Origin of the sequence: Paenibacillus sp. N3/727 (assembly GCF_022637315.1) — a bacterium.
Lineage (GTDB): Bacteria > Bacillota > Bacilli > Paenibacillales > Paenibacillaceae > Paenibacillus_AQ > Paenibacillus_AQ uliginis.
In genome coordinates, this window is record NZ_CP093336.1 from 5,797,672 (window position 1) to 5,913,014 (window position 115,343).

Annotated in this window: 103 protein-coding genes and 1 riboswitch (2 of these 104 only partly in view); of the genes, 11 read left to right on the top strand and 92 right to left on the bottom strand. The window is 47.4% G+C overall.

Annotated features, from left to right (window positions below; genetic code table 11):
- The 3 genes from MNQ98_RS27135 to MNQ98_RS27145 form a co-directional block, all read right to left on the bottom strand.
- A protein-coding gene (locus MNQ98_RS27135) for a hypothetical protein (protein WP_241930957.1) crosses the window boundary here: on the bottom strand, nt 1–644 show its 5' portion. It extends 82 nt beyond the left edge of the window; the window shows 644 of its 726 coding nt (coding positions 1–644); the start codon lies at nt 642–644; its stop codon lies beyond the left edge, outside the window.
- A 73-nt stretch (nt 645–717) separates the two neighbouring features.
- Nucleotides 718–1,443 carry a bactofilin family protein gene (locus MNQ98_RS27140; protein WP_241930958.1) on the bottom strand — a complete coding sequence of 242 codons (726 nt, stop codon included), beginning with the start codon at nt 1,441–1,443 and terminating at the stop codon, nt 718–720.
- 528 nt (nt 1,444–1,971) lie between these two features.
- Entirely contained in the window at nt 1,972–2,955 is a 984-nt protein-coding gene (locus tag MNQ98_RS27145; protein ID WP_241930959.1) for a phosphotransferase enzyme family protein, read from the bottom strand.
- A gap of 170 nt (nt 2,956–3,125) precedes the next feature.
- Between MNQ98_RS27145 and MNQ98_RS27150 the strand changes: the two genes are divergently transcribed.
- Complete coding sequence (locus tag MNQ98_RS27150; protein WP_241930960.1) at nt 3,126–3,902, top strand: alpha/beta hydrolase; 777 nt, start codon at nt 3,126–3,128, stop codon at nt 3,900–3,902.
- A gap of 140 nt (nt 3,903–4,042) precedes the next feature.
- Here the strand turns inward: MNQ98_RS27150 and argH are convergent, their stop codons facing one another.
- From argH to prfA, 78 genes are all read right to left on the bottom strand, one after another.
- Nucleotides 4,043–5,461 (bottom strand): argininosuccinate lyase, encoded by a 1,419-nt coding sequence (gene argH, locus MNQ98_RS27155; RefSeq protein WP_208917524.1) that lies wholly within the window; start codon nt 5,459–5,461, stop codon nt 4,043–4,045.
- Between the two features lie 129 nt (nt 5,462–5,590).
- Nucleotides 5,591–6,823, bottom strand: a complete 1,233-nt coding sequence (locus MNQ98_RS27160; protein WP_241930961.1) for an argininosuccinate synthase — start codon at nt 6,821–6,823, stop codon at nt 5,591–5,593.
- Between the two features lie 70 nt (nt 6,824–6,893).
- The gene (gene argF / locus MNQ98_RS27165) at nt 6,894–7,850 is read right to left on the bottom strand and encodes an ornithine carbamoyltransferase (RefSeq protein WP_241930962.1); all 957 of its coding nucleotides are present in this window, start codon (nt 7,848–7,850) and stop codon (nt 6,894–6,896) included.
- Nucleotides 7,851–7,908: 58 nt separating this feature from the next.
- Nucleotides 7,909–9,153, bottom strand: a complete 1,245-nt coding sequence (locus tag MNQ98_RS27170; protein ID WP_241930963.1) for an acetylornithine transaminase — start codon at nt 9,151–9,153, stop codon at nt 7,909–7,911.
- 68 nt (nt 9,154–9,221) lie between these two features.
- Complete coding sequence (gene argB, locus MNQ98_RS27175) at nt 9,222–10,058, bottom strand: acetylglutamate kinase (protein ID WP_241930964.1); 837 nt, start codon at nt 10,056–10,058, stop codon at nt 9,222–9,224.
- Between the two features lie 115 nt (nt 10,059–10,173).
- Nucleotides 10,174–11,400: a bifunctional glutamate N-acetyltransferase/amino-acid acetyltransferase ArgJ gene (gene argJ / locus MNQ98_RS27180; RefSeq protein WP_241930965.1), complete on the bottom strand. Its 1,227-nt coding sequence runs from the start codon at nt 11,398–11,400 to the stop codon at nt 10,174–10,176.
- 15 nt (nt 11,401–11,415) lie between these two features.
- Nucleotides 11,416–12,474 (bottom strand): N-acetyl-gamma-glutamyl-phosphate reductase, encoded by a 1,059-nt coding sequence (gene argC, locus MNQ98_RS27185; protein WP_481856685.1) that lies wholly within the window; start codon nt 12,472–12,474, stop codon nt 11,416–11,418.
- Between the two features lie 358 nt (nt 12,475–12,832).
- A complete protein-coding gene (locus MNQ98_RS27190; RefSeq protein ID WP_241930966.1) occupies nt 12,833–13,402 on the bottom strand; it encodes a GNAT family N-acetyltransferase in 570 nt (189 codons plus the stop codon).
- A 304-nt stretch (nt 13,403–13,706) separates the two neighbouring features.
- Entirely contained in the window at nt 13,707–14,597 is an 891-nt protein-coding gene (locus MNQ98_RS27195) for a YitT family protein (RefSeq protein WP_241930967.1), read from the bottom strand.
- A gap of 18 nt (nt 14,598–14,615) precedes the next feature.
- A protein-coding gene (gene prfB, locus MNQ98_RS27200; protein ID WP_208920043.1) for a peptide chain release factor 2 occupies nt 14,616–15,729 on the bottom strand; the annotation gives its coding sequence in 2 pieces (ribosomal slippage) (nt 14,616–15,656 and nt 15,658–15,729; 1,113 coding nt in all).
- Nucleotides 15,730–16,030: 301 nt separating this feature from the next.
- On the bottom strand, nt 16,031–18,538 hold the full coding sequence (gene secA, locus MNQ98_RS27205; protein WP_241930968.1) for a preprotein translocase subunit SecA: 2,508 nt from the start codon (nt 18,536–18,538) through the stop codon (nt 16,031–16,033).
- A gap of 321 nt (nt 18,539–18,859) precedes the next feature.
- A complete protein-coding gene (gene hpf / locus MNQ98_RS27210; RefSeq protein ID WP_208917515.1) occupies nt 18,860–19,423 on the bottom strand; it encodes a ribosome hibernation-promoting factor, HPF/YfiA family in 564 nt (187 codons plus the stop codon).
- Between the two features lie 290 nt (nt 19,424–19,713).
- Nucleotides 19,714–19,911, bottom strand: a complete 198-nt coding sequence (locus MNQ98_RS27215) for a cold shock domain-containing protein (protein ID WP_241930969.1) — start codon at nt 19,909–19,911, stop codon at nt 19,714–19,716.
- A gap of 270 nt (nt 19,912–20,181) precedes the next feature.
- Nucleotides 20,182–20,517, bottom strand: a complete 336-nt coding sequence (locus MNQ98_RS27220; protein ID WP_241930970.1) for a hypothetical protein — start codon at nt 20,515–20,517, stop codon at nt 20,182–20,184.
- A complete protein-coding gene (gene fliS / locus MNQ98_RS27225; RefSeq protein WP_241930971.1) occupies nt 20,510–20,905 on the bottom strand; it encodes a flagellar export chaperone FliS in 396 nt (131 codons plus the stop codon). Before fliS ends, MNQ98_RS27220 begins: the two co-directional genes overlap by 8 nt.
- A 22-nt stretch (nt 20,906–20,927) precedes the next feature.
- Nucleotides 20,928–22,415, bottom strand: a complete 1,488-nt coding sequence (fliD, locus tag MNQ98_RS27230; protein WP_241930972.1) for a flagellar filament capping protein FliD — start codon at nt 22,413–22,415, stop codon at nt 20,928–20,930.
- A gap of 12 nt (nt 22,416–22,427) precedes the next feature.
- Complete coding sequence (locus tag MNQ98_RS27235; RefSeq protein ID WP_241930973.1) at nt 22,428–22,805, bottom strand: flagellar protein FlaG; 378 nt, start codon at nt 22,803–22,805, stop codon at nt 22,428–22,430.
- A 194-nt stretch (nt 22,806–22,999) separates the two neighbouring features.
- Nucleotides 23,000–24,151, bottom strand: coding sequence for a flagellin N-terminal helical domain-containing protein (locus tag MNQ98_RS27240; RefSeq protein WP_241930974.1), 1,152 nt, complete (start codon nt 24,149–24,151; stop codon nt 23,000–23,002).
- A gap of 339 nt (nt 24,152–24,490) precedes the next feature.
- Complete coding sequence (locus MNQ98_RS27245) at nt 24,491–25,684, bottom strand: flagellin N-terminal helical domain-containing protein (RefSeq protein ID WP_241930975.1); 1,194 nt, start codon at nt 25,682–25,684, stop codon at nt 24,491–24,493.
- Nucleotides 25,685–26,028: 344 nt separating this feature from the next.
- Nucleotides 26,029–27,216, bottom strand: coding sequence for a flagellin N-terminal helical domain-containing protein (locus tag MNQ98_RS27250; RefSeq protein ID WP_241930976.1), 1,188 nt, complete (start codon nt 27,214–27,216; stop codon nt 26,029–26,031).
- A 226-nt stretch (nt 27,217–27,442) separates the two neighbouring features.
- Nucleotides 27,443–28,660, bottom strand: coding sequence for a flagellin N-terminal helical domain-containing protein (locus MNQ98_RS27255; RefSeq protein ID WP_241930977.1), 1,218 nt, complete (start codon nt 28,658–28,660; stop codon nt 27,443–27,445).
- Nucleotides 28,661–28,809: 149 nt separating this feature from the next.
- Nucleotides 28,810–29,043 carry a carbon storage regulator CsrA gene (csrA, locus tag MNQ98_RS27260; RefSeq protein ID WP_241930978.1) on the bottom strand — a complete coding sequence of 78 codons (234 nt, stop codon included), beginning with the start codon at nt 29,041–29,043 and terminating at the stop codon, nt 28,810–28,812.
- Between the two features lies 1 nt (nt 29,044).
- Complete coding sequence (fliW, locus tag MNQ98_RS27265; RefSeq protein WP_241930979.1) at nt 29,045–29,500, bottom strand: flagellar assembly protein FliW; 456 nt, start codon at nt 29,498–29,500, stop codon at nt 29,045–29,047.
- 187 nt (nt 29,501–29,687) lie between these two features.
- Nucleotides 29,688–30,251 (bottom strand): DUF6470 family protein, encoded by a 564-nt coding sequence (locus tag MNQ98_RS27270; protein ID WP_241930980.1) that lies wholly within the window; start codon nt 30,249–30,251, stop codon nt 29,688–29,690.
- A gap of 13 nt (nt 30,252–30,264) precedes the next feature.
- Nucleotides 30,265–31,194, bottom strand: coding sequence for a flagellar hook-associated protein FlgL (gene flgL, locus MNQ98_RS27275; RefSeq protein WP_241930981.1), 930 nt, complete (start codon nt 31,192–31,194; stop codon nt 30,265–30,267).
- A gap of 13 nt (nt 31,195–31,207) precedes the next feature.
- Nucleotides 31,208–32,797 (bottom strand): flagellar hook-associated protein FlgK, encoded by a 1,590-nt coding sequence (flgK, locus tag MNQ98_RS27280; RefSeq protein ID WP_241930982.1) that lies wholly within the window; start codon nt 32,795–32,797, stop codon nt 31,208–31,210.
- Between the two features lie 16 nt (nt 32,798–32,813).
- Nucleotides 32,814–33,317, bottom strand: a complete 504-nt coding sequence (locus MNQ98_RS27285) for a flagellar protein FlgN (RefSeq protein ID WP_241930983.1) — start codon at nt 33,315–33,317, stop codon at nt 32,814–32,816.
- 11 nt (nt 33,318–33,328) lie between these two features.
- Complete coding sequence (flgM, locus tag MNQ98_RS27290; RefSeq protein WP_241930984.1) at nt 33,329–33,613, bottom strand: flagellar biosynthesis anti-sigma factor FlgM; 285 nt, start codon at nt 33,611–33,613, stop codon at nt 33,329–33,331.
- Nucleotides 33,614–33,752: 139 nt separating this feature from the next.
- Nucleotides 33,753–34,166, bottom strand: a complete 414-nt coding sequence (locus MNQ98_RS27295) for a TIGR03826 family flagellar region protein (RefSeq protein WP_241930985.1) — start codon at nt 34,164–34,166, stop codon at nt 33,753–33,755.
- A 111-nt stretch (nt 34,167–34,277) separates the two neighbouring features.
- On the bottom strand, nt 34,278–35,156 hold the full coding sequence (locus tag MNQ98_RS27300) for a ComFC family protein (protein ID WP_241930986.1): 879 nt from the start codon (nt 35,154–35,156) through the stop codon (nt 34,278–34,280).
- Between the two features lie 25 nt (nt 35,157–35,181).
- Nucleotides 35,182–37,011 carry an ATP-dependent helicase ComFA gene (locus MNQ98_RS27305; protein ID WP_481856686.1) on the bottom strand — a complete coding sequence of 610 codons (1,830 nt, stop codon included), beginning with the start codon at nt 37,009–37,011 and terminating at the stop codon, nt 35,182–35,184.
- Between the two features lie 408 nt (nt 37,012–37,419).
- A complete protein-coding gene (locus MNQ98_RS27310; protein WP_241930988.1) occupies nt 37,420–37,848 on the bottom strand; it encodes a hypothetical protein in 429 nt (142 codons plus the stop codon).
- A 193-nt stretch (nt 37,849–38,041) separates the two neighbouring features.
- Complete coding sequence (locus tag MNQ98_RS27315; protein ID WP_208917482.1) at nt 38,042–38,764, bottom strand: response regulator; 723 nt, start codon at nt 38,762–38,764, stop codon at nt 38,042–38,044.
- A gap of 4 nt (nt 38,765–38,768) precedes the next feature.
- Nucleotides 38,769–39,923, bottom strand: coding sequence for a sensor histidine kinase (locus tag MNQ98_RS27320; protein ID WP_208917481.1), 1,155 nt, complete (start codon nt 39,921–39,923; stop codon nt 38,769–38,771).
- Nucleotides 39,924–39,968: 45 nt separating this feature from the next.
- A complete protein-coding gene (locus MNQ98_RS27325; protein ID WP_241930989.1) occupies nt 39,969–42,668 on the bottom strand; it encodes a stalk domain-containing protein in 2,700 nt (899 codons plus the stop codon).
- 323 nt (nt 42,669–42,991) lie between these two features.
- The gene (metK, locus tag MNQ98_RS27330; protein WP_241930990.1) at nt 42,992–44,194 is read right to left on the bottom strand and encodes a methionine adenosyltransferase; all 1,203 of its coding nucleotides are present in this window, start codon (nt 44,192–44,194) and stop codon (nt 42,992–42,994) included.
- Nucleotides 44,195–44,432: 238 nt separating this feature from the next.
- Nucleotides 44,433–44,723, bottom strand: a complete 291-nt coding sequence (locus tag MNQ98_RS27335) for an alpha/beta-type small acid-soluble spore protein (RefSeq protein WP_241930991.1) — start codon at nt 44,721–44,723, stop codon at nt 44,433–44,435.
- A 104-nt stretch (nt 44,724–44,827) separates the two neighbouring features.
- Nucleotides 44,828–45,340: a hypothetical protein gene (locus MNQ98_RS27340; RefSeq protein ID WP_241930992.1), complete on the bottom strand. Its 513-nt coding sequence runs from the start codon at nt 45,338–45,340 to the stop codon at nt 44,828–44,830.
- Nucleotides 45,341–45,561: 221 nt separating this feature from the next.
- Nucleotides 45,562–49,185 (bottom strand): S-layer homology domain-containing protein, encoded by a 3,624-nt coding sequence (locus MNQ98_RS27345; RefSeq protein WP_241930993.1) that lies wholly within the window; start codon nt 49,183–49,185, stop codon nt 45,562–45,564.
- A 379-nt stretch (nt 49,186–49,564) separates the two neighbouring features.
- Nucleotides 49,565–49,909: a hypothetical protein gene (locus tag MNQ98_RS27350; protein WP_208917475.1), complete on the bottom strand. Its 345-nt coding sequence runs from the start codon at nt 49,907–49,909 to the stop codon at nt 49,565–49,567.
- A 151-nt stretch (nt 49,910–50,060) separates the two neighbouring features.
- Nucleotides 50,061–53,936 carry an S-layer homology domain-containing protein gene (locus MNQ98_RS27355; RefSeq protein WP_241930994.1) on the bottom strand — a complete coding sequence of 1,292 codons (3,876 nt, stop codon included), beginning with the start codon at nt 53,934–53,936 and terminating at the stop codon, nt 50,061–50,063.
- Between the two features lie 196 nt (nt 53,937–54,132).
- Nucleotides 54,133–55,257 (bottom strand): glycosyltransferase family 4 protein, encoded by a 1,125-nt coding sequence (locus tag MNQ98_RS27360; RefSeq protein WP_241930995.1) that lies wholly within the window; start codon nt 55,255–55,257, stop codon nt 54,133–54,135.
- Nucleotides 55,258–55,371: 114 nt separating this feature from the next.
- Nucleotides 55,372–56,133, bottom strand: a complete 762-nt coding sequence (locus MNQ98_RS27365) for a WecB/TagA/CpsF family glycosyltransferase (protein ID WP_241930996.1) — start codon at nt 56,131–56,133, stop codon at nt 55,372–55,374.
- A 1-nt stretch (nt 56,134) separates the two neighbouring features.
- Nucleotides 56,135–57,391, bottom strand: coding sequence for a polysaccharide pyruvyl transferase CsaB (gene csaB, locus MNQ98_RS27370; RefSeq protein WP_241930997.1), 1,257 nt, complete (start codon nt 57,389–57,391; stop codon nt 56,135–56,137).
- Nucleotides 57,367–59,382 carry a DUF5693 family protein gene (locus MNQ98_RS27375; RefSeq protein WP_241930998.1) on the bottom strand — a complete coding sequence of 672 codons (2,016 nt, stop codon included), beginning with the start codon at nt 59,380–59,382 and terminating at the stop codon, nt 57,367–57,369. The genes csaB and MNQ98_RS27375 overlap by 25 nt, the downstream gene beginning before the upstream one ends.
- A 95-nt stretch (nt 59,383–59,477) precedes the next feature.
- Entirely contained in the window at nt 59,478–61,196 is a 1,719-nt protein-coding gene (locus MNQ98_RS27380) for a phospho-sugar mutase (RefSeq protein ID WP_241930999.1), read from the bottom strand.
- A 46-nt stretch (nt 61,197–61,242) separates the two neighbouring features.
- Complete coding sequence (gene fabZ / locus MNQ98_RS27385) at nt 61,243–61,674, bottom strand: 3-hydroxyacyl-ACP dehydratase FabZ (RefSeq protein ID WP_241931000.1); 432 nt, start codon at nt 61,672–61,674, stop codon at nt 61,243–61,245.
- Nucleotides 61,675–61,985: 311 nt separating this feature from the next.
- Nucleotides 61,986–62,186: a DNA-directed RNA polymerase subunit beta gene (locus tag MNQ98_RS27390; RefSeq protein WP_241931001.1), complete on the bottom strand. Its 201-nt coding sequence runs from the start codon at nt 62,184–62,186 to the stop codon at nt 61,986–61,988.
- Nucleotides 62,187–62,198: 12 nt separating this feature from the next.
- Nucleotides 62,199–63,017: a flagellar hook-basal body protein gene (locus tag MNQ98_RS27395; RefSeq protein ID WP_241931002.1), complete on the bottom strand. Its 819-nt coding sequence runs from the start codon at nt 63,015–63,017 to the stop codon at nt 62,199–62,201.
- A 49-nt stretch (nt 63,018–63,066) separates the two neighbouring features.
- Nucleotides 63,067–63,948 (bottom strand): flagellar hook-basal body protein, encoded by an 882-nt coding sequence (locus MNQ98_RS27400; RefSeq protein WP_241931003.1) that lies wholly within the window; start codon nt 63,946–63,948, stop codon nt 63,067–63,069.
- A 74-nt stretch (nt 63,949–64,022) separates the two neighbouring features.
- The gene (gene mreB, locus MNQ98_RS27405; protein ID WP_241934053.1) at nt 64,023–65,021 is read right to left on the bottom strand and encodes a rod shape-determining protein; all 999 of its coding nucleotides are present in this window, start codon (nt 65,019–65,021) and stop codon (nt 64,023–64,025) included.
- A gap of 198 nt (nt 65,022–65,219) precedes the next feature.
- Complete coding sequence (gene spoIIID, locus MNQ98_RS27410) at nt 65,220–65,507, bottom strand: sporulation transcriptional regulator SpoIIID (protein WP_208917466.1); 288 nt, start codon at nt 65,505–65,507, stop codon at nt 65,220–65,222.
- A 260-nt stretch (nt 65,508–65,767) separates the two neighbouring features.
- Nucleotides 65,768–66,505: a M23 family metallopeptidase gene (locus MNQ98_RS27415; RefSeq protein ID WP_241931004.1), complete on the bottom strand. Its 738-nt coding sequence runs from the start codon at nt 66,503–66,505 to the stop codon at nt 65,768–65,770.
- Between the two features lie 59 nt (nt 66,506–66,564).
- On the bottom strand, nt 66,565–68,427 hold the full coding sequence (gene spoIID, locus MNQ98_RS27420) for a stage II sporulation protein D (protein WP_241931005.1): 1,863 nt from the start codon (nt 68,425–68,427) through the stop codon (nt 66,565–66,567).
- Between the two features lie 1,020 nt (nt 68,428–69,447).
- Nucleotides 69,448–70,788 carry a UDP-N-acetylglucosamine 1-carboxyvinyltransferase gene (murA, locus tag MNQ98_RS27425; protein ID WP_241934054.1) on the bottom strand — a complete coding sequence of 447 codons (1,341 nt, stop codon included), beginning with the start codon at nt 70,786–70,788 and terminating at the stop codon, nt 69,448–69,450.
- 423 nt (nt 70,789–71,211) lie between these two features.
- A complete protein-coding gene (locus MNQ98_RS27430) occupies nt 71,212–71,469 on the bottom strand; it encodes a DUF1146 family protein (protein WP_241931006.1) in 258 nt (85 codons plus the stop codon).
- A gap of 273 nt (nt 71,470–71,742) precedes the next feature.
- Complete coding sequence (locus tag MNQ98_RS27435; RefSeq protein ID WP_241931007.1) at nt 71,743–72,156, bottom strand: F0F1 ATP synthase subunit epsilon; 414 nt, start codon at nt 72,154–72,156, stop codon at nt 71,743–71,745.
- Nucleotides 72,157–72,248: 92 nt separating this feature from the next.
- On the bottom strand, nt 72,249–73,649 hold the full coding sequence (gene atpD, locus MNQ98_RS27440; protein ID WP_208917462.1) for a F0F1 ATP synthase subunit beta: 1,401 nt from the start codon (nt 73,647–73,649) through the stop codon (nt 72,249–72,251).
- A 103-nt stretch (nt 73,650–73,752) separates the two neighbouring features.
- Nucleotides 73,753–74,610, bottom strand: coding sequence for an ATP synthase F1 subunit gamma (atpG, locus tag MNQ98_RS27445; protein ID WP_208917461.1), 858 nt, complete (start codon nt 74,608–74,610; stop codon nt 73,753–73,755).
- 228 nt (nt 74,611–74,838) lie between these two features.
- Nucleotides 74,839–76,353, bottom strand: coding sequence for a F0F1 ATP synthase subunit alpha (gene atpA / locus MNQ98_RS27450; RefSeq protein ID WP_241931008.1), 1,515 nt, complete (start codon nt 76,351–76,353; stop codon nt 74,839–74,841).
- 18 nt (nt 76,354–76,371) lie between these two features.
- Nucleotides 76,372–76,917, bottom strand: coding sequence for a F0F1 ATP synthase subunit delta (locus MNQ98_RS27455; protein WP_208917459.1), 546 nt, complete (start codon nt 76,915–76,917; stop codon nt 76,372–76,374).
- Nucleotides 76,914–77,402, bottom strand: coding sequence for a F0F1 ATP synthase subunit B (atpF, locus tag MNQ98_RS27460; RefSeq protein ID WP_241931009.1), 489 nt, complete (start codon nt 77,400–77,402; stop codon nt 76,914–76,916). The genes MNQ98_RS27455 and atpF overlap by 4 nt, the downstream gene beginning before the upstream one ends.
- A gap of 95 nt (nt 77,403–77,497) precedes the next feature.
- A complete protein-coding gene (gene atpE, locus MNQ98_RS27465) occupies nt 77,498–77,710 on the bottom strand; it encodes a F0F1 ATP synthase subunit C (protein ID WP_208917457.1) in 213 nt (70 codons plus the stop codon).
- A gap of 98 nt (nt 77,711–77,808) precedes the next feature.
- Nucleotides 77,809–78,576 carry a F0F1 ATP synthase subunit A gene (atpB, locus tag MNQ98_RS27470; protein WP_241931010.1) on the bottom strand — a complete coding sequence of 256 codons (768 nt, stop codon included), beginning with the start codon at nt 78,574–78,576 and terminating at the stop codon, nt 77,809–77,811.
- Nucleotides 78,577–78,610: 34 nt separating this feature from the next.
- Complete coding sequence (locus MNQ98_RS27475) at nt 78,611–78,991, bottom strand: ATP synthase subunit I (RefSeq protein ID WP_241931011.1); 381 nt, start codon at nt 78,989–78,991, stop codon at nt 78,611–78,613.
- Complete coding sequence (locus MNQ98_RS27480; RefSeq protein ID WP_208917454.1) at nt 78,984–79,217, bottom strand: AtpZ/AtpI family protein; 234 nt, start codon at nt 79,215–79,217, stop codon at nt 78,984–78,986. The genes MNQ98_RS27475 and MNQ98_RS27480 overlap by 8 nt, the downstream gene beginning before the upstream one ends.
- A gap of 176 nt (nt 79,218–79,393) precedes the next feature.
- Nucleotides 79,394–80,551 carry a non-hydrolyzing UDP-N-acetylglucosamine 2-epimerase gene (gene wecB, locus MNQ98_RS27485; protein WP_241931012.1) on the bottom strand — a complete coding sequence of 386 codons (1,158 nt, stop codon included), beginning with the start codon at nt 80,549–80,551 and terminating at the stop codon, nt 79,394–79,396.
- A 49-nt stretch (nt 80,552–80,600) separates the two neighbouring features.
- A complete protein-coding gene (gene upp / locus MNQ98_RS27490; RefSeq protein WP_208917452.1) occupies nt 80,601–81,230 on the bottom strand; it encodes a uracil phosphoribosyltransferase in 630 nt (209 codons plus the stop codon).
- 492 nt (nt 81,231–81,722) lie between these two features.
- Nucleotides 81,723–82,973, bottom strand: a complete 1,251-nt coding sequence (locus MNQ98_RS27495; protein ID WP_277883701.1) for a serine hydroxymethyltransferase — start codon at nt 82,971–82,973, stop codon at nt 81,723–81,725.
- Nucleotides 82,974–83,032: 59 nt separating this feature from the next.
- On the bottom strand, nt 83,033–83,620 hold the full coding sequence (locus tag MNQ98_RS27500) for a TIGR01440 family protein (protein WP_241931013.1): 588 nt from the start codon (nt 83,618–83,620) through the stop codon (nt 83,033–83,035).
- A gap of 151 nt (nt 83,621–83,771) precedes the next feature.
- Nucleotides 83,772–84,227: a ribose 5-phosphate isomerase B gene (rpiB, locus tag MNQ98_RS27505; RefSeq protein WP_208917450.1), complete on the bottom strand. Its 456-nt coding sequence runs from the start codon at nt 84,225–84,227 to the stop codon at nt 83,772–83,774.
- 142 nt (nt 84,228–84,369) lie between these two features.
- Nucleotides 84,370–84,451: riboswitch (ZMP/ZTP riboswitch) on the bottom strand.
- 120 nt (nt 84,452–84,571) lie between these two features.
- On the bottom strand, nt 84,572–85,150 hold the full coding sequence (locus tag MNQ98_RS27510; RefSeq protein WP_241931014.1) for a low molecular weight protein arginine phosphatase: 579 nt from the start codon (nt 85,148–85,150) through the stop codon (nt 84,572–84,574).
- 45 nt (nt 85,151–85,195) lie between these two features.
- Nucleotides 85,196–85,756 carry a manganese efflux pump MntP gene (locus MNQ98_RS27515; protein ID WP_241931015.1) on the bottom strand — a complete coding sequence of 187 codons (561 nt, stop codon included), beginning with the start codon at nt 85,754–85,756 and terminating at the stop codon, nt 85,196–85,198.
- 96 nt (nt 85,757–85,852) lie between these two features.
- Nucleotides 85,853–87,085, bottom strand: coding sequence for an L-threonylcarbamoyladenylate synthase (locus MNQ98_RS27520; protein ID WP_241931016.1), 1,233 nt, complete (start codon nt 87,083–87,085; stop codon nt 85,853–85,855).
- Nucleotides 87,086–87,337: 252 nt separating this feature from the next.
- Complete coding sequence (gene spoIIR, locus MNQ98_RS27525) at nt 87,338–88,033, bottom strand: stage II sporulation protein R (protein WP_241931017.1); 696 nt, start codon at nt 88,031–88,033, stop codon at nt 87,338–87,340.
- A gap of 260 nt (nt 88,034–88,293) precedes the next feature.
- A complete protein-coding gene (locus tag MNQ98_RS27530) occupies nt 88,294–89,478 on the bottom strand; it encodes an FtsW/RodA/SpoVE family cell cycle protein (protein ID WP_241931018.1) in 1,185 nt (394 codons plus the stop codon).
- Between the two features lie 99 nt (nt 89,479–89,577).
- The gene (prmC, locus tag MNQ98_RS27535; RefSeq protein ID WP_241931019.1) at nt 89,578–90,453 is read right to left on the bottom strand and encodes a peptide chain release factor N(5)-glutamine methyltransferase; all 876 of its coding nucleotides are present in this window, start codon (nt 90,451–90,453) and stop codon (nt 89,578–89,580) included.
- Nucleotides 90,454–90,457: 4 nt separating this feature from the next.
- Nucleotides 90,458–91,525, bottom strand: a complete 1,068-nt coding sequence (gene prfA / locus MNQ98_RS27540; protein ID WP_241931020.1) for a peptide chain release factor 1 — start codon at nt 91,523–91,525, stop codon at nt 90,458–90,460.
- A gap of 281 nt (nt 91,526–91,806) precedes the next feature.
- On the opposite strand from prfA, the gene MNQ98_RS27545 reads away from it, so the two are divergent.
- Both MNQ98_RS27545 and MNQ98_RS27550 read left to right on the top strand, forming a co-directional pair.
- On the top strand, nt 91,807–92,376 hold the full coding sequence (locus MNQ98_RS27545) for an RNA polymerase sigma factor (protein WP_241931021.1): 570 nt from the start codon (nt 91,807–91,809) through the stop codon (nt 92,374–92,376).
- Complete coding sequence (locus MNQ98_RS27550; RefSeq protein WP_241931022.1) at nt 92,348–93,490, top strand: DUF4179 domain-containing protein; 1,143 nt, start codon at nt 92,348–92,350, stop codon at nt 93,488–93,490. The genes MNQ98_RS27545 and MNQ98_RS27550 overlap by 29 nt, the downstream gene beginning before the upstream one ends.
- Before the next feature lie 65 nt (nt 93,491–93,555).
- Here MNQ98_RS27550 and ychF read toward each other — a convergent pair whose 3' ends face one another.
- The 7 genes from ychF to cls form a co-directional block, all read right to left on the bottom strand.
- Nucleotides 93,556–94,656, bottom strand: a complete 1,101-nt coding sequence (gene ychF / locus MNQ98_RS27555; protein WP_241931023.1) for a redox-regulated ATPase YchF — start codon at nt 94,654–94,656, stop codon at nt 93,556–93,558.
- 85 nt (nt 94,657–94,741) lie between these two features.
- Nucleotides 94,742–95,572, bottom strand: a complete 831-nt coding sequence (locus tag MNQ98_RS27560; protein WP_241931024.1) for an energy-coupling factor transporter transmembrane component T family protein — start codon at nt 95,570–95,572, stop codon at nt 94,742–94,744.
- The gene (locus MNQ98_RS27565) at nt 95,565–97,271 is read right to left on the bottom strand and encodes an ABC transporter ATP-binding protein (RefSeq protein WP_241931025.1); all 1,707 of its coding nucleotides are present in this window, start codon (nt 97,269–97,271) and stop codon (nt 95,565–95,567) included. Before MNQ98_RS27565 ends, MNQ98_RS27560 begins: the two co-directional genes overlap by 8 nt.
- A gap of 20 nt (nt 97,272–97,291) precedes the next feature.
- Nucleotides 97,292–97,852: an ECF-type riboflavin transporter substrate-binding protein gene (locus MNQ98_RS27570; RefSeq protein ID WP_241931026.1), complete on the bottom strand. Its 561-nt coding sequence runs from the start codon at nt 97,850–97,852 to the stop codon at nt 97,292–97,294.
- A gap of 269 nt (nt 97,853–98,121) precedes the next feature.
- Nucleotides 98,122–99,162 (bottom strand): type 2 isopentenyl-diphosphate Delta-isomerase, encoded by a 1,041-nt coding sequence (gene fni, locus MNQ98_RS27575; RefSeq protein ID WP_241934056.1) that lies wholly within the window; start codon nt 99,160–99,162, stop codon nt 98,122–98,124.
- 159 nt (nt 99,163–99,321) lie between these two features.
- Entirely contained in the window at nt 99,322–100,215 is an 894-nt protein-coding gene (locus MNQ98_RS27580; RefSeq protein WP_241931027.1) for a MerR family transcriptional regulator, read from the bottom strand.
- A 249-nt stretch (nt 100,216–100,464) separates the two neighbouring features.
- Nucleotides 100,465–101,967, bottom strand: coding sequence for a cardiolipin synthase (gene cls / locus MNQ98_RS27585; protein WP_241931028.1), 1,503 nt, complete (start codon nt 101,965–101,967; stop codon nt 100,465–100,467).
- Between the two features lie 254 nt (nt 101,968–102,221).
- Between cls and MNQ98_RS27590 the strand changes: the two genes are divergently transcribed.
- The 5 genes from MNQ98_RS27590 (at nt 102,222) to MNQ98_RS27610 (ending at nt 107,897) form a co-directional block, all read left to right on the top strand.
- Complete coding sequence (locus tag MNQ98_RS27590) at nt 102,222–102,803, top strand: TetR/AcrR family transcriptional regulator (RefSeq protein ID WP_241931029.1); 582 nt, start codon at nt 102,222–102,224, stop codon at nt 102,801–102,803.
- Nucleotides 102,804–102,836: 33 nt separating this feature from the next.
- Nucleotides 102,837–103,184, top strand: coding sequence for a DMT family transporter (locus MNQ98_RS27595; RefSeq protein WP_208917433.1), 348 nt, complete (start codon nt 102,837–102,839; stop codon nt 103,182–103,184).
- Nucleotides 103,184–103,498 carry a DMT family transporter gene (locus tag MNQ98_RS27600; RefSeq protein ID WP_241931030.1) on the top strand — a complete coding sequence of 105 codons (315 nt, stop codon included), beginning with the start codon at nt 103,184–103,186 and terminating at the stop codon, nt 103,496–103,498. The genes MNQ98_RS27595 and MNQ98_RS27600 overlap by 1 nt, the downstream gene beginning before the upstream one ends.
- Nucleotides 103,499–103,728: 230 nt before the next feature.
- Nucleotides 103,729–104,679: a TetR/AcrR family transcriptional regulator gene (locus MNQ98_RS27605; RefSeq protein WP_241931031.1), complete on the top strand. Its 951-nt coding sequence runs from the start codon at nt 103,729–103,731 to the stop codon at nt 104,677–104,679.
- Between the two features lie 32 nt (nt 104,680–104,711).
- Entirely contained in the window at nt 104,712–107,897 is a 3,186-nt protein-coding gene (locus tag MNQ98_RS27610; protein ID WP_241931032.1) for an efflux RND transporter permease subunit, read from the top strand.
- Nucleotides 107,898–108,098: 201 nt separating this feature from the next.
- On the opposite strand, the gene MNQ98_RS27615 is transcribed toward MNQ98_RS27610, so the two are convergent.
- Entirely contained in the window at nt 108,099–108,803 is a 705-nt protein-coding gene (locus tag MNQ98_RS27615) for a TorD/DmsD family molecular chaperone (RefSeq protein ID WP_241931033.1), read from the bottom strand.
- 398 nt (nt 108,804–109,201) lie between these two features.
- Here MNQ98_RS27615 and moaA point away from each other — a divergent pair, with 398 nt between their 5' ends.
- Nucleotides 109,202–110,206, top strand: coding sequence for a GTP 3',8-cyclase MoaA (gene moaA, locus MNQ98_RS27620; RefSeq protein ID WP_241934057.1), 1,005 nt, complete (start codon nt 109,202–109,204; stop codon nt 110,204–110,206).
- A gap of 141 nt (nt 110,207–110,347) precedes the next feature.
- On the opposite strand, the gene MNQ98_RS27625 is transcribed toward moaA, so the two are convergent.
- Both MNQ98_RS27625 and mobA read right to left on the bottom strand, forming a co-directional pair.
- Nucleotides 110,348–110,965: a LysE/ArgO family amino acid transporter gene (locus tag MNQ98_RS27625; protein WP_241931034.1), complete on the bottom strand. Its 618-nt coding sequence runs from the start codon at nt 110,963–110,965 to the stop codon at nt 110,348–110,350.
- 39 nt (nt 110,966–111,004) lie between these two features.
- Nucleotides 111,005–111,703 (bottom strand): molybdenum cofactor guanylyltransferase, encoded by a 699-nt coding sequence (gene mobA / locus MNQ98_RS27630; protein WP_241931035.1) that lies wholly within the window; start codon nt 111,701–111,703, stop codon nt 111,005–111,007.
- A 194-nt stretch (nt 111,704–111,897) separates the two neighbouring features.
- Between mobA and MNQ98_RS27635 the strand changes: the two genes are divergently transcribed.
- Nucleotides 111,898–113,133 carry an MFS transporter gene (locus MNQ98_RS27635; protein ID WP_481856688.1) on the top strand — a complete coding sequence of 412 codons (1,236 nt, stop codon included), beginning with the start codon at nt 111,898–111,900 and terminating at the stop codon, nt 113,131–113,133.
- 90 nt (nt 113,134–113,223) lie between these two features.
- Here the strand turns inward: MNQ98_RS27635 and MNQ98_RS27640 are convergent, their stop codons facing one another.
- The gene (locus tag MNQ98_RS27640) at nt 113,224–114,957 is read right to left on the bottom strand and encodes a glutamine--tRNA ligase/YqeY domain fusion protein (protein WP_241931036.1); all 1,734 of its coding nucleotides are present in this window, start codon (nt 114,955–114,957) and stop codon (nt 113,224–113,226) included.
- 247 nt (nt 114,958–115,204) lie between these two features.
- Between MNQ98_RS27640 and MNQ98_RS27645 the strand changes: the two genes are divergently transcribed.
- On the top strand, nt 115,205–115,343 hold the 5' portion of the coding sequence (locus MNQ98_RS27645; RefSeq protein WP_241931037.1) for a DUF2164 domain-containing protein. The gene runs 116 nt beyond the window's last position; the window shows 139 of its 255 coding nt (coding positions 1–139); it begins with the start codon at nt 115,205–115,207; the stop codon falls past the right edge of the window.

The following is a 115,343-nucleotide window of genomic DNA, read 5'->3' on the forward strand; positions in this document are numbered from 1 at the left end:
CCCCGGCCTATAGTCACCCTGCGACCGCGGACTGTGTCTGCTATCGTATTTTCCAGAAAGATATCGTCACCCTCAATATGTCCGGTCTTCAGGCTACTAAAGCGAAGTGATCCGATTACTCTGGCAAGACGAGAAATAGATACTGAAATAGATTCGCCCGTCATTCTGGACACTTGGGAAGAACCGCCGTGGAGCTTGATATTGATCTCTCTACCATACAGCGCTCCGCCAGCCTTAATCTTCCCTCTAACTGTCAAGTTCTCGACACCAATCTCATCCCGGGCCTCCAAGGTTCCATTTACCGTCAGCTTTACAGATGACAACGTGTTCCCAAGCGACAAATCTCCATTGACGTGAATGTGGCCGATATGGGCACTGCCGCCCACCTTCAATCCACCGTTAATCTTCATTTGCTCTGCTTCCAGATTATCATTTACGTTCAGCTGCCCATTAACCCGGGTTTCCCGGGAGCGCAAACTTCCTTCCACCTCAGCGCTTCCGTTGCACCGAAATATTAAACAATCTGCATCTCCATAAATCCGGCCGTCTCCATTAACACGCAGCTTACCCAGAATCCCTCCGTTAGAGGTCCCGCTGCCCATAATCGATACATCTTGTCTTGCCTCTGTTTCATATACTGTCACCCAGAGTTCCCCCTTTCAGCATCCTACTATATACGTGTTGTTACTAAGCGCTGAACAGCGCTTCGGTTGCAGATCAAATTAAGCGTACTTCTCCAACCTCAGCAGAGGGGTCTTGAATAAGCTCTTCTCTGTATTCAACCAATCGCACATTACAGCCCGGTCCGAGAATGATCCGGTTCCCACGGATAATATCCGCTTCCGTCTGCTCCACCTCGACCCTATTTCCTTCCAAGACTCGAACATATAAGCGAGCTGGCCTGAACGAAAAAGAAAGCTTTTCCCAGATACGATTTCCTTTTTTTCGTACCGTGATGTAATCTCCATAAATTTCCCGAGCTTCGCAGCGGTCATACAGTTTAACCTCGATCGTATCCGCTTGAATCACGCCGTCTATTTTAAATCCTCCCTTTACCTCGATGCTTTCCGTTTGAATATTTTCCGCTTTCAGACTTCCGCTCAGTTCTATTTTTTTTGCCGTCAATTTGCCGTAAATATGACATCTACCGCCCACGGTTATCTTTCGTGCACGTACATCAGATTTTATTTTGGCGGAACCGCCCACATTCACGTCCAGCGCATCCATGGGGCCATCCACACTTCCAGTACCATTAATACGGACCGTTTTTGCAGTAAGTGCACCTTTGACACTTACCGAACCGTTTCCAATAAAATCATCACAGTCCAGGTTCCCGCTGATCGTACCCATGCCATCCAGCTGTACCTTGGCGTATACTCCTCCCTCTATTTTTCCAGCTCCCGCAATATGCACGTTATCACGTTTTTGTACGAACTCTTCCATTGCAATATCCCCCATTCTTCACGCTATATAAGTTGAACAAAAGATTCTTAGCCTGAGCATCACTACGAATGCGGATTATTCTTCCGATCGCTGTTGCCCCCAGATTTCTTTGATGTATTTATACAACCGTTGAAATCCGGGGACAGCCTATGCTTCCGAAGCAAGCTTTCCTGCGGAAAGCTTTCGGGCGACCACTTACGTTTCTCCAGAATAATTCCGCCTTCTCCGTTGAAGTACTTCTATTTATTTCAATCTATATAGTTCCACTAGATTTTTTACCCGTCACAAAGCTAATACCAGTAATGTAACATGAGACGACTGATCAGCAAACATTCTTTTGACGGAAGTTTATCTCCGTCTAGAGACGGAGAAGCTGAGCCTAAAGTACCCAGCATACTGTATAACAAGGATCTCGCTGGCTTGCTTCAACTGCGTTCAACCGGACTATTCCCTATCCCCTTGAATATAAGTAGAACACCCATCGCCTTACATAGCAGCCGTTTGAGTGTTCTTCATTTTTGTACGAGACTATAGATTGTAGAAAATACGCTCTCCAGATAGATATGGAATACAATGATTGGCACATAATAGCGGCATTCGTTCGCGCATCCAAGGATGTACGGTTTCGTTCTCTATTTGAAATGCATAATAACCAATAATCGCCACTACCATAAATCCCTCTAATAGGAGTATTTCTTCTTCGGTTATTTCTTGATGACCGTAATATCCCTCAAGGAAATGGTTCCTGTGTTCAAATGGAATCATTAAGGCCCCCATAGATACGTCTAACAAATAATATCCGGATCCGAAAAAGCCAAAATCAATGAAACTCATATCCGCCTGACCGGTTACGATGATATTCCCCATGGACAGATCGCCGTGAATAAGCCCCCAGGTATGTGCTGACTTTCCTATATTTTCGAGGCGTAAGTTAATCAATGTTATCGTTTCCTCAATAATATGAACATCTGAAGGGGCGAACAATCCCAGTTCCAAACCGCGCTTTATTTTCGTGAGCATCTGATGGTTATAATCCATACCTTGACTAGGTCGTTTATCAGGGCTGACACCCTTATAATGACGGAAGAACGAATGAAGATTGGCAATTTGACCTCCCAGCTTTGTAACAACGTTCTGATCAGAGACATCTTCCTTTTGGAGATCTCTTCCCTCTAGCCACGTAAGCACTGAACAATTCAGGCTGCGTCCTTCATGTTCTATGACTGTAAGCAAATCTCCATGAATGTTTCGTACTGGGGATTGAACGATAAGATCTGTCTGGGCTGCCAAATTCTCAAGCATTTCCAATTCGGTTAATAACCCGTGATAGGTATGCTGCAGGCCTGTCATATTATCTTTAACGGGTTGATGAATGCGCAGTAAATATGAGTTTCCACTAGCTGTATCATCAATTTTGTATGTTCTATTCTCGTTATGTCTTAGAAACTTAATAACAGGCTCATGAATCCCATAGTACTTTATTAAAATAGCAATAAGAGCGTCATTCGTCATATATCAGACATCCTTTCATGGCTACATATAAAGTCTCACATAACATTTTATCATTTATTTATGCTATCATCTGAGATAAATAGGAAACTCGGCCTTATATTCTACGGCCACCATCATTGATTCAATTAGTTTTTAGACCGCTATAAGAAAACGAGAGGGGATATTTTCGCATGGCACTAATGCAATGTCATTTTTTCTCGGAAGCACTCGGGCTTAGTACATCAATGACCGTCATTCTCCCGCAAAACACATCTACACAAATCGGCATGGAAAACCGTGCAGGCTCGCATCGCCATCCCACACTCTATCTGCTTCACGGTTTATCCGATGACGATTCCATCTGGCTGCGCCGCACATCCATCGAACGTTATGTAGCATCTATGGGCATTGCGGTTGTCATGCCGCAAGTACATCGCAGTTTTTACACGGACATGGAGTACGGCGGTAAATACTGGACCTTTATCAGTGAGGAGCTTCCCGCTCTGGCCCGCTCCTTCTTCCCACTGTCCGAAAAGCGTGAAGATAATTTCGTAGCCGGGCTATCGATGGGCGGATACGGTGCCTTCAAACTTGGGCTGCGAAAGCCTGAGATGTTTGCAGCAGCAGCCAGCTTGTCCGGTGCATTGGATATAGCTGGAAGTTCTTTGAACGACGGCCTTAACCGAGAGATGCAAATGATCTTTGGAGACAGCCCGATTCAAGGAAGCGACAACGACCTCCTGTCACTTCTGCAGCAGTTGGACCAATCCGAAGGGCCGAAGCCAAAACTGTATCAGTGCTGTGGAACGGAAGATTTTCTGTATGATGACAACCAGACGTTCCTGAAAGCCTGCCAGGATACATCGCTGGATTTAACCTATACGGAAGGCCCCGGTGCACATGATTGGGGTTATTGGGACGACAAAATCCAAGACGTATTAAACTGGCTGCCGCTTCGCAAGGACTGAGCCACATCTCAACCGACTCCCGTTGAAGTTACATACACTTTCAATCTAATTGAACATTAAACAGGGGTGCCCTTTGTAGAACAATCTACTTGGGGTACCCCTTTAAAGTGCATATATTTTGCGGGTCAAACCGATATTTTCTACTTATTCGCTCCTGCAGAATGAGCCTGAATCCATTCAGCCGACACCGACAAAGCCTGCTCCGCACGGTCGATAGCTGCCTTTACCTGAGGCGTAGCCGTACCACCGTATACGTTACGGGCGTTAACGACCGTCTCTGGCTGCAACACCTGATAGATGCTGTCGTCAAATAGCGGTGAGAACTGCTGAAACTCTTCCAATGTCAGGTCGAGCAAGAACTTGTTGTTCTGGATACAGTACAACACGGTTTTGCCAATCACTTCATGCGCCTGACGGAACGGAAGCCCCTTCCCTACGAGGAAGTCGGCGATATCTGTCGCATTGGAGAAGTCGGTATTCACTGCTTCACGCATCCGACCCTTGTTCACTTTCATCGTTGCGATCATCGGTGCGAACAGCTGCAACGCACCTTCAAGTGTAGCTACGGTGTCGAACATGCCTTCTTTGTCTTCCTGCATATCCTTATTGTAGGCGAGCGGCAGAGACTTGAGGACTGTGAACAGACCCATCAGATTTCCGTATACACGTCCGGTTTTGCCGCGGACAAGCTCAGGCACGTCAGGGTTCTTCTTCTGCGGCATGATACTGCTGCCTGTGCAGAATGCATCGTCCAGCTCGATGAAATTGAACTCCGTGCTGCTCCACAGCACAAGTTCTTCACTCAGGCGGGAGAGGTGCATCATAATCATGGAAGCATCCGATAAGAACTCCAGGATGAAGTCGCGGTCACTCACGGCATCCAAGCTGTTCTCATATACACCGTCAAATCCTAGCTGTTCCGCTACAAAATGCCGGTCGATAGGGAAAGTTGTTCCTGCGAGTGCACCTGCACCCAGCGGCAGGATGTTAATCCGCTTATAGCTGTCGATCAGACGGCCAATGTCACGCTGGAACATGGACACGTAGGCCATCAGATGATGCGCGAACAGGATCGGCTGTGCACGCTGCAGATGCGTATAGCCTGGAATAATCGTGTCGAGATTGTCCTTGGCCTGTCCGATAAGCGCCGTCTGCAGTTCATGCAACATACCCGTCAGCTCAACAACACGGTTGCGTAAATACAGATGCATATCGGTTGCCACCTGGTCGTTCCGGCTACGTCCTGTATGCAGCTTGCCACCTACAGGCCCCACTTCTTCGATCAGATTTTTCTCGATGTTCATATGAATATCTTCGTCAGAAACTGAGAACTCAATCTCGCCCTTACGAATCCGTTCCAACACTTTGTTCAGACCAGACTTGATGCTCTCAACATCCTCCTGCGGTACAATGCCGCATTTGCCCAGCATGGATACATGCGCAAGGCTGCCCTGAATATCCTCCTCGGCTAATTGCTTATCGAAACCGATAGATGCTGTGTATTGTTCTACCAAAGCATTGGTCTGCTTCGTAAAACGTCCTCCCCACAACTTGCTCACTACGTTTGCCCCACTTTCGTTTAAGGCAGAGGGCCGTCTCCCGCCGCGGCTATGAAACTCATCCCATAAGAGATATGCTTCACATTACCATCTGACATGAAACGGCCTTCGCCTGTTTAAGTATAGTTATTATTGATTCTGGTCTACGCCGGTAGCTACTTTCAAACGCAATGCATTCAAGCGGATAAATCCGGTAGCATCGCCTTGATCATAAGCCTGTGTCGGGTCTGCTTCCATCGTAGCGATGTCAGGATTGTACAGGCTGACAGGGCTTTTCACACCAGCCGCAATCACGTTGCCTTTGTACAATTTCACGCGAACGGTCCCGGTTACGTTCTTCTGGCTTTCTGTTACAAGTGCTTGCAGAGCCAGACGCTCCGGTGCGAACCAGAAGCCGTTATACACAAGCGTGCTGTAACGGGTAATGAGACTGTCGCGCAAGTTCATCACTTCACGGTCCATCGTGATGGACTCCATTTTACGGTGAGCGGTGAACAGAATCGTTCCGCCTGGAGTCTCATAGACGCCACGGCTCTTCATACCAACAAAACGGTTCTCCACCATGTCCACACGGCCGATGCCATGCTTGCCGCCGAGTTCGTTCAGCTTCTCCATCGCCTGGAGCGGGCTGAGCGATTCGCCGTTCAGTGCTACACAGTTCCCTTTTTCAAATTCTAACTCCAGGTATTCAGCTTCATCTGGAGCATCTTCAGGAGACACGCTGAGCAGGTACATGTCCTTGCTCTCTGGTGCACTCGCATCAAACCATGGATCTTCAAGCACGCCGCTCTCATAGCTGATATGCAGCAAGTTGCGGTCCATAGAGTAGGATTTCGCTGCCGATGCGGTTACTGGAATGCCATGCTCCTCTGCATAAGCAATCATCTCGGCACGTCCTGGGAACTTGTTGCGGAATTCTTCGATACGCCAAGGCGCAATCACTTCAATGTCAGGAGCAAGCCCTGCCACACCGAGCTCAAAACGAACCTGGTCATTTCCTTTACCCGTAGCACCATGCGCGATCATCGTTGCACCTTCAGCGCGGGCGATGTCAACCATACGCTTCGCGATCAGCGGACGTGCAATGCTCGTGCCGAGCAGATACTGACCTTCATAAAGAGCGCCGGATTGGAACATCGGATAGATGAAATCCTCGGCGAACTCTGCACGCAGATCGTCAATATATACTTTCGAAGCGCCGGTAGCCAGCGCTTTTTCCTCCAAGCCGTCAAGCTCTTCCTTTTGTCCGATATCAGCCGTAAATGCGATAATTTCAGCATCGTAGGTTTCTTTGAGCCATTTCAGGATAACCGAGGTGTCCAGACCGCCGGAATATGCCAGTACGATTTTTTGTTTTGCCATGATTTAAACTCCCTCTCTATATCGCTAGTAAATCCTGTGCTGCTATTGCTGCTGTTTCTACTGCTGCCATTTAACCCATCAAAGCAACCATCAATGCTTTTTGAGCATGCAGACGGTTCTCCGCCTGGTCAAAAATAACCGAGTTCGCGCCGTCAATGACACCCTCACTTACCTCTTCGCCGCGGTGGGCAGGCAGGCAGTGCAAGAACAGATAATCCGGCTTCGCAACCTTGGCCAGCTCTTCATTGACCTGATAGCTCGCAAACGCAGCTTCCCGCTGCTTCTGCTCTTCTTCAAAGCCCATGCTTGCCCATACGTCCGTATAGATCACATCAGCATCTTTCGCGGCTTCCAGCGGATTTTGCGTTACCGTAATTTCTGCTCCGGTCTCACGGGCAATTTCCCGGCTCAGCTGAACGATCCGCTCATCTGGCTCATATCCATCTGGGCTAGCGACTGTTACATGCATGCCCATCTTGGCACCTCCGATCAGCAATGAATTCGCCATATTGTTACCGTCTCCGATAAATGCCATCTTAAGACCTTTCAGCGTACCCTTATGCTCAAGAATCGTCTGAAGATCCGCCAGAACCTGGCAAGGGTGCGCCATGTCACTGAGTCCGTTAATGACCGGAATCGATGCATAACGGGCAAGGTTGATGACATTGTCATGCCCGAAGGTACGGATCATGATGCCGTCCAGGTAACGAGACAACACCTGCGCCATATCGCTGATCGGCTCGCCGCGTCCAAGCTGGATATCATTTTTGCTCAAAAAGAGCGCATGTCCTCCCAGCTGGAACATTCCGGTTTCAAATGAGACTCTCGTCCGTGTGGATGATTTTTCAAAAATTAATCCGATCGTCTTGCCTTTAAGCGGCTCATATACCTCACCGTTCTTTTGCTTGCGCTTGATCTCGATTGCTGAGTCGAGCAGATACTGAATCTCTTCTGTCGTATAATCATCAAGCTCGATCATATCGCGTCCTTTAAAGGTCAACTCCTGCACTTGTCCACTCGGGGTCATATGCTGCATCCTCCTTACCATTGCTTGATTTATCCATTGTATCACGGTGAAACTACATTTACATTGGGTTCACTGCGGCTGCGGTATGTTCATGAATAAGCTGTGCCAGAATGCTCACTGCCTGATCGATCTCTGATTTCGTCACGAGCAGATTCGGCAGCAGACGGATCACATTCGGACCTGCTGTTACAAACAGAAGACCGCGGCGCTGACCTGCAAGAACGATGTCCCCGACAGGCTCCGCACATTCAATTCCGATCAAAAGCCCCATTCCGCGAATTCCTTTTACAAACGGATGTGCTCCGAGTTCCGCGTTCAAGCGCTCGGTTAGATACTGCCCCATTTCTGCAGCACGCTGCGGTGCCTGCTCCTCCAGTATGCTCTCGATTGTTGCAGTCACGACAGCCATCGAGAGCGGCGTTCCGCCAAAGGTCGAGCCGTGGCTGCCCGCTGTAAAGGCTTCACGCAGATAGCCCTTACCAAGCATCGCGCCAACCGGGAATCCCGATCCGAGTCCTTTTGCCACTGTAAAAATATCAGGTTCAATACCGTAATGCTCATGTGCGAACAACTTGCCTGTACGGCCCATGCCGGTCTGTACCTCATCAATAATGAGCAACAGTCCGTGCTTGCGGCAAAGTTGATCCACAGCCTTCATATATTCCGGCTCCACGAGATAGACGCCGCCTTCAGCCTGCACCATTTCAATCATAATGGCAGCTGTATCCTTGTTGATATTCGCTTCAAGTGCGGGGAGATCATGAAGTGGTACGCTTTTGAATCCGGCAGGAAGCGGAAGAAAGCCATCCTTCACCTTGTCTTGACCTGTAGCGGTCAATGTTGCCAGTGTCCGCCCGTGAAAGGATTGCGTAAACGTGATAATCTCGTAGCGGCCCGTGCCTTTTACCTTCTGATGATAACGGCGGGCAATCTTGATTGCAGCCTCGTTCGCTTCCGCTCCGCTGTTGCAGAAGAAGACGGCATCGGCGCACGTATTTGCAGTCAATAAAGCAGCTGCTTTTTCCTGAACGGGAATGTGGAATAGGTTGGATACATGCCACAGTTCGTCGAGCTGTGCCTTAAGCTTTTCCTTTACCTTCACCGGTGCATGCCCGAGATTCGTTACCGCTATGCCGCACATGAAGTCCAGATATTTATTGCCTTTGTCATCCCAGAGCCAGCTGCCTTCCCCTTTGACCAAGCTGATCGGGTATCTTGCATAGGTTGGAAACAAAGAGCTTTCCGCTGCTGCTCCGTTCGAGCTTGTTCCACCACTCAACTGTACCTCACCACTATTGCTCATTCCTGCCACACTCCTGTCCCTTAACGTATTCTGGCCGGATGGCTCCGGCCGGGGTATTTCGTTCCAGACTACATGCGTACGATGCGCGTCCCGATTACCTCTCCGGACAGCACTCGGCTCAGCACGCCTGGTTCGCTGCCATCAACGATCACGACTTCGCGGACTTTACCGTGGATACAGCTAATGGCTGCTCTCACTTTTGGAATCATGCCGCCGTAGATTTCACCGGTCCCGATCATATCCTCAATTTGCTGTACAGTTACAGTAGGAAGAACTTTTTTCTCGCTGCCTGAGCCTTTCATAATCCCCGGTACATCCGTCACCACGATCATGCGGTCCACGCCGAGATGAGAAGCAACTGCTCCTGCGGCCGTGTCGGCATTAATGTTGTATCGCTGTCCCGAAGCATCGACGCCGATTGGAGCAATGACGGGCATATATCCCATATCCAGCACACCTGTAATAATAGATGATTTCACTTCAGTTACATCGCCGACCCAGCCGACCTTCGCGCTACCCACTACCAGTTTGGCCTGAATCAATCCTCCATCCGAACCGGACAACCCCAGTGCCTGCCCTCCGGCACTCTGAATGCGGCGTACAATCTGTTTGTTAATGCTGCCCGCAAGCACCATCTCCACCACATCCAGCACTTCTTCGCTTGTTTTACGCAGACCGTTCACGAACTCCGTCTCGATCCCGAGCTTCTCCAGATTCTCGGAAATGGCAGGTCCGCCTCCATGCACGATGACAGGGGTCACACCCTTCTGCTGCAGCTTCTTCAGATCTTCAAAAAAAGCTTCAGGCAGCGCAGCAAGCGTACTCCCTCCACACTTCATCACAAAATTCTCTACGATTGCCGCTTTTTGCGGCTGCTCCGTATGATTGTCAGCGATCGTCTCCATACCGTTCCCCTCCTATGTCACTCTCCATAGTTGAACTAAAGATTCTAGCCTGAGCATCACTACGAATTCGGACTACTCTTTCCTTTCTTTAGTTCAATCTATATAGATGCAGCTCTTATGTCCGGTAAGCCGCATTAATTCGAACGTAATCATAAGTCAAATCACAGCCCCATGCAGTTGCACTCCCGCTTCCAATATGGAGATTCACATCAATATTGACCGTATCTCCTTGCAGGTATGCGAGTGCAGCATCCTCATCAAAAAGGATCGGGCTGGATTGCTCCAACACCTGAATCGGGCCGATGGCAATATCCACCGTTTCCGGGTTCACCGGTCGGCCTGCACGGCCAACAGCGGCGATAATCCGGCCCCAGTTAGCGTCAGCGCCGAATATAGCGGATTTTACGAGGCTGGAACCTACGATCGTCTTGGCGATCGCTTGCGCATCATCGTCACATTCTGCTCCTTGTACCCGAACCTCAATTAAATGTGCCGCTCCCTCGCCATCCCTTGCAATCGCGATGGCAAGCATCCGGCACACATATTCAAACCCGGCCGCAAAAGCGCCCCAATCCGGATGATCCGGCGTCAAAACATCGTTACCACCAAGCCCACTCGCCATGGCAATCAGCATATCGTTCGTGCTTGTATCCCCATCTACCGTAATCATGTTAAACGTCAGGTCGGTAGTGCCGCGCAGCAGTTGCTGCAGGGCTTCCTGTCCGATGACGACATCCGTTGTCACAAAACCGAGCATCGTCGCCATATTAGGGTGAATCATTCCCGAACCTTTGGCTGCCCCTGCGATCGTAATATCACGACCGTCTACCTTCACGGTGACGCAGGCTTCTTTTTTAACCAAGTCTGTTGTCAAAATAGCCTGGCTGAAGCCTTCCGCACCCGCGGCTTCACCACTGATCCGCGATGGAAGTCCGGTTATGCCCGACTGCACACGATCCATCTTCAACAATTCCCCGATGACACCGGTGGAAGCTACGGCCACATCCTCATCGGCGATATCAAACTGTGCCGCCGTCTGTGAACGCATCGTATACGCGTCCTCTTCCCCTTGCTTACCGGTACATGCATTGGCGTTGCCGCTATTTACGACTACTGCACGCAGAGTGCCGTTCTGCAGACTTTCACGTGTTACCTTTAGCGGAGCCGCCTGGATTACATTCATTGTATACACTGCTGCCGCAACCGCCGGTACATCACACACAATTACGCCGAGATCATGTCGATCCGTCTTCTTCAGTCCGCAGTGCAGACCTCCAGCTTTAAAGCCCTGCGGTGAAACAATCGTTCCACCGCTTACGATGGTATATAAACTCTCTCCCATATGCTTTCCCCATCTTTACGGATACACTGGCGTAAACGTAAGTCCGAGACTTTCCTCCCATCCCATCATCAAGTTCAGGTTCTGGATCGCCTGCCCTGCGGCGCCCTTCACCACATTATCAATTACGGATACAAAGGTGACTCTTCCCGTCCGGGAATCCACCGAAAAACCGATATCGCAATAATTCGAGCCACTGACTTCCTTCGTTGCCGGCCAAGTGCCTTGATCACGGACACGCACAAAACGGCGATCCTTGTAGTACTGACGGTACAGCTCTACAAAATCCTCCTCAGTATATGCGCCCAGAAGGGAGGCGTACATCGTACTCATAATTCCTCTTGTCATAGGGGCGAGGTGGGTCGTAAAGGTAACCGTCACCTTTTCACCGGCCACTTCGCTCAGCACCTGCTCGATCTCTGGAATGTGCTGATGCTTATTCACCTTATAGGCTTTGAAGTTCTCGTTAATTTCCGCATAATGTGCCATCAGGCTGATACCGCGTCCCGCTCCGGACACACCTGATTTGGCATCGATGATGATGCTTGCCGGATCAATCCAGCCTGCGCTGATCGCAGGGATCAGACCAAGCAGCGTCGCAGTCGGATAACAACCTGGGTTCGAGATGAAATCCACGTCCGCGACCTCTTCCCCGAACACTTCACATAAACCGTATACCGCTTGCGCGAGCACATCGTCATCTGGCGCTTCATGCTTATACCATTCCTCGTACACGCTGCCATCCTTGATCCGAAAATCACCGGAAAGATCAATGACCTTAAGTCCTGCTTCCAGCAGCTGCGGCACCAGCTTGGCACTAACGCCTGACGGCGTTGCCGTAAACACAACATCCGCCCGTTCCGCAATCTCCGCCGGTACGACACCGTCCAGGTTCCGTTCCACGATATTTGTCAAATGAGGAAACCCATCCGATATCGGCACGCCTGAACTGGAGGAGGAGATAACCGACGTAATCTCCACTCGAGGATGATGCTGAAGCAATCGAATCAGCTCCACCCCTCCATATCCGGTTGAACCGACAATCGCAGCTCTCATAATCTTCTGTTCTGTCATCATGCCATCCCTCTCTCCCACTCACGTCTGGTAGATTTTCACTATCCCGTCTCATAAATATGTATTATTATACGACCGTATTCATATTAATACAACAGGTATCTTTCATTTAAATAAAAATTCTTAGCCTTAGCATCACTACGAATGCGGATTATTCTTCCGATCGCTCTTGCCCCCATATTTCTTTTATGTATCTATACAAATGTTGAAATCCGGGGACATCTTATGCTTCCGAAGCGAGCTTTTCTGCGGAAAGCTTTCGGGCGACCACTTACGTTTCTCCAAAATAATTCCGCCTTCTCCGTTGAAGTTCATACATTTCTTTAGTTCAATTTATATAAATGAATTGATAAACTTGTCCTTATAGCTGCAACTCATATTCCTCTTTTAAAATTGCAAAGGTCTTTAGGTCCCAGTGCACCCCTTTAATCTTCGCGGCTTTACGTTGAGTACCCTCATATGCCATTCCGATCTTCTCCATCACTCTTCCAGAACCTATGTTTTCGGCAAAACACCGCGCCTGAACACGGACCAGATCCATCTCCACAAAACCAAAACGCAGCAGCTCACCCGCTGCCTCCGTCATTAAGCCCTTACCCCAATAGTTCTTATTCAGCACGTATCCGATCTCCGCCAGTTGATGCTGGGGTTTCCATAGAACAAAATCAACCGTCCCGATCATCCGGCCGCTTTCCTTATCTTCTATGGCCCAAGGAGCTAATGCCCCATTGTCATACTGTTGTTCAATAAAATGAATAAATCCTTTACTATCCTCAATCGTCCGATGTGTATCCCAAGTGACGTATCTGGACACATCCTCGTCTGATGCATAGGCAAACATATCCTCGGCATCCTGCATTGTTATTTTCCTTAGAAGTAACCGTTCAGTTTGAAGTTGTGGAAGGTTACCATATATTTCTTCCATTTCCATATCAACACCCCCAATAGATTAGTTATCATTATATCGGTTACTTCTAAAAATAAAAGGAAAATATCCCAAAAGGCTCAAAGACCTTAGAGATACCCTCTCTGTGTGTTAGGAGACGCTGTGGGCACAAAAAGCATCGACCCACTACTAACAAAACGGGTCAGCCAAGGATAAACTCTTGACTGACCCGTTTTTGATTATAACCTTCACTATATTGGACACCGGTCCTCTTATAAACAGGTGTCTCAAGTGCGTTTAGATTAAACGAACAATCTAACGCAGACAAGGATGCCAGTCGACATGCCAATCAAGCTTTGATCTTCTGGAAGCCTTCGCCAAGCACCTCATGCGCTTTACTGATAATAACAAAAGCATCCGGATCGACAGATTGCACCAGTGTCTTTAGCCTTGGGATTTCACTCTGGCCCACAACGACCATAAGCACGGTCCGACTTTCTCCGGTATATCCCCCCTCGGCGTTCAGCTTGGTGAGACCACGATCCAAATCATGCAGGATGGCCTTCGTAATCGGCTCTGTATGATCCGAGATAATGTAAGCGACCTTCGTATAGCTAAAGCCAAGCTCGATTGTATCAATAATTTTGCCTGTGACGTACAGAGCAATTAATGCGTACAGCGCCTGTTCCAGCGACAGCACCAACGCCGCCGAACTAATGACAAGCGCGTCAAGCATCACAACACAGAAGGAGAAGCTGAGTCCGCTGTATTTTTGCACAATCTGCGCCACGATCATAAGCCCACCGGTAGAACCGCGCCCCCGGTAGACAAGACCGATCCCAGTACCCACACCAATCCCTCCGAAAATGGAGGCCAGGAGAGGGTTCGAAGTAGGCTCGACCCAGTCCTTAGTTATGAAAACAAACAGTGGCAAAACCACACTGCCAAGCAACGACCTAATTCCGTATTCCCGTCCCAGCAGCCAAAAGCCAAGTGCAAAAAGAGGAATATTGAACATCCACTGCGTATACGCCGGCTGAATGCCGAAGAGCGCTTCTAGCAGAACAGATATTCCCGAGACACCGCCAGAAGCGATGCGGTTCGGGAGGAAAAATGAATTAAACGATAGTGCCATAATAAACGAACCTACAATGATAAACAGCGTGTCAGCCAATTGACGGACCGGGCCATTTACCGGAATGAGTGGTTCTCTTCGTTTGGTGCGTACAGATTGGGCCATGATGATTACATTCTCCTCTTACTCTACATCCTGCTTAATCTGACTGCGCAGGTATCCATCGATAAAGCCGTCCAGATCGCCGTCCATTACAGCCCCTACATTCCCGGTCTCCACCTGAGTCCGGTGATCCTTAACCATGCTGTACGGATGGAATACATAAGAACGGATTTGACTGCCCCAGGCAATTTCCGATTGCTCGCCACGGATTTCAGCCAGCTGCTGCTGCTGCTCCTCAATCTTGCGCTCATACAGCTTGGAACGGAGCATCGTCATGGCTTGTTCACGGTTTTTGATCTGGGAACGCTCATTCTGGCAGGTTACTACAACTCCGGTCGGCAAGTGCGTAATCCGTACCGCAGAGTCTGTTGTATTGATATGTTGACCACCCGCGCCGCTGGCACGGTAGGTGTCTATTTTCAGATCTTCGGTGCGGATTTCAATGTCCACATCGTCCGTAATTTCCGGCACAACATCACAGGATACGAAGGAGGTGTGACGTCGGCCAGAGGAATCAAAAGGCGAAATCCGAACAAGACGGTGTACACCTTTCTCAGCCTTCAGATAACCATAGGCATTGTAGCCCTTAATGAGGAGCGTAACACTCTTGATTCCCGCTTCATCACCCGGCAAATAGTCGAGTGTTTCCACTTTGAAACCACGTTTTTCGGCCCAGCGGGTATACATACGGAGCAACATTTGCCCCCAGTCCTGTGACTCGGTTCCGCCTGCACCGGGATGGAGCTCCAAGATGGCATTTAACTTATCATAAGGTTGGTTCAGCAGCTGTTGCAGTTCGAACTCTTCGACACGCCGCACGATTTCTTTAATGGACTCTCCAATTTCGCCGCTTAGGGTGTCGTCTCCCTCTTCATCAGCCAATTCAATCATAACAACTGCATCATCATAATCCTGCTGCAACTTCTCATACTGATCCACACTTGATTTCACGGCATTCATCTCAGCAATGAGACTCTGCGCCTTTTCGTTATCGTCCCAGAAATCGGGAGCGGCCATCTTCTCTTCGAAGTTCGCAATCATTTCCTGCTTAAGATCTAAGTCAAAGAGACCCCCTAAGATTGGTTAATTTCTTGCTAATTTCACGTAGGTCCTGCCTCACACTTGGATCGATCATGACACCTCGTCCTTTCTTTTCACTTATAAGTTCATTATACCCTTCATACCAGAAAAACGTTCTTGGGCCAATCGGGAGGGATGGATATGGGGTTCCACCCCATGTGAGTTCAATTCAGGCAGATGAAGACCATTTCTCATACACCGTATTTTCTTTTTTCTTCAGAACAACTCCCTTAAGAATGCACAGGGGAATACCTGATGCGCATCAAAGCCATCCCGGTATTCCCTTGTTTACTCTCAAGGGAGTCTATGATTGTACCGCTTGTCACAGCGGTACGCCTAACTATTTAATTGACATCTTATGCGTTCTGTCCATGGCAATGCTTGTACTTCTTACCGCTACCGCATGGACAAAGATCGTTGCGCCCGATTTGATCAGCGACCTGAACAGGACGTTTCTCGGCTGGCTCACCGTTCGTGGATACCTTGCTCTCTTCCACAACCGCCTGGCGCTCCTGGTTGGTCTCGATATGTGCCTTCATGATATATGTCGACACTTCTTCTTGGATGCTGGCGATCATCGCATTAAACATCTCGAATCCTTCGAACTGATACTCGCGGAGCGGATCTGTACCACCGTAAGCACGAAGATGGATACCTTGGCGAAGCTGATCCATCGCGTCGATATGGTCCATCCACTTGCTGTCTACGGCACGAAGCACGATAACTTTTTCGAATTCACGCACCAGCTCTTCGCCGATGGATTGCTCACGCTCTTTGTACTTCTCCATCACGCGCTCGAAGAGGTGTTCGGAAATTTCATTAGATTCCTTACCCCACAGCTCGTCCCGTGTTACAACACCTTCATCAAGAAGTTTACTGTTCACGTAATCCGCAACTTCCTGCAGTTCCCAGTTCTCCGGAATATCATCGCTACAGTGTGCATCAACGACACGGTCAATGACCGGTTTAATCATATCAATGACAATCTGCTTGATATCTTCGGATTCCAAGATTTCACGGCGCTGCTTATAAATAATTTCCCGCTGCTGGTTCATCACGTCATCATATTGAAGGACGACTTTACGAACATCAAAGTTATTGCCTTCAACACGCTTCTGAGCGGATTCTACAGCACGGGTAATCATCTTACTCTCAATTGGCTGGTCTTCCTCAAAACCGAGGCGTTCCATCATATTCAATACATTATCCGTACCAAAACGCTTCATCAGTTCGTCACCAAGAGACAGGTAGAACTGGGTCGAACCCGGGTCACCCTGACGACCGGCACGGCCGCGAAGCTGGTTATCAATACGACGGGATTCGTGGCGTTCCGTACCGATGATGTGCAGACCGCCTACTTCCTGTACGCCTTCCCCAAGCAGGATATCCGTACCACGTCCCGCCATGTTGGTGGCGATCGTGACAGAGCCCGGTTGACCAGCGTGGGAGATAATCTCCGCTTCTTCCGCATGGTACTTAGCATTTAACACTTTGTGTTGTACGCCTTTACGCTTCAGCATATCCGACAAACGTTCGGAGTTCTCGATGGATACCGTACCAACCAGTATTGGCTGATTCTTCTTATGGCGCTCCACGATCTCGACCACAGCCGCTCTAAACTTGCCTTCTTCGCTCTTGTACACGACATCCGGCATGTCAACCCGCTGGTTCGGCTTGTTCGTAGGGACCTGCAGCACTTCCAGGCCATAGATCTTCTTGAACTCTTCTTCCTCCGTCTTCGCTGTACCTGTCATACCAGCCAGCTTACGATACATACGGAAGTAGTTCTGGAACGTAATTGTAGCAAGCGTCATACTCTCGTTCTGAACCTCGATGCCTTCTTTGGCTTCGATCGCTTGGTGCAAACCGTCGCTGTAGCGGCGTCCTGCCATCAGGCGGCCCGTAAATTCGTCAACGATTACAACTTCATCTTCCGTTACAACATAGTCCACATCAAGGCGCATAATGACATTTGCTTTCAGCGCTTGAACCACATGGTGGTTCAACGTGACATGGTTGTGGTCATACAGGTTGTCGATCCCGAAGGCGCGTTCCGCTTTAGCCACACCTTTTTCCGTAAGAGAAACGGCTTTAACTTTAATATCCACCGTATAATCCTCTTCCGCATCAAGACGCTTTACAAAACGGTCAGCCGCATAGTACAGCTCAGTCGATTTCTGGGCTTGTCCCGAAATGATGAGCGGGGTACGGGCTTCGTCGACCAAAATGGAATCCACTTCGTCAATAATGCAAAAATGAAGCGGACGCTGTACCATCTGCTCTTTATAAAGCACCATATTATCACGCAAATAGTCGAATCCGAACTCATTGTTCGTTCCGTACGTAATATCGCAAGCATAAGCATCTTGTTTATTTGCATGGTCCATGCCGCTCAGGTTAACCCCAACCGTCATACCCAAGAAATTATATATTTGCGCCATTTCTTCACTATCACGTGTCGCCAAATAGTCATTGACGGTAACCACGTGCACACCTTTGCCAAGAAGCGCATTTAAATAAACCGGCAAGGTTCCTACAAGCGTCTTCCCTTCCCCGGTCTTCATCTCTGCAATTCTGCCTTCATGGAGGGCCATCCCTCCAACTAGTTGAACGTCATAATGACGCTTGCCCAGTGTCCGTTTGGAGGTTTCACGGACTGTCGCAAACGCTTCTGGAAGCAACTCATCCAGCGTCTCACCTTTTTCGATCCGCGCACGGAACTCCTCGGTTTTCGCTTTAAGCTGTTCATCCGAGAGCGCCTCGAATTCCGGTTCCTTTTTGTTAATTACATCGACTGTCTTCATGAGACGTTTGACATCGCGCTCGTTGGTGTCGCCGAAGATCTTTTTGACAAGTCCTAGCATGGTTAACCCCTTTCGTGCAAAACAGATGATAGAATCAACTTCATTAAGTGCCAAAGGGTTGTATGATGAAATCGATTCATTGAAACTAAATGAAAAATTTTCATTCCTGGCAGACAAAAAACATACCTGCAGGATTAGTTTGTTTTCATAAATTGTAACAGTTTGTAAGAGATGCCGCAACACATTAAGCGATCTCTTCTTATATACGTATAAAGAGCCTTCCCCCGCTGTTCACGGGTGAAGGCTCGTCTTCCACTTTTCATGTTAAGCCGTAAATTCAGATTGTACGAGTACAGCTACATTTCCGGTAGTTCGGTGAGCCTAATCCCTCTCGATTAAACCGTACTTTCCGTCATCACGTTTGTAAACGACATTCACTTCTTGTGAATCAATGTTGGTGAATACGAAGAAATTATGACCGACCATGTTCATTTGTAAAATGGCCTCTTCCACATCCATCGGTTTCATGGTGAAACGCTTCGTACGGACTACTTCCAATTCATCTTCGTCGTGTTCCTCATGTTGGACAGCTACGGAACCCGTTGCGGCTCCATTCTCCACAAACAGCGTCTTCAGACTACCTTCCTGGCGGAACTTGCGGTTCAACTTCGTCTTGTGTTTGCGTATCTGTCGTTCCAATTTGTCCACAACAGCGTCCATGGAAGCGTACATATCGTCGCTTCGATCTTCCGCCCGCAGGACAACGCCTGGTAGCGGAATGGTCACTTCCACCGTGTGCAATCCTCGAATGACACTTAGTGTTACGTATCCTTCAGAGGTAAGGGGTGCATCAAAATACTTCTCAAGTCTGTTGAGCTTCTTGTCAACGTAGTCCTTTAAAGCTTCGGTCACTTCAATTTGTTGACCTCGAATACTGTATTGCATAGGGCACTCCTCCTTTGCACCTTCATTATAACACTTTGTTAAGCCCATGTAAAAAGTCGAAATTGTGTATGTTATCGAGCTTAAAAATACTTTCGGACGGAGCCTGAGGGAACCCGTTCTGGGACAGTTGCGAGGCCCTTATTTATAGGGGATTAAGTGCTAGAAAACACTTGTCTTTCATTACAAAACCAAACAAAAAAAGACCCCGGCATTCACCGGAGTCTGTCGCTAGCGAATCTTCAATTGTTAACCATCTATACCGCATATGTAGGTCGGCTAAGCCGGGATGATTATAATTTGATTACGTTAGCTGCTTGCGGTCCGCGGGCACCTTCAACGATTTCGAACTCTACGGATTGTCCTTCTTCCAAAGTCTTGAAGCCTTCAGTCTGGATCGCGGAAAAATGTACGAATACGTCGCCGCCGTCTTCAGTCTCGATGAAGCCATAACCCTTCTCTGCGTTGAACCATTTAACTTTACCTTGCATGCACTAACATTCCCTTCATCATCAAATAAAAGTGTGTGGGTAGACACCTTTTGTCCACATTTCCGACTATATCATCCAAAGATATCCATTGTCAATGGAGACAAAGGTATCCGTTAGCCAAAAAATGAAAGGGCTATCATTTTGTAATAATGAATATTTAATTTCCTCGAATGACTATATTGAATGTAAAAAAAGATGACCTATTTCAAAATTCAAGGTCATCTTTTTATTTGCCTCACATTTTATGGTTTCATAGAGGCTCACACTATATTATTTTCTTTGATCCATCAAAAGGCTATCTACGGAATAAGCACTTTCGTAAGCATTCCGCTGTATCTTGGCTGCATCGCGCTGTCGCAGCCAATCCGAAGCCTCCTGTTTAAGAGATCTCATACGAGCTTCGATTAACATGTCATTATGGAGCAGCTTCTGAATCCGATCTCTTTGGTGCTGACTAAGAGCACCATTCGAAATTATAACAGACATCTCATCCAGAATAGGTTGTCGGGATTCAACAAATGCAACCAACTCTTCGTATGTGGTCTGATCAAGTTGTTCTAATACGGACTGACTCAATTTCTCTAAATTAAGAATCAAGTTATCCATTGGCAGTATCAGCACCTTCAGCCAAAGCCATCTTTGCCGCCTGTGCCCATGTTTCGCGGAGCTCTACCAGATATCCTAGCGCTTCTTCTGCGGGTGCTACCTCTTTTTTAATATTGGCTTGTATCAATAAATGATTGATATATTCATACAGTGATGCAAGACCCTTGGACACCTCAAAACTATAGTCTAGCGTAACTATTAACTCACTAACAATCGTCTGTGTCTTATTCAGAAACGTATTCGCTTTCTGATAATCTTGTTCCCTGAGTCCATCGAGGCCCCCTCTAACAAAGCGGATAGCTCCATCATATGTCATGAGTAGCAATTGGGCTGGAGTAGAGGTTTGTACAGACGACTGTCTATATTTATCATAAGGAGATGCAATCAATTACGCTCACCCCTTTTCCTTATTATCCCGTGAAACTAGCCAAGCTGGCTGACTGGGAGTTCAATTTATTAATGGCTTTCTCCATAGCAGTGAATTGTGTGTAGTAGTTGTTTTCAATCTGGGTAAGCTTTTTTGCTAATGTCGATATACGACTGTTCAAATCCGTCAATTCTTTACCCATGGTACTCTGCTCATTCAACGATATTGTAAGATCTGTGCTGTATTTCGCTGTTCCCGCTTTTTCAGACATTCTAGATAGTGTTACATTTAAATTGTCGTACATATTATCAAAAATGCCTTTTCGGGTGCCGTCTGTTGACCCAATAAACAATTCCATTACTTGCTCCGGATTGTCTTCGATTGCTTTCATCAGCTTTGTCTCATCACTTAGATAAAGCTTACCATTCTCCGTATAGGCTCCCGTTGTAATACCAATAGATGCTAGGTTTATGGACTTGTCTCCAAATTTCACAGAAGAGGAAGACAGCAGAGTTCTCATACTGGAGAGTCCCTCGACCAATATCTCATCATTTCTCAATAGACCACTTTTAGCTCTTGCTTCCCAGTTTTTAATGTCATCCTCAGTCATATCTTTTTTCTGCTCAGCTGATAACGGGGTATAACTTCTGAATCTCTGTTCTGACACTTTACTGTTTAACGTGGCAATTAAAGAGTTGTAATCTGAAATAAATGACTTAATGGTTTCGATTGCTTTTTTGCCATCAGGTTTTGTTGTAATGGTGGCTAAGTCAGTGGGCCCAGTCTCCTTGAGAAGGGTGATCTGTACACCATTAACTGTCAGCTGGTTGGATGAAGGATTATATTCAGTACCGTTTATGAATACAGAAGCGGCTTGGCCCTTTGTTGTAGCTGTTTTCGGGTCAGTTCCAAAAGCATCCGTTAATAAATCACCTTCAAACCGGACGGTTTCATTGCCGTATTCTTTAGACTTAATTATGAATTTCTTTCCAGCCTCATCAAAAGTCGCGCTTATGCCTGCACTAGAATCCCCGTTCAGTTTTTTTAGAACATCCTGTATTGTATCATCTTTAGAAAATTCAAATGTTTGCTTAACCGGTGAAGTTTCACTTCCTCGTAAGACAGTAAACGTAAATGGACCTGAGCCCGAATTAAGACTACCAAGCTTTGTACTGGCTGTAGTTCCGGCACCCAATGATGCTGTCTCTAAGGTGGTTTGGGTAGCAAGTGCATCCACCTTTACAGTCATAGGCACCTGATTCGCAGATGTGGTCGCCTTTACACTAATGGCATCCTTATTTCCAGACACCTCAGCACTATAGATGTTCATCTCTGAGGCTTTTTTGTATTTATCTAGTTTATTTTGTCGAAAGTCTACCAATGCGCTATTCATGGTTCGGTAGCTGTCTCTGCGCCATTCCAGAATTTGTTTATTCTGATTCAACTTGTCCAGCGGTGCTCGCTTGGCAGTCATCATTTGTTTGACTAAGGTATCAATTTCCATTCCTGATGATAATCCACTTACTCTCATACGTACTTCCTCCTATCTTCGCTCATCAATGATAAGACCTGCAAATTCCATCATTTTCGCCACGATTTCCAGTGTCTGTTCCGGTGGTATTTCTCTAATAATTTCCCCAGTCTCTTTATTTAGAACTTTGATCATAATGGCTTGCGTCTTCTCATGTACATTGACTTCTACCATGGTTTCAGGCCCTTGTAGTGCTTTAATGGCTCGGTCAATCGAACGGACTAATTGCTGTTCCCCCAAGGTGACATATTCACCTTGTCTTTCCATACGATGAAGTTCTTTCTCCTGATTCACAAGTGGTTTAGGTTCGACTCCGTTCTTAGATGGCTGAGTATATGTTGTGTTCGAAGCCGCATGATTTCCTGTGATAGAAATTTGCAGATTCACCATTGCACCTTCTTTCGCGAATACTATTGTTATATTTATCGGCTATTTTGTTGGAATGTATTAGGAAAAAACCAACTTGCACATATATCTAATGATGGCAATACTACTAATATCGACATCTGAATTTAAAAAATTTAGTCAAATAAAAAGAAAAGAGACCTCGGAAATATCCAAGGTCTCTAGGTAAAGCCATAAAATTAACGAAGCAATTGCAGAACGCCTTGCGGTTGTTGGTTCGCTTGAGCCAACATCGCTTGAGCAGCTTGAGTAAGAATGTTGTTCTTAGTGAACGACATCATTTCTTTAGCCATATCTACATCACGGATACGGGATTCAGCTGCAGTCAAGTTCTCGGAAGTAGCTCCCAAGTTGTTGATCGTGTGCTCCAAACGGTTTTGGTTCGCACCGAGTTTAGAACGTTCTTCGGAAACTGTGTTCAAAGCACTGTTGATAGTAGTGATTGCTTTGTCAGCAGCCTTTTGAGTAGAAATATCAACACCAATGGAATCGTCCACCGTTGTTGCTCCAGCTACAGCTGCCTTAGTTACTGCTGCTGCATCATCAGTTCCAGTAGCACTAGCTTCAAGTTCTGCATCTATTCCCGCTTCTTTAAGCGCTGCAATAACTTCAGCTTTTGTTGCTGTGATATCCCCGGCAGCTGTTCCATCCGGACTTGCATCTTGTTTCAATGTTATAGTGATATTCCCAGCATCATCAATTTTAGCAGTTGTTTTATCAACTGCCTCAAGACCGGCGGCTTTAATTTCAAAACTAAACCCTTCAGATGAATTATGATTTATAACATAATCCGTTCCAACTGTTGCTGTACCCTTCACGCCATTAACACCAAGCTCTGTACTGCTCATGTTGTTGATGCTAAGTTTAATGTTTTGGCCGGAGTTAGCACCAATATGGAATGTTTTGTTGTTGAAATCACCGTTCAATACTTTTTGGTTGTTGAATTCAGTGTCAGTAGAGATACGAGTGATTTCTTTGGACAGCTCGTCAACTTCGGATTGCAGTTTCGCGCGGTCAACGCCTTCGTTGGTGTCGGAAGAAGCTTGAACAGCCAGCTCACGCATACGTTGCAGAATGCTGTGAGTTTCAGTCAGAGCGCCCTCAGCTGTTTGAATCAGGGAGATACCGTCTTGAGCATTCTTCTGAGCCATATCCAAACCGCGGATTTGGCCGCGCATTTTTTCGGAAATTGCCAGACCTGCAGCGTCATCCCCTGCACGGTTGATACGAAGACCGGAAGACAATTTCTCCAGGTTTTTAGAAGAAGCACCTGTATTGGCACCGAGTTGACGGTGTGTATTCAATGCAGCAATATTGTGGTTGATAATCATTTGAATTTCCTCCTTGAAATGGTTTGTCCCACATCCATGTGGTTTCGCTTGCTTTCGTTAAGGTCGGCCGCCCCTCCGAAATAGCGTCTATTTCTTTTATCGTCATGTGCTTTATACAACTTTAGTGTTTTAAGCACGGTTATATAAAATATTTGGAGTTCGCGGACTCTGGCAGACGATATTCATAATTAGGGTAAAAAAAGGCTAGTCTAAGTAGCTCAAAATAGCTATCCTGCAAAAACTGCAGAAAGCGCACGGTCGATCTATAATAGCGGATTGTGTATTTCTTTCAAATCAAAGGGACCTTGGAATACCAAGGTCCCTGAATGATTATATAGATTAACGAAGCAATTGCAGAACGCCTTGCGGTTGTTGGTTCGCTTGAGCCAACATCGCTTGAGCTGCTTGAGTAAGAATGTTGTTCTTAGTGAAAGACATCATTTCTTTAGCCATATCCACATCACGAATACGGGATTCAGCAGCAGTCAAGTTCTCGGAAGTAGCTCCCAAGTTGTTGATTGTGTGCTCAAGACGGTTTTGGTTCGCACCGAGTTTAGAACGTTCTTCGGAAACTGTGTTCAAAGCGTTGTTGATGGTAGTGATTGCTTTGTCAGCAGATCTTTGTGAAGATATGTTTACACCAACGCTGTCGTCTTTTTCAGTGGCAGCAGCGATATTGGCAGCGGCTGCAGGAACATCAGCATTAGCAATAGCTCCTGTTACACCTGCAGCAAGTGTAGCTTCTACTCCCAAACCTTTAAGAGCTTTTACTACATCTTCATAAGTCCCAGTTACGTTACCAGCAACAGCAGTGGTAGGATCAGTAGGATCAGTTAAACTGAATCCTTCTTGAGCCAGTTTAATTACAATATTCCCGTTTTCATCCATAGTAGCAGAAGTCTTATCAACAGCTGCTGAGGTATCGTCACCAAGAGCTGCAAATGAGATAGTATACGCGGAACCATCTTTATTAGTTATGGTAATTTCGTTTGCGATGAGATCGGAATCTAGACCTTTAAATCCATTTACCCCTAGCTCAGTATTACTCATATCATTAATGCTCAATTTAATGGCTTGACCTGTGTTAGCTCCGATATGGAATGTTTTATCGTTGAAATCTCCGTTCAATACTTTTTGGTTGTTGAACTCAGTGTCTGTGGAAATACGTTTGATTTCTTTGGACAACTCGTCAACTTCGGATTGAAGCTTTTGACGGTCAACGCCTTCGTTGGTGTCGGAAGAAGCTTGAACAGCCAGCTCGCGCATACGTTGCAGGATGCTATGAGTTTCAGTCAGAGCGCCCTCAGCTGTTTGGATCAGGGAGATACCGTCTTGTGCGTTCTTTTGAGCCATATCCAAACCGCGGATTTGGCCGCGCATTTTTTCGGAAATGGCCAGACCAGCAGCGTCATCCCCTGCACGGTTGATGCGAAGACCGGAAGACAATTTCTCCAGGTTTTTAGAAGAAGCACCTGTGTTTGCACCGAGTTGACGGTGTGTATTCAATGCAGCAATATTGTGGTTGATAATCATTTGAATTTCCTCCTTGAAATGGTTTGTCCCACATCCATGTGGTTTCGCTTGCTTTCGTTAAGGTCGGCCGCCCCTCCGAAATAGCGTCTATTTCTTTTATCGTCAGATGTTTATTTTCACTTTAGAGTTTTAATCATGGTTATAAAAAATATTTGGTGTTGGCGGACTCTGACTGACCATACCCATAATTAGGGTAAAAAACAAAAGGGTCTATACTAAATAGATCAAAATGGCTACCCTTTAAAAACTGCAAAAAGCGCACGGTTCATCTATAATAGCGAATTGTGTATGTCTTCAAATCAAAGGGACCTTGGAATACCAAGGTCCCTGAATGATTATATAGATTAACGAAGCAATTGCAGAACGCCTTGTGGTTGTTGGTTCGCTTGAGCCAACATAGCTTGAGCAGCTTGCGTAAGAATGTTGTTCTTAGTGAAAGACATCATTTCTTTAGCCATATCCACATCACGAATACGAGATTCAGCAGCAGTCAAGTTCTCGGAAGTAGCTCCCAAGTTGTTGATTGTGTGCTCCAAACGGTTTTGGTTCGCACCGAGTTTAGAACGTTCTTCGGAAACTGTGTTCAAAGCGTTGTTGATGGTAGTGATTGCTTTGTCAGCAGATCTTTGTGAAGATATGTTTACACCAACGCTGTCGTCCTTAACTGAAGCTGCTGTGATATCTTCTGAGGTTACACCAGCAGTAGCATGAGCAGTAGTAACAGGATCAGTGGCAGTTGTTCCAGTATTTACTGTTGCATCGAATCCAAGCCCTTTAAGAGCTTCCGCTACTTCCGCATAAGTAGCAGTAATAGCACCTGCTGTTGCATTACCGTCTCCAGCAGCTTGCTTAAGAGTTACTGTGATATTCCCGTCCTTATCCATTGTGGCTGTTGTTTTATCAACCGCTGCATCATTAGCACCTGTTTTTGCTGCAGTAAATACAATTGTGTATTTTTCAGCATCTTTATTAGTCAAACTAATTGTATCACCGAGAACATCAGTAGCTACTCCTTCGTATCCACTAATTCCCAATTCAGTATTACTCATATCATTGATACTCAACTTAATGGCTTGACCTGAGTTTGCTCCGATATGGAATGTTTTATCATTGAAATCCCCGTTCAAAACTTTTTGGTTATTGAACTCGGTGTCTGTGGAAATACGTTTGATTTCTTTGGACAGCTCGTTAACTTCGGATTGCAGTTTTTGACGGTCAACGCCTTCGTTGGTGTCGGAAGAAGCTTGAACAGCCAGCTCACGCATACGTTGCAGGATGCTATGAGTTTCAGTCAGAGCGCCCTCAGCTGTTTGGATCAGGGAGATACCGTCTTGAGCATTCTTCTGAGCCATATCCAGACCGCGGATTTGGCCGCGCATTTTTTCGGAAATGGCCAGACCTGCAGCGTCATCCCCTGCACGGTTGATACGAAGACCGGAAGACAATTTCTCCAGGTTTTTAGAAGAAGCACCTGTGTTAGCACCGAGTTGACGGTGTGTATTCAATGCAGCAATATTGTGGTTGATAATCATTTGAATTTCCTCCTTGAAATGGTTTGTCCCACATCCATGTGGTTTCGCTTGCTTTCGTTAAGGTCGGCCGCCCCTCCGAAATAGCGTCTATTTCTTTTATCGTCATGTGCTTCATACAACTTTAGTGTTTAAAACATGGCAACAAAAAATATTTTGAAGTTATTATGCGCATTTTCAAATCAAAGAGACCTTGGAAATAACCAAGGCCTCTAGGTATAACCATAAATTAACGAAGCAATTGCAGAACGCCTTGTGGTTGTTGGTTCGCTTGAGCCAACATCGCTTGAGCAGCTTGTGTAAGAATGTTGTTCTTAGTGAAAGACATCATTTCTTTAGCCATATCCACGTCACGAATACGGGATTCAGCAGCTGTCAAGTTCTCGGAAGTAGCTCCCAAGTTGTTGATTGTGTGCTCAAGACGGTTTTGGTTCGCACCCAATTTAGAACGTTCTTCGGAAACTGTGTTCAAAGCGTTGTTGATAGTAGTGATTGCTGCATCAGCAGATTTTTGAGTAGAGATGCGAACACCCGCAGTGTCATCTTTAACGTTTGCATCTGCAGTAGTGACTGCTACAGAAGCATTTGCAGCTGGTGCAGCAATTGGAGCAGTCCCTTCATCGGATTTGGCAACAGCATCAATACCCGCTTTACCGAAAGCTTCATTAATTGCTGCAGCAATTTCATCTCTAGTAGCTAAAATAGCACCTGCTTTTTCGTCATTAGCACCTCCAGCTGATTCTTTTTCACCAGCTGCTTGTCTAAGAGTAAGTGTAATGGTACCGTCAGCTTCAATTTTCGCAGTAGTTTTATCTACTGCAGCTGAACCAGTTTTAGCTGCTGCTACTCCTTCTTCAATATTGATTGTAACTGCGGAGCCGTAGTTAGAGATATCAACACCAATTCCAGTTGCTTTAGTTTCTACCGCTTTAACTCCGTCTATTCCCAATTGTGAATTGCTCATATTATTGATGCTCAATTTAATGCTCTGTCCTGAGTTAGCACCAATGTGGAAGGTCTTATCAGAAAAAGATCCGTCCAACACTTTTTGGTTGTTGAACTCAGTGTCTGTGGAAATACGTTTGATTTCTTTGGACAGCTCGTCAACTTCTGCTTGAAGTTTTTGACGGTCAACGCCTTCGTTGGTGTCGGAAGAAGCTTGTACAGCCAGCTCACGCATACGTTGCAGGATGCTATGAGTTTCAGTCAGAGCGCCCTCAGCTGTTTGAATCAGGGAGATACCGTCTTGAGCATTCTTCTGAGCCATATCCAAACCGCGGATTTGACCACGCATTTTTTCGGAAATTGCCAGACCAGCAGCGTCATCCCCTGCACGGTTGATACGAAGACCGGAAGACAATTTCTCCAAGTTTTTAGAAGAAGCACCTGTGTTAGCACCGAGTTGACGGTGTGTATTCAATGCAGCAATATTGTGGTTGATAATCATTTGAATTTCCTCCTTGAAATGGCTTGTCCCACATCCATGTGGTTTCGCTTGCTTTCGTTAAGGTCGGCCGCCCCTTCGAAATAGCGTATATTCCTTTTATCGTCATATGATTCATACAACTTTAGTCTTTTAAGCATGGTTCAAAAGAATTATTTCGGATTGTTCAAATGCTTCATCAGCTCTTCCACACCGATGGAAGATTGATTCGCCGATTCCCGGTTCGCTTCCTGAATCGATAAGTAAATTTCCTTGCGAAACACATCTACACTTTTCGGTGCGTTTATTCCCAGCCTTACATTATCACCGTCAACTCCAAGTATCGTTATTTCAATCTCGTCCTGAATGATGACGGATTCTCCCTTTCTACGCGACAATACCAGCATACTACTCACCCGCCTTTTCAGATGGAGTTGGCTTCTCACCGCTTAACCATAGAGGATGTCGTGATTGATATTCGGAATTGTGCAAGATAACTTGTCTCGCACTCTTATTCTCCAAATTAAAAACGAGCGGTGCCAGCAAGTTGATCGTCGATTGGGCTGCATCCTCATTGATCGTTACGATACAACGAATCAACAGAGCAGAATCCAGTTCCATTTCCTCTACAATCGATTCCGGCAGATCGAACTCATAGTTCGGGTAAAACACAAAAGGATCTGTCATTAACAGAGAAATATGACTCTCCTGCAAAGACTGCAAATAAGAGAAGGGACCCTCTCCGACATCTATGACAGCAAATGTCGAATGACTCTCAAATCCCGGGATTCCTTTGGAAAAATGATAGACTTGTTCATCAGGTACTTCTAATTGTCCAAACTGGGCTGTTTCAACGTTCATCATTCGCACTCCTTAACATACTGAAATATTTTTTTAACGAGAAGAAACGCCTTCGGCGTCCTTATTTAAAGGGCAGCGGCGTTTCTTCGAAAAATATAAGCCAAGTATGCAATATGGAACTTATACTTTCTTATATTTTAAAACAAGCTATAGATGGTAGCACGCCCCCTATAGCTTGTATATTGAACTATTACATTGTCATATCGATTTGAGGTGGAATGATCTCAATCGATCCATACTGCTTCATTCGAATTTCTAAAAAGCCCGGATTGTACTCAATCTCTGGTGTGTACGCCTGGGCTGAAATTTGCGGTGCAATCGGCTCGATGGCAATCTCAGGACGGTTTCTATTCACATAGATATCTACATTATCGTAAGAGGCCGGTGCACGATATTCCACAAACGGATCCCGCTTCCAATCCGAACCATAAATCTCACTAATGGTGTTACCCGGCAAGTGGATCTCAGCCATCCGATTCCCTTGCTCTACCCGCTTAGCCAGACCTTCTAGAAATAAGGCAGGCAATTCCGAATAGATCTGCCGATTCATCTCAAGCGCAGTACCACCATTATAAGCTCTCCATGCTTGATGCTGATCAATCTCCATGTCCGGTCTAGGCTGACTTATATTCATCTTGGCTTGTGAAGTTTCAATCTGCATATCAGGTCTTTGCTGTCTTATAGACAACTCTGCCTTCTTTGAATTCATTTCTTGCAAAGCAGGCTGTCTAACAATCTGAAGCTGGGGAATCACAGGAGATCACCACCTATCTCAGAAAATCAACCAGCGAAGTGGAAATAATCTTCGCACCTGCTGAAAGTGAAGCATTATAAATGCTCTCCTGAATCTTCGATTGAATAATTACTTTTTCATAATCTGCATCTTCGGCCTTGGACTGCATATCTGTTAAGTTGATTCCCATATCTTCGAGTCTACCAGCCATCAACTCTATACGATTGGTTTTGGCCCCGATCTCAGCACGGGCTGTTACCACCTTATCCAAACGGGTGTCCAATTTGTCGAGTTGTGCAGAAATCGCAGGAAAGTCACTGGTGCTCATAGCTGTGGTCAGTCGATCAATCATCGTAAACAGGTGGTCGTCGTCTTTTTCAGACGGGCTTCCGAATATGTCATTCCCTGTCACATTGATCGGCATCTGAACACTTTCGCCAACGATAAAATTGATGTTTCCTGGATCTGTCAACAAGTCGCCGGCACCGCTCGTATCCGACAAATTATTGCCGTCTTTCACAAAATCATAAGGTTTCTGATCATATTGCTCACCATTGAAAATATATTTCCCATTTAACTTGCTGTTGCCGATATCGATTAGTTGCTCCTTAAGCTGCTCAATTTCGGTCTGGATAGCGGTTAACGCAGATTGAGGATTGGTTGAATTGGATGCTCGTACTGTAAGTTCCTTCAAATGCTGAAGAATATCCCCTACTTGTCCCAGGGCCGTATCATTATAATCGAGCCAAGACAAAGCACTGTCAACATTGCTCTGATACTGTGTATTCGCTGAAAGCTCTGTCCGATAGCGAAGAGAGTAAGTCATACCTACAGGATCATCTGAAGGCTTATTGAGCTTGCGCCCGGTAGCAAGCTGCAGTTGGTTCTCATTCATTGCCCGCCCGTTACGGTTCAAATTCATCAGCAGTTGTGAATTCATCATATTGGATGTGACTCTAAGCATGGCTATTCACTCCTTAACGTCCTACTACACCAGTGGAATTAATTAATTTGTCTAGCACTTGATCAAATGTGGTCATGAAACGGGCTGAGGCACTGTATGCATGTTGGAATTTAATCATATTCGTCATTTCTTCATCCAATGATACCCCGCTCACTGACTGCCTCCGGCCTTCGACCTGTGTCACCAAGGTATAGGCGTTGTCTGTTTGCCGATTCGCTTCCTGCGCCTGAATACCAAGCTGTCCGACCATAGAGCTGAAAAATGAAGCAATCGTTCCCTTCGTGCCCCCTGCATCGCTAAATTTTGCAACGTTCAAACCTGCGATTAAAAGGGCTAGCGTATTGTTGCCTTTAACAACCTTTTCAGCCGTTCCTGTTCCCTCAATTCGCATTGAGGTAGCTATTTTACTTGGGTCTGCCGCAATCTCAGGATTGAGGTTGATATTCAACTTGTTATTCTCGCCGATGGACATCATAAAGAAAGGAAGCCCGGGATTCGTTGTCCCGTCCATCGTATATCCCAATTGATGAAGTCCGTTCAATCCCTTCACCGTCACTGTAGCTTCTTTGGCAAGCACAGCATCAGCAGGAACCTGTTGTCCTGCCGTAACGGTACTCACAGCGCCATTGACGGATACCTCAATATCTACATCAAAGGTAGATCCATCCGGAATTCTAGAGCCCGACGGAATCGTTACAGGCACATCACCGCCCACAATGGTACTAGCCAGATTATTTAACTGGTTCTTATAATCCGCAACGAATGTCTTTCTGGATACGAGCATTCCGTGAACTTCGCCGCCTTTAAGATCCCCAGTGGTAAACGCATTGTCTAAAGAAATGGCATTTACGTTAACAGGATCATTATCCCCTTCAATGAGCATTTGAGCTCCCATTGAAATATTGTAGCCGTTCTCGCCCTCGGTTACGGTAATATTAATGATTTTGGACAATTGATCGGTCAATAAATCACGTTGGTCACGAAGGTCATTGGCGTCATCGCCAAGGGACTCGATCCGTGTAATGGATCGGTTCAGGTCCTGAATCGATGCCAGATGCGTGTTGATTTCCATCGCTTTAACGTCAACATTCTTCCCAAGATCTGCATCAAGGTTGTCCAGTTGCCCGCTCATATAATTTAAGGCATCTGTAAACGCTTGTGCTGTCTGTACTACGATCTTACGAGCTGTAGGATCCTCGGGATTCTTGCTTAAATCGGACCAGGATGAGAAGAACTTGTCCATAACCATCCGAAGGCCCGTATCTGAAGGCTCAGTAAAAATAGCTTCTAGTTTACTCAATGTATCGGCCTGTATATTCCAACCTCCGAACGAACTGTTCTCACCGCGAAATTGATCATCGAGAAATTGCTCCCTAATCCGATTAATGCTAGTGAACTCAACTCCTGTACCCATCTGTCCAGCGATAGTGGAACGTGACAAACCGTAGGCTTCCATTGGAAGGGACGCTTGCATCTTCACCACTTGTCGGGAGTACCCTACCGTATTGGCATTAGCAATATTATGACCTGTCGTTCCGAGTGCGGCTGTCTGTGTAAACAGGGCCCGCTTGGCCGTTTCTAATGAATGAAATGTAGATCGCATGACAAAATCCTCCTGTTTACGCTCGGGTATCGAACAGGCCCGGCCGTCCTGTGCTGCCGCCTTTGTCAGACGGGTGATGATATGTGACCTCGTCCTGTGATGACTTTCCAGTCAGCATGTCGAGGGAAAAATCGATGAAGTCGAGGGATTGCACCAGCAACTGCTGATTCAGATCATTCTTCTCCTTCAGCTCATGAAGCGTGCGGGACAAACGGGACTGAACGTCCAGCAGCTTCTCTTTTTCCTCCGGATCGAATACGAGTCGTGCAAGCTCAGTCAGTGTTAACTCCAGCTGTGACTTAACTCCCCGGCTCTGCAAAAAAGCATACGCGGATTCGACACGATCCCGTTCCAGTTTCTCAATCATCTTCATTCCTTTAGACTCTCGATTCAGCAACTGGACGACGGTATCCACATCGTTCTTCATAATGGCCTGCTTCTTATCGTCAGCCACAGCCAGCATGTCGTTATATACCATTTCTAGCCGCTGTAGGGAATCAATTAATACCTGTACTGTCATATCAGACACCTTTAGTTCTCAGGAAACTGCTTAAAATAAGGTAGCAGCTTCTCCGCAAGTTTATCGGCACTCACTTGGTAAGTCCCCGAGGAGACCTGTTCTTTCAGAGATTGAATCTTCTCTATGCGCGCCGGATCGCCAGCACGTTCTTGAGCCTGAAGCATTTCCATCGCTTCCGTTGAAATAGACACCTCGTCCTTGCGACGAGTCTTATTGTGTTGTTCCTGTCGGTGGGCCTCCATATTTCGTTGGTACGAGTGGACAGCGCCAACGCGTCCGGTTTCGTTAATCTTCATAACGCTCACCTTCCTTTTATATAGAAAAAACCTGTACATACATTCTACAAAAAACTTCGAATAATGTGAAAAAACCGATAACCTTTACTAAGATTATCGGTCGGGAATGAAACATAGTTAATAGTTCGATTGTAGCGTTTTAGTATTTGCGTAATTTGTCAACTGCTCTGTAGGTATGATCGTCCTTCTTACTTTGACTGTCGTTTCCGGATTGGTCATCCGTAGCAACGCTTCTTAATTCCTTCGTCAGCCGTGTTCTGCACGATTCACACATATTGCTCTCGCGTATCAGTATTCCGCAAACCTCGCAGGGATACGACAAATTCGGTGCGTTAGCAATAGAAATCCGCCCTTCACGAATAAACTTTGTGATCTGGCGAATCGAAACCCCTGTCGCTTCGGATACTTCATGGATTGTAGCACCCTTTGTATCTCGTAAATATTGGGCGCAATCCTGGTACTCTACCTCAATGCCTTTCAAACAGTCAGAACACATATCCCGGAAGTTCAGCGCATACAATTTGCCGCACCGAGGACAATTCCCCAAGTTCATACTAACCGCCCTCCATGACGCATAGATCCTTTGATACCCCTAGATTAACTTATATTAGTCCTTGCGTCCATATTTTACATGAAAAATATTACGCATTTATTCATAATTCTATCAAGAGCGTGCCCATGTCAGACTATACACTTCTACCAAGATTCCCTGTGCCTCCCCAGCGGCCTTTAGCTGCTTGGAACAAGCATTAATGGTGCTGCCCGTTGTATAGATATCATCTATTAATAATATTCGTATTGGAAATGCACAGTCCGTTGGGATCTGGAATGCTCGCTGGGGAGATCTTGTATATGTATGGTTTGCTTGAAAGTCTAGTATTTCTCCCGCTTCCGGCATGCAGCCAAAAATTCCCTCCATATCTTTCAATCGATCCATCCGGCTCTTGTAACTCTGTTTGTCTGTATGCCGATCTCGCCGGAGCAATTCGGAATATGGCAGCTTACAGGCAGCGGCCAAGCCGCGCGCCAGCACCTCTGCCTGGTTAAATCCCCTTTCCTTGAGTCTCGTCTCACTGACTGGAACCGATGTAACGAGATGGACACGCCAGTGCAAACCTGACTTTTTACCAGTCTCATGTGATGATATGAATAACTGCCATCTCTTTTGTGCCTCTCGCTGCAACTGACGATACGCCCGCTCCAACATGCCACTCAAAAGAGGAGCATAAGACTCGTTCCCACGGTATTTATACTGTGCCAACCACTCCCTCATATCGGCGTTATATGCCGCTGCACTTCGGTTACATACAAAATGCCACGGTTCAGTGCTCTCACGAGTACAATCCGGACAACCGATATGTCTTCCACAGTACATACATCTTGGATTCGTAATCCACGGAATCGATAGGTAACATGTTCTGCATAATCCGAGGTGTTCACGTGACAAAGCTGTCGTTTTACCGCAGGTAAGGCACTTCTGACCAGAGACTGCCAGCATTCGGTGGAATGGTTTCAGAAATCGGTCCAGCGTATCCATTAGCATGATTATTGGCCTCCTAAGCTCTCACTCAAACTTTCAGATAATTCCCCTTTCTGGCAATCCGGTTCATTCGCTTGATCTGGTTCACAGCCGAGCGCTGAGACCGTGTCCATTGAGGTGAGCCAAATACAACCTTCCCTGCAGGATCATCCTTAGAGCGGCCGGCCCGACCGGCCATTTGGATCAGCGCCGCTTCATCAAAGAGATCACTGTCTGCATCTACGATGAATACGTCACTTTTCGGCACGGTGACACCGCGCTCCAAAATCGTAGTCGTTACAAGCAGACGGATATCACGGTTCCGAAACGACATCACTTTATTCCCTCTATCGGGATCCACAGAAGATGTCCCCTCTATCGTAATCTCGGAAAAATAGCGGCGTAACAGTTGCAAAAACGAATCAATATGGCGAATGCGCGAAACGAATAAAAAGACTTGGGCTCCCCGGCTAATAGAGGTCTTTAGCTCACGCACCAGACTTGAAGGAAGACTCTTCTGAGTCAGACAACGCTGGACAGAGGGGATTTTAAGAGGCTTCGGCACAGGCAGGGGATGACCGTGAAAACGTGCGGGTACTTTGGCGTGAGGCAGTCTCCCTGCAGCCGCCTCACGCTGGAGCTTCGAGGGCGGGGTCGCGGACAGGTAGATATATTTGCCACCTGGCTTACAGGCCCCATTGGCGGCATAATCAAGCATCGGATCGTTATGATACGGAAAAGCATCGATCTCATCAATGACAACCAGATCAAAAGCGTGGCGGAAACGCAGCAGCTGATGCGTCGTCGCCAAGGTAATGCTGCCCCGCTTCCAGCGGTCCGGGCTGCCACCATACAGCGTCACGATGCTCTCACTCGGAAAGGCGGTGGCCAGCCGGGGTGCCAGTTCCAGCACCACGTCTCTTCTAGGCGCCGCCACCAACACCCGCCCGCCGCCATCTAGTACGGCTTGAAGCAACGGGAAGATCATTTCGGTCTTCCCGGCGCCCGTCACCGCCCAGATCAGGAAGCGGGCGGCCGCGGAGCCCGCCTCCGGCGGCTCCGCCAAAAACCGCAGCGCGGCGCCTGCAGCGACGCCTTGCGCTGCGCTCAGCCCCCACCGGACCAAGGCCTCGGTGGGGGAACCCCCGGCCGTGCCACGCACGGCCGGATGCGCTGCGCCCTGCAGCAGCAGCGCACAAGAGCGGCTGCGCCCCATCGCGAGGCAGGCCTCGCAATAGGCGCAAGCCGCCGAGCCGCACGTGGCGCATGCCGTGCGGCTAAGGGCCTCGCTGCCGCAACGCCGGCAACGAAGGGCCATTGCCCGGCTGCGGCGCAGCCAGCCGGGCTTCTCCCACGGGGCGGGCTGTGCCAGCCCCGCATCCAAGCGCAGGCGGCCCAGCAGGCAGCCGAGCTGGGCCGCGGCAAGCCAGCCGGCGGACAAGTCCGCGCCGGCCTGTGGTCGAGCGGCATCATGCGGCGCCACACCGCGTTCTGGAGGCTTCACACAGTCAGAAGCCTCCTCCAACAAAGCCTCCACCTCGCCGGCCAGCAGTGCCCGTCCTTGCAGTAATTCCCCTAACTCCTCCGCTTGCATAAGCAGCCTGTCCCACACCATAGCATCCTCAAATCCGGTATTTATTCCAGCTATTTGCCCGGACGTCCACATCACCATATCATCTGCCTTGCCTATCAGCTGTTCTCCCTGACCTTGCGGCTCTGCGGCTAAATGCACAGCCAGAGACTGCAGCACGTATTTGCGCCATTCGTTTAAACCCCAACGATCCATCACTCGGTTTCCACGGAATCTTTCCCTCAAGCTGACTGCCCAGCCCAATGGCAAACTCCAGGCTAATAGGACAAGCCGTTCTGCTAATTGCATATTCAGCCACCACTGTACATCAACTCGGACATCCAGCGATATCTCTATACTCCAAGACCCCATACTCCTCACTGCATACAAAGCTGCCTGCACCAGATATCCCCCCTTTCAACCTCTATTTCTCACCTCTCAAACTCCCAGCGCAGCATGGCGTTGCAAGCCAGAGATCATCCACATGCGCCACTTTTTTCCAGTAGTTAGTCTTTTATTCACGAAATATGTTAACGCTCGCCACAAATGTTATCCGTATTTCGATATAACAATGCTTCTGCTGATCTATGTTCACCTAGTAAGCTATGTCGCAACGCAAAAAAGCACCCTCCTCTCCTTTGTAAAGGTTGGAGTGTGCTTCACGCCATAACATCTATAGCCCGGAAAAAAAAGCCGACATAACCGCTTTCCTGCCGCCTAACCCTGTACATAGGGGATTCGGACAGCCTCACTTGGGATTCGCAGATCAATGCGAATAAAATGTTCATCACTTTCGGAAGTTATCTTCTTTATACCCTTGTTCTCGTCCTCATCTGAATTTAACTCGCTAACATGCAGCTCTATTCCGGACAAGTTCGCCAATCTGTGCACAATTACCATCGTATCATCATCCGACCGGTCATCAAGGACGGTGACGCGCACCCGCGTCCCGCTTAGCAGGGCATACAGTGAAAGGGCTCTCAAGTACCATTCCACCTGCCGCTCATGGTTGGACGTAATCAGCTCATAATGCATCCGTGAACGCCGGTTCGGTGATCCTCCACGATGCCGACGGGCATGCAGGATGTGTACCAACGCCACTGCGATCCCGTATATGGCCAGTATCCACAGTAAATGGGCAACCATGAGACTCACCTCCTTCTCTTACCGACAGTATATGCCGAAAAAAGAAAAGCGGTGACAAGGATGACCTGAAGCCCGCACATTAGCCCCAGGTCACGGCACTAATCTGACTCCTCAAAAAAACACAAAAGGAACCGCCATATCTGGCGATCCCCTCCCCCATGTGTACAGCCGTGTCCGTGCTTCGGACGGCGGCTTACAGTGTCACCCAGCCATATTTGATGGAGTTGATAACCGCTTGCGTGCGATCGTCGACTTCCATCTTTTGCAAAATGCTGCTGACGTGGTTTTTTACGGTTTTTTCACTAATGAATAGGTATTCCCCGATCATCTTGTTGCTCTTACCCTCAGCCATCAGACGAAGCACTTCGGCTTCGCGGCGTGTCAACGGGTTATTCTCCCCAGCGACAAATTTAACGCCAGCTTCACGTGTACCGCCTTCTGCCATAGCTCCGGCTTCATTCACGTAAGTCATGCGGCGAAGCTGCTGGATAAGCTTACCCGTTACTTTCGGATGAATGAAGGCATAGCCCTCGTGAACGGAGCGGATCGCATTGATCAGCGATTCAGCTTCCATATCCTTCAGCAAATATCCATTTGCCCCTTTACGGAGCGTCTCAAACACATAGCTCTCATCATCATGAATGGAAAGAATAATAACTTTAATCTCCGGGAATAACTCACGCAGTTTCTCGGTAGCCTGCACGCCATTCTCCGTAGGCATATTGATGTCCATCAGAACGATGTCCGGCTTAATCTGATTGCAGAATTCCAGCACCTGAATGCCGTCTCCACATTCACCGATGACGTCAATGTCATCCTCCATATTTAAAATACGTTTAAGCCCTTCACGGAAAAGCTGATGGTCATCTGCTAAAAGCACTTTAATGACCGGATTTTCATTCTCAAAATTTTCCATTCTGTTACTCCTTTCTCTTCTCTACGTTCGTCGGGATATGGATAATGATCTTTGTACCTTGATTCTCAGCTGATTCAATTTCCATTCTCCCTTCGAGCAGTTCGACCCTCTCCCGCATGCCGATTAACCCAAAGTGATCCTTGCTCTTCTGTTCCAGTAATTCAACCTTGAATCCTAGTCCGTTGTCTTGTACTACGATTTTAACCATTTGCGCCTGATATGTAAGCTCCACTAGCACATATGTCGGGTAAGCATGTTTGGCCGCATTTGTAAGTGCTTCCTGCACCAACCGGTAGATGGCCGCCTCCATCGCAGAAGAGAGACGATGCTCCTTGCCACGTGTTTCAAACAACATGCGGATTTTGGTTTTCTCTTCAAAATCATGCACGTATTTACGGAGTGTGGGGATAAGCCCCAAATCATCGAGTGCCATTGGACGCAGATTAAAGATAACTTTGCGCATTTCTTCAAGGCTGGATCGGACCTGCCCCTTCAAATCTACTATTTCGTCCTGCACCATCTTAAATTCCTGCTTAACAAGCATTCTTTCTACAATTTCCGTCCTAAGAACCAGATTAGCCAGCAGCTGTGCCGGTCCATCATGGATTTCACGTGCAATGCGCTTGCGTTCTTCCTCTTGAGCCAAAATAATCTTCAACCCAATAACCTGACGATTCTTAGCGGACTCGATAATTCGAGACACCTGTCCGAGTTCCCCTGACAAGTATTCCAACACTACCCCCATTTGCGATCCGATGGATTCCGCTCGTTCCACCGAGCTCTCGACACTGCGAGCCCGTTTCTGGAGCTCGTCGCGTCTTGCTTTCAAGTACATTTCCTTCTCGCGATAAATCATGAGATCAAGCTGAAGTTGCGTTGCCTTCTCGTACGCCTGCTTGATGTCCTCTTCCTTATACCGGACAAAATCCCGGCTGACTTCCGTCAACCGGATCCGGGAACGGCGGTAGTTCAGTTCCAACTGGTCTACCTTCTCCAAGGTTTCCGTCGTTTCTTTCAATACCTGCTGCAGTTCCTGATTGAGAGACACGAGCTCATCGCGCGATGTCTCCAATATTTCAAACATCTGGTATTTGCTGTCTTCCATCACTTGGATGGCGTTCTTTATGACACGGTCGATGGCATCAGCTTGATAATCCACGCACTCTACTCCATTTCTAACGTTTCATACACACATCATACCATATCATGATTTGATCGTAACGGTCTTCGTGTTCTTGTCCCATTTTACATTAAGGCCCAATTGCTCTGAAACGAGGCGAAGAGGGACCAAAGTCCTACCGCCAGAGATGATAGGTGCAACCGGCGCCGATATCCGCTTGCCGTTTAAGACAAAATCCTTCTTACCAACCGTAAGATCCATCAGCTTCCCACCCCGAAGTACAGTTACACGCTGAGCTGATGAGTTCCACTTGGCCTGACCGCCGAAGGCGTCCAGCACGTGTTTGATCGGAACGTATGTTGTACCATTTTTCAGGATTGGAGCCGAATCAATAGCTACTTTTTTGCCGTTCATTGTTAACGACTTCTGACCGATTGTCATGACCGCTGTACCCGTTGGTAACCCTGCATCACTCGAAAGGGCAGGCATCGTAAACCGGATATCGTCAAAAGATACCGAACCGGTCAATGCACGCTCATCCTGTCCTTCCTCCACGTTGACTACATACATTCTTTTCAACTGTGCAGGGAAAGCAATGTTATAACCGCTCAGATCAATACTGAGTGTTTTCCAGCCGGTCCAATCGATTACTTTGGCCAAGTCAACATATACGGTCTTGCCGTTGTTGTCTTTTAACTCCGCGCGGAGCCAGTTTAGACTATTATCCCCGTCCACGTCAAGCGTCATGGCTGTCGCCGCTGCCGGGATCGTTTTGCCGGTAGAGTTGTTTAACTCAGCGTAGGCGTACACTTTCTGCCCAATTCCGCCGTTCATATCGTAATCCAGTTTCAAAACTTTGGAATTTGCATGAGTGCCGCTTCCCTTCACAACCGATGCGTTTCCGGTTACCCCGGACACATTCGTTGTAAAGTTAATTGGATAGCTTACATTTTCAAAATCCTCCCATGTACTTTCCCCTGCTGCTGAGAGGACAACAACGGTGCTGAACCCATCATAACGGGCGATAGCGTATCCTACTTTCGAATTCGCATTAACAGATGAAACGGTCAAACGGCCGTCCGTTACTTTACCATTAAAACCGATAAATTCCCACTTGAGCGCGCTATCCGGTACCTCGATGCTCTTTCCGTTGTTCAGCGTGGCTGTTACAGGCACAGAAACGGTTGTTCCTGCTGCTAATGGTGCTGCTGCCGTACCGACCTTCAGGGATGCCACATCATTTCCACCAAGTACCTGTACCTGCATGGTTGCTTTAGCGTTTCCGCTAACAGCAGTTACCGTCGAAGTTCCTGATGACACTGCTTTAACGTTCTGTCCACTCACCTTTATGTTACCATTGCTGGACTTCCAAGTCGGATTCACAGACTGCATGTCAACCGGGTTATAGTACGTATCATAGCCTTTCAGTTGATAAGAGCCCGTCTGCCCGATTAAAAGAGTCGTGTCCCCGCTAACCTTAAAGCCCTTCAACGAACCTTTAGGTGCCGTGGAGAACACACCGAGCGCATTTACGATACTACGCTGAGCCGTACCATACTCCGTGTTAAACGTTAAAGTTGTGTTCATCTCGGCCAATGGACGGTTAACCATCGTTGTTGATCCACCACCATCCAAGTTAAGTCCCTTCCATACGCCGATTTCGGTCATGAAACTCTGCAGCTGGCCGAGTGACATACCTGCACTTCCGCTATGTTTCTCCGTTGCAATCAGATAAGCGTATCGGCCATCTTTGGAATAGCCCACCGCTGTACGCGCACGATAACCACCGATGCTGCTGACATCCCGCGAGAACGATGCTGGTTTGCCGTCATTTACCAAAATGGTATGCCCGCCAATCATGATCTGAAGAGATTCCGGATTTACCTGTTTACCGGTTTTCTTGGAGACTAATGAATAATCAGCCGTAAGTCTTTGTCCGACCTCCAGATTATTTTTCACAAAATTGGCCGCTGTGCCATGTGTCCGCAAAATAAAGCTTCCTTCCGGAATGGACTTCTGAATGCTGGCTTTATCCGAGATTTCTGTAATTACTCCATCCTTTACCATGACTTCGGTTGGTGTGGTCGAGCTGTTTGTCGGACGCTCTACTGCTTTCCACGCACTTGTATATATATAGGCTGCATTCAAATGACTGAAAGTGGAAGACGTTCCTTCCGGTACATAAGCCGATTTGTTCATACCTGCAAGCGTGAATTTCTCACCATTCTCCGCGGTAACGCTGCCAGAGAACGTAAATTCATCCACCATCGGCGTGCCGTCTTTAGTCACTGCAAATGCGTACATTCCCTTCAGCACTGACGGTGTTGACATGAGCAAACCACCGGATACTTGTCCTCCCATAGGAGCACCTTGTGCACCGGTATTGAAAAAATCACCATTGATGGCCGCGACTGCGCCGTTTTCCTTCGCCATCCCGCCTGTGCTCTGTCTCGTCGTAAAGTAACCTTCTTTACCTGTCATCACGTCAAGCTTCACGTTAGGGTTCTTCAAATCTACTCGAATGACATTAGCGAGTGACTTCTGTGAGCCTGTTGTGAATTGGTAATTCATAAGAATTGCACCAGATGTAATAATTTCCTCACTTAACTTTTTAGCTGAAGATGACGCTGCTTCTACTACCGAAGAAGATAGTGGCCCATTCAGCACCGGAATTCCATTTCCCAGTACCGGACCAACCCAGATGACACCCGCAAGTGTAATGACCAACCATTTTTTCCCCGAATGACCTCTTTGTGACGGATTCAACTCTTCCTTACGCATCATGATTATTGTAACTCTCCCATCTATTAGTCCTAGCAACTCTACTGCAGAACGTTTTAAGTCTATAATTAATAGACTGATTTTAAGAGGAAAAGTTACGAAAAAAGTCCAAAAATCTACTAGATTCGCAAGATTATTCTTGGTTTTGTAGCAAATATCAACATGTTGAAACTTTAACTACTGGATAACTCTACCGGAAACAAAAAAAGAAGCCGATACCTGAGATCAGATATCAGCTTCTATATAAATGTTTTACTAGTAATTGTTGCTTCATGATCCGGATATTGCTTAGGTCCCGAATCTTGTTTGAATGAGTCGTCTTATACTTAGATGCCTGCTTGAGCTTTCAAAACCTCTACTTTGTCCACTTGTTCCCAAGGCAACTCCAGATCGGTACGCCCGAAGTGTCCGTAGGCTGCAGTCTGCTTGTAAATCGGACGGCGAAGGTCCAGCATACGGATAATGCCTGCAGGACGAAGGTCGAAGTTGTTACGAACCAGTTCAACCAGAGTCTCTTCGCTTACTTTACCTGTACCGTAAGTATCTACACTAATCGAGACAGGGTTAGCTACACCAATCGCATAGGCAAGCTGAATTTCACACTTATCAGCCAAACCAGCTGCAACCAGGTTCTTAGCTACGTAGCGAGCCGCGTAAGCTGCAGAACGGTCAACTTTTGTCGGATCCTTACCGGAGAAAGCACCGCCGCCATGACGAGCATAGCCGCCATACGTGTCAACGATGATCTTACGACCGGTTAGACCGGCATCACCTTGAGGTCCGCCAATTACGAAACGGCCTGTCGGGTTAATGAAATATTTGGTTTCTTCATCAAGAAGTTCCGCAGGAACAACTGGAAGAATAACTTGTTCTTTAATATCTTTCTGGATTTGCTCCAGCGTAGTTTCTTCTGCATGCTGTGTCGATACAACGATAGTATCTACACGCACTGGTTTGTTACCATCATATTCAATCGTAACCTGAGTTTTACCATCTGGACGAAGGTAATCCAGCGTACTGTCTTTACGCACTTCCGACAAGCGGCGTGCAATACGGTGGGACAACGCGATTGGAAGTGGCATCAATTCTGGAGTTTCGTTCGTAGCAAAACCGAACATCAAACCTTGATCGCCTGCGCCAATGTTCTCGGTTTCCTGATCCACTTGGGTAGGGTCACGATTCTCCAGTGCAGCGTTTACGCCTTGCGCGATATCTGCTGACTGCTCGTTAAGCGATGTCAACACGGCACAGGTATTGTAGTCAAAACCGTATTTTGCACGGGTATACCCGATCTCCTTCACGGTATTTCTAACGATGGACGGAATGTCCACATATTCGGATTTCGTGCTGATTTCACCAATGACCAACACCAGACCTGTAGCTACGGACACTTCACATGCAACCCGTGCATTGGGATCGTTGGCCAAAAAAGCGTCGAGTACCGCGTCGGAAATCTGATCGCAGATTTTATCCGGATGTCCTTCAGTTACGGACTCAGAAGTAAATAAACGTCGCCCTGTTACAGACATGAGATCAACCTCCCATATGGATTAGTATGTTGTATAAGAAGAGGTCCTACACAAAAAATGAACCTTTTCCGATTGGAAAAGGTTTGAATGTACAATCCTCAACATGCATATTAACTTATTTGAAACCTGGTGTCAATCCAGTTTCCAAGCTGTTTTTCAAGGATTTTCGTGAATTTTCTTTACACTTACAAACGGCGAAATATTCATGTAATGAGTACTTGGTTTCGGTGAAAAAATACTACAGCTGACCGAACATGCTTTGTTCAGCTTGTCGAACCAGACGCTTCGTAATTTCTCCGCCTACAGAGCCATTTTCACGAGACGTTATATGACCCCAACCAGGACGGTGAGACGAGGAATTTCCACCAATAGCCCCCAATTCAGAACCAAATTCAGTATCTGCTCCATACGAGCTACTGCCATGTCCTACGTTCAAACCAAATTCTGCAGCAATCTCATATTTCATCTGATTCAACATATGGCGGCTTTCCGGTACAACCTGTCGATTATTACGTCTGCTATTAGCCATTTCAATGCACCTCCTGCAATGTTGTTTACAGGAATATTATTTGTGGTTTTTTTCGTGCATACACGTATAAAACGTTGTCACATCTGGCAATAATTTGAGTAGGACTACTTAATGGTGTAACCACCGCGTACCATGACAATCAGATTGCTCTGCTGCCCCTCTTTAACCTGAATGCCCCGACCTTCACGTGGGAACGAAAGCAAATGGTTCTTAGGAGCAGCTTGTCCATTCAACAGGTCCTTACCGTCTGTAAGATCGGCAACGCCACTGGAAACTTCTGTATAGATAACAGCAATGCCCGATCGCACGATGAATTCCGTTCCTGCATCGGCAATCAGAATCTTGCCAGGTTTCAGTGTTACGTTCTTGACTTCATCAGCACCTTGGGATGGTGGAGTCGGGTTTGTCGGATTGGTTGGGTTCGTAGAACCTCCGCCGCCACCGTTAATGGCTTGCTGAATTTGTTGGTCTACATAGCTTTTGGTTACGACAGGGTCGTCGGTGGTGCCAGGCTGGCTTGTTCCTGCCCCAATGGCAGTGTTGCTATATGCTGCCCCGATCCATACGCCAGCTCCAATCGTCAGTGCAGCCAGGGACACTTTCCAATGTGTTTTCATGTTAGTAGTTCCTCCTTTGGAAGTATACTTCTAATACTACCATAGATCGTCCATTTTCTTTTCTTTTTGTTACCAAGCCCTTTTGCTTGCACCTGCCATTATCACTTGTTGGTATTGTTATTAATTATAACCGTTTGGGAAGGAGCAAAAATTACGCTGTTTTTGAATGTTATAAAAATAAAAAAAGTCTGCCCCAAAGGGCAGACTTTCATGAATCAATATTAGTTAGCAGAAGTTGTGATGCTAATTTCTTTATTAGCAGCTGCATTATTTGCAGTAAATACTACTTTTTCCGCACTAACAGTTACAGTGTAACCAGGCAACTTACCAACAAATGCGTCTTCGATCTTACCAGCAACGATTGCTTTAGTGTCGCCTTCAACAACATCAATTGTTACTTCTTTAGTTACCGTTCCATCTGTAAATTTCACGGTGTTTTTTCCACCACGGTTAGCACCGTTAGTTACAGTAAGTTCTGCAACTTGCGGAGTGGCTAGTACTTCTGCCTCACCTTTGATTATAGTAGTAGGAGTTCCAGAAACAGAACCACCTGTCAGGAAGATTGCAACATCTTTGTTAGTAGCTGCAGTGTTTGCTTCAAAAGTAATTACAGATCCAACATTAGAAGCAGTATACTTCCCAGTTAAAGCAGTATTTAATGCAGTTACCATTTTACCTGCTACAGCATTAATATCATCAGTAGCCTCAACTACAACATCTGCTGTCTCGTGGTTAACTCCATCAGCGAAAGTTACTTTCAAATCACCTGCAGCAGGAGTTCCAGCAAGAGCCAACTCAATTACTTGTTTTACGCCTGGAGCTGCCACTTTACCAGGAGTAGTAGTTGCTGCAGTTGTAGTAACACCTGTAGGAGTAGTTACATTACCAGTTGTTCTGTACACATCTGATTTACCTGCAGTTTTAGTAGGGTCATTAGCATTCCGGATAAATGTAGCATTTTCTTTTACATTTATGAGATATGCAACATTATTAGGGTTCGAATCAAGGAATCTAACTACAACTTTATTGCCCTCAACACGAGTTTCGTAACCGACTTTTGCATGCAAAGCATCACTATCACTAGGTTTGTCTGCTCTTCTAACATGAAGGTTCGAAGCAATATCCTTTTCAAGATCTACACCATCAACCAATGCTGTTGTGAAAGGAATGCTTACTTCACCATCAACTAGTCTGAGAATTTTATCAGATGGAAGTGCACTTTCATCTACTTTCGGTGCAACTTGACCTACAGAAGTAATGTTTACCGCACCGATTTTGTGCCCAGAGTAAGTCTGAATGCTATTGTTGCTTACAGTAGCGATGTTGCTGCCAGTGGATACATCAGAATTAGTTTTCAATGTAACTTTGTTGCCGCTTATAGTTGCAGTAGAAACTGTTGTTCCTGCAACTGTAAAGTCACTAGCATTAGCGTTAGCGATAGCTTTATTGAATACTACTTCAATTGTTCTGGAATCTTTTTGAGTCGCAGAAGTCGCAGCCAATGACACTTCGTTCAACTTACCGCTTTCAATCCAACCAGTAGCCTGACCTGTTTTGGATTTCAGTCCAGCAATGTTAATCTCTTCAACTGATCCTGGGAACGATACCGATGTTCCTTCAATATATTGAGGGAATACCAGTACAACGGATTTACCAGTGTTGTTTACGTTCACCTGAACATCATTCGGAATAGAAATTTTTTGCTTCTGAGAAGTACCGTTTTTCAAGAATCCAATGTAATAGTTAGCACGGTTATTCAATGTAGCGAGATCAATTTCTCTATCAAAAGTGAGTGCAACTGTACGAGTGGAGTTGTTAACATCCACACCATACGCTTCCAATTGTGGTGCTGCACTATCACTTGCTAAGAAAGTACCCTCGTACGTTACCATAGTGTTCTTCAAAGCAGTTTTATCTTGAACACCAGAAACTTTGAGGTTATAAGTACCACTAAGATTTGAGTAGAACTCTACATTGAACACTTTGTTATCAGATCCAGGTGCTACTGTTACGTTTTTAACAGGAATTACATCATTACCTTTTTTAACAGAGTAGTATTTGATATCAGCAGCATCAACTGCTTTATCAAAACGCACTGTCAATTGGTTTGCAACTTCTGTATTGTAAGCTGCATCAATCAATTTAGGTTGAACCAAGTCAACACTTGCAGTAACTTTGTGTTCTTTAACAGCATTAGCGTTACCGGAATAGTCTTTAACTTCAACAAACAAGTTAGTTTCGTATCCTGGCAGACGGTTTTCAGTAAAGTCTACTTCATATACGTTTGCAGCGATTTGAGTTGCTTTACCTGTTTTTTTGCTGTCGCCATTCTTCCAGTAGAAGCTCTCGTTAGTTACAGAAGTCGGATCGATTTCTTCATCAAAAGTTACAGTTACTTTTTCCAAAGTAGCAGTAATTTCAGTTACTTTAGGGCCTTCAGTATCAACTTTTGCTGAGAATTCAGTAGTTGCTGCCAAAGATTTCAAACCAGCAAAATCTTCAACCAAAGAAGTTGTCAATTTATGAGCACCTTCAGAGATAGTTCCTGTGTAGTCACGCAGGATTACTTCTCTTTCATTCGCACCCAGAGTTACATTACCAACATAAGCTTTTTCATCCAATTGGAAGTTGCTGCTTGTTGGAGTTTTGATTGGCTCAGAGAAAGTTACTTTGATAACTTTAGTGCCCAGAGCTTTCACTTCTGTTACTGTAGGCAGTGTATTATCGGAAGATGCGAAGGAAACTTCACCTTGTGGCAATACAGAACCATTTTCACCTTTTACATTCTTCACAACAACTTTGTAAGTTGTACCTTGAGTGAAGATTCCAGCTGAAGTTGAATTCAACAAGATGCGAACTGTTTTTCCATCTTCCAACAGAGTTACAGACTTAATTTTTTTCGAATTAGAATCCACTGTGTAGTTGTTTTTGTCAGTAGCAGATGCTTTATCTACTTTACCGTCAAATACTACTTCAACTTCTTTCAGGTTGCTGGAAGTTGCGGATTCAACTTTAGTTGCAGAAGTTACAACCCAAGTTACACTTTCAGTGTAATCGTAGTTGTTATATTGGAACTTCACTTCAGTCGCAGTGTTAGCTTTCAGTGCAGTTTCAAGTTCTACTTTAACAAGTTCGTTGTTAGCAAGTTTGAACTCAACTACTTTACCGCTCTCTTTAACTTCGTAAGAAACTACTTTTGGTTTCTGCTGTTGAATGTGAATTTCGTAAGCAGTGTCAACCAATTGTGCTCTTGTAGCGTTAGCTTTAGGGTTCACGCTAGCTTCGATGATTTTTGCATCGATTGCTGCTTGAACATAACCTTTAGCCCAGTCGGATGCGTTATTGTTAGGGTTAGCTGGCACTTCAAGTTTCAGTGCACGAACCAATACCGCAGACATTTCTTGAACTGTCACTTTACCAGTGTAGTCAAAGATTTTCTTAGTTTGGTTCTTACCTTCCATTAGACCTGCAGCGTAAACTGCTTCGATGTAAGGTGTAGCCCAGTACTTTTCTGTATAGCCTTTGTCTTTAAAAGACACTTGGCCTTTGATTGGCTCAAGGCCCATCAAGTTGGCAACCACTTTCGCGAACTCAGCGCGATTCATGTCTTTATCAAGGCCAGCAGAACCATCTGCATAACCAGTCATGATCTTAGCTTCTTTCAAAACGTCAAACTTTTCTTGGGATGTAAGTTTTGCAGAGTCACCGAATGCAACAGAAGCAAACATGGAGAATGCCATTGCTGTAGACAGTGCTACGGATAAAATTTTCTTCATAACCTTTTTTTCTCCTCCTTGAATCATCTCTTGATTATTTTCTTTAAATTGATAGCTCGTGTTACTCATTAGCCGTACACCTCCTTTCCCGAGTTGAGCAGAAATCATATAAATGATGTCTGTGACGGGTATCACAGAAACCGGTTAACAATAGAACATTGCAAACTAGAGTAGATTCCTATAATCCTACCTAGGTATTATACAATGAGTACCTAGAACCGTAAAGAACATTTTTCTAATTTATAGACAAGTTTCTTCATTCGGTACTTATTGGTTTCTCATTGGGTTCTACATCTTAAACGTTTGCCAGCGGAAAAAGTTGCGGATGTTTCCAAGTTTTTTTAAATTTTTTTAAAAAAGTTTATATAAAGGGCTCAAATTGAGCGTAACAACGTCAATTCGTGGCATAAGAACAAAAAAAGACGCCTTTCGGCGTCTGTGTCATATTCTAGCGAATTTTCATAGCGAGCTGGATAACCCGGGCACGCATTTGAGGATCATCATTCAGCTTATCGTACATCAATTCGATCTCAACTTTATTGTCACGGTAAGTTTTCTCATGTTTAATCGTAACGTGGGACCATTGAATTAACGCATTCTCTGCCAACGTCAGTTCATTGAACGCATCGTGAAAGCCCGTTTCCAAAACCAGACCTTCCATGATTTCTTGAGTAATCTCATCATGGACACCGCGGGCAAGCTCAATCTTCTTCTCCATGACCTTGGCTTTATCTTCAAACTGAGTCTTAGCCTTCATATAGTCCAGTTGCGCTTTCGATAAAATCGGCTTCATAAATTCGTCTTCACCCTCTAAAAAATAGTATGTACTTTCGTTATTGTATCGTATTCTACATCAAATTACAAAGAATTGTAAATGGAAAGGGATTACTGTAATTAAAAGACTGCCCTATCCTGACGGATAGGGCAGAGCTGTGTAATCTGTGTTAACTCAGGTTTTTAGGGAAAACATTAGTGCTCTTCTTCAGCAGCTCGACGGCAATTTTACCGGCTTCCGCACGGGTCAGGTTGCCTTTCGGATTAAAGCTGTACTGCGGTTTCTTCTGTCCCGGCGGCGTGGATGCCGAGCCCTCCATGATCTTGGCTTTGGACACAGCCATAACGGCAGGACGGGCATATTTATCGATTTTCCCGGAATCCACAAAGGCTTTGGCCAATGAAGCATCAAGCTTAGCATCGTTGTTAGCTAATTTCAGCTTCAGAGCACGGGCAATCATTACTGCGGCTTGTTCACGTGTCAGCGGCTGATCCGGACCAAATACTCCATCCGTCAGACCTGTCACAATTCCTGCTCTTGCTGCTGTTTCGATGCTGTCGTAATCCCATGTTGCGGAACGCGCACCCGGCACAAGATCCACAAACGTACGATTATTGTCAGAGTTAATTGGCAAACTCAATCCTTTAACGAGCAGCGTTGCAAATTCCCCTCTAGTCGTATGATCGTCTGTACCGAATTGTTCAAAACGTAAATTGTTCATAAACCCTTTAGAATACAAACCATTTAAAATATTGCGTGCCCAGTTATGATTCGTTATATCATTATATCCGCGACTTAACTTCATTACTTTATAATAACCGAATTCGTCAAACGGAACGGTTATCGTATGACTTCGCATGTCCACTTCCCCGCCTATGTTTACCCATTCGCGTGTTGACGTATAGCGATATACGGTTATCGTTGTACCAGCTGCATCTACCACATTAGGGTTAAAAGACAAGGTTAAGGTTCCGCGTTTCGACGGAGTAATCTTCCGCTCTCCAGGAGTCTGCGGATCACCGAACAATCCTTCCACCGAATAAGGCGCTAGCCCATTCGTTCTAGGCGTATAGTTGGCTGAACCCATATCACCAGCTTCTCCCAGTCCGCCGCTAATCCAGTATACCTGCGAGACTCGACTAAAGTTACTCGATTGAGCTATCGAGCCAAAGTTCAGTAAGTATTCATCCGGTATGCTCCACGACGGAATGCCGCTGTTTTCTCCTGTTCCAGGAAACCCGATGACGTTGCCGTAATCATTCCGGCGTTCAACAATTCCGGTTATCGGCTCTGCAATACCAAACAGAAGCTTGGTATCCGGGTAGTACTTTGCAATTCCTCTTGTATCCGTGCTCTGCATTACCGTTCCTTTAGGAAAGCTAAGCTGCAGTTCCTTATTAAAGACGGTATACTTTGTCGCTACTTTTGGAGCCATAAATTGTGCATCCACACCTACGGTTCCTGTATAAAATACTTCGATGGTGTCCGTAACTTTTGTACCTGCCCGATTGATGGTAATTTTAATCTTGTTGGATTTATCCTGTTTCAGTCCAACATAATCGAACACAAAGCGATCCTTCCCTAGATCCGTACGTTTCACGGCCGGATCCTTGCCTATGAGTACCTCTGTTGCTCCCTCTGCTTCAATATCAAAGCGAACAAAGTTCTTATTAACTACGATTTGCTTACCTACTGTTGGTTGAGGAGAAAGAATTCGATATGCACTTACCTCACGAACCAATTCCAATCGTTGGGTTGTCTTGGCTCCGGTCTCATTTATTAATTCCAGAGTGTACACATGGGTACCCGGTGCATTCGCAGTGAGATCCTGAACCCGCATAATGAAGTCGTTCTGGTTCCCTGCGAAATCATACGAATACCGATCCCCTGCAAAAGTAACCGTTTCATTCTGCGTTGAGGTCACAGGTAGATCGACAGACAGGATATTCTTGGTGCCTATGTTCAGATTCATCTTGACGGCTCCACTACCTCGCAGAACCAGGTCGTAAGTATTCAGGCTTGTTGTATACTTGTTGTCGTTGTAAATAAACTCAGGTGTTAAATTAAAGATTTGTTTCAACTGCGGATCATCCGAACTGAACTCTCTTGGCGGAAAGCTTGGGCGGTCTTTGCCCAATGCCGGCTGAAAGTTCTTAACCGTGGATACATTGTTATCCACAATATAGATCCGCAACTCCTTCCGGATCTCCCGGGCTTGACCCTTCTCGTCCTTTCCTGTTCCGGTCAGAATAATCTTGTTCTCTCCGAATACCAACGGCCCGTCAGTCATCGAAATGTTCAGATTGATATGGAATGCACCGGTGGCCGTGTTCAGCCACGAAGGATCGAGATTCTCGGAAGTGTTTGTTGACTTTTCTTTTTTACCGTTAACGAAAACTTCAGCGAGAAAGTAGCTACTGCTGATCGTATCTTCAAAGTCAATATACTGACCCTTGACTGCCAGTGTATTGCCACTTCCCGAATCGAGCGTATACGTCTGTCCATCGATTAGATTTTCAACATAAATATAGTTCTTGGATGCAAAGGAAATGGTAGCGTCCTTGTACGCGGTCGAACCGTTATAGCTAAAACGTACCGTCTGGTTACCGTTCTTCAACCCAACGACTTTGTAGACATGACTCGTATCGGATTTGGACGCAACATATTCTATTCTGATTGGGCTTGTTCCAAGCGGAAGATAGTTAGCCGTCAAACCGGTCAGCGGATCCGGTCTGCCGTTCGTGGTAACCAAGATGTAGAAATCCCCTGAGTTCACCTTCGCTCCGTTCAGCGGCTCGCCTGACGGGAGGTTGTCGATGTTGCCGCCTTCATATCCTTTGAGATATTTCAGGTCGGTAATGACTGTCTGCCCTCTCATAAATTGAAAGTCCATCCGTTTGTTGACCGTCTTGGTGCCGAAGGTTACGGATAAGGTATGATTCTGATCAACCAGAACCGCGCCGCTCGCATCCTTTTTAAAAGCCAGATCATTAATGTCAAAAGATACCAGCCAATATGAAGGTGTATTATCCTTAACGTTCGGAATAAAGGTCTCTTCCGTGAACACAGGTGTCACCTTGGTGTCGTTGACCAGAATCTCGGCGCTTTCACTAAACTTCGTTTTGTTTGCTTCATCCTGAGGAATCAACATCTGCACATGAACCTTCGCGCTCTCTCTATCCTCGGTGAAGATCGGCTGTACGCCAAGCATACTTTGAGCATTGCCGCTTGAGTCCACCAGGTCGAGCTTCACGACCGGATTCTTCTCATCAAAATAGAATAAAGAGTAGTTAAATGTGAGTGAGTCTGAACCATTCTGCGCGACCAGCTTAAGATTGTTCACACCCGGGTTCAGTTTAAGCTGTGGCGAGAAGAAGCTGCCGTCCTGCAGCAACGATGTTGACAACGCCTGACCGCCATTGATTGATACTGTCACCTTTGTAGTGTTCATGGCTTTACCCTGCAGGGTAATCTCTTGCCGGTTCACTACAATCTGAGCACCTTCATTCAAATCCAGATTATCCGAACCCCCGAGTACCTGGAGCTTCTCCACGTAAGGGACTTGATCAAACAGAACATAAAACGTCTCAGAACGTTCAACTTGTCCTTGCTGACCCGTAAATGTAATTCTATTCATGCCCGGATAGAGGGTAACGTTTGCTTTGAAACGTTGATCCGGTCTTTCTGTGTCGAGTGTAACGACTGCCGGTGCGATACGGGCCGGATCTTCAACCCACCGTTTGGCGTTTTGATCCCAGTTCAGCAGTTGGACGTTAGCTCCCAGTGTGGAATCGGTAACCATTCTGTACGTTCCAGTAATGGTCTGCTGTGATTCTGTTACTTTGTATACATTATCTCTGGCTATCTGATTGGGCCCAGTCGTCAATGTCAAATCAACCGTATTTCGCAGTTCGGAAATATCCGGAGTGAAATAACTAGTCGGCTTATCTGCCGCCGATGCGACTGGTGTAAGCCCTGCCGGTATTAACGATACAACCAGAGCCACCATCATCAGCCAAATAATCGGCTTCTTCGTACGCTGCATTAAATCATCTCTCCTCTGTAAAGTCAGATAAGTCTTATATCGGCACCTATCACGCCATATTTTAGAAAAAATCACAAAAAAGCCTCACCCTTTTTGGGTGAGGCTGCTTGTACACATTTTGTGCAAGTATATGAAATGATTTTACGATAACAGGAAACATCTCTATAAATAGTAAATCGTCAGGCTGTAGCGCTTATTATTTCGTCCGGGACTCCGCGTTCGTCTTCACACGCAACCGGTTAATCAATCCGAGCAACGGGCGCTTGGTCTTGCCAACCAATCCGATAACCTCGGCACCGATCTGCATAAAGAACATCATAATACAGATAACTACAAAAGTGACCCAGTTCGCTTCATGCATGGCCGCCGAGGACTGAATAACAGCCAGCACACCAAAGAATCCAGAGATCCCATAAATAACTAACACGGTCTGACGATGGCTAAAGCCAAGTTCGCGCAGGCAGTGATGCAAATGCCCTTTATCTGGAGCAAAGATCGGCTTCTTCTGAATCTTCCGGCGAATGATCGCAAAGAAAGTATCCGACAAAGGCACACCGATAATGATCAGCGGCGTAATGAAGGAGACAATCGCGATCTGCTTAAAACCAAGCAGGGACAGCATGGCTAGACTGAAACCAAGAAACAACGAGCCTGCATCTCCCATAAAGATCTTGGCCGGATGGAAGTTAAAGAATAGAAATCCAATAATTGCACCGAGCAAGAGCAGACAGATCATGGCTACTGTCGTGTTGCCCATCAAGAAGGACATGACCAGAATGGTGCCGATGGCAATAGCGGAGACGCCGGCTGCCAGACCATCCAGTCCGTCAATCAGGTTAATAGCGTTCGTTACACCGACAATCCAAAAAATCGTAAGCGGGATAGATATCCAGCTTTCCAGCATCGAATAACTGTCCTGAAAAGGTATATTAACAAAATCAACAGTAATATTAAATCCAAATACGACGACACACGCTGCAACAATCTGAGCCAAAAACTTTACTTTTGCTGACAGCTGAAAACGGTCATCCAATGCTCCGATCAGCACGATCATGGATCCGCCAATCAGAAATGCCTTCAAAAAATTCGCATCACGCACGGACAGACTTTCCGGAATAAAAGGGAGCACGGCGATCAATCCAAGGACAAAAGCTAGATATATTCCTAATCCGCCCAGCCGGGGCATGATTCGTGTATGCACTTTCCGGGCATCAGGAACGTCCACAGCGCCAACCTTTATCGCGAATTTCTTCACGAGCGGTGTCAAGAACAGAGCGAGTACTAAAGACACGACAAACCCGATGATGTATATCGTTACCATGTAATCATTCAACCCCCAATATTGTCTACCGTGTTGAATTATACTCCCTTCGCAACCGAAAACCAATGCCAATTTCCGGCGATTTCCCGGATTTTCCTCACAAAATTGAGTTAATTAGCTAGTTTTAGTGACTTTTTCTTTCTCGCGCAGCACTTTAACTGCGAATTTCGGGAGCGCAAGCATTCTTTTGAACCGGGTTGGTTCCTTCAGTAAACGATAAAACCATTCCAGCCGCAGCTTTTGGAATACCTTAGGGGCCCGCTTGGACTTACCCGAAATAATATCAAAACTGCCGCCAACACCCATCATGATAGGTACACCGAGACGTTCCTTGTAACGGGCAATCCATGGCTCCTGTGTGTCAGCCCCACGAGCAACAAACAGTAAATCAGGAGATACCGCTCTTATACCTTCAATGACCTCATCATCTTGTTCCGGTCCAAAAAAACCATCACGATATCCGGCAATAATAGCTGCCGGATATTGCATTTGTAACCGCTCAGCTGCTTCCTGAATCACTTCAGGCGTTGTTCCAAGCAAGTAGAACTTCCATCTATAGTTTTCTCCGACTTTCATCAATTCATGTAACATGTCAAATCCGGTAACACGTTCCGTAAGCGGATCACCGCCTACCCCCGCTGCCCACACAATACCGGAACCGTCAGGAACAATCAAATCAGCGTTTTGCATCATTTTCTTATATTCCGGATCATCCAATGCAGCCATCACCATAATCGGATTAGCAGTAATCACCTGATGTGGACGGCCGGAAATGACCGCTTCCGTCAAGTATTTTACCGTATCATTCATATTCAGCTTGGAAAAAGGTATACCGAAAATTGAAACGCTCGGAATCGTAGTTGTCTGCTTCACCATATCACCTTCTGTTACCTAGATATTCAACAATATGCCGGGAAGGAAGCTGAGCTTCCAGCTTGAGCTGTGCAATCTGAGCTTCATGTTCTTCTTTCCACGCCTTCAGGCCATCCAGAAGTGTTGTCATGTGCCGAGTAAGATCCGCGGGAACAAGAGAATCACTGCTCCCTATAGCTGCACTATGGAGTCTATTCAGAAAATGATCGATCTTCGGATCATACGATATTCCAATGAGCGGTACTCTCTGGTTAGCTGCATAGATTAGGCTATGCAGACGCATGCCTAGAATCAACTGACAACGGCTTACCTCACGAAGCATGTCCTGAGGTTGCTGCTCTTCCCGGTAGAAACTTATTACTCCGCCGTATGATGTAATATCACCCATCCTGTCGGTAATATACTGGGAAGCTTCTTCATCATCCGGCTTATGAAACGGAAGGAACCGAAGATGCACAGGTCGTTTTCTCATCAGTTCCTTCAGGCCATCAGCTATTGCGTTCAGCTCCCGGCGTTCCGGATCCCAGAAGCGAACTGAGATTCCGATAACCGGAAGCTCGCCATTGTGTTCTTTAATCGCTTCATCTGCAGCTTCTGTCTCAGCTTCGCTATCCTCAGAATGAGAACCAACATCTTTCTCCACTTCTTCCGAAGCCGCATTTCTGATGAACTCCCCGGTCTCTTCGGTCATTCGGGTTTCTAGATCCATCGAGATTGTATTCTCAGGCAGCGGCAGGCCCATGACAGGATCAGGTACAACGTGGATGTCTTCAGCACGAATTCCCATCGATTGGAGAAGCTCGCCTGATTGAACATCCCTAACCGATATATAAGAACATTTCCGGAATACGGATCGAATCATCGGATTAAAAATCTTGCGGTTTACAGGACCAACGCCTTGTGCGTATACAAAGGTTGGCTTCCGCAGCCACTGTGCCATTTTAATAATGGCAAGATAATACGGAATCGTCTTCGGGCTTGTCGCATCCTGCAGCAGACTGCCGCCTCCGCTAATTAATCCATCACTTTCCTTAATCGCCCGTCTAACTTCGCCCAGCTGCATTCGGTGCACTGAACGTACACCGTACATCTTGGAGGTCCATTCAGGGTCGATGGACAGCACGACAGGCTCGATCATGATACCTGCCGCCTTTCCCTGTTCTTCTAAGGCCGTCAGGATAGACTTTAGCACCGCTTCATCGCCACTGTTCTTAAATCCGTAATACCCGGAAATGACTATTGTCTTAGAAGTGGAGACCATCTTTTCCAGATCCTTTCCGCGATTTGCCATACATAGATAGCAATCAGACCAATAATTAATCCGAGCACAAGACCGAGTAGGCCCCGAACCGTCGAAATGTAAATCGGTGAATGAATATGTGTGAACGTTCCTACGATAGACAATTGACCCATAGCGCCGACAATGAGCAGATAGGCCGCATGACGGTATTTAAAGGACAAGAACAGACCGAGCAGCATGATCGGGTGAGCCAGCAGGAATTCTTTATTCCGCGGACGGACACCGATTGTGTTCTCAAGGAATGAACGGAATGCCATTTCAATCGAAGATACAGATCCCGCGTTACCTGTACGGCTCAAATAGTACATTCCAATAACACCTAAAACACCAGAAGCGATAACCCATAATAGTGTGATTGGCGTCTTGAGCAGCTTTATCACACCACCTCGGGTTGCGTTTCCGCCGCGATACAGCAGCACATACACAGCCGTTAATGCCATCGGAGCCAAAGCCAGCAGGTTAACCCCGCGGAACTGATCCAACACCAGCATGTAAGTTACATTGTTAAGCAGCGCGATTACGAGCGGCACGGCTGCAAGTGAAAGAATAGTTGTCTTGAAGAACAGCACAATCGCATGTGTCACTCGTCTTCCAACACTCATATCCGGCAAAGATTGGTTGCTGTTTACTTTTCTTATTGCGAGTATCATGGCAACCGTAGGTCCGCTGATCGATGTTGCCAAAGCCAAGGCCTGTTCCATCATTTCTGGTCTTAACACGTAAAGACCCGCACTTCCGATTAATCCGATAACAAAAGCCGGAATAGCCAAGAAAGGAATAAAATAAGAGATCATTAGTGAAATTAGCGCGATAGCACCAACTACAGCCACAGCTTTGAAGTAACGCTGCATGGAGGAATCAGCTACCTGGAACGCCTCAGCTTGTCCGATAGTAAAGCCGTTCTCCTGAATATCCTTAATCGCATTGCCTGGTTCCGTCAAGCTCTCAATCAGGTTATCCATCGGATCCGTAATCGAAGCTGTTGTTGTATCTCTGAGCGGTTCAGCGTTCAAGTAAAACATCCGAATGTTCCGGTCTTTGGATGCCAAAACAAAGCGGTCACTAATGACTTCCACTTCCAGCGTTGCATCTCTCTCGCTGAGGGAGTATAGACGTGCTACGTTATAATCTGTTTGATAGGCAAGTGTAGTGAAGCCTTTTTGTGGTTTCTTAATATTTTCGATCGCCGTAAGCCCGATGTTATGCTTGTTCAGCAGCTCTCCAAAGGCTTTCAGACTTTCCATTTCCTCATCGTCGCTAAAGCCTTTAACCGATTCGCCGTCGAACAGGATACGTTTAACCCCATTATCGGCAAAATAGGCCATGAGTTTCTCCATATACGCTTGATCATACGGTGTGCTGTCCGACAAACGCGGCACAATGGCAAAGCCTTTATCCCGAAGCATTTTCAACGTAATCGGGTCTGGAGACATCGGCTTCAGCACAGCATTCGATCTAGGGGTCTCCAGAATCAACCCCTCAGCATCGTTGTAGGTCCATGGACGAACCGAAATGCCCAGTCTCGTAAATGTCTCTTCAATCAAAGGTTTGATATGGGTTACGCTATCCTCATTGTTAAAGGCAACGTACGTATAATTCTCGTTAGGGGAGATGACCTTTCCTGTCAGATCGGCCACTTGCTGCCCGTCGTATAGCGTGATCCGCCGTGACTTAACGAACTCATCTAGCGTACTTTCAAATAAAGCCATGCTGCCGACACCGGCCTGCTTCAACCGATCTAGCTGCTCTGCTATATAATCCTGCGGACGCGTCCGGTATACGGAGATATCTACCAAGTCACGATAATCAAACACAAACTCGACATTTTTGGATGTCGATTCCGTTTGTAAGCGGTCATAGCCTACAGGCAGGGCGGCCGCAACGCCCAGAACAACCAGAATCCACAGCCACTTGCGGGCTGCCGTATTCCAGCGTTTCCATTTCTGATACACGAAAGTTCCTCCTCATTGAACTTACGGGATTCTTCCGCCTCTGAACATTCAAGTGCGAAAGAATCCCGGTCGTTTAAATCTCTATTATTTATTCATTAAGCATCCACTCTAGCCATCACTTGGCCTGAGAGGTTTTGCATTTTTTGCTGTGCATCTTCAAGAGATTGGCCCCGGACCGCAAAATACACTTTAATCTTCGGTTCCGTTCCGGATGGACGCAGGCAGAACCACGAACCGTCTGCAAGCATGTATTTAAGCACGTTCTCCTTCGGCAGACCGTTTAAGCCTTCCGCATAATCTAGCACGGTCTCAATCGCAACACCGCCTACTTGCTCTGGAGGAGCACTCCGCCAATCACTCATAATGCCCTGAATCTGAGCAATCCCGTTCTTACCTTTCAGTGTGCGGGATTCCAGGTTCTCCAAGAAGTATCCGAACTGATCATACAGCTCTTCCATCACATTATAGAGCGTCTTGCCTTGCCCTTTGTAATAAGCAGCAGCCTCACAGATTAACATAGAGGCAAGAACCGCGTCCTTATCGCGTGCATAAGTGCCTGCCAGATAACCGTAGCTTTCCTCATATCCAAACAAAAATGTATGCTGACCGTTCTTTTGGAACTGAGTCATCTTTTCACCGATATATTTGAAGCCCGTCAGAGTATTCAGCACGGTTGCTCCGTAAAACTGGGCAATCGTTGCCCCCATCTCGCTTGTTACAATCGTCTTGACAACGGCTGCATTATCCGGCAGCTTGCCTGCTTCCTTCAGCTGACTCAGCAGATAGTGGATCATAATCGCACCGGACTGATTTCCGGTCAATACCACGTATTCACCTTGGCTGTTCTTCACAACAGCGCCCATACGGTCGGCATCCGGATCTGTTCCGATCAGGATATCCGCTCCGACTTCCTCACCAAGCTTCATCGCCATGGTGAACGCTTCGCGTTCCTCAGGATTCGGCGACTTCACAGTTGAAAAATCAGCGTCCGGCTGTTCCTGCTCTGGAACAACAAACACATTCTTAAAGCCAACGCGCTCCAGCACCTTGCGGACCGGCATGTTCCCTGCACCATGCAGCGGGGTATAAACAATCTTGATATCCTGACCTAGTGTGGAGGAGATCGCGTCACGGTTCACACTAATGTCTGCTACCGTATCGATAAAAGCTTGGTCCTCCTCGTCTCCGAGCCACACCAACAGCCCCTCTGCCTCCGCTTGCTCCCGGGTCATCTTCTTCACCGCAGCAAAAGAATCTACTTCCTGTATATGAGAAATAACTACCTCTGCCTCATGGGGTACCAATTGGCCTCCCTCAGAATTATACACCTTATAACCATTGTACTCTGGCGGGTTATGACTTGCCGTGATGACAATACCACCGGTCGCACCCAGATGACGAACGCTGAACGACAGCTGCGGAGTGGAACGTAGTGACGGATACAGCTTCGCAACTATTCCGTTACCAGCAAGCACCAATGCTGCTTCGAGTGCAAACTCCGGAGAGAAGTGACGAGAGTCATGGGCAATAACAACCGAAGGCTTGCCTTCCTCTGCACCATGAACCTCCAGGATATATCGAGCTAATCCTTGAGTAGCACGGCCCACCGTATATTTATTGATCCGGTTGCTGCCCGCGCCGATAATGCCACGAAGACCTCCGGTACCAAACTCCAAATCACGATAAAAACGTTCTTCCAGCTCCTGGGGATCATTTTCAAAGGTGCGTAGCTCCTGTTTTGTCTCTTCGTCCACATATGGATCGTTTAGCCAGCGCTGAACGGTATCCTTTGTTCTCTGACTCATTTCAGCCATGATTCATCCCTTCCTTATCCAAAGAAAATTGTTAGCGGAGTTTCACTTACGCTTTGTCTTGTAGAGCGAACATAATCTCGCCTTCGGCTACGATGCGGCCATCTACGGTAGCAGTCGCCTTTCCTTTGCCGATCATACCTTTGAGACGGGTGATTTCCACTTCAAGGCGCAGTGTGTCTCCCGGCACAACCTGCCCACGAAAACGGAACCCATCGACGCCTGCGAGGAAACCGAGCTTACCACGGTTGCTTTCTACGCTAAGCATAGCCACAGCCCCTACCTGAGCAAGAGCTTCAACGATCAGTACACCAGGCATCACAGCGTATTCCGGAAAATGACCAACAAAAAAAGGCTCGTTGATCGTAACGTTCTTGATTCCCACGGCAAACTTGCCGTTCTCGATCTCCACAATTTTGTCCACGAGCAGGAACGGTGGGCGATGAGGAATAATCTCTTGAATTTGTCCAATGTTCAGCACAAAAAAACTCCTTTCTTATGTACGTACCCGCCAAGCACTCCCTGGGAAAGATGTAAATCGTTCTACAGAGGCCTGCTTCATGCCAAATCATGCATAAAACAAGGCGTTTACGGAAAAAACTAAGGATATCCTTCACCACTGCAGACGTGAAGGTTGAGATAAGGGGCTTTCTCTACAGGTATCTACCTGGGAGGAGGCCCTTTTTAAGCTATTGATGAAATAGTCCATCCCATTATACCGTTATACTGAAAAAAAAGAAAACTCCCTAAGGGAGTTTCAATTCGTTATTCGTTGTCAAATCCTCGCTCCGATTAAGGAGCAAAAACCAAATCAAAAACATGTTTCCAAGTACTCCACTTGAAGGCTTCACCGATATCCTGTTTGCCTAAAATGACATAACCGAAAACCATTCCACCGGCCAGCGCCAGCAGAAGAAAGATCGGAACCATAATTCTGAGCGCAATTTTCCATCCAGATGTCTTACGCCGTACTGGTTCACTAGCTTCACTCACGCTTCATACCACCTATCCTCGCATAGTGTTGGCAAGGTTCATCATGGTGTCGCTGGAGCTCAGCGCACGTGCAGCCAGCTGATATGCACGCTGGACTTCCATCATTTTCGTCATTTCTTCCGAATAATTTACGTTGGACTGCTCCAAAAAGCCGGATCGAACTTCTGATTTCGGTGGCTGACCATTAGCCGCTGCCTGTTCGAACACCTCCGCCTCCGTCAAGCCGGCGGCAAGCATATACAGGTTCCCATCCATCTGTACCAGTCCTTCCGGACGCTGCAGCTCGGCGAGTTTCAGTACTCCGGTAACAGACCTCCCTGCAGGGGTTTCGACCAGAACCTGTCCTGCTGCATCTACAGCAACTTTACCGTTCTCGGGAATGAGGATCGGGTTGTTATCTTGGTTCAGAACCTTATAGCCCTGGTTGTTTACCAGATTCACGAAGCCCGGATTTTGCGGGTCAGGCGATACATGAAAACCGCCTTCACGGGTATACGCGACACCGCCGTTACCTTCCACAGCAAACATCGCTTTACCCTCAATCGCAAGATCGAGCGGGTCCCCCGTTTCCTTATGGGAACCTGGCTCCAAACTCTCAACGATCGACGCGAGTCTCATACCAAAACCCATGTTGAATCCCGGAGGTGTAGCTCTTCCATCCAAAGTGAAATCTTTATGATGTCCCTGCACCTGAGTCAGCACATCTTCAAAAGATGAATCCTTGCTCTTATAACCAACTGTATCTACATTCGCGATATTATCAGCAATCACATCCAGCCGCTGTTGAATCGCGTTCATGGACACCATGGCACTAATCATGGAGTTATTCATACGTTAACCTCCTGTGGAGTAGACATTAGCTCTATAGACAGATACTTTATCAGACTCTGCCGATCTCATTAACAGCCTTTTCGAGAGACTTATCATAAAATTGAACGACCTTCTGGTTCGTCTCATACGCACGAAGTGCTGCGGTCAGTTCGACCATCGATTGCGAAGGGTCCACATTGGACGCTTCAATAAAGCCCTGACGAACGATCGCATTATCACCTGCGGCGAGAAAACGTGTACCGTCTCCATCCGTGCTGTTGAGGCGAAAAACGCCGTTGCCTTCCCGAACAAGTGCATGAGGCTTGTCTACCACACTAATTCCCAACGTAACGCCAGTAGGATTACCGGCAACACCTACGATTTGCCCTTGCTCATTCACTGTAAAGTTACCGGCTTGGCCTGTCAATACAATTGGCGCGTTATCGGCATCCAATACTTGGTATCCGGTAGATGTCAGTAGATTCCCATCCTGGCTCACATGAAACTGTCCGTTTCTCGTGTACCTTACTTCCCCATTTTCATCCTGTACTGTGAAAAAAGCTTGCGGACGGTAAATCACTTCACCGTTCCCATCAATATATTTGCCCGAAGCGTCAAAACTCATGTTCTCCCCGGTTGCCGGATCAACGAGCCCCAGCTCAGAAACGATGGCGAAATCGGAAGTTTTCCCGGTTTCACGGAGAGCTCCCTGTTTATGCAGCGACAAACTCTCTTCCGCAAACACAGCTGTGCTCAACTTACCGAGTGTGCGGTGCTCGTTTCCTGGCTCACCGCCGATCATGGACACAAGCACTTCAGGGAACGAGCGCTGAACGCTGTCCGTCTGCTTGTACCCTGTCGTATTAACGTTAACGATATTTTGCGTTATGGTGTCATGACGCCGCTGTTGTGTAATCATACCTGCAGCTGCGTTATAAAGTCCTCTTAACATGAAGGCACTTCCCTTCTCATGGACCGATAAAAAGCTCCATTAAAATTCATTCACTCCCTATTTATATCGGAAGATTAGAATCTTTTCTTAACCACTTTATCCAAATTGTCCAACATAATGCCCGTTCCCTTTACAACGCAATGCATCGGATCTTCAGCAATCAGCACTGGCACGCGCAGCTCCTCCGTCAGAAGCTCGTCCACCCCATGAAGCAATGCACCACCGCCTGTCAATATAACGCCACGATCAATAATGTCAGCTGAAAGCTCTGGCGGTGTCCGCTCAAGAACCGATTTTGCTGCAAGAACGATCGATGAGATTGGATCCCACAACGCTTCCTGTACCTCAGCAGAGGTTACCGTCACCGTAATTGGCAGACCTGAAACCATATCCCGACCGCGGATATCCATCTCCGACTGACGTCCACCCGGACGGACGGTACCGATGGATACTTTTAAATCTTCAGCTGTGCGTTCCCCGATAAGCAATTTATATTTATTCTTAATGTATTTTGTTATGGCCTCGTCGAACTTGTCCCCTGCCATTTTGATGGAAGCGGCAGTCACCACATCGCCCATGGACAGGACGGCCACGTCTGTCGTGCCGCCCCCAATGTCCACGACCATGTTGCCGCTAGGCTGGAATATATCCATGCCTGCGCCAATCGCTGCCGCTTTAGGCTCTTCCTCCAGGAACACATCTTTGGCACCGCTGTGTTCTGCCGCTTCCCGGATCGACTTCTGCTCCACAGACGTAATATTCGTCGGTGCGCAAATGAGGATACGGGGGCGGCTGTACCAGCTTCGAGCGCCTACGCGGTCAATAAAATACTTAAGCATCGCTTCCGTAATTTCAAAATCAGCGATGACCCCATCTCGGAGCGGGCGAATCGCCATAATGTTGCCTGGGGTGCGCCCAATCATGCGCCGTGCATCTTCCCCGACGGCAAGGACTCTTTTGTTGTCGCTCTCAATGGTCACTACGGAAGGTTCGTCTAGCACTACCCCCTTCCCTTTGACGTGAATAAGCACGTTTGCTGTCCCGAGATCGATTCCAATATCCTTGCTAAGCATCATGAAAAGCCCCCAAAGTGTTATTTTATGGTACGTGAATGTTGGTTCCGAGCATAACTGCCGAGGATCGACAAATAGCAGCATGGCATGATGCTATTCGGCATAACAAGGTCTCATCATTCGATATGATACCATCTTTTAACATATCATACTTCAGGGGAGGGATTCAACGTCAATCTAGCGACCTAAGCCCTATAGTTAGGATTTCGCTGTTGCAACAGGCTCACGACTGCCGCTGGTCGTCTTCTTGTATTTAATCTTGGTGGCTTCGCCGCCTCTAAGGTGGCGGATCGACTTATGGTACTCGAGAATATGCTTAACCTGATCCGCCAAGTCCGGGTTAATCTCCGGCAGACGTTCGGTTAAGTCCTTATGCACCGTGCTTTTCGACACGCCAAATTCTTTGGCAATCGTCCGGACCGTATGCCTCGTTTCCACGATACAGCGTCCGATCTTAATGGTCCGCTCTTTGATGTAATCGTGCACGCTCCCGCCTCCCTACTGTGTGGATAGTTTGGTACATTATATGAGTGGCATGGCGGGATATTCGCGGTTTCACAGGGTGACAAGCTCCATCGGTCCCATTTATTTTAAGGACATGCTGACCTGACTGAGGGCTTTGCTCCATTTTATCGGGTGTCTGTCAGGTTGTCCGGTGCTTACAACGCCTTGAGGACAAAGAAAAAAAGGCAGGAAATTCATCCTGCCTTTCATGCGCGGTGGGCGCTGTGTATCATCTGAAAAAATTAATTTTTCGGAAGAAGCTCCATCGGGTTGACCAGGTTTTCACCATCATACACTTCGAAGTGTACGTGGTTGCCAAGATCTTTTTCAAACTCGCTGTGTCCCGCAGAAGCAATAGTCTCGCCCTGCTTCACTTCTTTACCCTGCTCCACCTTCACACCGCTCAAGCTTTGATACACGGTCTTCAGCTCTCCAGGATGGGTGATTTCCACCACAGTTCCATTCACAGGATGATCTTCCACACGGGTTACTTTGCCATCGAGCGCTGCGGTTACATCAAATGCCTTGTCATCTTTACGGGCCAGGTCAATACCCAAGTTCGGCGTAAAGGTATCGTTGTACTGTACCATGGCTTCCTGATGCTGCTCAGCCGGAGCTTTCGCATCATAAAACGGCTTTACAACAGTAGCTTCTGCGCCATCGGCTGTCGGCCAGATCATGCTTTGGGAATTTGCGATGACTTCCACGGCTTCCTCTTTTTTACCACCCGTTGCAGTCTTGGCATCGGTACCCTTCTGGGCTTCCGTTACGGCTGCCTGCTGTTTCAGCGGTTTTTGGCTGGCGTCCTGGTAGACCCACACGAGGGTTAGTATAATTGCCGCTGCTGCCAGATAAGCTGCCGGGAACACCCACCGTTTGGACAACATTCTTTTCCACGAAGACGACGTTACCGCCGGTTCTCCTTGAGCTGTTTTAGGAGCTTCTTCGCGGGGTTGACTATTTTTGTTCTGTTCATTCATTTGCAATCACCTCAGTAATCATTGTTACCGGGGTAAACTCTTTTATACGTGCATTTCTATTATTTTTTTGAAGAGAGAAGTTTTGAAGTTTCGGCAAAAGAAATACCGGTATAGTAGTGTTGTAGAATCTCCTTCGCCTTATAGCCTTCCCTTGCCATTCCTTCTGCGCCGTACTGGCTCATGCCGACACCGTGGCCATAACCGTAAGAAACGATCTCTACTTCTCCATCTTTCAAACTCCAGCTGAATTGACTAGAGCGAAGGTCCAATCTCTCTCTTATTTCTCGTCCTGTAAACTTTTTGCCTCCGACTCTCACTTCCTGGATGCGATTCCCTTTCGTGTACGAGATTACTTTCCATAAGCTAGAGCTTCCGCCTGATGTTGACACCGGTATGGCTGTATCCGATAATCCCAGACGCTCAATAAATTCGTCACGAGGCATGCGGACGGTAGATTTATATCTAGGAGAGATTTGTTTGTCCCATGGACTCTCCACACTTCGCAGATACGGAATCTCGTTCTTCCAATAATCCTCTGAATTTTCCGTATAGCCATTGCTGGTCGAGAAAAAAGAAGCCGTGATCGGCTTGCCCTTGTACGTCATCACAATCCCTTTCGTTTCCTTCACAGCCTGGCGCAGCTTAGCCAGCTCATCTTCTTTGCCAAGAGCCGCCCATTCCTTCTCCAGCTTCTCCTTCGATATGTAAGCCTGATGGCTAACCGTATCGGTTACATCACTCTTGTTGTCCGGCACATCGCTCTTGTTGCCGGACTTTAGTCGCTGCACGATGAACGTCCGTGCGGCGATGGCCTGGGCCTTGAGTGCCTCCAGCTGAAATTCTGCCGGCATTTCGGCGGCTACGACGCCAACAATGTAGGTTTCCAGCGGGAGGGTCTCGACGGTGTCCGTCTTCGTTAAGTAGACGGACACCGTGGGCTCTTCCGCCTCCTGCGGAGCGGCGGAAGAGGCGGGCGCCGGCCCGGGCGCGGGCGGTGCGGGCTTGTGGTCGCCCGGGGCGACCACAAGCAGCGGCACCGCGAGCGCGAGGGCCAGCAGGCCCGCGGCGGCCCAGACGGCGGGGTGCAGCCGCACCCGCCGGCCGGGGGCCGCAGGGCGCCGCGCGGCGAAGCCGCGGCGCCGGAAGCGTGAGGGCCGCACACGGAACGTGCGGTCCTCACGTGGCGCGCCGCCGGCAGGAGGCGGCGCGGAGCGCTGGCCGCCGTGCGGGGCAGCGCGGTCTCCGCTACGAGGCGGGGGAGCGGGGTCCCCGCCGCTAAGCGGAGCAGCGGGGGCTATGCCACGAGGCGGGGGAGCAGGGTCCCCACCGCCAAGCGGAGCAGCGGGGGCTATGCCACGAGGCGGAGCAACAGGGTCCCCACCGGTAAGCTGTGCAACAACGCGAAGCAGGGTATCATGGACTTTATCACTAGTCTGTTCAGCAGCACGATGCGGGGCCACATGCCCCCCACTCCCAGAATGTCCAGCCTCAGGGTTATACGCAGCACTCATTGGCAAACTACCCAATGAAAACTCTCCGGCATCTATGTTGTTATTCAATGAGCCTATTTCCATCCTATCCTTCTTACCGAACCTGTCACCCTGTGTCCTTCCTGTATCTGCTCCAGATGTGCCTACCACCTGCAATGGTTCAAGTCGCTCTGCTGATTCTACATAGGATTGACCTACTATTTTTTCCGTCTCTTCAGAAGTCTTTCCTGATGATGATATGCTTTCAGAATTATCTATATCTTCCGTTCCCTCAACCATCCTCTCAGGCGGTGGGAACTTCCACTCCAGCACAGGTGTTTTTGATCCAGTGACAACATTGAGTCCCTCTTTCCGCCTGTTATTCTGGTTACCCGGTTGACGTTCTTTTTCCGGAGTAACCGGAATTTGTATTCGAACCTTCGAATCTTTCATTCGGCTCTCTCCTTTGTGCAGATTGGAGCACATAAGTTTTCGTCGCCAATTCTATAAGTGCTCCTATTCCTCCAATTGCTAGTACTCATAAGTATGAGAACTTTTCAGTTGATAGAACCCTTTTAAGAGAGAGAACGGGAAGAGTCCCATGTGCACACAACGAGATTTATTTTTGTGTAACCTCGTAAGTCCCACGGCATGGCATTGCATGACGGCGGTCGACTGCATTGTAGCAGTCCATATGATTTAAAACACATCAATATTTGAATGAACTCCCATACGTGTGATAACTACTCATATAATTCAACAGAATTCAGTGAATGTTGTATAAAACGCAACTTTATCCTGTCCTATAGCGGCGAAGGACGAATTGTTGCAAAGAATACAATAATAGAGATAGGGAATCATTTATTTACCTCTTCCCAGGAAGAATTGTTGTAGAATCTGCAACAATATCAGTAGGTTCAGGCATCCTGTTCGTTCATTGTTGTATAACATACAACATTACCATAAAGCCCCTTAATTACGGGCCTGGCAATTACTTCTCACATCATGATTGATCATTGTAACAACGTATAGCCCTTGGCTCGATTGCGCGCAAAGCTACATTACTTTTCACATCATGTTTCATTACGCGGACCTTAATCATTCGCTAACAGATAACAACCCGTTCAGACGTTAGACATATCAGTAAACTCATCAAGCGTGTTTGCAACCCATTTAATTTTTAATAATCGTCAAGCACTAACTTTGGTCATGAACCATTTAAATATTTTTCTTTCATTTAAAACACTCTGATACAATCCATCGTTTATACCATATAGTATTCCTAACAAGAACAATGAGCAGCCATCCCTATTGGTTTATGTCTAAGTCAGACGCCGCACCCGCTCTGGGAGCTTAGCACAGTGATTCCCACCAACACTGAATCTTTCTACGCGCACGAAAAAGGCCCTACCATTACGGCAGGGCCCTTCGTATAAAAATCATTGTTCCGTCATATGAAGTTGCAGATTGTTATTACACCCAAGTCGGCTGTACTGTGAACAACTTGCTGTCTTCGGTCTTAGTGGTCTTGGACACTTTTTCGTAATCCTTTTCCTCTGTCGAAATACGCCAGATATCTGCGCCCAATCCGGAGAGCTTCTCAGCCAAATGAACATATCCCCGGTCAATGTGCTGAGTACCACTAACTTCAGTCGTTCCTTCCGAAACAAGTCCTGCCAAAATCAGAGCAGCGCCGGCTCGAAGATCCGTTGAGCATACCTTCGCCCCCGTTAAATGGGAACCTCCGGTCACAATGGCAGAACGGCCTTCTACTTTGATTTCAGCATTCATCAGCTGGAATTCATCCACATGCATGAAGCGATTCTCAAACACCGTTTCTGTAACCACGCTTGTGCCTTCAGAAACGAGTAGGAGAGCCATCATCTGTGATTGCATATCTGTAGGGAATCCCGGATATGGTAAGGTCTTAACGTCTACAGCCTTCAGTGGCTTATCCGCAATGACGCGAACTCCGTTTTCATCCGGCTGAATCGTTACGCCCATTTCTTCCATTTTGGAAATTACCGGTCCCAAATGATCCGCAATAGCGCCTTCCACATACACATCACCACCGGTGATTGCGGCAGCAGCCATAAAGGTTCCTGCTTCAATACGATCCGGTATAACATGATGCTTCACACCATGCAGCTTCTCGACACCTTCGATACGAATGATGCCGGTACCTGCTCCGCGAATAATGGCACCCATGCCATTCAAATAATTAGCCAAATCGACAATTTCCGGCTCTTTCGCCGCATTTTCGATCGTTGTTACGCCTTCTGCCAATGTGGCAGCCATCATAATATTTTCGGTAGCACCTACGCTGGCAACATCCAGATAAACCTTTGCGCCACGAAGCCTTCCATTACTTTTAGCTTCAATATACCCCTGCCCGAGACTGATCTCCGCACCCAGCGCTTCAAAACCTTTTAGATGCTGATCAATCGGTCTTGTACCGATAGCGCATCCGCCCGGAAGTGAAATGCGGGTTTGACCGAAACGTGCCAGAAGTGGTCCCATGACCAAAAAAGAGGCGCGCATCTTCCGCACCCACTCATAAGGTGCTTCACATGTAGTTATGTGCTCTGCATTTACACGTATGACTTCGTCTTGATATGTAACGCCTGCACCAAGCGACTCCAATACTTTGCTGATTGTGATTACATCGTCAAGAGGAGGTGCATCGATAATTACACTTTCTCCTACTTCCCCTAAGAGAGAGGCAGCGATGATCGGAAGAACTGAATTTTTTGCTCCGCTGACTTTGACGCTTCCGGTCAGTCTTTTGCCACCGCGGACGATAAATTTGCTCATCATGGTTTCCCTCCGCGTCCATAATTTTGCTGTAATATAATTCATTGATTAAAGAATTTCCAATTCACTAACTTCCATCTTATCATTGATGCTTTTCGCCCTTCAAGCGATTTTAGGACTAATTTCTGCCATCAGGAAGCTAATACCTCAATTGTTAATGATGTTCCTGATATCTTTATGAGAAACATCCGGGTTATACGCAGTCTGGCTCTGTATAAGTAAACTATGCTGGATATTATTCTTGGTGACACAGTTCATAAACGGGTGAACGTTATAGTCCGGAAGTCGTAAAGTTCGCCCGGTCAGAATACTTATTTTCAGTGTTGACATAATAAAATGTGTTTATTCGACATCTTACGCTCAGCAACCTAACAGAGATATAACCACTTAAACAATAACTAAAACAAGCGCTAATTCACAGCTTTAAAACATATATCGGATCATTTGGCTCCACATGACATAATCGATAAAGAATTCGGCTACAAAACGTCCGAGCACCACTGCAAGCAGCAAATGCAGCAACTTGCCCTGTGGGCTTTTGGGATTGCGGATTACCAAATCTAACTTTAAAGTTTGCAATGCCCACCACGCCAGCGCTATACAGACAAGCGAAATGACAATAGATAACAATCCGCTTATGCCAACGGCACCGGTAACAGTGTTCGAAAATTCTTGATTCATTGCTCCCTCCTCCATTAATTCGATATATATCATCCTCAAAAAGGACCGACTCTTCTATAATACTTGTCAGAGTGGTAAGAATCCAGTACTTTCTCATACCATTTCCTCGGAAATAAAAAAATTTGATCAGAAGGTCACATAAATGAATTAATTAGCTATTAAGCTATTTTTTAATGACTGTCCACACGTTTGTCTTAAAAGATATAAAGCTATTACTAAAAAACAAAAAAGGCAGCCTGCTGTTTATAGCAGACTGCCCTTAATCCTTTTATTTTACCGTCCATTGCCGCCGGGTAGGTTAATCCGGTTCATTGCCCGTTGAAGAGCCAATTCAGCACGTCGGTGGTCGATTTCATCTTGTCGTCCGCGCACATTCAGGCGGGTTTCAGCACGTTCCTTCGCGGCTTCAGCACGCTCCAGATCGATTTCTCCCGCTCTCTCAGCGCTCTCCGCCAAAATAACAACCTTATCCTTTCGGACTTCCACAAAGCCCCCTTGTACAGCAAAAGGGGTTCTTTCGTTTCCGACCTTCACGAACAAAGGCGCTACCTGAAGTGGAGTTACAAACGGGATGTGTCCTGGCAAAATTCCCAGTTCCCCTTCGACCCCGCGCACCGTAACACTGTTAACCTGCTCGGAATAAACGAGACGGTCTGGTGTTACGATTTCTAACAAAAAGGTGCTCACTTCCATCCCTCCTCACCGTTTTCCGCAGAAAACTCGCGTAGCAGGCGTCGTTCGTAGTTGTACGGACGGCCCGCCAATCACGGAGCGTCAGCTTACATAGTTTTTGCTTTTTCTACTGCTTCTTCGATTGTGCCGACGAACAGGAAAGCAGCTTCCGGAAGATTGTCGTGCTTACCATCCAGAATCTCTTTGAAGCTGCGTATGGTTTCTTTAACAGGCACGTAAGTACCTGGCATCCCGTTAAACGCCTCCGCTACGTGGAACGGTTGGGAAAGGAAACGTTCTATACGACGAGCACGGGAAACGATTGCTTTATCGTCCTCACTCAGCTCATCCATACCCAGGATCGCGATAATATCTTGAAGCTCATTATAGCGGGCAAGAATTTGTTTAACGCCTTGAGCTACATTGTAATGCTCTTCGCCGACAATTTCAGGCGCCAGAATCCGTGAGCTGGAAGCAAGTGGATCCACCGCTGGGTAGATACCCTTCTCGGAAATTTTACGCTCCAGGTTGGTTGTTGCATCCAAGTGAGCAAACGTCGTAGCCGGAGCTGGATCCGTATAGTCATCCGCCGGTACGTAGATTGCTTGAATGGAAGTAACGGAACCTTTTTTCGTAGACGTAATCCGCTCTTGCAGACGACCCATTTCAGATGCCAGCGTTGGCTGGTAACCTACTGCGGAAGGCATCCGGCCGAGGAGGGCGGATACTTCAGAACCTGCTTGAGTGAAACGGAAAATGTTGTCGACAAACAGAAGAACGTCTTTTCCTTCCTGATCACGGAAGTATTCAGCCATGGTCAAACCTGTCAAAGCTACACGAAGACGTGCGCCCGGAGGCTCGTTCATCTGCCCGAACACCATTGCTGTTTTGCTGATAACGCCGGAATCATTCATCTCATGATACAGGTCATTACCTTCACGGGTACGCTCGCCGACACCCGCAAATACGGAAATACCGCCATGCTCTTGAGCAATGTTGTTGATCAGTTCCTGAATCGCAACGGTTTTACCTACACCTGCACCACCGAAAAGGCCGATTTTACCACCTTTTTGATATGGAGCCAGCAAGTCGATAACCTTGATTCCAGTTTCAAGCATTTCTGCTTGTGTGGAGAGCTCGTCATAAGCTGGTGCCTCACGGTGAATCGGGTTGCTAGTCTCAGAAACTACCTCACCTGCATTATCGATAGGCTCACCCAGCACGTTAAATACACGACCAAGGGTAGCGGATCCTACAGGAACTGTAATAGGTGCACCCAAATCTACGGCTTCCAGACCGCGAGTGAGACCGTCTGTCGACGACATCGCGATACAACGAACCAGATTGTCACCCAAATGGTTGGATACTTCCAAAGTCAGATCAATAGAACGGCCGCCTTCCACGGTGCCTTCAATTTTGATGGCGTTAAAGATCTCGGGAAGCTGACCGCGCTGAAATTCAATGTCAACTACAGCACCTGTAATGCTGACAACGCGTCCTTTGTTCATCTTTTCGTTTTCCCTCCTACCCGCTCGCCTTATATAGCGAACGATCATCGTAAAGCGGCACATCGTGCCGTATATCCGTAACAGTATCTATTAATTATAAAAATTATTGAGCGTCGGCACCGGCCACAATCTCGGAAATTTCCTGTGTAATCGCAGCCTGACGGGCACGGTTATACGTAAGAGTAAGCTCGGAAATCATCTTACTTGCGTTTTTCGTAGCTGCTCCCATTGCTGTCATCTTAGCACCAAGCTCACTTGCTTTTGCATTCAGCATCGCACTGAAAATGAGCGTCTCCGCGTATTTCGGAAGTAAAATCTCCAATACACCTTCTGGTGATGGCTCATATTCGTAGCTCGATACGTTCACTCCGCCCCCAATGTTCTCCATTGGAAGCAATTGGTCCACTTCCGGATCCTGAGTCAAAGCATTCACGAAACGGTTGTAGCAAATAAAGAGCTCATCAATCTGTCCCAACTCATATTGACGTACTGCCGCGTTCGCGATGGACTTGATGTCTGCGTAAGTAGGACTGTCAGACAATTCTGTCAGCTCTTCCACAACCGGGAGATCACGGCGGCGGAAGTAATCACGGCCCTTACGTCCGATAACGAAGATGGAGTACTCATCCTTAGACTGATGACGTTCTGCTAGAACAGCCGATACTTTACGCAAAATATTGGAGTTCGACGCACCGGCAAGGCCGCGGTCCGAGGTAATGACCAAGTAACCGGTTTTCTTAACTGGGCGCTTCTCCAGCATTGGATGGCTGATCCCTTGGGTTCCAGCCGCAATGCTGCCTACCACTTCTTTCAGCTTTTCCGAGTAAGGAAGGGCGGAAGTTGCCTTCTCTTGCGCTTTTCTAAGCTTGGCAGCGGCAACCATCTCCATTGCTTTGGTGATCTGCTTGGTGTTCTGGATACTCTTGATCTGCCGTTTAATGTCACGTAATCCTCTTGCCATGTTTTCACCACCTCAAAACTTTGGCTAGGCCAAAGTTACTTCGTAAGCATAACTAAACTTTGGCGGAGCCAAAGTTATTTCGTAAGCATACCAAACTTCGGCAAAGCCAAAGCTAACTTCCTAAGCATTAACCTAGCTTTGGCTAAGCCAAGAACAGCATTCCATATAATGAAAGAGGATACCGGGCATTCATTGCCCGGCTCCCCTCCTATTACTCAGCCGAGGAGCTTACTTCGAAGCCGCAAAGCCTTTTTTAAATTGGTCAATGGTACTCTTCAGTGCGTTCTCGTTATCCGCCACCAAGTCTTTCGTATCGCGGATCGATTGCAGAATTTCTGGACTGTTGCTATTAACAAACGCCAAGAATTCTTTCTCGAAACGGCGAACATCAATAACCTCAATATCATCGAGGTAACCCTTAACAGCAGTATATAAACTCACAACCTGCTGTTCAACGGACAGCGGTTGGTTTACGCCCTGTTTCAAAATTTCCATCAACTTGGAACCACGGTTCAGACGAGCCAATGTGGATTTATCCAGGTCGGAACCGAACTGGGAGAATGCTTGAAGTTCACGGTATTGGGCCAGATCGAGTTTCATACCGCCGGCAACCTTCTTCATAGCTTTAATCTGTGCAGATCCACCGACACGGGATACGGAAATACCAACGTTGATCGCCGGACGCTGACCTGAGTAGAACAATTCGGACTCCAGGAAGATCTGTCCGTCTGTAATCGAGATTACGTTCGTAGGAATATACGCGGATACGTCGGAAGCTTGTGTTTCAATAAACGGCAGAGCGGTTAATGAACCACCGCCGAGCTCATCGCTAAGTTTCGCAGCGCGTTCCAGCAAACGGGAATGCAGATAGAACACGTCACCCGGATAAGCTTCCCGACCCGGAGGACGGCGAAGGAGCAAGGATAATTCGCGGTATGCCGCTGCTTGCTTCGACAAGTCATCATAGATAATCAGAGCGTGCTCACCTTTATACATGAAGTACTCACCCATTGCGCAACCCGCATAAGGAGCGATATATTGCAACGGAGCTGGCTCAGAAGCCGAAGCAGTTACAATGATTGTGTATTCCAAAGCACCGTGACGGCGCAATGTTTCAACAACTTGTGCAACCGTGGACTGTTTTTGCCCGATAGCTACATAAATACATTTCACGCCATTGCCTTTTTGGTTCAAGATCGTGTCAATAGCAATGGTTGTCTTACCTGTCTGACGGTCACCGATGATCAACTCACGCTGTCCGCGGCCAATTGGAACCATTGCGTCGATCGCTTTGATACCTGTTTGCATCGGCTCATGTACAGATTTACGGTCGATAACACCTGGTGCGTTACTCTCAACTGGACGGAATTCAGTAGCCGCAATCGGGCCTTTACCGTCAAGTGGTTGACCCAGCGGGTTCACAACGCGGCCGAGCAAAGCTTCGCCAACAGGAACCTGCATAATGCGGCCTGTACGTTTAACCTGATCGCCTTCTTTAATCTCGGTATATGGGCCCAAGATAACAACACCGACGTTGCTCTCCTCAAGGTTGAGCGCCAAACCTACGACGCCGTTCGGGAATTCTAGCAATTCCCCGGACATAGCGTTCTCCAGGCCGTATACGCGAGCAATACCGTCACTTACTTGAATAACTGTACCTACTTCGGAGACAGCAATGTCGGATTTATATTCTTCAATCTGACTTTTAATTAAAGTACTAATTTCTTCAGGTTTGATACTCAACGTTTTCACCCCTATCTACTATGCTTGTCTGTTAAAAGACTTTTCAAGACGTTCCAGCTTGCCTGACAAGCTGCCATCATACAGCTTGTCACCGATGACGACCTTCAGGCCGCCCAGCAAACTCTCGTCAACGACATTGGTCACGCGGATTTTTTGCTGTGCCATCTGTCCGAATTCTGCAGCCACTTGCTCCTTCTCCTGATCACTCAGAGGGTATGTGGAGTATACTGCGGCATCGGCCATTCCGAGGCTAGCTCCCTGAATTTTCACATAGCTGTTCAGCAGTTCAGCGAACAGATCTGTGCGTCCCTTTTCCAGAAGCAGCTCAATTGTGTTCAGAACAGGCTTCGATATTTTTCCTGCGAGTGCCTTGTTCAAGGCATTCATCTTAACGGAACGGGGAATATTGGGGGTGGAGATGAATTTCTGTATGTCAGCGTCTCCCTCGATAGCCGATACAACTACTCTCAATTCCTGTTCCACTTCCAGACCCTTCTGCTGCTGAGCCGCTACTTCGAACAGCGCCCGCGCATACCGCTTGGCTGCTACCGTTTCTTGGCTCATGGTCTGCCTCCTACCTCTTTAAGGTATTGATCCACCAATTCTTCCTGTACGTTATCGTTCTTCACTTCCCGCTCAAGCAGTTTAGAAGCGATCTTAACAGATACACTGCCTAGCTCCTCGCGAAGTGCAGCAACCGCCTTGTTCTTCTCACTTTCAATGTCGCGCACAGCTTCTGATTTGATACGGTTCGCTTCTTCGTTAGCGAGTTCCAGGATCTGTTCAGCCTGTTTGTTGCCTGTTTGCTTAGAACGTTCGATGATTTCATGCGCATCTTGACGAGCTTGCTCAAGCGCTTGCTTCTGTTGTTCAACATAAGTAATTGCTTGCTCCCGGGTCTGGGAAGCTTCATTCATTTGGCTCATGACTAATTCACGACGCTTCTCCATAATGGCGAACAGCTTGCTGAACGCATATTTATTAAGAAAATAGTATAGAACGCCAAATGCAATAATTGTAATTAGCATATTTTCCCATGATACTGACACTGAAGTCACTCCTTTCCACTATTGCGAAGTGCAGTTCTTAACAAAACGAAGGCGCGGATGGCATCGGCCCTCCCCGCCAAACCGTTGTAATGTTATTAAGAAAACATGATCAAGAAAGCGATAACGGTAGCAGCGAGTGGAACTACCTCGACGATACCAACACCGATAAACATCGTTGTTTGCAATGGACCGCGTGCTTCCGGCTGACGAGCGATAGATTCTACTGTTCTACTTACGATCATACCGTTACCAAGACCTGCGCCCAATGCGCCCAAACCTACTGCAATAGCTGCTGCCAAATATTCCATTGTTAAATATCCTCCTTAAAATTGGTTCAAATTTGTAGTAATATAATATATCTCTGCTGAAATCCTTCGCTATGCGCGTTTGAATTTCTTGGAGTTTATTAATGCGCTTCTTCTTCGTGAATCGTTGTTTGTCCGATATATACCATAGTCAGGATGGTAAAGATAAAGGCTTGCAATGCACCAATGAATATACTGAAGCCTTGCCATACTGCTAGGAACGGAATTCCTAAGAATCCCATCTTGAGAATAACCGTAATCAATACCTCACCAGCAAAAATGTTAGCGAACAAACGAATAGCCAGTGCGACTGGTTTCGCCAGGTTCTCAATAATGTTCAGCGGCAGGAATACAGGATACGGCTCAAGGTAATGCTTCAGATAGTGCTTGCGGTTCAGCTTTAGACCCAGAAAGTTCATGAGCAGGAATACGACAAGAGCCAGTCCCGCGGTAACCGATACGTCTGCTGTTGGCGACTTCCACCACAATACATGTGCAGAGTGACCAGGCTCAAGCCCGACTGTAGCTAAAATCGGTTTACCGAAAACTTTGAAATCGGCCGGTAAATCGGTGATTACAGAAAACGGCAATCCCAGCAGGTTAGCTACAAAGATAAACAATATCAATGTCAACCCAAGCGATATGTATGGTTTGCCCTTTTTCAGATCCATGGCACTCGATACGATACCTTGTACAAATTCAACGACCCATTCCATAAAATTTTGAAGCTTGGAAGGGTTTTCTACGGATAGATTTCGAACTGATAACCGTACCAGTACAAATACAATAATCCCGGTTACCAAAAGCATTAGCACGGCCGACAGATCTAGATTAAATCCGCCAAGTTTAATAATTGGTGATTCATGCATTTAATTGTTTTCACCCCTTTCCAATTAGCGCTAATCAATTCTTGTTTCGCAAGCTAACAATAATGCTGACTGGAATGGTCAACAGTTGGGGGATGAACAGTCCGGCAATGGTTGCACCGAGCGATACTTGCTCGAGCTTCGCCGCAATCATCACAATCAGAAACGCGATGCAAAGTCTTGTGACAAATCCAAAGCTGAACCGTTTACGTTCCTGGCTAATTGCCAAGTCAGCCAACTGCCGTACTTTAAAGGAAAGAAAGCGAACATTGATCAAGCCGCCTGCCAAACCCAATATAAGTCCTACAAAAATCGGGCGATAGTCGACATATAAAGCCCATCCCATGAAGAAGACGGACAATAAGAGCAGTGTCACTCTCGTTACAGCGTTCACAATGGATGTCGTCAAATCATTCACTTTGCGCCCCCAAAAACTTTTTAATGAGAAGAGCAATATTCAAAATCCCTACAAAGAGCCCTGTAACGGTTCCAATCGCAAGCCAGTATCTGGGCCCGTCCAGCATTTCAGCCAGCCACTTCCCTCCGAAAAAACCGATAAGGATGTAAACTGCCAGCAAACCACCGGCACCACTAATATAAAGTGCAATCAACCAAGGGTGTTCTTGACTATTCGGATTTTTCATATAAACCTCTAATCCCAACTCATTTTACTGAATATAACAAGGCTTTGTCAATCAATCGACAACTCCATTTTAGCGTGTAAAATCAGGCGTTTTACGCAATCTGAATTGCGCAAAACGCCGCCAGAACCGTACAGTACAACTGTATGCTGTGAACTTTGTCACCAGAAGCCACTTATTTATGTTTTTGTGAACATTCTGTGAAATTTTTCTGGGCGTTCACTTACAACACCAAAATGGTGCAAAATCGCATTGACAATGCGTTCGGAAGCATGGCCGTCACCGTAAGGATTTGCTGCCTGACTCATGGAGTCATACAGTTCTTTATCGGTAAGCAGAGCCTTTGTCCGCCCATAAACATCCTCTTCGTGCGTTCCCACCAGTTCAAGCGTTCCAGCATCTATGCCTTCCGGCCGTTCTGTCGTGTCGCGAAGCACCAATACAGGCACGCCGAACGAAGGAGCTTCCTCCTGCATACCACCAGAATCTGTTAATATCAGGTGCGTATGGGCATAGATGTTATGAAAATCTACCACATCCAGCGGGTCGATAAGCTTGATGCGAGGATGACTGCCCAAGATTTCGTGTGCAGGCTCCTTGACCGCAGGGCTCGGATGCACCGGGTAAACAATCGCGATATCCTCGAACTCATCCGCTATACGTTTAATTGCACGGAAAATATTACGATGCGGCTCTCCCTGGGATTCACGCCGATGCGCTGTCATGAGAATCAGACGTTTGCCTGACGCCCAGTCCAGAACGGGATGTGTGTAATCGGGCTGTACCGTATATTGAAACACATCTGTTACTGTGTTGCCTGTGACGTAAATGGTTGACTCGTTTTTGTTCTCTTTACGCAGGTTATCCGCAGACCAATCCGTTGGAGCGAAATGAATATCCGAGAGAACGCCAGTTAGCTGTCGGTTCATCTCTTCCGGATACGGGGAGAGCTTGTTCCATGTACGAAGCCCCGCTTCCACATGCCCTACTTGAATTTTCTGTAAAAACGCCGCATAGCTGGCGAGGAACGTCGTCAGCGTATCACCGTGTACCAACACGATATCAGGCTTAGCTTCCCGCAGAACGGGCTCCAGACCTTCCAGCACACGGATGGTTATCTCATTCAGTGTCTGCCGGTCTTTCATTACATCGAGATCATAGTCCGGGACAATCTTAAACACATCCAGCACCTGATCGAGCATTTGACGGTGCTGCGCCGTAACGCAGACCACCGATTCAATATGCTCAGGGTGACGCTGCAATTCCAGAATGAGCGGCGCCATTTTGATTGCTTCAGGACGAACGCCGAATATGGTCATCACTTTCACTTTAGACATGTTCGCTTCCCCCTCTTTACATACATTCCATACTTATACGTACACGTTGTTACTTGGTTCCGTAAAGTCGGTCTCCTGCATCACCTAGTCCAGGTATGATATAGCCATGATCATCCAGACCCTTGTCCAAAGCAGCTACATAGATATCAACATCGGGATGCGCCTCTTGTACAGCCTTAACACCTTCAGGTGCAGCCACCAGGTTCATCATCTTAATCTGCGTGCAGCCACGTTTCTTCAGGACGTCGATTGCCGCGATAGCGGATCCTCCCGTTGCGAGCATCGGATCAATGACGATCAACTCCCGCTCTGTTACATCCGTTGGAAGTTTCGTGTAGTACTCCACCGGCTGCAGAGTCTCAGGATCGCGGAACAGGCCTACATGACCTACCTTAGCCGCAGGCAGCAGTTTAACAACACCATCAAGCATACCCAGACCGGCACGCAAAATCGGAATCAGACCCAGCATGCGGCCGGAAATAACCTTTCCTTCGGTCTCAGCTACCGGAGTTTGTACGGAAATCGATTCCAGCGGAATACTGCGGGTTATCTCATAAGCCATCAGTGTGGCTACTTCGTCAACCAGCTCGCGAAAATCCTTCGTGTTGGTCCGCATATCGCGGATAAATGTCAGTTTGTGTTGAATCAATGGGTGATCACAAATCACCAATTTTCCCATGTCAAGTCCCTCCGGTTGGTTACGATATGTTGAAATATAAGAAAGCACAAAATGGAATTTTATACTTTTTTATATTTCTCGCAGAAACGTCATCGCCCTTTGGAAAAGGACAACGAAATCGTTTCTGCTTGTTCAATATGGGCGTAAAATCTAGTGAGCTCCATAAATCTTGTCTATTATATCACTCCGTGAGATGATTTTACACCTGTATCCGTCATGTTTCTTACCTACGTAAAAGTCCGGCGGAACAAGCGTAAACGGCTTCACCGTTCTTATCGGTGAAGCTCACGTTTCGCGGAGAAATATAGGCCAAGTATACATATAAAAATGCATACTTTCCTATATTTAAAGAAAAACCTGGCATTATACTATCGTTTCCATTCCGTTCAAAAAGATGCCAAATCGCGCTGACAGAACCAAAAGCCCCGCCTTCTACGAAGACGGGGCCTGAAGAGCACCTTACAATACCTCACCTAACCAAGTTCGCATTGATTAGTATTTTAATTCCGGATAAAGCGGATATTGCTCTGTCAATTCAGCCACCATACGTCCAGCTTTAGTGAGTGTTTCCTCATCCTTCGGCTGACGGAGGGTCATAGCAATAACTTTACCGATCGTAACCATAGCTTCCTCATCCATGCCACGGGAAGTCACAGCTGGGGTACCGATCCGGATACCGCTTGTTACAAACGGACTTGTAGGGTCAAATGGAATCGCGTTCTTGTTCACGGTAATACCGATAGAATCCAGCACTTTCTCGGCATCTTTACCGGAAATGTCCAAATTACGGGTGTCCACCAGCATCAGGTGGTTATCGGTTCCGCCGGATACGATGTTAAGCCCTTCAGAAATCAGTGTGTCCGCAAGTACTTTGGCGTTCTTCACCACTTTTTCTGCATGCTCCTTGAAGGATGGGTCCAACGCTTCACCCAGCGCAACTGCTTTGGATGCAATGACGTGCATAAGTGGTCCGCCTTGAGTGCCCGGGAATACCGCTTTGTCGATAGCTGCAGCCCATGGCTGTTTGCACAGAATCAAGCCGCCGCGCGGTCCGCGCAGTGTTTTGTGAGTTGTTGTTGTAACGAAGTGTGCGTGAGGTACAGGGTTCGGATGCAATCCTGTAGCAACAAGCCCTGCGATATGAGCCATATCAACCATGAACAAGGCACCTACATCGTTGGCGATGGAAGCTAGTGCTTCAAAATCAATAATTCGCGGATAAGCGCTTGCGCCGGCAACAATCATACGCGGACGATGTTTGAAGGCTGCTTTGCGCACTTCGTTATAATCGATAAGGAAGGTATCTTCCTGCACACCATATGCTACAAAGTTATACAGAAGGCCGGATGCATTGACAGGACTGCCGTGCGTCAAGTGCCCACCGTGTGCCAGGTTCATACCAAGTACTGTATCGCCCGGTTTCAGCGCAGCCAGATAAACAGCCATGTTCGCCTGTGCACCGGAGTGAGGCTGAACGTTGGCATGCTCTGCACCGAACAGCTGCTTCGCACGATCACGTGCCAGCTCCTCAACAATATCAACACGCTCGCAGCCGCCATAGTAGCGCTTGCCTGGATAGCCTTCTGCATATTTATTCGTCAGGACTGATCCCATTGCTTCCATGACCGCTTCACTAACAATGTTCTCCGAAGCGATAAGTTCAATGTTGCTGCGTTGGCGCTTCAGTTCCAAATCCATCGCTTCCAGTACTGCCGGGTCACTCTTGCGCAAATGTTCCATCATATTCGTATCCTCCCTAAATTAAAAAATAATATATGGTTAATCATCAATCACAACTACATCTAATCACATGCCGACCTATCATTCTCCTGCTCCATCCGATATACAGCCCGTTCTCCACCGATCAATTTCGGTCTCGTCATTGCCGCTGTCACACGAGCCTTCCCGATGTACCGGATACTCGGCCGAAATGGCACCGCAACACGGCGCAGATGCATTCCGATCATCGTCTCACCGATATCGATACCCGCATGAGCGGAGATGCTCTCAGCCAGACACGGATCATGGAAGCTCCGGTAAGCAGCAGACGCCATAGATCCGCCCGCTTTAGGAACGGGCACTGCAGCTACTTCCGTCAGTCCCAATCGCTCGAGCAGTTCCCGTTCTACAACAAGTGCACGGTTCAGGTGTTCGCAGCACTGGTAAGCCGTATCGAAACCGAACTCAGCCTGTACCTCTGCGATTCCGTCCAGCACCTGCTGCGCAGTCTCCAGCACACCGCCGGTACCGATCTGGCGGCCGGTGATTTCACTTGTACTGGTCCCGACGACCAGCACCTTGCCTGCCCTGAGGCCTGCAGCCTCAGCCAATTCTCGCATAATCGTTACCGTTTGTTCTCTCAAGGCATGATCAACCGGGTAATCTGTCATGTGTTTCAGCCCTCCTTGGATACGATAGTCTGAAAGCCAACTGCCTGATGTCTTAGTTACTTAGGTTACTTAGGTTACTTAGTGACTTAGTGACTTAGTTACTTTAGTTACTTTAGTTACTTTAGTTACCGTACATCCTTGCAGTACGAGCTTATCCTTTCAGATAGCGTTCCTCAATGGCCTTGATTTTGTTCACCCTGCCAACATGCCGCTCACCCTGACTGAAGTCTGTCGTCAGCCAAGCTGTGACGATTTCTGCTGCAAGGCCGGGGCCCACCACTCGTTCGCCAAGTGCCAGCACGTTGCTGTCATTATGCTCGCGGGTAGCTTTTGCCGAAAATACATCATGCGTCAGCGCACAGCGGATGCCCGGCACCTTGTTCGCCGCAATGCTCATACCGATTCCCGTTCCGCAGATCAGAATTCCACGGTCAGCTTCTCCGGATACGACCTTTTCACATACCGGAAGCGCAAAGTCAGGATAATCTACCGAGTCGGAACAGCCGCAGCCTAAGTCTTCGACCTCATGCCCGAGATTCCGAATGACCTCCGTAATTTCCTCTTTCAAACGAATACCTGCATGATCCGTGCCCAATGCGATTTTCATAATGAAAAACCCCCTCGTATGTTTCATCTTTTGTATCGGCATTTTACAAAATGCTCGTACAACAACTCGTTTCATTATAACCCAAATTGTCAGCAAAAGACGAAAAAAAGAGCAGTCCGCGCACGTGTATCGTGCACCAATTGCTCTTTGCCCAGGCGACCGGCCGTATGTTCCGGTGCTCCATCGTGGTTTCATCCACTTCGTCGCCAGTTACACCGGAATCCGTGTTTTTCCCCTTCATCTTAAAACATACGGAAAAGAAAAGCAACGGATATTTATTCATAATTATGATCGGTAAATGACTTCAAGTATAACAACTACTGTACAGCCGCAAATCACGTTACTCACTCTCTCTCCAGCTTGTCCAGCAATCGGAACAGCGCTGAACGGATTTCTGCCGCTGTCTCCTCATACTCTTCCAGCGAACCTCCAAACGGATCGGAAATATCAAAACTCGGAATACGCTGACGCAGCTCGTTTAACCGAACCTTGTCTTTCTCCTGAAGCTCAATGCCAAGGGATCTCATCATCTCCATGGACGCCAGCAGACTGTCCTGCTCCTGCAGATCCGTAAGCACCTGCGCATCATTCTCGACGTATTCTTTTAGCGTATGAACCTTATCTGCCGCATAAGGAAACTGACGAATCGCATACTGTTTATGGGATAACGTCAATGTCAGAATCAGATCTGCCCACTCGACAAGATCCATACTCAGTGGCTTGGAGGACATGCCGTCCTTAATCTGCTGATCGCGGAGTACTGCTTCAGCATGACGTGAGATTGGCATTCCTTCTGCAGCCGAAACACCTGCGGAACGAACTTCAAGCGGAATCCCTCTCCCCTTGGCGAGTTTGCGCAGCATACCTTCAGCCATAGGACTGCGACAGGTGTTGCCGGTGCAGACGAACAATATGTTTTTCACGGTCTCCACCTCCCCGAAAGTGTATCTTTTACTGCCGTCATTGTATCAAAATATAAACATCAAACCAAATGCCAGCAAAATGACACCGCCGGTCATTTCTCCATATTCACCGAGTCTGCTACCCGCCTTTCGACCGAGCATCAGTCCGAAAATCGACATTAAGCCTCCGACCACACCGAAAGACGTTACAATGATCGCCGTATCATTCACGAACATGCCAAGCGAAACCCCTACCGAAAAAGAGTCGATACTGACACTAAGCGAAAACAGAAGCATTCCGAGCAGCGTGGTGTGATTCACCGGCCGACCTTCCTCTTTGCGAAAAGAGTTCCAGATCATATGTCCGCCCAGCAGCACAAGCAGGCCTCCTGCGGCGAGCCCCGTAACTTGTCCGAGCAAAACGCCAACATAACGGCCAGCAAGCAACCCGAGCAGCGGCATCAGCGTGTGGAAAAAGGCGATCAGCAGGCTGATGATCAGGACATGTTTCAGGCGGATGCCTCTCATTCCAACACCGATACCGAGTGAAAATGCATCCAAGCCCAGCGCCACGGCCATAATCAGGATCGTCGCGAGTTGCCCTAACTGGACAGACGTTTCCAACATGCCTTTTTCCCCCAAGTCCCTATGGTCTTGTACACCATATGCGGACAAGGGGGGAATGATGCCTAAAACCCTTGTGGACGGGTTCATGCTTGTCGCCTAATCTGAGGCAAGCCCATCATCGGACGCAAATATAATATGATGACCCGCCGCCTTCAGCAGCCGGTTCATCACCGCGGCGCCAAGACCTTTATCCGAGCAGGATTCTGCCAGGATAAAGGTCGCGCCTTCTTCATCGAATTGGCGCAGCCCGGCGTAGAGCCGGTGTGCCGCTTCCTCTGGTGCGGCCAGGCTGCCGAGCGAGACGGCAACGTCCGCGCGGTAGCGACCGATGTGCTCGTCGAACGACAGCACACCGGTCGTCTCCCCGCGCGCTTCGGCGGCGTCAAGCTCGGCCTGGATCTTGGCGGACACGGAATCCGCCGTCCGCCCCTGGACGATGCACAGCGCACCCTTGGGTGCGTAGTGCGTGTACTTCATGCCCGGCGAACGTGGCGTCGGGCTGTCTGCGCTCCCGGCGCGCGCAAGCGCCGGGTCGCGCTGCACGCTTGCCGCGAGCGCGGCAAGCTGCTCTTCCGTGACGCCGCCGGGGCGCAGCACCGTCACGGCACCGTCCTGGCCGGCCTGGACGACCGTCGACTCGACACCGACCCCCGCGGGGCCGCCGTCGAGAATGCCGTCGATGGCACCGGCCAGATCCTCAAACACATGTCCAGCCAGCGTAGGGCTTGGCCGGCCTGAACGGTTTGCGCTTGGCGCAGCAACCGGACAGCCTGCGGCGCTGATCAGTGCCAGCGCCACTCTGTGATCCGGCATGCGGACCGCAACCGTATCTAGTCCAGCCGTCACGCGCGGAGATACCGCGCCAGGCTTCACCGGCAGGACCAGTGTTAACGGTCCCGGCCAAAAAGCCTCCATCAACCGCCGCTCCGTATCATTCACTCCCAGCACGAGCTCGTCCAACTGAGACGTATCAGAAATATGCACAATAAGCGGATTATCGGAAGGGCGCCCTTTTGCAGCAAAAATCTGTTCCACCGCAGCTGTATTTCGGGCATCCGCACCGAGACCGTATACCGTTTCCGTTGGAAAAGCTACAGTCCCTCCGGCCGTAAGCACCGCACCAGCCTCATTTAGAGCTAAGGCATCCTCTGATCCCAGAGCCCATAAGGGAAAGCCCGCCTGCTCTTGATCTGCACCGCCGGCCAGTGGTTGTACGGTAGCAGAAGCTGCTGCTCCAGCTTCATGATTGACGCATACCCGCCACAGTTCCGTAACCTTATCCCCGGCGGGAAAGTCCTGTTCCGGATTTCCGTTCTCTTTTCGTTCCATTATTATCCCAAGCTTTCTTTATTATAGATCACCCAGCTCAGCAACATGCTCAAACACCAAGCCAGAATGGATTGCTATCACCATTTATCCAAAAGAAAAAGCGCTTGTAACCTCCAGCCCCGGCAGCCTCATGGCGGCCCCTTCGCTAAAGAGAAAGCACTCTTCTGCTTGAAATTGTATCATATTTCGCTACCATTGACGATGAAGAATTGACTAGCAGCCTTGCAGCTATCTTGGTGCCGATCCATTGACTTAGAACAACCCGACAATCCAATCCCACAAACCGATGAAGAAGTCGAATAGGAAAAACCGTACCTCAGGCTCACTTGAAGCAGCATTGCCCCGTTCCTCCGAAGCATTCTTGTCATCGGCTTGCACTGAAGCCGTTCTTACTGCGTTGTCTACGGGCTGGGCAGCCGCATCGCCACTGCCTGCATCAATGAAGCAAAGCGGCGGGAAAAGCACACACCACCAGTTCTGGCCTTTGCCTTCACCCAGTGTAATCCGGACGGCTTCATATTCCCCCGCAGGATACACAGTTCCACCGTAAAGCTTTGTCGGGAACGGCACGGTTCCCAGATTCACATCATAAGCATAAGTGATTCCACGCTTGGATAGCTCTTCCCCAACCAACCGCTCAATTTCTGGCAGATGACTCCGTGTTAACTCTCTTGCTTCCTCCAGGCTTTGCGGATTGTCTAATTCTAAAACCCATCTCTGCATTTGAGCTACAACAGCATCACGAATTTCACGCTTAACGAGCTGATCAGACGGATTGTCCGAGTTAGCCAAAATACGAAGCCGGATCGATTCTTCCGGAATCGGGCCTCCCGCAACTGCCGCGTCAATCCGTTGTCCTTCCCAAGCCATCACAACCATAAACAATATGGATAAGAGCATGATCATTTGTTTTACAATAATACGGAGTGTCTCGCTATGTTTTCTCATTATGCTAGCCGCCTCTCCTGATAATCTATGATGTCTATCAGTATGTCCGGCTGAGAGAGAGATAAACGTGCAATCTAGCATTTTTATTAAAAAGATAGAATAGAAACAAAAAAAGCCCCGGAGGGCTTAATGATTGACGTTTTGATATAAATCGATTCTCTAATGTACCAAACTCAAAATAGAAATATTTAGTTCGAACTGTTCGCTGTCTGACAAGTGACGTGCTCACCGACGCACATATCATGCACGCCGGGATCATCCTAGCTTTGCTTAGCAACTGTCCGGTACGTGCTCGGCTCCGGCAGATCTTCATCAATCTCCCGTCCATGCAGTTTCACACTCATTGCCACACCCATACTGGCCATACTGATGACGAGCGACGTTCCCCCAAAACTGATAAACGGCAGCGTAATTCCCGTCAGCGGCATAAGACCAATAAACATACCGATGTTCTCAAAGATCTGGTACAAGAACATGGATACAATGCCGACGATCAAAAATGGACCCGCACGTTCCCGACACTCCAGTGAGATCAGAATCATCCGGTGAATCAAAACAAAATATAAAAGCAGCAGCACAGAAGAACCGATAAATCCGTATTCCTCCGCAATCTGCACAAAGATGGAATCTGAATACGTGTAAGGCACGCGGCCCGACTGCACCGATGTTCCCTCCATAAAGCCTTTTCCGCCCATGCCGCCGGATGCTATAGCTAGCTTGGCATTATGAGTATGCCAGCTTGCCTTGGCTGTAGCCTTCTCCGGTACCAGCCAAGGATCTATCCGTTCCATCCAGTGGGCGCGTGAACCCGTGCCGAGGGATTCCTTAATCTCATCGTGATAATGAACATAGGCCATAGCACCACCTACAGCTATGCCGCCTACCAGAACCAGCCCGATCAAAGCATGAGAAAATTTGACGTTGCCAATCCAAAGCAGTCCCAACAAAATAATGACATAACTCAGCGCATTCCCGAGGTCGTTTATCCCCATGACGAGCACGAATGGAATGAACGCAAGCAGGCCAACCGGGATCACGTCCTGGATAAAGGACAGTCGGGGCTTGTTTTTGCGAACTAGTGCGTACGTGAGAATAATAATCAAAACAAGCTTAAACATCTCGGCCGGTTGCAAGCTGGCGAAACCAAGCGAGATCCAGCCCTGCGAACCGTTTATGGTTGCCCCGAAAAACATGACAAACAGCAGCAGCGCTATACCACCAAAATAAATATACCAAGCATATTTCATTAGAAGACGATAATCCAGTATGCTCATTCCAAAAAAGGCAATAAAGCCTACTATATAATATAGGATCATCTTAATATGGGAGCCCTCAAATTTCGGATCTCCCATGGTAACACTGTATATCGACGTAATACTAATAATCATCAACATAACCAATACAGCCACTATAACGAAATCAATCTTTTTAATCTTTTGAAGCATCTTCGGTCCCCCTGTGCCGGAGCTTCATGCTCCCCTGCGCCCTGAAGGCAATTTAACATTCATACTTACTATTGTAAGAAAAAAAGGGCCTAATGACAATTACAGCGAAATTCCCAATACATGTCTATTAATACCGGCAAGGTCCGGGACCGTAATAATGCGGTTCCAATGCCCTGTCGAACGCAGCAGGTCTGCCACATCTTCTGCCTGGCCCATGCCAAGCTCAAAGGCAATGATACGCGGCGCTGATACCAATAGAGGCAACTGCTCCATCATGATCCGGTAAGGATTTAAACCATCCTCACCGCCGTCAAGTGCGGTGCGCGGCTCGTGATCCCGAACTTCCGGCTGCAGCTCTTCAATATCCTCCGCCGGAATATAAGGTGGGTTGGACACCACAATATCAGGCGCAAGACCAGCAAACGGCTCCAACAGATTCCCTTGGCGAAATTCCACAGTCGCACCTAGTCGCTTCGCATTACGCTGGGCCACCTGAAGTGCTTCCGGAGAAATATCACTAGCGAGTACCTGCCACTTGGGCGATTTCAGCGCCAAGCTCACACCAATGGCGCCACTCCCGGTACCGATATCCAAAACTGTAAGCCTGGATGCTGTGTCGGCATGCTTCAGCACGGCTTCCACCAACAGCTCTGTTTCCGGACGCGGAATGAGTACGGCCGATGTCACCTCAAAAGGAAGACCATAAAACTCCTGCTCCCCGATTATATACTGTGCAGGCACACCATCTCCCTTTCGGTTAACGGCCTCTTCCCATGCTTTGCGCCGATCCTCCGGGAAGATTTCCGGCAGCGCCATATAGTAGGCAGTACCGGTCAATCCAAGCACAAACTCCAGCAGCAACTGGGCATTACGCTGCGGCTCCAGTACGCCGCAGTATTCTAAAAAAGAAGAAGCCTCTATATAGGCTTCTCTTATGCTGCGCTCCGGCGTCGATACGAATAATTTCCGCTCCAAAGCGTTATTCTCCTCTATCCATCATTTCTGCTTGCTCCGCAAGGGTCAAGGCTGAAACGATTTCCTCAATTTCTCCGTTCATCACCTGATCCAGCTTGTGCAAAGTCAAGCCGATCCGGTGATCCGTCACACGGCTTTGCGGGAAGTTGTACGTACGGATCCGCTCACTGCGATCGCCAGTACCTACCTTGCTCTTACGCTCGCCGGAATATTTTGCTTCTTCTTCCTGACGCATCATATCATAGATACGGGTACGAAGTACCTGCAGCGCCTTGTCTTTGTTGGAGTTCTGTGACTTTCCGTCCTGACATGTCGCAACGATACCTGTTGGAACGTGCGTTACACGTACCGCAGATTTCGTCGTGTTAACGGATTGTCCGCCTGCACCGCTGGAACAGAATGTATCCACACGAATATCTTTATCATGGATTTCGATATCCACTTCTTCAGCTTCCGGCATAACCGCAACTGTCGAAGTAGACGTATGAATGCGGCCGCCCGATTCCGTTGTCGGAATGCGTTGTACCCGGTGTGCTCCACTTTCAAATTTCATTTTGCTGTAAGCACCGCGGCCGTTGATCAAGAAGATAACTTCCTTAAATCCGCCGAGATCATTCGAGTTGACATCCATTAACTCAACCTTCCAGCCTTGGGTATCCGCATACCGGGTGTACATACGGTATAGATCCGAAGCGAACAGTGCCGCCTCATCACCACCTGCCGCTCCGCGGATTTCGACAATAACGTTCTTATCGTCATTTGGGTCCTTCGGCAGAAGCAGAACGCGGATCGTCTCTTCGAGTGTCTGCTGACGTGCGCTAAGTTCGTCGATTTCCATCTTCACCATTTCACGCATCTCATCATCCAGCTTCTCGCCCTGCATCGTCTTGGCAGCGTCAAGCTCTTCAATCACATTTTTATATTCAACAAAGGCCTCGTAAGCAGGCTGCAAATCGGATTGTTCTTTGGAATAATCCCTCAACTTTTTCGAGTCGTTTGCAACGTCGGGATCGCAGAGCAGCTCGCTTAACTTTTCATAACGGTCCGCAAGGGATTGCAATCGGTCCAACAAGGGAATTCACCTCTCTACATATATATTCCTGATTATGTTTAAACAAAAATCTCGTCATTTATTAACAAAGGTCATTGCATGTAAACCGTAATACAGCAGTAACAAACGACTTTTTATTTTAACATGAATCAGCTGATTTGACTAGAAGGGAGATACCCAGTTTAGCATATAGATGGAAATATCTTTTTCCTTGAAATAGAAAGGATGAACGAAAAGGAATTTTCTCCTTTGTCACAAAAGCCCATGTTTTTCAGTTGTATATTTTGAAAGGGGGGATACAGATGAATCAATCAAATATGGATGATAGCGAATTAATGTCCGTACTGGAGAGAATAAAGTTAGGGGATATTCCATCTTACACCTATATTATAAGTCGCTTTCAAAAACGTATTTTTTTATATTGCTATTATTTACTTAAAAGTCATGAAGAGGCTGAGGATGCTGCTCAAGATATTTTTATTAAAGGTTTGGAGAATATAACGCGTTTTTCTTACAATGTCTCTTTTTCAGCTTGGCTTTATACAATAGCGCGAAATCATTGTACAGATCTACTTAAGATAAGAAGCAAACGTTATAAATCCTTAATGCAATACGAGATAAATAATGACTACAAGATGGAAAATGAATATACCGATCTGATCCATGATTTATTAGACAATCTAAATATGGAAGAAAGGCAAATTCTTTTACTTCGTTCTCTTGAGGAATATAGCTATGACGAAATAGCTTCGATTATGGACATTAAACCCACTACCATTCGAAAAAAATATGAACGAATTCGAAAAAAATTGATTCAGCAAAAAATAGAAGGAGGAAAAATCTATGAACACTCGTATAAAACTGGAGGATAAAGATTTTAATCAATTACAAAGTTTGATTAGAGAAACACCTATTGAAGTAGATTTAGTTGAGCGTACTATGGAGAAATATGCTGAAGTAAACAGTAAAGCAGCAAATTCCAGAGTTATAGCCACTCGCAATAAAAATAGAACGGCGGGTAGAACAATAATAGCTGTTGCTTCTGCGTTTGTGATTTTAATGGGTTCAGGATTTATTTCGCCAACGATGGCAGCATCTATTAAACAAATTCCCGGAATAAATTCAATCTTTAAATTTGCTGGTGACCTTGGTCTGAAAACTGCAGATGAAAAGGGTCTGGTTACAACTGTTAATTCAAGCGATTCTCATGACAATTTGACACTAAATGTGCCAGTCGTAATGTTTGATGGCACACGTGTGTCGATTGGTATTGAGCATCAGACTTCGGTGAAAAAATATTCAGAAAATAAGGTGCAGGAACTAATTAGTGATATAGATCTTTTGATTAATGGAGAACCAGTCAACTCTTATGCGCCTGCTAATACAAGCAATTCTATTGATCCATATATTATTCCCAGTATAGAAGACAATAGTGCAATTATACAATTTTCAGATCGACATAACCAAGGGGGAAAGGTATTTCCTGATAAATTTGACTTAACATTGAAAGTTACAGTATTGGGTATTCAGGAACCATTTGAAATTGATATTCCAGTTGAAAAGAATACAAAGGATAATTTGGTTCTAAATCCATCAATAAGTCGGCAATATGAGAACATCAATTTGAAATTGGATAAAGTAGAATTTACGCCGATTACAACCAACCTAACTACACGTATTGAGTTACCTGAAAATCTAGAGATTGCATCATCTCTTCCTCTTCTGGGCTACGACATATTCGATGAAAAGGGCAATAAGTTAAAATTAATTGGTGGAAATGGATGGAAACCAACAGGCGGTAATGTTATGATAACTGATTCCCGGTTTGAACCGTTTGAATCAATCCCCAAATCAATAACTATTAAGACATATAAGTATTTATATAAAAATGAAAATAGAAATCAATTCGAGCTAGACTCAAATGGAATCCCCAAAATAGAGTATCTTCCAGATTTGGAGATCACTCTTCCGATAACATTGAAATAAAAAAGGCTATGAGAAAGACAGGCGCCTCCACAAAGAGACCCCTGTCTTTTTCAATACATTGTTAATTACACATTGAAACGGAAATGCATAACATCGCCGTCTTTCACAGTGTAGTCTTTACCTTCCAGACGCAGCTGGCCACGCTCTTTCGCCCCGTTCATCGAACCGGCTGCTTGAAGGTCATCATAGGAAACCACTTCTGCACGAATAAATCCTCGCTCGAAGTCAGTATGAATGACACCTGCCGCCTGCGGTGCTTTAGTTCCTTTGCGGATCGTCCATGCGCGAACTTCTTGAACCCCCGCCGTAAAGTAGGTGTAGAGTCCAAGCAGGCTGTAAGCAGCCTTGATCAGACGATTCAGACCGGATTCCTCAAGGCCCAGTTCCTCCAGGAACATAGCCTTATCTTCACCTTCGAGTTCGGCAATTTCAGCTTCCACTTTAGCACTGATCGGCACGACAGCAGCGTTCTCGGCTGCAGCAAAATCTCTCACCTGCTGCACGTACGGATTGCTGTCCGCTTCGTTCACGCCGTCCTCACTCAAGTTCGCCGCATACAGAACCGGCTTCAATGTCAACAGATGCAAATCACGAATGATCAGCTTCTCTTCATCGCTGAGTTCCACACTACGGGCAGGCTGGTCATTGTACAAAGCTTCCTTCACGCGCTCCAGCAGCTCGACTTCCTGTGCGTAAGTCTTGTTGCCGCCCTTCATATTCTTCTTCGTACGGTCAATTCGCTTCTCCACGCTGTCGAGGTCAGCCAGAATCAGCTCCAGGTTAATCGTCTGAATGTCGCTGACCGGATTCACCTTACCGTCTACGTGTGTGATATTCTCATCCTCGAAGCATCTTACCACATGCACGATCGCGTCCACTTCACGGATATGGGCGAGGAACTTGTTCCCAAGACCCTCTCCTTTACTTGCGCCGCGGACCAGACCTGCAATATCCACGAATTCGAATGCGGTAGGTACAGTTTTGTTCGGCTGCACCAGCTCGGTCAGCTTGTTGAGCCGCTCGTCCGGCACTTCCACAACACCAACGTTAGGGTCAATTGTACAAAACGGATAGTTGGCCGATTCCGCCCCCGCCTGTGTAATAGCGTTAAACAATGTGGATTTGCCGACGTTCGGCAGACCGACGATTCCTGCTTTTAAAGCCATTTATGTGACAACTCCTTATGGGTTTCTCTAAACAATCCTACTAATTATATCAGATCATACCTTTTGTTCAAACCATGAATATCTCTTATTCAAAAGGATACCAAAAAGCGTTCAATCCACGGCTTCTAAGCCAGATTCCAAATCCGAGAACGGATAGAGCCAATCCAATGACTACCCAATCCGCAGCCGTCATATCCCCTCCGCTGTACCAGGTTCTCTTCTTCCCAGCCCCGAAGCCCCGAAGCTCCATCGCATTGGTGACAGAATCAATCCGATGAAGTGCCGACTGAAGCACTGGTACAACAACCGCTGACAGATTCGAAAGCCGCTTCGCAATACTGCCGTCTTCTTTAGAGATTCCCATTCCACGGGCCTCCATCGAATGCAGCGTGCTGCGGAATTCCGCGATCAAATCCGGGATATAACGAAGGGCAATGCTGACAGCATATGCAACTTTATAAGGAACGCCTACCCGGTTCAGGCTGGCTGCAAAAGCGCTCGGCATCGTCGTAAACAGACAGAGGAGCGTCATCGGCAGCAATGTTAAATATTTGGCCGACAAAGTCAGCACATAAAACAGCGTCTCCTGATTGATCACAGCGTAACCGATTGGAATAACCGGTGTGTCCGTTCCGGTCAGCCTTGTCCCGAAGGTCGGCGTAATCAGAAGAATAAACAACCCATTTATGATTGAAAAGAGAACGATTAATCCAAAAAGAAAGGCCATTTTGCGAAAAGGCACACCCGAATAAATCAGCATGACAGCTCCAGCAGCCAGCATCACAACAAACACTCGAAGATCCATAAACATAAACGCCAGCACGGTCCAGACGACAAAGAGCACCAGTTTGACCGCTCCGTCCATCCGATGAAACCAGGAATGACCGGGCACATATAGACTACCTGTTCTACTCATAAGACTTCCCTCTTTTCTCACGCGAAACAAAAGCCTGGACGAAGCGCTCTGGATGTTCAAGCCTGTTAGCCCGAGCAAATACGGACAGGGAAGTCTCCCTTAAATGAGCGGCTTCCGTTACCTTTGCGTCGCTCAATATCGAGGCCGGGGAAGCGCAAGCAATCATTCGCCCACCGCACAGCACTGCTGCCCGGTCCGCATATTCCAGTGCAAGGTACATGTCATGCGTAATAAACAGAAAAGCGGTTCCCTGCTGGGCAAGCTGCCCGATAAAATCCATAAACTCTTTATAATGACGATAATCCTGTCCTGCTGTCGGCTCATCCAATATGATAAGTTTCGGCTGAAGCACCAGAATCGAAGCGATGGTCAAACGTTTTTTCTGGCCGTAACTGAGTGCGGACACCGGCCAGCTTCGGTATGGATACAGTCCGCACACCTTAAGCACCTGCTCCACCCGCTCTTGTATGACAGCCGGATCCACTTTTCGGGCTTTCAGACCAAGTCCAACCTCTTCCATAATGAGGTGCTGGCTGATCATGCGGTTCGGATTTTGCATAACATACCCGATTTCTTCTCCACGTCGCCGTATGGACCACTTGGCGATATTGTCCCCATGAAGCAATATTTCACCGGAACGCGGCTTGAGCAGTCCTGTAATGAGATTAGACAAGGTTGACTTACCCGCTCCGTTCGCACCGAGCAGAGCAACCGTTTCCCCAGCCCCGATATCGAGACTCACATCTTCTAGCACCGTCCTGCCTGCTTCATAGCGGAATCCCAAATGTCGAAGGCTAAGCAGAGCCTCTTTATCCGAAATCTCGTTCCTGGGCACCGTATGATTCGCAAACTCGTTCAGCTTGTCCTGAGCACCTGCGATATCAAGCCTGCGGGGAACTGCCAAATCTGTCATACCTTCAAGCGATATTCCTGCATACTCCATCGCATCCACATACAGAGGAGGACGCAGGCCGTATTGTCGTAGAGTACCCGCTATCAGAAGCTCATCCGGAGTTCCCTCAGCGACAATGCGTCCCTTGTGCAGCAGCACGATCCGGTCTACCGGTTCCAGCAGCACATCTTCAACCCGGTGCTCAATAATAATGACCGTTTTGCCACTGTCTTGGCGAATGCTTTCAATCAGCCCCATAGCCCGTCTCCCAGCAGCCGGATCCAGATTGGCGAGCGGCTCATCAAAGAGCAGCACCTCGGCATCTGTAGACAGAACACCTGCAAGCGACACGCTCTGCTTCTGTCCCCCGGACAGGTCATGCGGGCTGTCTTCGATCCGGTCCAGCATGTCCACCATTTGCAGCGAGGAGATGACGGTGCTTTTCATCTGTGGACGAGGCATTTCCCGGTTCTCCATAACAAATGCGGTATCTTCTCCAACGGTAAGCCCGACAAACTGGGCATCGGAATCCTGCAATATGGTGCCTACGGTCCGGCTGCGCCCAAAAACGCCGCCTTCCGTATAGCCGACTCCTCCTACCGTAAGACTTCCGGTAACCTCACCTTCGTACATAAAAGGAATTAGCCCATTTAGACAATGGGCTAAAGTTGATTTGCCGGAGCCGCTTGGCCCGGCGATCCATATTTTTTCCCCGGGGCAAATGTCGAGGGTAATATCGCGGAGGGTTGGCTCCGACTGGTTTTTATAGCGAAAGCTGAATTGTTGAAATGAGATGATGGGCTGCATGTTAGTCTGCACTCCTCAGTTTATTCGTTAATCGTCAAATTGCTGGACTTCGCACTCCGTTTTGAGTACCCTAATACGGCCGGAAGACCGAGTACTACGAACACCGCGATGTTGGCCAAGGAAGCCACACTTACTTGAAGAATCAATTTATCCGTTGGTTCACCCATAAAGACAGCATCGAACCATCCGGAGAAGAAAAGAGACAACACGATGCCCACAACGCCGTATACCGTTAGCATGCCAATCTGTTTGCCTGTTACCGAACCGCTGTGAGGGTCAAATTTTTTATGCATATAGATCAGACCCATGAATGCTCCTGTAATGCCGGAACCGAGCGCCCATCCCCACCACACCATACCACTGCTCATCAAATCAGTAAGCACGTGTCCAATCAAACCTGCCGCAAAAGCGACCATCGGACCGAAGAGCGCTCCAAAAATCGCCAACAGCGCAATAGCCGGCTTCAAAAAGGTGTCTGGCCCCGCGGGAATACCAATCATAAAGGTTGCTCCATACAAAGCTGAACAGATTCCGATCGTCACTACAGTTCTCGTACTAAATTGAAATGCAGGTCTCTTCAAAAGAGTTCACCCTTTCTAATATCCTTCTCCTTACCTTCAAAAGCGAACAATTATTGCTATAAGTACTCCTAATATAAGGTTTTTAGCACGAATTGGCAAAAGGTTTTTTTTGAATTTGAGATCATCTTGCAAATAAACAAAAATTCTGATAAGACGTCATTTACATATCATTCATCGGGTCGAGATATACTTATTTTCTGCCCGCATAGAAAAAGACCCCTAATCCTTGTCGGAAAAAGGGCCATTAAATGAATGTTTGGATTTAAAAGTCAGAACCGTTTCACCAGACGATCCGTCTCTTTCAGAGCCGTAATATTTACCGCTCCGATGCCGAACATCGCCGTGCGCAGCTCCAGCTCAACCTGCGCCAGCTTCTGATCCAGGGCCTCCTCGGAAGACACTGCCGAGCCAAGCAATCCTCGGCCAAAGCCTGCCAGATCGGCACCGATCGCAAGGGCCTTGGCCGCATCCACGCCACTGTTCAGACCCCCGCTGCCAATCAGGGCAGCGGTTGGTGCGGCCTCTCTCACCTCGGCGATGCAGTCAGCGGTCGGGTTGCCCCAGCCTGCGAACGCCTCCGCCGCCGCACGACGGACCGGATCGCTGCTGCGGAATTTCTCGACTTGACTCCAGGAAGTCCCCCCCGCTCCGGCCACATCAATAAATGCAGCCCCGGCATCCAGCAGGCTTCGCGCTGTAAAGCCGTCAATTCCCCAGCCCACTTCCTTGATGCCTAGCGGGACTTCAAGTACCCGGCATAACTCTTCGATCTTGGGCAGTAGTCCTCCGAACCGGGTATTGCCTTCGGGCTGGAACACTTCCTGCAGTCCATTCAAATGCAACACGAGCAGGTCCGCTCCGGCAATGTCCACGGCCCGCCGGCAATCATCCGGACCAAACCCGTAATTGAGCTGCACCGCGCCAAGATTGGCGATAACCGGAATGCTGGGCGCCTTCTCACGAACCCGAAACGTAGGCGCAAGTTCTCCACGCTCCACAGCCGCCCGGATTGAGCCGACACCAAGCGCCCAACCTCGGCGCTCCGCGGCTTCAGCCAGACGCATGTTAATCTCCCCCGTTGCCTTGCTGCCTCCAGTCATGGAGCTGATCAAAAGCGGCGTTGCCATAGAGAACCCGAGAAAAGAGGTTGCCAGACCCACATCGTCAAAGTCCACCTCTGGCAAAGCCGCATGGCGGAACCGGTAATTCTCAAACCCCGTTGTCACATCCCGGCCTCCTACTTCTTCCTCAAGGCATAACCGGACATGTTCTATTTTCCGCTCACCTGTGGGCACCTCAGGCAGGAGCATGCCTTTGTTGTCCGAAACTGTCTCACTAGATGCAGGTCTAATCTCTCCGCTGGCAGGAGTCACTTGCTTGTTCCGATTGTCCATACGTCCCTCCCGTTAAGTAGCCGTTTCTAGATTGCGCTTCTATGTATTTTCTGCATTCATAAATTGTTTAATCCATTAAACATGTTTAAACGACTCCGGTCCAATGAAACGGTTTATCCATTCCTGCCATTTCTCCGGTGGCTCCGACAAAACTGAGTTCGGATACGCTGTCGTATTCTCCCCCTCAAATCCTGATCCCCCGAGCAGAAAACGTACCGATGGATAGTGTGAAGAGGTAAGACGAACAAACTCATCCACTTTAGGTACGGAGTCCGGATCTGTTATAGAGATACAGACAATACCGATTCTGTGAGCGCCGATAATGCGCAAAAGCCCATCCATCGGCGTATTGGGACCAAGATAAAAGACATCCAGACCACTTCGCCGCAGCAGGAGGGAGAACAGCATCAGACCTACCTGATGATGCTCTCCCTCCGGACAGAACGACAACGCTTTCGGTAAGTAGGAATGAATGGGGAAGAGATGGAAAAATTGAAGGAAGCGCCGGGATATCAGTTCGGTTATAAAATGCTCCTGTGCAACCGATGCCTGCTCGCTTTGCCATGCATCCCCCGCTCGCACAAGCACAGGAACCAAGATTTTATAGAACATTGCGTCATAGCCGTAAATAGAAAAGCCATAGTCTATCAGCTTATTCGCCCGTTCTCCCTGAAACTCAAATAAAGCTTCATATATTTGTCCGCTTTGCTGATCAAAAGCCTCATCCGCACCCATTGGTGCCAGAACGGGAAAGGAGCCTGCCTTGGATTGTGCAGCCTTGTCCGCTTTCAGCAGGCGGGCAGCCTGAGAGATACTAATGCCCTTCTGCTCCACCTGCTCTTTCAGCCAACGTAGATCTTCTATGTCCTCCGGACAGTACATGCGGTAACCCGATTCCGTTCGAAGCGGATTTACAGCACCGTAACGATTCTCCCAGGCTCGGATTGTAACGGTAGGCATGTCCAGCATTGTGGACACCTGCTTAATGGAGTACAAATGCTTCCCTGCCTTTCGGTAATGATCTGGGGGCCTCCGCCTTTTTTTCTTCCTTATTGAATCATCCGACTTTATACAAATTTAGTACATCGATTATACATTTTTACCAATCGTCTGTCGATCAGACATAAAATCAACGCATACAAAGAACCACCAACTGAAGACAATTACTGCCTGCAATCGGTGGTCCTTTAATTATTACTATAGCTGCCGAAATCAATTTTACAACAGTGGTGACATCAGACGTGCACCTGATTCCAGCAGACGAACGATGATCCGCTTATTCATGAATGTGTCCCGGTCAATCAGATTCGTAAATTGCAAATCGCGCTCAAAATCATTAACCATCTGCTGCACGCTCTCCGTCTCGACGAGTAAGGCGTTCACTTCAAAATTCAGGTGAAAGCTGCGCATATCCATATTTGCTGTTCCAATGGTCGCAATCTCACCGTCCACAATCAACAGTTTCGAGTGCAAAAATCCCTTTTCGTACTCATAAATACGGACTCCCGCATCGAGAAGAGTCGAAAAGTAGGAATGCGACGCTAGAAACGGAAGCCACTTATCGGGCTTCGCCGGAAACAGAATACGCACATCCAATCCTGCCAGAGCAGCTACACGCAGAGCTGTCAAAATATCATCATCCGGAATAAAATACGGTGTTGCAATCCATACTGACTTACGAGCTGATACGATCATAGAGAAAAAAATATTTTTGAGCGCCCTTCGCTCGTTGTCCGGTCCGCTTGCGATGATCTGCACCACTCCGTTCCGGTTCTCCAACAGATCCGGTGAATAATATTCCTGCTCGGTTACAACTTCATCTGTAACGTACTGCCAATCCTGCATGAATATAACCTGCAACGTCCGTACGGCTTCGCCTCGGACAAGCATATGCGTATCACGCCAGAAACCATACGTTTTGTTGCGGCTTAAATATTCATCTCCAATATTCAAACCGCCTATAAATCCCACACTGCCGTCGATGACAACGATTTTTCGGTGATTGCGGTAGTTAACCCGGCTGGTAAAAAAAATCGTCCGCGGACTGCCAAACACAGCGACCTGAACACCAGCTTCCTTCATCTCATTCAAGAATGACTTAGGTAGTTGCAAACTACCCACGGCATCGACCATAAACCTTACGGATACGCCCTCTCTTGCTTTACTCATAAGAATTCTCTGAATTTGTGTACCGATCTCATCCGCTCGGTAAATGTAATACTCCATATGGATATGATGCTGCGCCTTCTGCAGCTCAGGAAGAAGGGCGGAGAACGTCTCCTCGCCGTTCGTGAGCACCTTTGTTTCTGTCGAAAAGGAGATCGGCGTACGTGCCAGACGCTGCGACAGCTGAAGAAGCTGCTGATGATCCTGCCGGAACGAAGTCAGATCCGGAATACTGCGCTGAAGCACTTCACTTTCGTACGCCAAAATATCACGCTGTGCTTTTTTATCGTACTTTCTACGTTTGAAATAGTTCTGCCCGAACAGCAAATAAAAAAAGAGACCCACGATCGGTATCAGGGCCAGCAGCAATATCCAAGCCATCGTTGCTGACGGATGGCGGTTCTCCATAAAAATCATTAAACCAATGGAAACAACCGTCAGCGTAGAGAACACACTGACAACCGTACCGGCTGTTTTACCAAAATAATCGAAACCGAAGTAATAAAAAGCGAACAATATCGCCGATATGATAACAGCCTGTATTCCCTTTCTCATTTCTTGTAACCCCACTCTCACCAATCACGTTTTCCGGATATTAAACTTACCTTGTCCACCATATTCTACATGAAGTCATACGTTCTTCCTACGAGCAGGATACAGAAATCCCCAATTACGACAAAGTTGTAACCTTTCAGCGTCATATGATCAGGATATTTGTCGAAAATTTATTTGATTTTTTTCTTGACAACTGACTCCCAATTTGAAAAAATAAACCTAACGATCGTTAGTTAGGAGGGTGGATTGAAAATATGACTTCATCAAATATAATGCAGGCGGCACTAACCCATTTTGCCAGAGACGGCTATGAGGGGGCATCTTTAAAAAATATCGCCGATGATTGCGGTATTAAGAAGCCATCGATCTATGCACACTTTGCAAGCAAAGAGGATTTATTCATGAAAGTGCTTCAGTCTGTTTTTCAAAGGCAGGAGGAACGAATCAGACACTATTTCATTGAACACGAACAACTTCCTCTAGAAGAGCAGTTAAAAGGATGTCTGACGGAGAGACAGCGTGAGTATCACGAAGATGATGAAGCAAAGTTCTTTTTACGAATGGCGTTCTTCCCACCAAATTCGCTGTATAACGAGGTTATGGGTATCCTCTACCCTTTTCTCGACAGTCAAGAGGATCAATTGTCACGTCTTCTGGCCGCTGGCTGCCCTGTTAAAGGACGGATTATCCGGCATCCGAGACAGGCTGCCTCAGCCTTTCTGACGCTGATGGACGGAATTGACGTCGAAATACTCTACGGGGGTGAAGAGCGTTCACTCCGCCGGCTTGAACAAGCATGGCCTGTGTATTGGTCGGGCGTTACAAAGGAAAGATAACATCAAGAATTCTAACTAAAGGGAGCATCTATTATGAACCGTAATTGGTTATACGTATTAGTCGCCGGATTGGTTGAGATCATCTGGGTTATAGGATTGAGTCATTCCAATAGTGTGTGGGAGTGGCTTGGTACTGCGATTGCCATAATTATAAGTTTCTATCTTATTATAGAATCAGCAAAACGCCTTCCGGTGGGAACCGTTTACGCCGTCTTCACAGGTATTGGTACTGCAGGGACAGTCACAACTGAAATGCTCCTATTCGGAGAACCGTTTAAACTTACCAAAGTAATTCTGATCGCTATTCTGCTGACGGGCGTTATTGGACTTAAGCTCGTAACCGATGATTCTGCTGGTCAAGACCAGGAGGTGGCGAACTAATGGCTTGGATCGCATTGATATTTGCCGGACTTTTCGAGGTTACAGGTGTAATTGGAATTAAAGGCGTTTCCCAGCGCAAAGGGTTGGCCTCCCTGACCCTGTTGATTGCATCTTTTGCCGGCAGCTTCTCTCTTCTGTCCTATGCGATGACAGCAATTCCGATGGGAACCGCTTATGCTATCTGGACCGGTATCGGTACGGTAGGCAGTGCTGTAACCGGCATGTTTCTGTTCGGGGAGCCGAAGGAATGGCGCAGAGTATTGTTTATTTCCATGATTCTATGCGCTGCTATAGGCTTAAAAGTTCTCACTTAATTGTTCATAAGAAAACCATCTATTGACGTAACTCAAAGAAGACAGACCGCACTTAACGGTCGTTTTTCTTGCGAGATAAAGATGCCGTTTACTCCGTAGTTTATACTTTCTGATCTCTAAAGAACGGCCGTTACATAAAGTTGTAACGGTCGTTTTTTTTATATATAATTAATTTTGACCAACGGGTCAATCGTAGAACTACATAGTTCTTGGGCGAGGTGAATGAAAGATTGTCGGATAAGACGGCGGAGAAACGCAAACAAATTTTGGTGACCGCCATGCAGCTGTTTTCTACTAAGGGGTCTGCCGCGACCTCCATGCAGGAGATTGCAGAAGTATGCGGGATGTCGAAGGGCAGCCTGTATCTCCATTTTAAATCCAAAGAGGAACTGGAGAAAAGTATCTATGAACATATTGCTCTCCGGATCCGGGATGAAGTTGTTAAAGTAGACCAGGAATCTCAACTTGCACCGAAGGAGCAGCTGCGCAAGCAAACTGAGGTGCTCCTGGTACATTTCCTCGAAGTACGCGAGTTTTTGCTGAAGCAAGTTCACGATAATCCCGGACCTGGAAAGTCCCCTTTTGATCGTCAATGTGCTCACCAAGAAATAGGCAAAGCTCTTCTATGGTTTAAAAATAAGCTTTCTTCCGTGTACGGCGCTGAGATTACGCCTTACACGATGGAAATTGGGATGTTTGTCGGTGGCATGCTGGGCTCGTACATCCGGTTTTTATTCATGCCGGGCCTGCCGCTGAATGTTGGTATTTTGGCGGACCACCTTGTTGTCATGCTTGATGATGTGACAGACAGCCTGCTGCGCAGGCGCCCAGATCCACTTGTACCTATAGAAACTTGGGAACGGCTTAATGGAATTCCTCCAGAGGAGTCTCACTTCTCACGTCACCCTCTGGTGGTCATCAAATCGATGAAGGTTCAGCTTAAAGAACTCCCTCTGGAGCCAGACGTCCGGCGCGATGGTCTGGACTCACTCAGTCTGATGGAGAAGGAACTGCTCGAACTTCATCCCCGCCGGGTGGTGCTGCAAGGCATGCTCCGGAACCTTGAAGGGATTGAAGGCATGAAGGAGCTGTACGGAGAACTGAAAACAACAATCCACAGCGTCCTGGATCTTTATCTTGCATCTGATGGACGAGATTCAGGAAAGCCTGTAGATTCATAGACAAAAAAAGATTTTTTGGAGAGGAGAAACTTATGAAAGGAATTATTAACTTTTCACTTCGCAACAAATTTGCCATCTGGCTGCTGACAATCATTATTATTTTCGGTGGATTGTACAGCGGAATGACCATGAAACAGGAGACCATACCGAACATTAATGTTCCCTTCCTGAGTGTCACGGCCATTTATCCGGGGGCAGCGCCTGAAGGCGTAGTACAGGATGTAAGCAAACCGCTCGAAACACGACTCCGGAATGTGGACGGAGTTAAGACGGTCACCTCCACATCGATGGAGAATGTGTCCAATCTTATGGTCGAATTCAATTATGGCGCTGATCTGGATAACGCTACGGCAGCGGTCCGGGAAGCACTCAACGAGGTCAAGCTGCCGGATGGTGTTCAGAAACCTCAAATTTCCAAGTTTAGCATGAGCTCCATGCCAGTCGTATCCTTAAGTATCGCGAATAAGGAAGGCACATCCCTTGATGAGCTGACACGCATTACTGAGAACGACATCGTACCGAAGCTGGAAGATTTGGATGGTGTTGCTTCCCTTCAGGTTTCCGGCCAATTCGTTAATGAAGTACAGCTGAAATTTAATCAGAAGAAAATGGATGAGCTTGGCCTTACGGAAGATACCGTTAAAGGAATTGTTCAAGGCTCTGCTCTGTATGCACCACTCGGACTGTTCGAGATGGAACAGTCACAAAAGGCCGTCGCGGTTGATGGCGGCATCATTGGCATCGATGATTTAAAAAACATCGCTATTCCAGTTATGCCGGGCGGTGGCTCAAATGCTGCTGGAGCGGATGGTGGTGCAAATGCCGGTTCTGCTGAGCAAAATGCAGGTCAACTACCCGCTGCAGGCCAGCAAGCGCCTGGCACTTCTCCGCAAGCAGGAACGCCTAATGGGCTCGATTCCTTCGGTATCCCTACCGTGAAGTTGGGTGAAATTGCCGATATTGAAGTCATCGGTAAAGCGGAGTCCATCTCCCGTACGAACGGCAAAGAATCCATCGGTGTTCAAGTCGTTAAAGCAAACGACGCAAATACGGTAGATGTTGTTAACAGCGTCAAGGACAAGGCAGAAGAACTTAAGGAACTATATCCGGGCATGGACCTGACGATCATGCTGGATCAAGGCAAGCCTATCGAGGATTCCGTTCATACCATGCTCTTTAAAGCCTTATACGGAGCGCTGTTCGCCGTGATCATCATTATGATCTTCCTGCGCAACATCCGTTCCACCATCATCTCTATTGTATCCATACCTTTATCATTGCTCATTGCCGTGCTCTGTCTGCAGCAAATGGACATTACACTGAACATGATGTCCCTCGGTGCCATGACGGTTGCAATTGGCCGGGTAGTCGATGACTCTATCGTCGTTATCGAGAATATATATCGGCGATTGTCGCTCTCAAGCGAGAAGTTGAAAGGTCGTGAACTCATTGGCGCGGCTACCCGCGAAATGTTTACGCCTATCCTGTCATCGACGATTGTTACGATCGCGGTGTTCCTGCCGCTCGTACTTGTCAGCGGTATGGTTGGAGAACTGTTCATTCCTTTTGCAATGACGATGGTGTTCGCCCTACTCGCTTCTCTCGTTGTAGCGGTCACTCTCGTGCCTGCAATGGCGCACTCCATGTTCCGTAAAGGACTTAAGAACAAGCATAATCATGATGAAAAACCAGGCGCCCTTGCCCGTGGATATCAATCCGTACTGAGATGGTCCCTGAATCATAAACTGATCACTTTCGGAATTGCCATTGTTCTTCTGGTTGGCAGCTTGTTCCTGACCAAGTTCGTTGGTGTCAGCTTCCTGCCGGAGCAGGAGGACAAATATACGATGGTTACCTACTCTCCTCAGCCAGGCGATCGTCTGGAAGATGTGGAGCAGCGTGCATTGAAAGCCGAGAAATACATTCTCGGTCAAGATGGAGTCCAAAGCATGCAATATTCCATCGGTGGCAGCAACCCACTCGGTATGGGTTCAGCCAATTCGGGATTGTTCTATGTCATGTATGATCCAGATACGAAAAACTTTGAGGATGTAAAGAAAGATCTGGTGGAAGGACTGGAGAAACAAGTTCCGGAAGGCCAATGGTCCAATATGGACATGGGTGGCTTTGGTGGAAGCCAGCTTACCGTCAATGTCTTTGGTGACACACTGGAGCAGATCAAGCCTGTAGCTGAAGACATTTTGGAACTGGCTAAGAAAGACACCGCCAACTTCGAAAATGCAGAAACCAGCCTGTCTAAAGCCTATGAACAGTACACACTGGTAGCCGATCAGGAGAAACTCAGCTCGCTCGGCCTGACTGCCGGACAACTGGCTATGAAGCTCAGCCCGGTTCGTGAGCGTCCGGTATTGACTGAAGTGAAAATCGACAATAAATCATATAAAGTGTATATCGAAGCTGACAGTCAAACATATAAGAGTATCGAGGATATTCAAAACGAAACCATCACTTCGCCGCTCGGAATGGAGATTCCGATCAAAGATGTTGCAAAAGTGGAAAAAGGTACATCACCTGACTCTATTATGCGTATCGACGGCAAGATGGTCGTTACCGTTAATGCTGATATGATTACAAACGACGTAGGTACTGCTTCCACTAACCTGCAAGCAAAAGTGGACGAGATGAAACTTCCTGAGGGTGTATCTGTTAGCTTCGGCGGGGTTACTGAACAGATCAATGACACCTTCGGACAGCTGGGGCTCGCTATGCTGGCAGCAATCGCCATCGTGTACTTCGTTCTCGTTGTCACCTTCGGTGGTGCGCTCGCACCGTTTGCGATTCTGTTCTCGCTTCCGTTCATTGTCATCGGTGTGATTATCGCCTTGCTCATTACGGGTGTAACGCTGGACGTATCCGCACTGATGGGTGTACTCATGCTGATCGGTATCGTAGTGACAAATGCTATCGTATTGATCGACCGTGTTATTCACAAGGAACGTGATGGCTTGTCTACTCGCGAAGCGCTACTTGAAGCCGGAGCGACACGCCTTCGTCCGATTCTGATGACCGCACTCGCCACGATTGGCGCTCTGCTCCCGCTTGTGTTCGGATGGGAGAGCAGTGCAGGTATCATTTCCCGCGGACTCGGCATTACCGTTATCGGCGGCTTGATCAGCTCAACGCTGCTTACGCTGGTCGTCGTACCTATTGTGTATGAATTCCTGATGAAGTTCCGCAAAAAGCGGATCGAAGATTAAATCAAGCACTTAACGTAACGCTTAAAGAATTACATTCCATAGAGGGGCTGCCTCCAAAGGTCTGAACTAGACTACGGAGGCCGCCCCTTTTTGGTGTTTATATAGAACAAAAAGCCGTTGCTCCTACACCCCACACACAAAAAAGGCATGCTCTCCATATGGAAAACATGCCTTTATATATACCCTGATCGCTATTCTCTGTTACACCAACACGACTTCACGAACCGGCTCATCTGCAGCCAGACAAGACTGCTTCCAGGTGCGGAGCATTGACAAATCATATTCAAGGAACTCTTCCAGCAAACGTGAAACCGCCAAGTAAAGCGGGCTTATCGTAGAAGCATTCAGCTCTCTACACATCGCTGGAATCCAAGTGAGTAGATGCTCTTCCAGAAATTTTTTCTGTATATCTATCAGACGCAGCATGCTGTCCTCGCAGTATGCACTGTTCAGCATGCGATCATGCAGTATGGTCATAAATTCAAGCTCGATCGCAATATGATCGTCAGGCTCTCCGCTGACTTTCTTAAAGGCGGTTCCAGCTGAAGCGTAAAAGTCGGATAAATCCTGTGCGCGGCACGAATAAGGAGAATAACGGGATTCTGCAAGCGGCCGCTGCTTCGAGTGCTGCAGTAATCTGCGGTACTCTGCGCCTTCCTGTTCGCAAATTCGTACGAGTTCCTCCGGTGAACGACCGCTCAAGTACTGCATGAGCTCGCGTCCTCCGCGGGTCAGCTCCGCCGCTTTACCAATTCCGCTGCTGCGGCTCCAATGTGCAACTAAAGACAGTGTAGGCCAGTGGCCCAAAAATTCAGTGAGCAGCTGATAAATCGTCCCCCGATTTTCCAGCCACCTGTGACAGACTTCAGGTACCTCCAATGTTCGAACAGATGATGATATCGTCATATCGAACCTCCTAATGGTGATCTCTTTGTTGGATGTTGATATCTTTCACATTATATCTTAAAAGATTCTAGGATGGGGTAATTTTATGAAAAATGATTTCCGAAAGTTTCGGAAAATTTCGGAAATCATTTTGAAAACATGCTTACCATCCTCACTTGGATGGTTCAGCTATTCTATGAGCGGCACACTTTTCAGGGGAGAAGCATGTGCCTGTAAGCTCAGTATAATGAACTTTGTAAACGTTTTCTGTGATACAGTTCACACACTCTGGCTTTTACAACAAATTTAACTGTTCAAAATTCAATATTTTTTAACCGCCCTTCCATTGACTCCCGCTACAGCAATCGCTACAATGTGACCATGCCAAGCTGGAAAGGGGATTCCTATAGATGAAACCGATGATTGAACCTTTGACGGACTCCTTTGGGCGGATTCATGACTATATCCGAATATCCGTAACGGACCGCTGTAATCTGCGATGTGTGTACTGCATGCCAGAAGAAGGCATGGTGTTTCAGCCGCATGACGAGATCATGAGTTATGAAGAGATTGCTTCCGTTCTGCGGGTGCTCGCACCTATGGGCGTATCCAAAGTACGGCTAACCGGCGGTGAACCACTCGTCCGTAAAGATCTGGAGTCACTGGTTGCCATGATTTCAGATATTGAAGGAATTCAAGATATTTCACTTACGACGAACGGGCTTCTGTTGTCTTCCAAGGCCCGCCTTTTGAAAGAAGCTGGACTTACCCGGATCAATATCAGCCTTGATTCGCTGCACAAAGAACGCTATGCCAAGATTACCCGGGGTGGAGATGTGCGGAAGGTGCTTGAAGGCATCGAAGCCGCATATGAAGCCGGACTTGATCCAATCAAGCTGAACATGGTACTTATGAAAGGCTTTAATGAGGATGAGATACGGGATTTTGTAGCGATGACGATTCACCGTCCGCTGCACGTTCGCTTTATAGAATATATGCCGATCGGGCAGGCTTCAGAGGAATGGCGCAAAACATACATTCCGCTTAGCCATGTAACGGATGTTTGCCACGAAGCCGGCTGGACCATTCAAGATGACCAGGGACCTGCGGGCAACGGCCCCTCCCGTAATATGAAAATACAGGGTGCTGCAGGCACTTTTGGACTCATTCATCCGGTAAGTGACCACTTTTGCGACTCCTGCAACAGGCTGCGTCTAACGGCTGACGGACATATTAAAGCATGTCTGTACTGGTCGGATGAATACAATGTCCGCCGTGTTGCACACGATCCTGAAGCCACGGCTTCCTTGTTCCGAAAAGCACTCGGCAACAAACCGCAAAACCACGAAATGGCCCTGGCTCTTGAAAAAAAAGCTCAAAGCCATACCCCGACCAACCGACGCATGTCGCAAATCGGCGGGTAAAACAAAAGAAGCTCCGCAGCTGCGGAGCTTCTTTTGTTTAGAGATAAAAAACTACAGAGGAAACTGCATCCTTATCTCTCAAGAAAAATTACCATTAAATGCGCTCTATCTTCTTTGAGATACGTCGATAGACGTTTTTCGTTATGTAAGAATACCGAACAATTGCAGCGCCATATAGAGAGCCAGCAGCCAAATGATCAAGGCCGAGACGGTATTCAGTACCGCAATGCTCCGGCCCGTCGTATCCACTCTGCCCAGCATCCGGCCTGCCAATGCCAAGGCTAGAAACCACAGCCACGAAACGATTGCCGCAGTCAATGCGAATATCCATTTGGTCATTCCTTCGTAAGCGAGTGAGCTCGTCCCGATTACGCCAACGGTATCCAATATCGCATGCGGATTCAGAAGGGACACCGACGCTGCATAAAGTACCTGCTTGCGGGCAGACAGCGGAGCGGATTGTCCGCCTCCTCCGCCTTTGGATCTCCAAATACTGAATCCCATGTAGAGCAGAAATAGAACCCCCACGGCGTATATCGTCGTTTCGAGCCAAGCGAACTTCAAAATAACGAGTGAAACTCCCCCTACAGCCGCGAAGATCAACAGTGTATCGCATACCGATGCTGTTAGAACAGCAGGTAATGCACGAATAAAGCGCGAGTTCACCGCTCCCTGATTAAAAATGAATACATTTTGCACACCTAGCGGCAGAATCAGCCCGAAAGCCAGCAGCACCGCATGGAGAATCGCTTCGATCAATTTCTCTCTCCCCTTTTAACGATTATTCTCTAATGATCCTCATTCAACTTCCCACTGACAAGCGGTCTCATAATCCTCAGGCTGGTTCATATTAAACAGCCCCCTCGCGGCGTCTATCCCCGTCAGCCGGGCCAGTTCCTCCACCGGAATGTAAAGAACGTTCAAATCGCTTAACCAATCCATCATGCGCAGCTCATTCCGGCGCAAGCGATTTTCCAAACTTGCGCAGACATCAAGATGGTAAACGGCAAGAAGCGGCTGCGGCTTCCCATCCATAACAGGAACAACAGCATCCCGTGGAGCAACATCATCATGACGGGCCATTGTTCTGACCCGTATTCCTGACTCTGGTGTCAAGGGATCTTCAGCGGCTATCCGCAAAAGCACCTGTATAATATCAGCGGTAACAAATGGCATATCACAAGCTGCTACGGCATTCCAGGCCGAGCGGGAAGCAGATAAACAAGCGTGAAGTCCCGCCATGGGCCCTTTTCCAGTAAATATATCCCTTACAGACCGCAGTCCCAGAAAGCCATACGGTTTCGGATCATTCAGGGAAAGAAGCACCTCATCGCATACTTCACCAAGGCTTAGAGCTGTCCTTTCTATGGATGCCACCCCACCTACAGGCAGCATCGCTTTATCGCACCCCATCCTCCGGGAAGCCCCGCCGGCCAATACGATTCCCGTCGTGCCCGGAACAGCCGCAGGTGCCCGTTTGATCTGGAGTTTTTCCATCCCTACTCTCCCCCAATAGCTGTAATGTAAGAAATTCCCCCATATATTACACTTGTATTACATTAGTAAAAAATGGGTAAAAACATAGAAGTTGGTTTGTATCCCTTTTCAATGCGTGATACATTGAGAGAGGATAATCGGCTGTTCAAGCTATTTCTCTGTATTGCACTCGGTTTGAAAGGAATGACACCCACTTGCGGGATATGAACTACGATCAACCATCATTAAAGTCACTGAAACTCTTTAACTTTTTCATTTATGGAACCATGGTTATATTCACCGGGTTCTTTCAACTATATCTGCAAGATATCGGAATGGACAAAGTGGAAATCGGTAGCCTGATGGCTATTGCCCCTTTCGTCTCCGTGTTTGCCAACCCATTTTGGGGGTATTGGGGCGACCGGGCCGAGAATATCAAACGTGTCCTTATTTTCATGATGACGGGAACTTTGCTGCTTGTCCAGTTTGTTTTTCAAGCGAACACATACGCCATGATTTATATGTCGATGATTTTCTTTTATTTTTTCCAGACACCCATGTTCTCGCAGACAAACTCGCTTATTCTTGGATACATTGAAGGTACACGTCACAAGTTCGGTTCGTTCCGGATGTGGGGCTCGCTTGGTTGGGCACTGACAGCCGTTGCGGCTGGACCTGTGATCGACCGGTTAGGATCAGGACGGATTTCGATTGTATTTTCCATTATGCTAGTCATAGCCGCCGTGTTCATGCTGTCCCTTCCGAATATCCAGAAGGCGACCGCCTCTGCCACAGTAAGTGTCCGTGGACTCAGCAAGCTGTTTTTGAATCCGTATTTCGTCTGGTTCATTCTGCTGGGCATTGTTGTCTCTATTCCAAATACGATGAACAATACATTTATGTCCCTGTACATTCTGGATCTCGGAGGCACCAAACAGACGGTTGGATTAGCGATCTTTCTCGCCTCCATATTCGAGGTAGCCGTCTTCCTGCTCTGTGACCGTTACTTGAAGCGCAAGATCAACGTAATGATTGCCTGTCTAACCGTTGTGAGCCTGCTCTTCTCGCTGCGCTGGCTGCTGATGGCTGAGGCCTCCACTCCACTGGAAGTTGCCTTTATTCAGATCCTGCACTGCATCACCTTCGGCGGTTATTTCTATGTTGGGACCCAGCTGACCATGCTGTTTGTCCCAAGGTCGTACCGCGCCTCGGGGCAAGCAATTTACACCCTTTCCTGGAGCGGGATTTCTGGTGTGATCGGCGGCATCGCCGGCGGCTGGCTGTTTCAAAATTTCGGCGCCCAGACTATGTACCAGATCGGCATGATGCTGGCGTTGGTAGGTGCAATCGGTTTTGGATGGATGTGGTATATACTGCGCAAGCAAGAATACCATCTGACGTCCAATGAAGCTGATGAGGATATTGAGGAAGAGACGCTACCCGGTGAATAAAATGATCAGAACATAGGACAAGGCCCGGAAGCCTGCCCCAATGGGGAGCTTCCGGGCCTTGCTAATTCAACCACATCATACATCAGCTGTTTAAGATTTCGGCAGCTGAAAAGAGCTTTTCAGGGATACAACCCGATTAAATACCGGACGGCCTGGCTCAGAATACTTAGAGTCTACATTAAAGTAACCATGACGGAAGAACTGGAATTTATCCTGCGGCTTGGCATCCTTCATGTTCCGCTCCACAAAGCCGTTTACAATCTGCAGGGAGTTCGGGTTCACGTAGTCAAGGAACGTCTTTTCGGTAGTCTCAGCAGCTACCTCAGAGAGATTGATATCTCCTGCCACCTCTTGCTCCAATTCCTCCTCCAGCTCCTCATCCTTGATGAGCGGCTCATACAGGCGGAATTCAGCAGGGACAGCCTGGGTAGCTTCTACCCAGTGGATCGTGCCCTTTACCTTGCGGCCCGTAAATCCGGTTCCACTCTTCGTCTCAGGATCGTATGTGCAATGAATCTCAATGACTTTACCATTCTCGTCCTTAATGAACTCATTACATTTAATGAAGTAGGCATGCTTCAGGCGAACCTCATTTCCCGGAAACAAACGGAAGTATTTGTTCGGCGGATTCTCCATAAAGTCTTCCTGTTCAATATATATCTCACGGGAGAATGGGATTTGACGTACACCCATCTCCGGGTTTTCGGTGTTGTTCTCTGCCTCAAGCCATTCCACCTGTCCTTCCGGATAGTTGGTGATCACGACTTTAAGCGGGTCAAGCACAGCCATCGTTCGCGGTGCCTTCAGCTTGAGATCCTCACGGATAAAATGCTCCAGAACTTGACGGTCTATTTGACCGTATGCTTTGGAAATCCCTGTCTCGTACACAAAATTGCGGATCGCATCCGGTGTATATCCGAGACGGCGAAGACCAGAAATCGTCGGCATGCGCGGATCGTCCCAGCCATCCACATACTTCTCGTCAACAAGCTGCTTGAGTTTACGCTTGCTCGTTACTGTCTGAGCCACATTCAAACGGCCGAATTCATACTGGTGCGGAGTGCTTGGCATTTCGCATTCAGCGATAATCCAATCATAGAACGGACGCTGATCCTCGAACTCTAGCGAACAAAGAGAGTGCGTTACACCCTCAATCGCATCCTCAAGCGGGTGTGCAAAAGCATACATTGGGTAAATGCACCATTTGTCCCCGGTATTGTGATGGTGCGCATGCGAGATACGGTAAATAACCGGATCGCGGAGGTTGATGTTCGGTGAGGACATATCGATTTTGGCACGGAGAACACGTTCTCCGTTGGCGAACTCTCCAGCACGCATCCGTTCAAACAAGTCCAGATTCTCTTCCACACTGCGGTCACGATATGGACTGTTCTGTCCTGGCTCGGTCAACGTGCCGCGGTTCGCGCGGATTTCCTCTGCAGACTGATCATCCACATATGCCTTTCCTTTTTTGATCAGCAAGACAGCACGGCTGTACATCTCTTCAAAATAATCCGAAGCAAATCGCAGCTGTTCCCAGTCGTAGCCGAGCCACTTCACATCTTCCTTGATGGAATTGACATATTCTACATCTTCCTTGACCGGATTCGTATCATCAAAACGAAGATTCGTTTTACCGCCGAACTCGTCCGCCAACGTGAAATTGATCCAGATCGCCTTCGCATGGCCGATATGAAGGTAGCCATTCGGTTCCGGCGGGAAGCGGGTAACAATTTCTTTCACTTTGCCGGATTTAAGGTCTTCGGTAATGACGTTTTTTATAAAGTTGGAGGGTGTTGCTGGTTGGTTCTCCACGTTAATCAACCTTTCATCCTGTTTATTCTCTCTATTCCTGTATAAACGTGTTTCTCTTAAATATACCCGTTACGCCCCGATTGTTCAAGGAATCTGCAGGGATTAAAGCGTCTTGATAGCAGACGGGCCGTAATCCTGTTCCGAAAGACAGTTGAGCGGAAAAGAACATGCATGAAAATCGACAAAACAGCTTTGACTAGGGCTTTTTAATAAGGTAGCATGGAAGAAAATAGCGAAAAGGAGGTCCGTTCAACCGATGAAACCGATGAAATTTCCAAAAGAGCAGCGCGAGCTAATCATCGAGCAGATTCAGGAATATTTTGAAAAAGAGCGCGGAGAATCGCTCGGGCATCTGGCAGCGGACAACATGCTGGAGTTTTTTATGGCCCGAATCA

Bases quoted from the DNA above. Each gene is read 5' to 3' on its own strand.
- MNQ98_RS27140 (WP_241930958.1), bottom strand. From the start codon at position 1,443: ATGGAAGAGTTCGTACAAAAACGTGATAACGTGCATATTGCGGGAGCT.
- MNQ98_RS27145 (WP_241930959.1), bottom strand. From the start codon at position 2,955: ATGACGAATGACGCTCTTATTGCTATTTTAATAAAGTACTATGGGATT.
- MNQ98_RS27150 (WP_241930960.1), top strand. From the start codon at position 3,126: ATGGCACTAATGCAATGTCATTTTTTCTCGGAAGCACTCGGGCTTAGT.
- MNQ98_RS27160 (WP_241930961.1), bottom strand. From the start codon at position 6,823: ATGGCAAAACAAAAAATCGTACTGGCATATTCCGGCGGTCTGGACACC.
- argF (WP_241930962.1), bottom strand. From the start codon at position 7,850: ATGACCCCGAGTGGACAAGTGCAGGAGTTGACCTTTAAAGGACGCGAT.
- MNQ98_RS27170 (WP_241930963.1), bottom strand. From the start codon at position 9,153: ATGAGCAATAGTGGTGAGGTACAGTTGAGTGGTGGAACAAGCTCGAAC.
- argB (WP_241930964.1), bottom strand. From the start codon at position 10,058: ATGGAGACGATCGCTGACAATCATACGGAGCAGCCGCAAAAAGCGGCA.
- argJ (WP_241930965.1), bottom strand. From the start codon at position 11,400: ATGGGAGAGAGTTTATATACCATCGTAAGCGGTGGAACGATTGTTTCA.
- argC (WP_481856685.1), bottom strand. From the start codon at position 12,474: ATGATGACAGAACAGAAGATTATGAGAGCTGCGATTGTCGGTTCAACC.
- MNQ98_RS27190 (WP_241930966.1), bottom strand. From the start codon at position 13,402: ATGGAAATGGAAGAAATATATGGTAACCTTCCACAACTTCAAACTGAA.
- MNQ98_RS27195 (WP_241930967.1), bottom strand. From the start codon at position 14,597: ATGGCCCAATCTGTACGCACCAAACGAAGAGAACCACTCATTCCGGTA.
- secA (WP_241930968.1), bottom strand. From the start codon at position 18,538: ATGCTAGGACTTGTCAAAAAGATCTTCGGCGACACCAACGAGCGCGAT.
- hpf (WP_208917515.1), bottom strand. From the start codon at position 19,423: ATGCAATACAGTATTCGAGGTCAACAAATTGAAGTGACCGAAGCTTTA.
- MNQ98_RS27215 (WP_241930969.1), bottom strand. From the start codon at position 19,911: ATGCAAGGTAAAGTTAAATGGTTCAACGCAGAGAAGGGTTATGGCTTC.
- MNQ98_RS27220 (WP_241930970.1), bottom strand. From the start codon at position 20,517: ATGGATAACTTGATTCTTAATTTAGAGAAATTGAGTCAGTCCGTATTA.
- fliD (WP_241930972.1), bottom strand. From the start codon at position 22,415: ATGAGAGTAAGTGGATTATCATCAGGAATGGAAATTGATACCTTAGTC.
- MNQ98_RS27235 (WP_241930973.1), bottom strand. From the start codon at position 22,805: ATGGTGAATCTGCAAATTTCTATCACAGGAAATCATGCGGCTTCGAAC.
- MNQ98_RS27240 (WP_241930974.1), bottom strand. From the start codon at position 24,151: ATGATTATCAACCACAATATTGCTGCATTGAATACACACCGTCAACTC.
- MNQ98_RS27245 (WP_241930975.1), bottom strand. From the start codon at position 25,684: ATGATTATCAACCACAATATTGCTGCATTGAATACACACCGTCAACTC.
- MNQ98_RS27250 (WP_241930976.1), bottom strand. From the start codon at position 27,216: ATGATTATCAACCACAATATTGCTGCATTGAATACACACCGTCAACTC.
- MNQ98_RS27255 (WP_241930977.1), bottom strand. From the start codon at position 28,660: ATGATTATCAACCACAATATTGCTGCATTGAATACACACCGTCAACTC.
- csrA (WP_241930978.1), bottom strand. From the start codon at position 29,043: ATGCTGGTATTGTCGCGTAGAAAGGGAGAATCCGTCATCATTCAGGAC.
- fliW (WP_241930979.1), bottom strand. From the start codon at position 29,500: ATGATGAACGTTGAAACAGCCCAGTTTGGACAATTAGAAGTACCTGAT.
- flgL (WP_241930981.1), bottom strand. From the start codon at position 31,194: ATGCTTAGAGTCACATCCAATATGATGAATTCACAACTGCTGATGAAT.
- flgK (WP_241930982.1), bottom strand. From the start codon at position 32,797: ATGCGATCTACATTTCATTCATTAGAAACGGCCAAGCGGGCCCTGTTT.
- MNQ98_RS27285 (WP_241930983.1), bottom strand. From the start codon at position 33,317: ATGACAGTACAGGTATTAATTGATTCCCTACAGCGGCTAGAAATGGTA.
- flgM (WP_241930984.1), bottom strand. From the start codon at position 33,613: ATGAAGATTAACGAAACCGGACGCGTTGGCGCTGTCCACTCGTACCAA.
- MNQ98_RS27295 (WP_241930985.1), bottom strand. From the start codon at position 34,166: ATGAACTTGGGGAATTGTCCTCGGTGCGGCAAATTGTATGCGCTGAAC.
- MNQ98_RS27300 (WP_241930986.1), bottom strand. From the start codon at position 35,156: ATGCTAATGGATACGCTGGACCGATTTCTGAAACCATTCCACCGAATG.
- MNQ98_RS27305 (WP_481856686.1), bottom strand. From the start codon at position 37,011: ATGCAATTAGCAGAACGGCTTGTCCTATTAGCCTGGAGTTTGCCATTG.
- MNQ98_RS27310 (WP_241930988.1), bottom strand. From the start codon at position 37,848: ATGGTTGCCCATTTACTGTGGATACTGGCCATATACGGGATCGCAGTG.
- MNQ98_RS27315 (WP_208917482.1), bottom strand. From the start codon at position 38,764: ATGGAAAATTTTGAGAATGAAAATCCGGTCATTAAAGTGCTTTTAGCA.
- MNQ98_RS27325 (WP_241930989.1), bottom strand. From the start codon at position 42,668: ATGATGCGTAAGGAAGAGTTGAATCCGTCACAAAGAGGTCATTCGGGG.
- metK (WP_241930990.1), bottom strand. From the start codon at position 44,194: ATGTCTGTAACAGGGCGACGTTTATTTACTTCTGAGTCCGTAACTGAA.
- MNQ98_RS27335 (WP_241930991.1), bottom strand. From the start codon at position 44,723: ATGGCTAATAGCAGACGTAATAATCGACAGGTTGTACCGGAAAGCCGC.
- MNQ98_RS27340 (WP_241930992.1), bottom strand. From the start codon at position 45,340: ATGAAAACACATTGGAAAGTGTCCCTGGCTGCACTGACGATTGGAGCT.
- MNQ98_RS27345 (WP_241930993.1), bottom strand. From the start codon at position 49,185: ATGAGTAACACGAGCTATCAATTTAAAGAAAATAATCAAGAGATGATT.
- MNQ98_RS27350 (WP_208917475.1), bottom strand. From the start codon at position 49,909: ATGAAGCCGATTTTATCGAAAGCGCAACTGGACTATATGAAGGCTAAG.
- MNQ98_RS27355 (WP_241930994.1), bottom strand. From the start codon at position 53,936: ATGCAGCGTACGAAGAAGCCGATTATTTGGCTGATGATGGTGGCTCTG.
- MNQ98_RS27360 (WP_241930995.1), bottom strand. From the start codon at position 55,257: ATGGTAACGATATACATCATCGGGTTTGTCGTGTCTTTAGTACTCGCT.
- MNQ98_RS27365 (WP_241930996.1), bottom strand. From the start codon at position 56,133: ATGGTGAAGCAGACAACTACGATTCCGAGCGTTTCAATTTTCGGTATA.
- csaB (WP_241930997.1), bottom strand. From the start codon at position 57,391: ATGGTCTCCACTTCTAAGACAATAGTCATTTCCGGGTATTACGGATTT.
- MNQ98_RS27380 (WP_241930999.1), bottom strand. From the start codon at position 61,196: ATGGCTGAAATGAGTCAGAGAACAAAGGATACCGTTCAGCGCTGGCTA.
- MNQ98_RS27395 (WP_241931002.1), bottom strand. From the start codon at position 63,017: ATGAATAACTCCATGATTAGTGCCATGGTGTCCATGAACGCGATTCAA.
- MNQ98_RS27400 (WP_241931003.1), bottom strand. From the start codon at position 63,948: ATGTTAAGAGGACTTTATAACGCAGCTGCAGGTATGATTACACAACAG.
- mreB (WP_241934053.1), bottom strand. From the start codon at position 65,021: ATGCTTAGCAAGGATATTGGAATCGATCTCGGGACAGCAAACGTGCTT.
- MNQ98_RS27415 (WP_241931004.1), bottom strand. From the start codon at position 66,505: ATGAATGAACAGAACAAAAATAGTCAACCCCGCGAAGAAGCTCCTAAA.
- spoIID (WP_241931005.1), bottom strand. From the start codon at position 68,427: ATGAAAGATTCGAAGGTTCGAATACAAATTCCGGTTACTCCGGAAAAA.
- murA (WP_241934054.1), bottom strand. From the start codon at position 70,788: ATGAGCAAATTTATCGTCCGCGGTGGCAAAAGACTGACCGGAAGCGTC.
- MNQ98_RS27430 (WP_241931006.1), bottom strand. From the start codon at position 71,469: ATGAATCAAGAATTTTCGAACACTGTTACCGGTGCCGTTGGCATAAGC.
- atpD (WP_208917462.1), bottom strand. From the start codon at position 73,649: ATGAACAAAGGACGCGTTGTCAGCATTACAGGTGCTGTAGTTGACATT.
- atpG (WP_208917461.1), bottom strand. From the start codon at position 74,610: ATGGCAAGAGGATTACGTGACATTAAACGGCAGATCAAGAGTATCCAG.
- MNQ98_RS27455 (WP_208917459.1), bottom strand. From the start codon at position 76,917: ATGAGCCAAGAAACGGTAGCAGCCAAGCGGTATGCGCGGGCGCTGTTC.
- atpE (WP_208917457.1), bottom strand. From the start codon at position 77,710: ATGGAATATTTGGCAGCAGCTATTGCAGTAGGTTTGGGCGCATTGGGC.
- atpB (WP_241931010.1), bottom strand. From the start codon at position 78,576: ATGCATGAATCACCAATTATTAAACTTGGCGGATTTAATCTAGATCTG.
- MNQ98_RS27480 (WP_208917454.1), bottom strand. From the start codon at position 79,217: ATGAAAAATCCGAATAGTCAAGAACACCCTTGGTTGATTGCACTTTAT.
- wecB (WP_241931012.1), bottom strand. From the start codon at position 80,551: ATGTCTAAAGTGAAAGTGATGACCATATTCGGCGTTCGTCCTGAAGCA.
- upp (WP_208917452.1), bottom strand. From the start codon at position 81,230: ATGGGAAAATTGGTGATTTGTGATCACCCATTGATTCAACACAAACTG.
- MNQ98_RS27495 (WP_277883701.1), bottom strand. From the start codon at position 82,973: ATGATGGAACATTTGCGCAAGAGTGACCCGGCAGTACTGGAAGCGATG.
- MNQ98_RS27500 (WP_241931013.1), bottom strand. From the start codon at position 83,620: ATGACAGATTACCCGGTTGATCATGCCTTGAGAGAACAAACGGTAACG.
- rpiB (WP_208917450.1), bottom strand. From the start codon at position 84,227: ATGAAAATCGCATTGGGCACGGATCATGCAGGTATTCGTTTGAAAGAG.
- MNQ98_RS27515 (WP_241931015.1), bottom strand. From the start codon at position 85,756: ATGTTGGAAACGTCTGTCCAGTTAGGGCAACTCGCGACGATCCTGATT.
- MNQ98_RS27520 (WP_241931016.1), bottom strand. From the start codon at position 87,085: ATGGAACGAAAAGAGAACGGAAATCCGGAACAGGACTTTCCCGCCGGG.
- spoIIR (WP_241931017.1), bottom strand. From the start codon at position 88,033: ATGAGAAAACATAGCGAGACACTCCGTATTATTGTAAAACAAATGATC.
- MNQ98_RS27530 (WP_241931018.1), bottom strand. From the start codon at position 89,478: ATGCTTCAAAAGATTAAAAAGATTGATTTCGTTATAGTGGCTGTATTG.
- MNQ98_RS27545 (WP_241931021.1), top strand. From the start codon at position 91,807: ATGAATCAATCAAATATGGATGATAGCGAATTAATGTCCGTACTGGAG.
- MNQ98_RS27550 (WP_241931022.1), top strand. From the start codon at position 92,348: ATGAACACTCGTATAAAACTGGAGGATAAAGATTTTAATCAATTACAA.
- ychF (WP_241931023.1), bottom strand. From the start codon at position 94,656: ATGGCTTTAAAAGCAGGAATCGTCGGTCTGCCGAACGTCGGCAAATCC.
- MNQ98_RS27560 (WP_241931024.1), bottom strand. From the start codon at position 95,572: ATGAGTAGAACAGGTAGTCTATATGTGCCCGGTCATTCCTGGTTTCAT.
- MNQ98_RS27565 (WP_241931025.1), bottom strand. From the start codon at position 97,271: ATGCAGCCCATCATCTCATTTCAACAATTCAGCTTTCGCTATAAAAAC.
- fni (WP_241934056.1), bottom strand. From the start codon at position 99,162: ATGCTCCTGCCTGAGGTGCCCACAGGTGAGCGGAAAATAGAACATGTC.
- MNQ98_RS27580 (WP_241931027.1), bottom strand. From the start codon at position 100,215: ATGCTGGACATGCCTACCGTTACAATCCGAGCCTGGGAGAATCGTTAC.
- cls (WP_241931028.1), bottom strand. From the start codon at position 101,967: ATGAGAAAGGGAATACAGGCTGTTATCATATCGGCGATATTGTTCGCT.
- MNQ98_RS27590 (WP_241931029.1), top strand. From the start codon at position 102,222: ATGACTTCATCAAATATAATGCAGGCGGCACTAACCCATTTTGCCAGA.
- MNQ98_RS27595 (WP_208917433.1), top strand. From the start codon at position 102,837: ATGAACCGTAATTGGTTATACGTATTAGTCGCCGGATTGGTTGAGATC.
- MNQ98_RS27600 (WP_241931030.1), top strand. From the start codon at position 103,184: ATGGCTTGGATCGCATTGATATTTGCCGGACTTTTCGAGGTTACAGGT.
- MNQ98_RS27610 (WP_241931032.1), top strand. From the start codon at position 104,712: ATGAAAGGAATTATTAACTTTTCACTTCGCAACAAATTTGCCATCTGG.
- MNQ98_RS27615 (WP_241931033.1), bottom strand. From the start codon at position 108,803: ATGACGATATCATCATCTGTTCGAACATTGGAGGTACCTGAAGTCTGT.
- moaA (WP_241934057.1), top strand. From the start codon at position 109,202: ATGATTGAACCTTTGACGGACTCCTTTGGGCGGATTCATGACTATATC.
- mobA (WP_241931035.1), bottom strand. From the start codon at position 111,703: ATGGAAAAACTCCAGATCAAACGGGCACCTGCGGCTGTTCCGGGCACG.